Consider the following 115343-nt stretch of genomic DNA (forward strand, 5'->3'; position numbering starts at 1 on the left):
GGTCAGCGTTTGTGGGAAAAAGCAAAAAAAATTATACCAGGTGGTAATCAGTTACTTTCTAAAAGAGCTGAAATGTTCCTACCCGATAACTGGCCTGCGTATTATAAAAAGGCTAACGGCTGTGAAATTTGGGATTTAGATAATAACCATTATTATGACTTTTCTATTATGGGTATTGGAACATGCTCGCTAGGGTATGCTCATCCACAAGTATCAGAGGCTGTTATTAACGCGATAACTCAAGGTTCAATGAGTAGTTTAAATTGTTATGAAGAAGTTGAATTAGCAGAAAAATTACTAGAAATTCATCCTTGGGCTGGTGGTGCTAGGTTTACTCGGGCTGGTGGTGAAAGTTGTGCACTTGCTATAAGAATTGCGCGCTCTTATTCCCAAAAGGATAGAATAGCATTTTGTGGCTATCATGGTTGGCATGATTGGTATTTAGCAACAAATTTAGCATCCAAAGGTAATCTAGATGAGCAGCTATTACCGGGCCTAGCGCCCAGTGGTGTACCACGGCTGTTAGCTGAAACAGCCTTGCCCTTCAAAGAAGGTGACCTTGTAGGCTTTGATAAGCTACTAGCTGAAAATGATGGCACATTGGGTGTTGTAATAATGGAAGTATTTAGGCATGGCATGCCTGATGTTGGATTTTTAAAAGCGATAAAAAAGCGTTGTAAAGAGAACGGCATAGTCTTAATTTTTGATGAAATATCTTCTGGGTTCAGGCTCAATACTGGTGGTTCTCATTTGTTATTTGATATAGAACCGGATATTTGCGTATTGGGTAAAGCAATGGGGAATGGGCATCCTATTGGTGCCGTGATTGGTACTGATGAAGTAATGGATGCCGCTCAAAAATCGTTTATCAGTAGCTCTTATTGGACTGAAAGAGTTGGCTTTGTAGCTGCATTGGAAACTCTTAAAGTATTTAACGAGCAAAGTGTTTGTAACACATTACTTGAAACTGGTCGATACCTTAAGTCTAGAATGGATGAGATTGTAAAAGAAATTGGGTTCAATTTAAAAATTATTGGCATAGACAGTGTACCTATCCTTGTTTTCCCAACTGAAGCATCACTGGTTTTGAAAACTCTTTACACCCAAGAGATGTTAAAGCGTGGATTTTTGGCTTCCAACGTTATTTATATTTCTTTAGCACATGAAAGACACTTATGTGATCAATTTTTGGCTGCATTTGAAATAGTAATTAAAATATTGAAAGACGCAGAAGTTAATGAAACATATAATGTTCTGCTCGAAGGCCCTGTCTGTCATAGTGGGTTTCAGAGGCTAAATTGATGAATAAAACCATTGCTTTTGTCCAAGCAAGGATGTCCTCAACGAGATTGCCGAAAAAAGTACTAAGGAAAATTAATGGTATCCCAGTGATTGAGCACCTTATTTGCCGTTTAGAGAAATCAGCCTATATCGATGAAGTCGTGGTTTTAACCTCTAATAATAGTGCCAATGATCAGTTAGTCAGTTTTCTTGAAAGAAGAAAAATAGCGTATTTCAGAGGCAGCGAAAATAATGTGTTATCTCGTTTTGTTGACGCTTTAAATATATATGAAACTGACAACGTGGTGCGAATAACAGGGGATTCCCCCTTTATATGTCCAGAAATTTGTGATGCACTCATAAAAAAGTTTTTTGACACCGGTGCCGATTATGCGTATTTGGATGAGCGTTTTGCTGAAGGCGTTGATTGTGAAGTGATAAAAGCATCAATACTTCATAATATTGACACTTTAGCTACGCTGTCATCTGAACGTGAGCATGTAACACTTTATCTTTTTAATAATCCCGTAGGCTTTAAAATTGAATTACTTGAAAATGCATCCGATGACAGCCAATTTAGGTTTACACTTGATACAATTGAAGATTGGTTAGCAATCGAAAAAATTGGGAAGCATTTTTCCGATAGAAGTCTAGACGTAAACTATCAAGAAATTAAAACGTTCATTGCTAGTAATGAAGACGTTTTCAATTTAAATAAGCATATAGTCCGTAACGAGGGGCTTTTAATTTCATTAGAAGAAGAGCGATATGCCGGTGAATAATGACTTTGCTATTTATATAAATGATAAAAAAATAGGGATAGATACGCCCACTTATATTATCGCTGAAATTTCAGCGAATCACTGCGGAAGCTTAGACAAAGCAATCGAAATGATCCGAAAGGCTAAAATGGCTGGTGCAGATGCTGTTAAGTTACAAACATATACGGCAGATACTATCACGCTTAATTGTAATAAAAGCGATTTTATATTACCCACTGATAATCCATGGGAAGCTCACAATACACTTCATGCACTTTACTCAAAGGCCTATACGCCGTGGGAGTGGCACGAAACTTTATTTGATGAGGCAAAGTCAGTCGGAATTGATATTTTCTCAAGTCCATTTGATAGTACTGCTGTCGATTTATTAGAAGCATTAAACACCCCTGTATATAAAATTGCCTCGCCAGAGATCACCGATATAGCTCTATTAGCTCAGGTTGCACAGACTAAGAAGCCGGTTATTTTGTCTACAGGAATTGCTGAATATGAAGATATAGTATTAGCTGTTGATACCCTACGCGAAAACGGTTGTGAACACCTAGTTATATTAAAATGCACAACGGCGTACCCAACACCTTTCGAAGAATGTAATTTAATGACGATTCCTGATATCAGCAGAAAGTTTAAATGCCTTTCGGGATTATCTGATCATACAAGAGGTATTGTTGTTCCAGTTGCTTCTGTAGCACTTGGTGCAAGAGTTGTAGAAAAACACTTTGTCTTAGATAAAAGTGACGAGTCTGTTGATGCTTTTTTTTCATTAGATTATGCCGAATTTTACGAAATGGTAAACAGTATTAGGCAGTGCGAAAAAGCATTAGGTCAGGTAAATTACGCGATAACAGGCTCAGCCCAGAAAAACTTGTTGGCTAAACGTTCTTTGTATTTTTGTCGTGATATAGCTGCAGGTCAAGTTATTAAAAGAGGTGATATACGTTCTGTCAGGCCAGGGTTTGGCGCCCATCCTAAGTATTTAGAACAGTATATCGGTAAGATGATGAGTAAATCGATGACCATGGGTGACCGAGTGTTACCCGATGTGATTGTGGGTTCCATTGAGGATTGAAAATGAGTAAATGTGTAGTCGTTGGTGGTGGTGTAGCCGGGTTAGTGGCTGCATATTTATTGAATAAGCAGGGAAGAAAAGTTGTATTAATTGAGCAGTCAGATCAGTGTGGTGGTTTGCTTAATTCAGTTACGGACGATGATGAAAATTATTTTGATCAGGGAACACATATCCCAAATTTAACCGGTATTGATGAGTTAGATAATTTTTTATTTGGTTCAGAGGTTGAGCAAAAAGAAAATTGGCTCTGCATTCCCCAATTAAAAACAGGAAACTATTTTGCTAAAAAATGGGACTATGAAACCCAGACCATAGACACAAGGAAACTTCCTTTAGCTCTTTATGAACAAGGAGTTGGCCAGCTTCTTAGCCGCAATTCAGACTCAAGTGCAACTAATATTCAAGATTACTCAGAAGATACGTTGGGGCCAATATTTTTTGAAAGCTTAGTTAAACCTGTTATCGATAAGCTTTATGGTGAGCAGCGCGATTATACAACATTAACAGCCAAGAATAGTGTTAATTATTTTGGTGCCACTCGTGTTATCGCGTTGGATGAGGCTGCTACTGAAAAATTAAAAGAGTTACCAGTATATGACGCTAAGCTTGGCTATCATAAACACAAAAACTACCAAGAACGCTTATATAAAGATGGGATCAAAGAACCCTCATATTTGTACCCGAAATCCTCAAAAGGGATGCAGGCTTGGGTCGACGACTTAGTAAATAAAGTAAAACAATGTGGGGTAGAAATAAAAACACAGTGCATAATTTCAAGTTTACATAAAAATAAAAGTAGGATTACAGAGGTAAGGCTAAATAGTGGCGAGGTAATTAGCTGTGACTTACTCTATTGGAGCGCGCCACCATTTATTGCTTTGAAGGCAATGAACATGCAAACAGACTCTGTAAGCGTGACTTTTAGAACTGCTCACATTTACCACTTTTGTTTAGATAAACCGCTTAAAGATAAACATTCCCATTACCTTTGGAATTGGGACGAAAGTTCGCGTGTTTTTAGGATCACACTGTATGGAAACTTTAACAGCCGTAAGCAAAATCAAATTACAGCAGAGGCTCTAGCAGATAAGTCAGACAAAGAAGTGCCACCTAAGCAAATATTAGAAGATTTAATTAAAATGGGTTTAATCGACGCTAATTCGAACCTTCTAAGTTATAAACATCAGGTAATACATAATACGTTTCCAGTACCTACATTTGAGTTTGAACAAAGTGTTATCAAAAATTACGATATGCTTAAAGAAAGCGCTGACAATATCATAATTTCAGGCCGTTTTAGTGGGAAGTATTGGCTACTTGGTGATGTATTAGTGGACACATATAACGCGATTAGTCATACGCTAAGTGATAGTCATTAATGTCAGATTTTTTCTTCTATTGTAATGCTTCAAAAAATACTGGGTATGGGCATTTATCACGATGTTTAAATATTGCTAGAGAGATAAGTAAGTTTCCAAGTAAAAGTACAGTGTGTTTCATTGGGGAGTTTGATCGTTTCTCCAAAGTTCGCATTAATAATCTAGGTTTCGGGATTTTATCAGATATACCTCAGTTAAAGAAAACATCAGTATTCATATTTGATGACTATATCATCGATAAAGATATCTTTATTAATGTGAAAGAGATGGGACATAAAGTGTGTATTATCGACGACTTTGACCAGTATAATTTTGATTTTGCAGATTTGATTATTAACTTTAGGTTCAATGCCCATAAGTTTTGCATGCAGACGCCTGCACATAGATTGGGATTAGGATTCTTTTCTTTTTCTGAAGAGCTTACCCAATTACGCACAAAAAAAATGATGCAATTGCAGAGAAGTAAATTAGATACTTTCTTAATTTTCATAGGTGGGGATGATCGTTTTGATGTTGCTAGTAAAGTCGTTAAAGCAATAGATAAACTATTTAAAGGCAAAAAAATCGTCTTGCTGAGTAAACAAAGTAACCACATAAATATGAATAATAATACGATTGAGATAGTCAATTTTGTAGAAAATATGTCTAATCTCTATGAGCAAGTTGATCTAGTAATTAACGGTGGCGGGCTGACTAAATATGAGTCAGGTTATTGTTTGTTGCCAAATTGTGCAGTATCTCAAACGAGTGAACAGCATTTAGACACAATTGAATTAGCCAGTGCAAATTTAACATTCGATCTTGGGTTAGCCAATGGGGTAGAAATTGCTGAGCTAGTTTATAAAATTAAGCTTTTTATAGATGAAAAAGTTGATCTTCAATACGAGGCTATGAAGGCAGCATATATTTTAAACTCTACTAACTGCTTAGCAAAAGAGATTATAAAGGTTTCAAAATGAGTGAATTTAATTTTAAGCAAGCTGAGTGGGATCAAATCGTCCGTGAGAATCAGGACTTTAAAGCACAAGTTGGCAGACCCTTTGACGATGAGCTCTGGCAAGCACTTATTGATGACGTTGAAAAAAAACTTGCTTTCTCAATGCAAGGCAATAAAGTTTTAGATGTTGGGTGTGGGAATGGCCTATTGTTATCAAAGTTATTGAGTAATTGTAGTGAGTATTCAGGGGTAGATTACTCTGAAGCCATGATTGAAGAAGCGAAGAAGCTATTACCCATTGGTTTTTTTTATCAATCTCAGGCTAATAAGCTTCCATTCGATACAGACCAGTTTGATCGAGTCTTGAGTTACAGTATTTTTCATTATTTTCCTAGTTATGATTATGCACTTTCGGCAATCAAAGAAATGATACGTGTGTGCAAGCCTGGAGGCGTTATTCTAATTGGTGATGTTTTAGACAGCCAGTTTGAAAAAGAAATAAAAGGGACAAGTAATTTAGAATATGAAAAAACAATTCCATTAATTCACCGTTACTCCAAGTGGCGCTTTTTTAATTTTGAAAAATTACTGGCATATTTAGCTCCTCATGTTGATAGAATAGAGGTATTGAGCCAGCCTGAAGTCTTCCCGTTATCGGATTATAGAAAGGACATTAGGTTGTGGGTATAAACCTATTAGAGCAGCAGCTCAGTGCGTATTTTGAACGAGATTACGTCACTCTAACTCGCTCTGGTAGTTTTGCTATTGTAACAGCATTGCACGGCGCAGGAATTGAGCTTGGTAGTGACGTTATTATACCAGCCAGTTGTTGCCCTATTGTATTATTTGCTGTGCAGATGGCAGGCTTTAATGTTGTGCTTGCAGACGTCTCGCTTCTATCACTTTCAATGGAAGTAGAACATATTGATGCTGTTATGAACCAAGATGTTAAGGCTATAGTTGCTGTGCATGGTTATGGACATTATTGTGAGATAGACAAAATAGCGAATTATGCAAAATGTCATGCATTACTTTTAATAGAAGATGCCTGCCTTGCTTACGGTGGACAATATAAGGGAAAGCCAATAGGCAGTTTTGGCGACTTTTCAGTTGTTAGCTTTGGCTATGATAAGCCAATAGCTGCGAACTATGGTGGTGCGCTAATGACAAATAATGAACAGTTTAGTGCCAAGTCGCAGGCATTTTTAAGTAATAACCAATTGGCTCAATTTACAGCAATAGAAAAGCTTAAAAGTATTTCATCGAGTATGACTCAGCTTGATATATTGACTAAAGCTAGGCAGAAAAATATTGCTTTTATTGAACAAAACGTAACTAACCTTGCTTTTAAAAAACTTCCCTATAGCGATGATATCAATTATTGGCGTTATCCTTTATTTGTTGAGCAACGGAACATGTTTTTGCACAAAGCAAAAGAGAATAATATTGTTTTTACTACTCACTACAAGTCATTAGGTGAGTTGCAAACACAAGGACACTTTGTGAATGCAACAAAAATAAGTAATCAAATAATTAATTTATTTGTTCAGCCTTTTACTAAGCAAGAGCAATTAACTGACATGGTTGAGTTTATTAATGACTACAGATAGCCATCAAGCTTTAAAAGCATACTATCAAAAGCTTTATCAGCAACATGGTGATTGTCATCATGCCGTACAGCATGTTTCTAAGGCGGCACAAAATGTGCGATTTAAGATATTTTTAGAACAAATACCGCTTGATAGCAATGTTATTGATTTAGGTTGTGGGCTTGGTGATATGCTTGCCTATTTTAGATTACATGGTTTCACTGGTGGCTATCTTGGTTATGATTTTGTCCCTGAGTTCATTAATTCAGCTAAAAATAAATTTGTAGATGATACCAAGGCTCAGTTTGAGGTTTTTGATATTTTTAAAAACTCAATGTCAAAACAGTACGATTATATACTCATTAGCGGCGTTTTTAATAATAAACTAGATGATAATCTAACATTTATAATGCAAACTTTGCATAAAAGCTTTTTAAGTTGCAAGAAATCTGTGATCTTTAATGCACTTTCAAGCTATGTAGAATACGAAGATCCAACTTTATTTTATATTAACCCGATTAATTTATTTGATGAATGTAAGCAAAACTTAACCCCTTTTATAGACTTGAAACATGATTATGTAATAAAAAAAGGTGGCTTTCCTTATGAGTTTACAATGAAGCTGAGTAAAGAGGCTAATTTATGATATTGAGTGTTATGCAGCCGACTTATTTACCTTGGCTTGGTTATTTTTCTTTAATAGATAGCGCTGATAAGTTTATTTTTTTAGATAATGTAAAACTTGAAAAAAGTGACTGGCATATTCGTAACAGAATTAAAACAAAAAATCAGGCACTCATGTTAAGTTGCCACGTTACAACGCCAGATGGGCGTATGGGGGCGACTATTGAAAATACGCCATATATAAATGCAGCTTCTTGGAAGAAGAAGCACTTAAAGAGTATTTACGAAAACTACAATAAAACAGCGTATTTCGCTGAACTATTTTCCCGCCTTTCAGAGGTATTTGAAAAAGATAACTTAAATACTGTCGCAAAATTTAATATTGCATTGATTAAAATGCTTATGAAATATATGGAGATAGCAACACCTATGAGCAGTTCATCACAATTACTTGGTGTCTCAGGTATTAAAGATGAGCGTTTAGTATCCTTGTGTGAGGTTATGTGCTGTGATATCTATTTATCTCCGCTAGGAGCTAAAGATTATATTGAAGCAAACACACCGGGTGGTGAGCTGGTAAGCAATGGGATTAATGTGTTTTATCAAAACTTTGAACATCCAAATTATATTCAGCAAAAAGGAGAATTTATTTCTCACCTGAGTGCTATAGATTGCTTATTTAATATAGGTCCAGAGAATACGTTAGCATTGATCAGGGAATCGACAAAAGCACCTATCAATTATATGGATCTCTAGCTTATTTGCCAGTTTGCAGGGTTAATAAAACGCTCATCCTGTAAGCTGATTTCTTCAAAGTCGATATCGTAATTTTGGTTATCTATATTTATTAAGATGTCTTCAAGCTGCGCTAAATTATTTATACCGACAACGACTTTATCGATTTGGCTAATATTCATCACGTAATTTAGTGCTAACGAGAGAGGGGAGATGTTTAGTTTTTTTGCTAATTGGTGGAATTGTTCTAGTTGAGGCTTTATCGGGTTAAAATATGCAGGCCAGTCTCCCTCACTCATCAGAAGTAGTCCTTGTAAAAAAGCGGAGCGGGTATGGACTTCAATGCTTTTGCTCTTTAGCCGATCTAAAGCCCCTGTTTTGATAAACCGCTGATCAAATATGTTTACAGGTATTTGCACCAAATCTGCAAAACAAAGCATTTCATCCGATACTTGTGTCGGCGAGTATAAAGATAAACCTATTTTTTCTACCAGTCCCTGCGCTTTTTTGTTCTTTAAAATAGCAGTTAATTCCGGATAATGATTAAAGTCTTGTGCGTTATGTAATAGCAAACCATAGATAGCTGGCAGCTGGAGATCTTTAAGCGTTTTATCTAAGTCGTTTGTGACGCAATCATTTACATTACTTTGCGATGTTATCGGCTTTATTTTACTCACAACTTTAAAAGACGAAAGACCACATAGGCCTAATCTAGCCTCCGCATCTCCATATGCAGAAGCGGTATCAATTGTTGTGATTGATGCTGTTTTTGCAAGTTCAATTATCTGTTGAATTTGATTCTGAGAGGTTTGGCCTGAGGTATTACTCACACCGTAATTTATGCCAAATTGGACAGTTCCTAAAGCAATTTTCATAAAAACTCTATGATTGTTTTTATTATGTAATCCTGCTCCAAATTTGTTAGTTTTGGATGCAGTGGAATGGTAAGCGCAGAATGATAATATTCAATCGCATTTGGAAAGTCAGATTTTTTGAAACCAAGTGCTTGATAGTAAGGCTGTATATGGATAGGTATGTAGTGCAAATGGCTTGTAATATTGTGCTCTCTTAAAGAACAAATGAGCTCTTTATGCTTTTTAACGGCATCCCCAGTTAATCGAATAATATACAAATGGTAACTTGAATAGCTTTGTGAAGATTGATGTAAGTGTGAAATTGGTAAGTTTTTAAATTCGTTAGTATAAATATTAGCTAGTTTATTTCGCTCAGCGACAAATTGATCAAGCTTTTTAAGCTGACTTAGTCCTAGTGCAGCTTGTAGTTCAGTCATTCTATAATTAAAGCCAAGGTCAATTTGTTGGTAATACCAAGGGCCATGACTCGGCTCTGTCATTTCATCAGGATTACTTGTTATGCCGTGACTGCGTAAGCGTTTCATGCTTTTATCAAGCGTTTGACTATTTGTGACAGCCATTCCACCTTCGGCTGAGGTTATGATCTTGACTGGATGAAAACTAAAAACAGTAATATCAGAGTAATCACAATTTCCAACTGATTTATCTAAATATTTAGCACCAATAGCGTGGGAAGCATCTTCGATAATTTTAAAACCATATTTTGTCGCAAGCTCATAAATTGCCTTCATATCACATGATTGGCCTGCCAAATGTACTGGGATAACTACTTTGGGGAGGGAGTCTATTTTTTTTGCACTAATTAATTTTTGTTCTAATTCGCCAGGTGACATATTCCCTGTATCTAGATCTATATCAACAAAGTCGACTTTGGCACCACAATATAAGGCGCAGTTTGCCGAGGCTACAAAAGAGATCGGAGAAGTCCAAACTATATCACTTTCCCCAACGCCTAACGCTAAGCAAGCTATATGTAGAGCTGATGTGGCGCTATTAGTCGCACAGGCAAAATTTACATCACAGTAATCAGCAATCGCTTGCTCAAAAGCGGGTACTTTAGGGCCTTGTGTAAGCCAGTCAGACTTTAATACATCAACAACGGCATCTATATCGTGTTGTGAAATATTTTGTTTGCCGTAAGGAATTACTTTATTTGTCATAGTCATAGTAGTGCTTGCACATTAAAGTTTTTTATTTCTTCAAGAGTCATATAGTGTGGGTTGCTTAAAGAGTTATATTCAAAGCCTTGTTTTACTTTTTTACCTTTTTCGCCAATTGCATTCACGGTAAAGTCATTGCTGCGGCTGCTGAACTTAATTCCAGGAGCAATAACAAAATGATCCTTATATTCATAGGTTTCAAAACATAGATCTGCAGGGCACATTACTTCATGAAGCTTTTCACCTGGACGAATACCGATTATTTTAATAGGTAAATTGGGTGCCATAGCTTTGGCTAAATCAGTAATACGGATTGACGGTATTTTTGGCACGAAAATTTCACCACCCAGCATTCTTTCAAAATTGGTTAATACAAAATCTACACCTTGTTGCAGGCTTATCCAAAAGCGGGTCATTTCGTCATGGGTAATAGGGATATGCTCACAACCTTGATCAATGAACCTTTGAAAAATAGGAACAACTGAACCACGAGAACACACTACATTGCCATAACGTACAACGGAAAAAGTGGTTTTATGGCCTCCCGCAATATTGTTAGCGGCAACGAACAGTTTATCGGATGCTAATTTTGTGGCGCCATATAAATTAATTGGGTTGGCTGCTTTATCAGTAGAAAGCGCAATGACTTTTTCAACATTATTATCAAGTGCAGCATCAATAACATTTTCAGCACCATTGATATTAGTTTTAATACATTCCATCGGATTGTATTCTGCGGCGGGTACTTGCTTTAAAGCTGCTGCGTGAATAACATAATTAACGCCACGCATCGCTCTGCGTAACCTGTCTTTATCGCGTACATCACCGATAAAGTAACGCATACAGGGTTGATCAAAGTCTTGCTGCATTTCAAATTGTTTCAGTTCATCACGTGAAAAAATAATAATCTTTTTAGGCTTGTATCGTTCAAGCAAGGTTTTTACGTATTTCTTACCGAATGATCCGGTACCACCGGTAATTAGAATTGTTTTGTTATCGAACATAGTGTTCCCCAAGTTGTTTATCATTGGCGTAGCTATTTATAAAAGTGAAGTACGCATAGTGAGAATTTTGACTCATTTCTCAGTAATTTAACTATTAACAAGGTGACTAGCAAGCTCGATGCCAAGTTAATTTAATTAAACAATGGTACAAAGTGCAAAATTTGGCAAATTAAGCTATAATTTAACCAATCAGCGTGTCGGAGCCTGTTATGAAAATTCAATCACCAGCAACTAGTTTTTTAAACCAAACACAGCAAACCAGTAACAAGCTTGCAGAGCAACTTGCTACGGGTAAAAAAATCAACTCTGCGGCAGATGATGCCGCAGCATTGCAAATTATAAACCGCTTAACCTCCCAACAAGACGGTTACAGTCAAGCGGTGAATAATGCCTATGATGGTATTTCTTATTCGCAAGCGACTGAGTCAAACTTGTCGGGTGTCAACGATGCTGTCTCGCGTATTCGAGAATTGTCCATCCAAGCAGGTAATGGCGCATTAAATGATAATGATCGCGCTGCTTTGCAAGAAGAAGTGGTGCAGTTACAAAGTCAAATTACAGAGACGTTTGAAAATGCTAATTTTGCAGGAAAACCTTTGTTTGATGGTCAGTCGGTGTCGTTTCAAGTAGGGCCTGATGCGAATACAAATCAAACGGTTACTCCTTCGGACGGTAGTTTTTCATCGGTAATATCAACTATCGACATTTCAACTCAAGCAGGAGCTCAAACAGCCATTGATATTAGTGACCAAGCGGCTGACGAAATTAATGCACAACGAGCTGAACTTGGCGCTTTTCAAAATACATTGGCAAGTACCATTAAAGGCTTAGGGACTCAGCAAGAAAATATTGCCGCGAGCCAAAGTCGAATTCAAGATACCGATTATGCTCAGGCGGTTTCACAGCAAGTATCAAATGATATTTTAGCACAAGCGTCAATAGCACTGCGTGGCCAAGCTAACCAATCGGCTGAATCTATTTTAGGGTTATTATAACGGCTATGATAAAACAGTAATTCTTAAGTATTACTTGTAATTAGCCTAGTGTCTGTTTTTTGGCATCTATGTCAAAAAACTGCCGCTTTGTGCTTGCATCCCTGTCAAACTCGCTTACAATTTAAATTATTAATAGCTTGTAGTAACTGTGGTTCGCTAAATAATGATCTTGATTTTAGACAATAATAATAATCGTGCGATTGGTTTACATGCTGCGCTTACCTTTATTGGTGAGGCAGTGCAACTGCTTGACGATGCAAGCCTTGAACAAGAGTGTAAAAAATACCAAAAGCAATCATGTATGGTGATCCTCGGTGCATTGCAAAGCTTAGATCATGAAAGCGTGATCAAGCGCCATCCAACAATACCATTTCTATTAATTGGTGAAACCCTTAAACCACTGTTGAGCATTGCCAATGTAGTTGGACTTATCTGTGAACCTTTTAACCATGATGTAACGACTCAATTACTGCATGATTGCCAGCAGTATCAACGGATGTTACCAAATGAGCATAAACACGCAAAACCGCACAAAACCTTTGATGGCTTAGTGGGTGAAACTGAAGCGGTTAAAGATGTACGCTTTTTAATTGAACAAGTTGCTAAAACGGACGCTAATGTATTAATTTTAGGCGAATCAGGTACTGGTAAAGAAGTGGTTGCTCGTAATGTTCATTTACTATCAAAACGTAATACTGGGCCATTTGTACCCGTTAACTGTGGGGCGATACCTGCGGAGCTGTTAGAAAGTGAGTTGTTTGGCCATGAAAAAGGCGCGTTTACCGGTGCTATTTCAGCGCGCAAAGGTCGCTTTGAACTAGCCCAAGCTGGGACGCTGTTTTTAGATGAAATTGGCGATATGCCGCTGCAAATGCAAGTAAAGTTATTGCGAGTGTTACAAGAGCGCAGCTATGAGCGGGTTGGTGGTACAAAACCAATTCAAGCCGATGTGCGGGTGATTGCTGCAACACATCGTGATCTTGAACAAATGATAGAGCAAGGAAGTTTCCGCGAAGATTTATACTATCGGCTCAATGTTTTTCCTATCGAAAACCCATCTCTTGCAGAACGTGCTGATGATATTCCATTATTATTAAAAGAGTTAATGCGCCGTATTAATGAGCAAAGTGGTACTACCGCTAAGTTTACTGAGCGGGCAATTGATAGTTTAAAAGAGCATACATGGCCGGGCAATATTCGCGAGTTAGCGAATTTAGTTGAGCGTATGGTGATCATGTTGCCAGATAAAGTGGTTGATATCCCCGACTTACCAGCAAAATATCGTTATATTGAAGTTGATGCTTATGAACCACAATACCCAGAAGAACTGCTGGAGCGTGATGCGTTTAACGATATTTTTAGTTCGGGCTTTAGTGATTATGAAGATGAGCCTGACGATGAAGCAATTCAGCCATCAGCAGACCTTTTACCCGACGAAGGGATTGAGCTAAAAGATTATTTGGCTGAATTAGAGATCAGTTTGATCACCCAAGCATTAGAGCGTTATGATTATGTTGTTGCGCGTGCTGCAGAGATTCTGGGTGTACGCCGCACGACCTTAGTTGAAAAAATGAAAAAATATAACTTATCACGAGATTAATAATCCGGGTAAGTTATGCTGAGCAACACCTAGTATTTCTCAATAATCTCTGCTTTACGAAAACAATCATTACTGTGATCATTCACCATACCACAGGCCTGCATATGTGCGTATACGGTGGTTGGGCCTAAAAACTTAAACCCCCGTTTTTTTAAATCTTTTGCAAATGCAGTTGAGGCCTCGGTAATTGCAGGGTAGTCACTCAGTTTATCTAACTCATTCACTAACGGCTTACCACCTACAAATTGCCATTGATAGTTACTAAAGCTGCCAAACTCTTGTTGGATATCAATGAAGCGCTTTGCATTATTAATAGTCGCTGCAATTTTTAAGCGGTTGCGAACGATCCCTTCATCCAGCATTAATCGCTCAACATCGTGCTCGTTCATTTTTGCGACTTTTTTTACATCAAAATTCAAAAATGCACGGCGGTAACCATCACGTTTCTTTAAAATCGTATACCAACTTAATCCCGCTTGCGCTGACTCCAGAGTAATAAATTCAAAAAGTGTTTGGTCATCATATACAGGTATTCCCCATTCATCATCGTGATAGGCAACATAGTCATCTTTACTGGTATCGAGCCAAGGGCAGCGACATAAATTTGTTGAACTCATAGTGTCTCCTCGCTTTGTTTATTTTACTTGTCATTTTTTTGTCGCGTTATTTAAACGCTAAGAGGTTGAAATTAATCGGCTTAATTGTTGGTACAATTTGTGCATTTAGCTAATTAGATCCTGTAAACGAGAATGTATGATGGCCTTAGCTAATGTTTTAAAACCACAATTTATCACAGCGGCCCAGTATAACCCATGCTTACTGCAAGAAGAGTACATTGGTGAGCTAAGTGAATTACGCCAGCAAGCCAGTTGGTTAAGTCATTTAGTAGATACAATGCCCGCAGGTGTTGTGGTGCTTGATGGTCGAGGTTTGATCGCTAAAGCCAATCAAATTGCAACAGACATGCTAGGGGAACCACTCGAAGGTGAGAAGTGGTTTAGTGTGATCCAGCGCTCGTTTCGCCCCCAACAAGATGATGGTCATGAAGTATCGCTCAAAGATGGTCGCTTAATTAAGTTAGAAATAACGGCATTAGCGCCAGAGCCTGGGCAATTAATCTTAATGACTGACTTAACCGAAACGCGTCGTTTACAAACACGCGTTGCACATATGCAACGTTTAAGTGCACTGGGTAAAATGGTGGCATCTTTGGCGCATCAAGTACGAACGCCACTGTCGGCTGCGATTTTGTATGCCGCTAATTTAGGTTCAAAGCGGTTGCCCGAAAGCTCACGAGGCAATTTTCATACTAAGTTGATGTCGCGTTTAAAAGATCTTGAAACTCAAGTAAACGATATGTTGTTGTTCGCTAAAAGTGGCGATCAGCAAGTCGTTGAACATGTTTCCATGCAGCAATTATTAACTGAAGTGAAAACTGGCGCTGATGCTATGGTTGCACTTAATAATAGTGAACTTGAAGTTAGTTTACCTGAGCCTGATATCGAGATAATGGGCAATAAAACTGCGCTTGCCAGTGCCATTCAAAACCTTATTCATAACAGTATTCAAGTCATTGGCAGTAATGCTCTCGTTCAATTAAGTGCGCAACGGGATGTGAGTGACCCCGAGCTAGTGCGTATTACTGTAAGTGATAACGGTCCAGGGGTCGATTTAAGCTTACTTGATAAATTATTTGAACCATTTTTTACTACGCGAAGTCAAGGCACTGGTTTAGGTTTAGCGGTGGTAAGCTCAGTCGCAAATGCACACCAAGGACGCGTTGCAGTAACAAACAATACTCAAGGCGGAGCCTGCTTTAGTTTACTGTTACCTATTTGTACAAAGTCAACATCGGCGGAGGCAATATGAACAACACGATTTTAGTGGTTGAAGATGATGCAGGGCTACGTGAAGCCTTGATTGATACGCTTGAAATGTCTGGAATAGATTGCGTTGCAGCTGACAGCGCCGAGCAAGCTATGGTGCGACTTAAAAAAGACAGCTTTTCGCTAGTTGTAAGCGATGTGCAAATGGGCGCGATGAGTGGCCTTGATTTACTGCGCAGCATTAATCTTAATTACCCTGATCTACCGGTTTTAATGATGACAGCGTATGCGACTATTGATGATGCTGTTGAGGCTATGCGGTTAGGGGCAATTGACTATATGGCCAAACCGTTTGCGCCCGAAGTGCTACTTAATATGGTAAGCCGCTATCTACCTGAGCCAGAAAAAGAAACAGATGGCCCGATTGTTGCTGATCCGAGTAGTATTCAGCTATTAGAACTTGCAAGTCGGGTTGCTAAATCGGATGCCAGTGTGATGGTGCTTGGTCCTAGTGGCTCAGGTAAAGAAGTACTCGCACGCTTTATCCATGATAAGTCTGATCGTGCAGAGCAGCCATTCGTGGCAATAAACTGTGCTGCGATCCCTGAAAATATGCTCGAAGCTACATTATTTGGCTATGAGAAAGGCGCGTTTACTGGTGCGATTCAAGCTTGCCCAGGTAAATTTGAGCAAGCACAAGGTGGTACAATTTTACTTGATGAAATCACTGAGATGGAGTTAGGCCTACAGGCTAAGTTACTACGTGTATTACAAGAACGTGAAGTTGAACGTTTAGGTGGTCGCAAAACTATTAAGCTAGATGTGCGTATTTTGGCTACCAGTAACCGTGATTTAAAAGAGGCTGTGGCTAAGCACCAGTTTAGAGAAGATTTATATTATCGATTAAATGTATTTCCATTGATGTGGCGTCCACTTTGTCAACGCCCTGGCGATATTGTCGTGTTGGCAAAGCATTTAATTGAACGTCATCTTAATAAAAGCAAAGAGCCTATCGCCGTACTTAGTGAAGCGGCTGAGAGAAAACTATTAGCTCATGCTTGGCCGGGTAATGTACGTGAACTGGATAATGTGATCCAGCGTGCGCTGATATTACGCCACGGTGATATGATTGATGAAAGTGCTATTTTTATTGAGAACTTAACCCAAACACCTTTAACTACGGCTTTATCAGCAAGTTTAGTATCGGTCAATTCTGCAGCAGAAAGTACTACTTCGGCGGTTACAAGTTCATCGACGAATGATGCTTATTATGATCTGCAAGTGCCAGCAATAAAAGCGACAGCAGAGCGCAATCCGCTATCTGAAGAATTACCAAGCCTGGACTCAGGAAGTTATAAAGATGAACTCAAAGATAAAGAGCATAGAATTATTTTAGACACCCTAAATCGTTGTCAAGGCAAGCGTAAAGATGTAGCTGAAACATTAGGGATCAGCCCACGAACATTGCGTTATAAATTGGCACAAATGCGCGACTTGGGGATCACCTTACCTGCTTAAGCCTCTATAATTCTGTTTTCCTTCGCTATTTGATTTACGCTCAGCCTTGCTGGGCGTAAACTTGTCAAAACTCTGACAACTAGAGTTAACTCCAAATCATTGATATTAATAAATTTATTAGTTGGCATGTTTTGTGCTTTATTAAGATATTAGTAAACGGCATCGTCAGAGACAATTATGAAAATTCAAAACAGCGCATTATTTCAAGAAATGCAATCTATGGCTCTTGAAGCTGGTCGTAGTAATCAAGTAAACAAATTACCGACGCAGGCGCAGCCTACTTCGAGCGCTCAATTTGGCGATTTGTTAAGTGATGCACTCAATACCGTGAATGGCCTTCAAGCTGATGCGAAGCAAAAAGTCGTAGCGGTTGAAATGGGCGACCGAAATGTGTCATTAGCGGATGCGATGATCGCATCACAAAAATCGTCGGTTGCCTTTGAAGCCACTGTGCAAGTTCGTAACAAACTTGTAGAAGCCTATAAAGAAATCATGAATATGCCTGTTTAACTAGGTAGTGGAGAATTATTGTGGCGCAATCTAACCAATCAACAGATCTTGCTTTGGCCGGCGGCGGTATAGAGCAAACTGATAATGACGATCAACAAGAACAAAAGTCAGGCTATTTAAGTGCATTAAACGGCGTTGATGTATTGCGCCAGGTCACTCTAATTATTGCATTAGCGATCTGTTTAGCGATTGCTATTTTTGTGATTATTTGGGCACGTCAACCAGATATGCGCCCACTTGGAAAAATGCCAACGGAAGAGCTAATTCAAACGCTCGATTTTTTAGATGCACAAAAAATTGACTATCAACTTGATGGCAATGTGGTTTCTGTTGCTGAAAATGAATATCAAAATATTAAATTGTTAATGACCCGCGAAGGTATTGAGCAAGCGCCGAACTCGGGTACTGATATAATCATGCAAGATATGGGTTTTGGTGTTAGTCAGCGTTTAGAGCGTGAACGTTTAAAGCATGGTCGTGAACAACAACTAGCGCGCACGATTGAGGAACTACAAAATGTCACGCGTGCAAAAGTATTATTGGCAATCCCGAAAGAAAATGTTTTTGCTCGTCGTGAGAAAAAACCATCCGCAACAGTAGTATTAACTTTAAAACGTGGTCGTATGCTCGGTAGTGAAGAAGTGGATGCGATTGTTGATATTATTGGTTCAGCAGTGCAAGGTTTAGAGCCGTCACGAGTAACGGTAACAGACCAAAATGGCCGATTACTTAATTCAGGATCGCAAAGTGCGTTAGCTGCTCGCTCACGTAAAGAATATGATATTGAACGTAAGCGTGAACAAGAATATTTAGATAAAATCGATGGTATCTTAATGCCTGTTATTGGCATGGGTAACTACACTGCACAAGTCGATTTAAGTATGGACTTTAGCGCGATTGAAGAAACTCAAAAACGCTACAACCCTGATTTACCAGCGGTGCGCAGCGAAACTACTTTTGAAGAAAATAATATCGGTGGTTTAGCTATCGGTATTCCTGGCGCGCTGACAAATCAGCCTCCAATGGATTCGAATATTCCTGAAGTTGCAGGCCAAGGTGGTGCAGGCTCTGGTTCATCACCAAGTCGTACTCATAAAGAAGCGACACGAAACTATGAGCTTGACACCACTATTTCTCATACACGTCAGCAAAGTGGTGTTATTCGCCGAATTAGTGTTTCAGTGGCGGTAGATTATCTAGCGACCGTGGGTGAAAATGGTGAAACAACTATGCAGCCTCGCTCAGTTGAAGCGTTGTCAAATATTCGTCGCTTACTGCAAGGCGGTGTGGGTTTTGACTTACAGCGCGGTGATGCATTAGAAGTTGTGACTGTGCCGTTTGCACGTGAACCTATGGACTTGGCGATTGAAGTGCCATTGTGGGAACAAAATTGGTTTATGAAAGTTGTGCGCTTAGTGCTTGGTGCGTTGGTTATCATAGTGCTAATTATGGCGGTAGTTAAACCTATGCTGAAACGTTTGATTTACCCAGATGATACGCTTGAAGAGTATGATGATGATGCGCTTAGTTCTGGTGTAGATATTGGCGATAACACCCTAGATATGCTAAATAAAGATTTTGATTCTGCTTCGGTTGGCTTCTCAAGTGATGGTACACTACAGTTACCAGACCTACATGGCGATGAAGACTTATTAAAAGCTGTTCGTGCCTTGGTAGCAAATGAGCCAGAACTCTCCTCACAAGTTGTGAAAGCGTGGTTAACTGAAGATGACTGATGAAGAACAAAAACAACTGCCAGCAGCGTTTGATGTTGATAAATTAGACGGTGTAGATAAAGCTGCAATTTTATTGTTAAGCTTATCCGAAGAAGATGCAGCGCAAATATTAAAGCACCTTGAGCCTAAACAGGTGCAAAAAGTGGGTATGGCAATGGCGGCGATAGATGATCTATCGCAAGCCAAAATTAGTGCCGTGCATAACTTGTTTATAGAGCAAATACAAAGTTTTAGTACGATTGGCTTCCAATCAGAAGATTTTATCAAAAAAGCCCTTACTGCGGCACTTGGTGAAGATAAAGCGGCAAGCCTGATAGATCAAATTGTTATGGGATCAGGAGCCAAAGGCCTTGATTCATTGAAATGGATGGACTCAAAGCAAGTTGCCAATATTATTCGCAATGAGCATCCGCAAATACAAACGATTGTTTTATCGTATTTGGAGCCTGAACAATCAGCTGAAATTTTAGCGCAATTTCCTGAAAAAGTGCGCTTAGATTTAACCATGCGAATCGCCAACCTTGAAGAAGTACAACCTGCGGCTTTACAAGAATTGAACGAGATCATGGAAAAACAATTTGCCGGACAAGCCGGTGCGCAAGCTGCGAAAATGGGCGGCTTGAAAGCGGCAGCAGATATCATGAACTACCTCGATACCAATATTGAAGGTCAGTTGATGGATTCAATTCGTGAGCATGACGAAGAGATGTCGCAACAAATTCAAGATTTAATGTTCGTATTTGAAAACTTAATGGATGTTGAAGATCGTGGTATTCAAGCTATCTTGCGTGAAGTCCAACAAGATGTACTGATGAAGGCCATCAAAGGCACTGACGATGCATTGAAAGAGAAAATCCTTCGCAATATGTCAAAACGGGCTGCCGAAATGCTGGCTGATGATTTAGAAGCAATGGCACCTGTGCGGATCAGCGAAGTTGAAGCTGCGCAAAAAGAAATCTTATCTACGGCACGTCGTCTCGCTGATTCAGGTGAAATTATGCTGGGTGGTGGTGGTGGTGAGGAGTTCTTGTAAACCATGAGCAAATCTACCCAATATCAAGGTCGGCCTTTACGTGCCAGTGAAGCGGTTGATGAATTATTAGAAAACTGGCCCATTCCAGATGTCACGCAAGACACTCGCCAATTCGACGGTCGTTCAACGGCGTTTGGTACACCGCTGGCCGATTTATATCGCAAAGAGCTTGAAGAAAGTGAACAAGCACAAGAGCCCGAAGAGCCAGAGCTGCCTTCGTTAACGATGGCAGAGCTGGAACGAATCCGTCAAGATGCCTACGAAGAAGGCTTAAAACAAGGCCATGAGCAGGGGTATATTGATGGTTTTGAAAAAGGCGTAGGCGAGGGAAAAGAAGCCGGTTATAAAGAAGGCATTGAGCTTGGGAAAACGCAAGGTCAAGAAGAAGTCAAACCTTTGATTGAAGAACAGCTAACTAGTCTAAAAGCATTGTTAGATAGTTTGTCAGCGCCATTAGCTAAAGTCGATGATTATGCTGAAAAACAGCTTGTACAGTTAACCGTTATGTTAACCGAAGCGTTAGTTTATCAAGAAATTAAAACCTCCCCTGAAATCATTTTGCAAAGTTTAAAGCAGTGTATTGATGCGTTAGCCAATGAGCAGCAAAGTGTGCGTATTCATTTACATCCTGAAGACATTGAACTGGTTAAAAATAGTTATGGTGAAACTGCACTCGCTGAAAACCACTGGCAGTTAGTTGCAGAGCCGACTTTAGAACGCGGTGGTTGCCAAGTAAAAACACCACAATCATCTATTGATATGACTATAAAAACCCGCGTCAAAGAAACGTTGGATAGCTTTTTGCATAGTAGTGGTATCTAACCCCATTTTTGGTTTGCAATGAGTTCTCAACCTCGCCCATTAAGTGAACGTTTACAACAGTATCAAAAACATATCCATAGTCCAACGCCTGCTGTTGCGGGAATTTTAACCCGTGTTGTAGGGTTAACATTAGAGGCGAAAGGATTACGCGCGCCAGTTGGCAGCCAATGTAAAATTGAAACCATGCATGGTTTTGTTGATGCTGAAATTGTTGGTTTTAATGATCAGACGCTTTACTTGATGCCAAATGACCATATTTCTGGCGTATTACCTGGTGCGCGCGTGATCCCACAAGTAAACGATACCGGACTGCCTGTTGGTATGTGTTTACTTGGCCGTGTTGTTGATGGCTTAGGGCGCCCGTTGGATGGACTTGGAGCTATTAAAGCAGAGCATTACTTAAAGTTTGCACAAAATTCCATTAACCCATTATCTCGACGACCAATTACGCAGCCTATGGATGTTGGCGTACGGGCAATTAATTCAGTGATAACTGTTGGTCAAGGTCAGCGTATGGGCCTATTTGCAGGCTCCGGTGTGGGTAAGTCGGTATTACTGGGTATGATGACGCGAGGCTCAGAAGCTGATGTAATAGTTGTTGGTTTAGTGGGGGAGCGTGGCCGCGAAGTAAAAGAGTTTATTGAAGAAATACTCGGTGTGGAAGGGCGTAAACGTTCTGTCGTAGTCGCCGCGCCTGCCGACGCCTCGCCATTAATGCGCTTAAAAGGCTGTGAAAGTGCGGTAACTATCGCGGAGTACTTTCGCGATCAAGGTTTAAATGTTTTATTGTTACTTGACTCTGTAACGCGTTATGCAATGGCGCAGCGCGAAATAGCGCTTGCGGTTGGCGAACCACCAGCGACTAAAGGTTATCCGCCTTCTGTATTTGCAAAGCTCCCTGCGCTGGTGGAGCGTGCTGGTAATGGCGGCGAAGGGCAAGGCTCTATCACAGCATTTTTTACAGTACTGAGTGAGGGGGATGATATGCAAGATCCGATTGCTGATGCGGCGCGAGCCATTTTAGACGGTCATATCGTGTTATCCAGAGAGCTCGCTGATAGTGGTCATTATCCAGCCATTGATATAGAAAAATCGATCTCACGGGTGATGCCACAAGTTGTCTCAGAAGCACACATGCAACAAGCGCGAGTGTTAAAACAAGTGTATTCAATGTTCCAGCAAAATAAAGATATGATTACTTTAGGTGCTTATCAGAAAGGCACTGACCAAATGCTTGATCAGGCCATTAATATGATGCCAAGAGTGAATGCATTTTTACAACAAGGCATGAAGGATGTGATCAGCTATGATGATGGCCTACAAGGGCTTGCGCAATTATTAGGACAAGCATAATGGCAACAAATAAGCTCAGTTTATTGCTGAAAATAGAAAATGATAAAGAAGAAGCTTTACGGATAAATTATTTACAAGCGCAGCAAAACTTGCAAGGTAATCAACAAAAATTGCAAGGCTTGAATAACTTCCGTTTAGAATATACTCAGCAATTACATGTAAAAGGAAAGTCTGGTTTAAGTAGTGCCGGGTTTAGTCAATATCATGCTTTTATTGCTAAAATTGAAGAAGCTATTCGTCAGCAAGCGAATACTGTCAGTACCGCTAAACAGGTTGTTTCACAACGCCAAAGTTTATGGCTTAAACAGCAAATTAAGGCTAAAGCGGTTGCTAAATTAATAGAAAAACAGCAGCTTAAAGCGAATGTGATTGCACAAAAAAATGAACAAAAAATGCTTGATGAATTTTCTGCAAATCAATTTTATCAAAGACGTCGCGTTTTATAGTCTATTGCCTAAAATAGGGTTTTTATTAATTTAAACTAGCTTAGGCATATTATTTGCTTGTTCAATGTAATAAGTATTTATTCTGGCAAACTGCGGCGGCAAATTGCCACTTTTATTCTAGGTGAATTATGGCTATTAGTGATCTTTCAGTGTTTATCTCAACTGAGCAGGATGTTCAGTTAAATAAAAAAGACAGTGCCAAAGGTGGTGCGGCAGCAGATAAAGAAAGCACAGATAGTGACTTTTTTAGCCAATTACAAAGTGCAAATAATGTTGTGGAAACATCTGCGAAAGTCAATTCAACTGGTGTTGAGCCACCTAGAACTGAAGCCGTAATTACTGCTGAAAAAGCACAAGAAACGCCTGCTGACAACGGTGATGAGGATACGATGTCGGGTGATGTAATGCTTGCTCAGATCACGGCAGCTAACAATATGGACACTCGAGTAAATAATACACCAACTGTTGCAAATACCTCATTACTTTCAAAGTTGGGTAAATACAGCGAAGAGAAAATAGATCCCAAGCTTATTAAAGGCACTGGAGCTCGTCCAATTGATGATGTTACGCCCATTATTGATACAGACCCATTAATTACTGATGAGCCTATTGCACAATTAGTTGATAAACAGCTAAAACCATCGTTACTTACTGAAAAAACGGTGCTGGCAGAGGCAATTGATAAACAACTTCAGCTGAAGGGACATACCCCACCTGATGATGCGGTGACTCCTATTATTGATGATATTCAAGTCGCAAAAGAGACATTGCAAAGTAAAGAAATGGCAATGCAGTCAACAATTCAACAAGCTACTACAACTATGTTACAAAACGGGAGAGTTGACAATGCTGCTGCAAATATAAGCCAAGATAAAGCTCCACAGAACGCAGGATTAACCACAGATGCTAAAGCGGTTAAAGTTGTTGCTTCAAGCTCTCAAACTGATGTATCAGAAAAAGTAGCTGAACAGTCAAGGCATAGTAATAGTGCTGCATTAGAGCTACTTAATTCAATGACGACTGTACAAAAGAATGAAAATCCATTATTGGCGAGCTTAACACCAGAGCAGCAAAAACAGCTGGCTGAATTTGTAGATCTTAATAGTAAGGACGTTGCAAAACCTAGCACGGTCGTTGCGACTATGAATACGGCAGAGCTAACTCAATTAAGTAAAGATATTTCGCTGTTAAGCCCTGCGCAAAAGCAGGCATTAAGCCAGCAGTTACAAAATTTTGTGACTACTGAGCAGCCCAAAGGGGCTTTATTAACTCAGATCAATAAGGCCATTGCTGAATTAGCCCGGTCAGAGAGTACTGAAAAACTGATTGAATCAAAAGCTCAATTGACCGTTCAGTCAATGACAGATAATTTAGCCACCACAGCGACTACAACAAGCCGTAACACGACTTCAGATACAAATAAAGTATCTGGCTCACAAGATGCAATTTTAAAGGCTGTGAGCAAAGAGCAGGAAATGACACAGGCAGTGCAAGATAGTGCTCTAAAAAGCGAACAATTTGCTGAAAATATTAAAGCAGAGCAAAACCAAGTGCGAGATAACTCACTGACTCGTGTAAATCAATTATTTGGCCAGATCACCGGATTAACCACTGCAGTAACTACAGCCCCTGATGTAGAGAGGAATGAGCAACGTTATCAACAAGCTTTGGCTGATATGCAAGTAATGCATGCTCAGCAAGCGAGCCCTGCATCACAGACCAGACAAGTAAATATTGATCCAACTACGCTGCAAGCGTTGAATATTATGAAAAGTGATGCAGCCAAGTTACTACAAGAACGAGTGAGTGCATTATTAAGTATTAATAATAAAGAAGCAGAAATACGCCTTGATCCGCCAGAAATGGGCAGTATGCAAATTCGTATTCGTAGCGATGCAGAACAAGCTCAAATTAACTTTGTGGTGCAAAATCAGCAAGCCAAAGAAGCCCTTGAGCAATCAATGCCGAGATTACGAGAAATGCTAGCACAGCAGGGAATTGAACTGGGTGAAAGTAGTATTCAGCAAGGGAGTAGTCAAAGTGGTACAGGTGGTGACGGGCAACAAAATGGCCGTGGTCAGCAGGCAAATCAGCAACAAAATGAAGAAGAAAGTGGATTAACTCAGCAACCAATTCCAGGCTCTGGGCAACAATCTTCATCATCAATAGATTACTATGCCTAACACCTGCTATTATATGAGGTATAAGACTATAAAAATAAATAACTTGATGGTGTGCGGTGACACTCGTAATATCGCTATTATCAAGATATAAAGGAAAGCGGCATGGCTGAAGAAGCAAATTTAGAAATTGAAGACGGCAGTAAAAGTAAAAAAAAGCTGATCATAATTATTATTGCTGCGGTATTGGTAATTGGTGGTGCAGTTGGCTTTTTCTTGATGTCAGGCTCGGACGCTGCTCCTGAAACACTTGCAGATGAATCGGTTGCGCCAGCAACGGAAATTGCAGAGGAAAGTGGCAGTGGCGCAAAGGTTGGCAGTGCTTTATATGTTGCAATGCCTCGACCTTTTATTTTTAACGTACCAGGCGCAAGTCGTGACCGTATTGTGCAAATAAAAGTGCAATTATTAGTGCGCGGTGATGTGAACGAAGAAACGGCTAAAAAGCATATTCCACTTATTGAAGGTACATTGCTTGGGGTGTTTTCAACTACCACCGCAGATGAACTTGGCACTAGCGAAGGCAAAGAAACTCTCCGAATTGCAGCGCTTGATAAAGTACAAGCTGCGTTGACGGACGTAGAGGGAAGTAAAGTAATCGAGCGGGTGTTGTTTACCGGCTTTGTAATGCAATAAGGGGTCAGCGTGAGCGATTTATTATCCCAAGATGAAATCGATGCCCTGTTGCATGGTGTCGATGAAGTCGAAGAGGAGGATCTACAGGGCGGTGATGATGGCAGCGGTAATACGCTACAATACGACTTTTCATCACAAGATCGTATTGTTCGTGGTCGCATGCCAACTCTGGAAATTGTGAACGAACGTTTTGCCCGTCACATGCGGATCAGCTTATTTAATATGATGCGCCGCACTGCGGAAGTGTCGATTAATGGCGTGCAAATGCTTAAATTTGGCGAATACATTCACACCTTATTTGTACCCACTAGTTTAAACATGGTTCGTTTTCGTCCCTTAAAAGGCACTGGTCTAATTACTATGGAAGCGCGTTTAGTGTTTATCTTGGTAGATAACTTTTTTGGTGCTGATGGACGTTATCACGCCAAAATAGAGGGGCGTGAGTTTACCCCTACAGAGCGCCGTATTGTACAAATGCTGTTAAAAATAATCTTTGAAGATTATAAAGAAGCTTGGGCGCCCGTGATGGATGTCTCTTTTGAATATCTGGATTCAGAAGTTAATCCAGCAATGGCAAATATAGTGAGCCCAACCGAAGTCGTTGTTATTAGCTCTTTTCATATAGAGCTTGATGGGGGGGGCGGGGATTTTCATGTTGCTCTACCGTACTCTATGCTTGAACCTATTCGTGAGCTTCTTGATGCCGGTGTGCAATCAGATACAGAAGATACCGATTTACGTTGGAGCAAAGCCTTACGTGATGAAATTATGGATGTTGAAGTTGGAATATCAACACAACTTCTTGAAGTTGATTTAAGCTTAGCGCAAATCATGGAGCTTAAGGCTGGGGATATTATTCCGGTTGAAATGCCTGAGCACATAACGGTATTTGTCGAAGAATTGCCGACCTTTAGGGCGAAAATGGGACGTTCTCGTGATAACGTCGCGCTACAAATTAGTGAAAAAATTAAACGTCCTGAATCAGTTAAATCAGAGTTGCATGTCTTTACAAAAGGTGGCAAAAAGCTTGATTCAGATGCGGAATTAGCAGAACTAGAAGATGATTTACACCTTTCAGATGGCGTAGATTTAGACTGGTAAGAGAATTAAAAGGTTTAATAGTATGAGTGATGACCAAGATACAATGGACGAATGGGCAGCTGCTTTAGCCGAAGCTGAAGGAACCGACAGTTCGGACGATGCCAAAGTAACTGAACTTGACGAGTTAAGTGATACTAGACATGAAATGAGTGGCGAAGAAAAACGCAAACTCGATACAATTTTAGATATCCCGGTAACTATTTCGATGGAAGTTGGGCGTTCAAAAATCAATATTCGTAACTTACTCCAGCTTAACCAAGGCTCAGTTGTAGAACTTGATCGTGTTGCCGGTGAGCCACTGGATGTATTAGTTAATGGTACATTGATAGCGCACGGTGAAGTGGTCGTAGTTAATGATAAATTTGGTATCCGCCTGACTGACGTGATCAGCCAAGTTGAACGGATCAAAAAGCTGCGATGAGCAGTTGGTTTTTTTTATCGACTGCAGCTAGCGCAGCGACACCTATGGGTGACTTACTCTCAATGGTCATGTCTTTAATCATGGTGCTAGTACTGATTGTGGTACTGGCATTTTTGGTTAAAAAACTAAACCCCAATTTAGCAAATACCGACGAATTTAAAGTGGTACGTAGTTTACCGTTAAGTGCGCGAGAGCGATTAATGGTCGTCGAAATTGATAATTGTCAGCATTTATTAGGTGTCACGCCGCACAGTATTAACTACCTGCATAAATTAGAAACCCCGTTGACAGAAACAGAGTTGCCAGCCCTTGCACAACGTTTTGGCAAACTATTAAACCCACAAACTAACCACATTAAAAAGAATTAATAATATGACTAAGTGGCTGCTTATACTTTTTGCATTCGTTTTTATTCCCTCAGTTAACGCCGAAGGCATTGAAGCGTTAAGTATTACAACCAACCCTGATGGCTCGCAAGATTACTCTGTAACCTTGCAAGTACTGGCGATTATGACCGCGTTGAGTTTTATTCCCGCAGCGGTGATCATGATGACCTCATTTACTCGTATTATTGTAGTACTGGCTATTTTACGCCAAGCAATTGGCTTGCAGCAAACACCATCAAATCAAATATTGTTAGGTATGTCGCTATTTTTAAGTATTTTTATAATGGCGCCGGTTTATCAGAAAGTGAATCAGCAAGCCATTGAGCCATATTTAAATGAGCAGGTGACCTCGATTCAAGCGCTTGAACTAGCTAAAGAGCCTATGAAGGAATTCATGCTTTCACAAGTGCGCATTAAAGATTTAGAAACTTTCGCTAAAATTGCCGGTTATGACACGTTAGACTCACCTGAAGCGACGCCATTAATTGTCTTGATCCCCGCATTTATAACCAGTGAATTACAAACCGCATTTATAATTGGTTTTATGTTTTTTATTCCATTTTTGATAGTCGATTTAGTTGTGGCTTCAGTATTGATGGCCATGGGTATGATGATGCTCTCGCCGATGATTGTGTCTATGCCATTTAAAATTATGCTATTTGTATTGGTCGATGGCTGGAGTTTAGTGATGGGGACTTTAGCTAAAAGTTTTGGCTTAGGCACTTAATGTGGCAATACAATGCTTTGCCTACAAAGGCTAGGAGGACACCATGGAACCAGAAATCTTCGTCGATATTCTCAGTAATGCATTATTTTTAGTTATTAAATTGGTATCGGCAATTGTGGTGCCAGGCTTATTAGTGGGTTTAGTTGTAGCCGTATTTCAGGCCGCAACGTCAATCAATGAACAAACATTAAGCTTTTTGCCGCGGCTATTAATTACTATCGGCGCCTTGATTGTCGGAGGGCATTGGTTAACCCAAGAATTAATGGATTTCTTTAGTCGAATAGTGTTAATTATTCCTGAAATTGCAGGCTAATATGGAATTCCCATTTTCGGTTATTATTCAGTGGCTGAGTGATTTTTTGTTACCACTAGTACGGATCAGCTCGATGATTATGATCATGGCGGGGCTGGGCGCCAAAAATGTGCCTACGCGGATCAAGATGGGTCTAGCGGTCATGATTACCTTTTTAGCTGTACCAGTACTTCCGCCTGCGACATTTAATAACTTATTCTCTTTTGAAATGATCTTGGTGGTTATTCAACAAATGCTAATCGGTGTTGCGATAGGTTTTGCGTCTGTACTGATGTTGAATACTTTTGTGTTAGCAGGGCAAATATTAGCAATGCAAACAGGCCTTGGTTTTGCTTCAGTCGTTGATCCTTCAAATGGTATGAGTGTGCCTGCTGTTGGGCAATTTTATTTGATTCTAGCAACGCTATTATTTTTTGTATTTAATGGCCATTTAATGATGATCCAAATGGTAGTGCATAGTTTTGACGTTTTGCCGATTGACGGTAATTGGTGGGCAGTGGATCATTATTGGGACATAGTGACGTGGGGTGGCTGGATGTTTACTACCGCCTTGGTGTTATCTTTGGCGCCTTTAACGGCAATGCTGGTGATTAATATGTCGTTTGGTGTAATGACACGCGCAGCACCACAGTTAAATATTTTTTCAATCGGTTTTCCATTTACCTTGGTTGCAGGTTTAGTCATTATTTGGGCAACCTTAGGTAACTTTGTTACTCAATTTGAATTTCAATGGTTAAAGATGATTGAATTAATGTGCACTTTAGTTGGTTGTTCCCCATAGGAGAGCGTGATGGCTGAAGATTCAGGTCAAGAAAAAACCGAAGAACCCACCGGGAAAAAAGTAAGCGACGCGAAAAAGAAAGGCCAAGTTGCACGCTCAAAAGAGCTCGGCACAATGTTTGTACTTATTTTTTCAGCTATTTCATTGCTTATGTACGGACCTGAGATTGGCAAGGGACTGTATAATATAATGGGTCGCATGCTGAGCTTAAACCGCAATGAAACATACGATACCACTAAAATGTTTTCTGTGTGGGGAGCGGTAGCTGATGCGCTGGTATTTCCGATGGCGATGTTCGTGTTTATTATTGTGCTGGCGGGTATCATAGGTAATACCTTGTTAGGTGGTTTTAACTTTAGTTGGGAGGCGGCCGCACCTAAAGCGAGTAAAATGTCACCAGCAAAAGGCATCAAGCGGATGTTAGGTCCACAAGCGGGCGTCGAGCTGGTAAAATCGATTTTAAAGTTTGTGGTCGTCGCGGGCTTTGCTATCTTTTTAATTAACACCTTCTTTGATGAAATTCTTCATCTGAGTATTGAAAGTGCGCCGGGCAATATCATTCATGCCTTAGAGATACTCGCATGGATGTTTTTAGGGCTAACCTGCACCTTAACCATTATTGCTGCGATTGATGCACCATATCAAAGCCATAAACATCACAAAGAATTAAAAATGACTCTGCAAGAAGTCAAAGATGAATATAAAAATTCTGAAGGTGATCCGCAAATTAAAGCGCGTATAAGACAAACGCAAAGACAAATGTCTCAGCGACGCATGATGCAGGATGTACCGGATGCCGATGTAGTTGTTACCAACCCTACTCATTACTCAGTGGCATTAAAGTACGATACAGAGCGCGCTGGTGCGCCTATATTAGTTGCAAAAGGCGTTGATGAGATGGCGATGCAAATTAGAAAAATAGCCATAGGTAACGAAGTACCGATTGTAGAATCCCCTATGTTGACGCGGGCACTGTATCATACGGCTGAGGTGGGCGAGCAAATTCCTGACCAATTATTTACAGCGGTCGCACAAGTTTTAGCTTATGTATTTCAGCTTAAACGCTTTCAAAAAGGCCGCGGTAAACGCCCTACAAAATTGAATAAAACCCTGCCAATCCCCGATGCCTACAAATACTAAATAAGCCAAATTAATAACTTGGAATAGTTATTGCAAATTCCGTGTAGTGTCAATTTTTTGAAATTGTAGAATTATGGAATTTAAAGCTGTATTACAACAACTTAACAAAGATAAAAAAGAGTATTTGAAAGGCGTTGGTACGCCTTTACTGGTACTCGCAGCGCTGGGGATGGTGATATTACCGTTACCGCCATTTTTACTCGATATTCTTTTTTCGTTTAATATAGCTTTAGCCTTGGTGGTTTTGTTGGTCACCGTATATACCATGAAACCGGTAGAATTTGGGATGTTTCCTGCTGTACTGTTGATTGCAACCATTATGCGTTTAGCACTTAACGTTGCCAGCACCCGAGTGGTATTGCTAGAAGGTCATAACGGTGGGGACTCTGCCGGTAAAGTAATTGAAGCGTTTGGCTCAGTGGTGATCGGTGGTAATTATGCTGTTGGTCTCGTGGTATTTTTAATCTTGATAATCATTAACTTTGTGGTAATCACCAAAGGCGCAGGCCGGATCTCTGAAGTATCAGCGCGTTTTACCTTAGATGCAATGCCTGGTAAGCAAATGGCGATTGATGCTGATTTAAATGCGGGTTTTATTAGTGCCGAGCAAGCACGAGATCGTCGTGAAGAAGTTACCCGCGAAGCCGACTTTTATGGCTCTATGGATGGTGCGAGTAAGTTTGTAAAAGGCGATGCAATCGCCGGTATCGTTATTTTGATCATCAATATTGTTGGTGGCTTATTTGTTGGTATGATCCAACACGATTTAAGCTTTGGCAACGCTATGGAAGTGTATACCTTACTAACCATTGGTGATGGCTTAGTCGCGCAATTACCGTCATTACTATTATCAATCGGCACAGCAATCGTTGTAACCCGTCAAAATGAATCGCTCAATATGGGTGACCAATTTAAGAAACAACTCGGTAACGAAAAATCACTATTTATCGCTTCAGGTATTTTAATCGTAATGGGCTTAGTGCCGGGTATGCCACATTTTGCATTTTTAAGCTTAGGTGCGTTACTTGGTTATCTCGCCTATTACGCGCAACAAAGTAAACTTAAAGAAGCTGCAGCAAAAGAAGCGGAAGCTGCCAATGGTGGCTCTGCAGGCACCGGTGTAGCAAATAAACAAGAGCAAAAAGAGCTTGGCTGGGATGATGTTCAGCAAGTGGATGTCATTGGTTTGGAAGTTGGTTATCGGTTAATTCCATTGGTTGATCAATCACAAGGTGGCGAGCTGTTAAATCGGATCAAAGGAGTACGTAAAAAACTATCTCAAGAGCTAGGATTCTTAGTACCACCGGTGCATATTCGCGATAACTTAGAGTTAGACCCAAATGCATACAGAATTACCATGATGGGTGTTTCAAGTGGTGAGGGCGAGCTTAAGCACGGTGACGAGTTGGCTATTAATCCAGGTCAAGTATTTGGTCCAATAAAAGGGATTGCCACCAAAGATCCAGCCTTTGGTTTAGACGCCATTTGGATCAAACCAGATCAAAAAGATGAGGCACAATCACTCGGTTATACAGTGGTTGATGCAGCGACTGTGGTAGCAACCCATATTAGTCAGTTACTAACTAACAGCGCGGCCTTGTTACTCGGCCATGAAGAAGTACAAAACCTATTAGATATGCTGGCAAAAAGTCATCCTCGTTTAGTTGAAGGGCTAGTGCCAGATATTTTGCCACTAACAGCAATTGTTAAAGTATTACAAAATTTATTAAATGAAGGCGTTGCTATTCGCGATATGCGTTCAATTGTACAAACTCTTGTTGAGTATGGCCCTCGAAGTCAAGACCCAGATGTTTTAACGGCTGCAGTGCGAATTTCATTGCGCAGATTAATCGTTCAAGATGCGGTTGGTATGTCTTCGGAAATCCCTGTCATAACCTTGGCGCCTGAGTTGGAACAGATGTTGCATCAGTCATTACAAAATGCAGGCGATGAAGGTGCCGGAATAGAACCAGGACTTGCAGAGCGACTTCAACAATCATTAAATGAAGCGCATCAAAATCAAGAAATGGCTGGTGAACCTTCGATATTGCTAACGTCAGGAATGTTACGCACTGTGTTATCTCGTTTTGTTAAGTACACCATTCCGGGGTTGCGAGTGATGTCTTATCAAGAGGTGCCAGACGAAAGACAGATCAAGATTGTCAGCTCAGTAGGCCAATAATCGGATTTTAAAGGGGTTGAACCATGAAAATAAAACGTTTTTTTGCTAAAGATATGCGCACCGCACTGAAAGAAGTTAAAGATGAGCTCGGTGTAGATGCTGTAATCATGTCCAATAAAAAATTAGCCAATGGGGTCGAGATTGTTGCCGCCGTTGATTATGAAAAAGCAGCCCCGAAAGCACCTGCACAGCCACATGTTACTACGGCACAACCGCAAACAAATGCTAACTTTGTTAAACCTGCGCCACAACGTACACAGCCTGAGCCGCAAGCTGCAGTAGCTGATAGCTTACAAGCATTATTAGAGCGCCAATCACCGCGTCCACGCTCACCTGAGCTTGCGTCTATGTTTAGCCAGTCGGGGATTGATACATCAACTCAGTATCAACCACAGCAAACTCGCCATGCACCACAAGCACAGAATGATTTTGCCCGTCGCGATACGACACCGCGTCCACAGACGCAAGCTCATAGCTTAGGTTTTGATGATGATCTAGAAAGTGGTTTTGACGATTTAGATACTCCGATGCCAACAAAAAGTGCAGCTAAGACAGATGAAATCACCGCTATGCGTGATGAAATGGCTGCAATGCGTCAATTACTTGAGTATCAAGTATCGGGTTTGATGCAACAAGATTTAGCGCGTCGCGATCCAACTCGCGCATGTATGATCGATCGTTTAGTCGGAATGGGTATCGACAGTGAAGTTGCAGAGCAAATGGCCTGTTTTATTCCCGATGATGTGTCACGCCAGCAAGCATGGCAAGCGCTTCTGCAAATGGTTGAAAACCAAATGCATACTACAAATAATGAAATACTTCGCCAAGGCGGCGTATATGCACTTGTTGGCCCTACAGGGGTTGGTAAAACTACAACCGTGGCAAAACTTGCAGCCCTTGGTGCACAAAAATATGGCGCAGATAAAGTTGCGCTTATTACCACTGATACGTACCGTATTGGCGCTTATGAGCAGCTTGCTACTTATGGCCGAATCATCGGTTGTGGTGTAAAGCAAGTTAAAGATGCCAATGAATTAGCAGAAGTTTTATATCATTTACGAAATAAGCGTCTAGTATTAATAGATACAGCGGGAATGAGCCAACGTGATTTACGTTTAACTGAGCAGTTAAATACACTAATGCGTAATCAACGTGTCGATATTCGTAATTACTTGGTACTCAGCGCGACCGCACAAATTAATGTATTACAAGAAACGGTAAGACACTTTAAGAAAGTGCAATTAAGTGGCTGTATTTTCACTAAGTTAGATGAATCATTAAGTTTAGGTGAGATTATTAGTATAGCGATTCAAAATCGCCTTCCAATAGGGTATCTTACCAACGGTCAGCGCGTCCCAGAGGACATTCGGGTCGCCAATGCAGAGAAATTAGTAAAAAAAGCTGAACAATTGTATTTAAAAAGAACAAAAGCACAACATTCACGACGTCAAGCAGTAGCGTCAAGCACAGTAGGGATGTATGATTAACACAGTATTAGATCAAGCAAGTGGCCTGCGTAAAATGAGTCAAAACAATAATAACGGCGTTAAAGTTATCGCTGTAACAGGTGGTAAAGGTGGCGTAGGAAAAACTAATGTCTCACTTAACACTGCGATTGCGTTGGGTCAGCTCGGAAATAGAGTGTTAGTACTGGATGCTGATTTGGGTTTAGCAAATTGTGATGTGATGTTAGGGCTACGGGTTGAACGTAATCTATCTCATGTATTGTCAGGTGAATGCGAGCTTGATGAAATTTTAGTTGAAGGACCTGCTGGAATTAAAATAGTGCCAGCGACGTCAGGATCGCAAAGTATGGTCGAACTTTCACCATCAGAGCATGCAGGGTTAATTCGCGCTTTTAGTGAATTAAATACCGAATTTGATATATTAATTGTTGATACTGCTGCTGGTATTTCTGACATGGTATTAAGTTTTTCGCGCGCAGCGCAAGATGTCATGGTAGTAGTATGTGATGAACCGACCTCGATCACTGATGCTTATGCATTAATCAAAGTATTGAGTCGTGAGCACGGCGTGTATAAATTTAAAATCGTTGCTAATATGGTGCGTAGTATGCGCGAAGGCCACGAACTATTTGCTAAGTTATCAAAAGTAACGGATCGCTTCTTGGATGTCTCAATGGAGCTAGTTGCAACTGTACCTTATGATGAAAATATGCGTAAAGCAACGCGCCGTCAGAAAGTGATTGTTGATTTATTTCCAAATTCTCCAGCGGCAATTGCATTTAAAACATTAGCGACAAAAGCAGTTAAATGGCCTATACCTAATCAACCATCTGGTCATTTAGAATTTTTCATAGAAAAATTAGTAAACGGCTAACAATGACGGCATCGGTGAATAAAGCGATGGGATATCAATCGACACAAAGTTTAAATGTGATTGTTGAGAGACATGCTTCTTTAGTCAAAAAAGTGGCTTGTCATTTAATTGCTCGTTTACCCGCGAGTGTGCAACTCGATGATTTGATTCAATCGGGGATGATAGGGTTAATTGAAGCATCAAAGAATTTTGATGCGACTAAAGGCGCAAGCTTTGAAACCTTTGCGGGCATACGTATTCGTGGTGCGATGCTCGATGAAATGCGCCGAGGTGATTGGGCTCCTCGTTCAGTACATCGTAATAGCCGCAAGGTGGCGGAAGCGATTAGTGAACTTGAAAGTAGCTTGAATCGAGAACCTAAAGATAGTGAAGTTGCTGAAAAACTTGATATTACGCTAGATGAGTACCATCATATTCTTAGTGATGTAAATTCAAGTAAAGTGTTAGGTATAGAAGACTTAGGGGTTGATGAAGATGTCATCACACCAGTGGGACATGATTTAGCACTAGACAAGCCCTTTAATAACGTTAAAAATGAACGTTTTAATCAATCATTATTAACAGCAATACAATCTTTGCCAGAACGAGATGGGTTAGTATTGTCGCTGTATTATAACGATGAAATGAATTTAAAAGAGATTGGACATATACTCGATGTAAGCGAATCGCGTGTGAGTCAGATACATGGTCAGGCGATGATTAAGCTCAAAGCAAAAATCAATGACTGGATTAATTAGTAGTAAGTAAATATAGGTTCAGACCTCACCGGAGGATGTTTTGGATAAAAACATGAAAATTCTTGTTGTTGATGATTTTTCGACGATGAGACGTATTATCAAAAATCTGTTAAGAGATTTGGGTTTTACAAATGTACAAGAAGCTGATGATGGCTCAACAGCTTTACCGATGTTGCAGAATCAAGAATTTGATTTTGTGGTAACAGATTGGAACATGCCTGGCATGCAAGGAATCGATCTCTTGCGCGCTATCAGGGCTGACGACAGCCTGAAACACATTCCTGTTTTAATGGTAACAGCAGAAGCCAAAAAAGAACAAATTGTTGCTGCTGCACAAGCTGGTGTTAACGGTTATATCGTTAAACCATTTACAGCTGCTACACTTAAAACCAAATTGGAAAAAGTGTTTGAGCGTTTAGGTTAAATAAATAGGAGAGGCTTATGTCAGCACCTGCTGCGCCTCAAATCAGTTTAGAACAAGCTCGGCAGCTTGTGGTTTACCTTGAAAATGGTGAACAAGAGAAAGCTGATCAGTTAATTATTGATGCGGCGTCAAAAGAGCAATCAGAATTATTTGCCGAAGTAGGCAAACTTACGCGTCAGCTTCATGATGCGTTGAAAAATTTTGAGCTTGATACACGTTTAGCTGATTTGACCAAAGATGCACTACCCGATGCTAAGCAGCGTCTTAACTATGTTATGGAAATGACAGAAAACGCAGCAAATAAAACCATGGATGCTGTGGAAGCAAGTTTACCTATTGCTCAGCAGCTCGCAGATGATATTTCGGACATTAAACCTACTTGGGATCGTTTAATGAATCGTGAAATTGAGCTGGGTGAATTTAAAACATTATGCCACAGCTTAGATAAGTTCATGAATAGCTCACAAACCAAAACGGATGAGTTGCAAGGACTCATGACCAATGTCTTGATGGCACAAGATTTTCAAGATTTAACAGGTCAAGTTATCCGCCGAGTGATCGAACTTGTTAGAGAAGTTGAAGACAGCTTGATCCACTTGTTGACAGCATTTGGTAGCCAAGATGATAGCGAAACAAAAATAATAGCACCAGTCATTGAAAAACCGCCTGCTGAAAATACACTTGCAGGCCCTGAAGGGCCAATTATTGATAAAGAATCTCGAGATGATGTTGTCTCAGGACAAGATGATGTTGATGATTTATTATCAAGTTTGGGCTTCTAAGAGGAGAAAACTGCATGAGCTTTGAAGTCGATGAAGATATTTTACAAGATTTTCTAGTAGAGGCTGGAGAAATTCTTGAGCTTTTGTCAGAACAGCTGGTGGAGCTTGAAAATAACCCAGATGATACCGAATTACTCAATGCAATTTTCCGTGGCTTTCATACGGTAAAAGGCGGTGCAGGCTTTTTAAGCATGACTGAACTAGTTGATGCTTGCCATGGTGCAGAGAATGTTTTTGATTTACTGCGCCAAGGTGTCCGTAAGGTTAATTCTGAGCTGATGGATGTGATCTTGCAAGCACTCGATACTATTAACGAAATGTTTGCCACTATCCAAAGCAGAGAAAAGCCAGAACCTGCAAATCCAGAATTACTCGCTGTTTTACATAAATTGGGATTGCCACCAACTGCTGAAGAATTAACTGGCAGTGATGAGCCTGTAGACGATACCCCAGTTGTTGATGCTGATACTATCTTAGATGATTCTGACGATCCATTTGCGTTAGACTCATTATTTGATGGTCAAATTGACAGTGATCAAAAAGATGTTCAAATCGATGAGATATCAGAAGATGAATTTGAAAGTCTGCTTGATGAGCTTCACGGTAAAGGACAAAGTCCTATAACCTCAACTGCAGCTGTCAGCAATGAGTCATCAAATAGTGATATCACTGATGACGAGTTTGATAATTTATTAGATGAATTACATGGTGTTGGTAGTTTTGGTTCGGTCAGCAATAAAGAAACTGCAGATAATGAGAATACTGCAGATAAACCGGTTTCAACGCCGCCAGAACCGGTTAAAAGTAATGGCCCAGATGAAATCAGCGATGATGAATTTGAAGCTTTACTTGATGAATTACACGGTAAAGGCAGTGCACCACAAGTTGATACTGAATCAACACCAGCTCAAAAACCATTACCACCCTCAGCTCCTGTTGCTGCAGTTAAACCTGCCCCCAAACCGGCAGTGACTGAGCCTGTGAAAGTGGCTGAAAAGCCAGCTCCAGCAGCTGCGAAAAAACCAGCCCCCCCACAAGCTGATACGACAGTGCGTGTTGATACAAAGCGACTTGATCAGATAATGAATATGGTCGGGGAGCTTGTGCTAGTGCGCAATCGTTTAGTTAGTTTAGCGACCAATACAGAAAGTGAAGCGATGGGGAAAGCCATTTCAAACCTTGATGTAGTAACTGCGGACTTGCAAGGTGCGGTGATGAAAACGCGGATGCAACCGATCAAGAAAGTGTTTGGTCGCTTCCCTCGCGTTGTACGTGATTTAGCCCGCAGTTTGAAAAAAGACATCAATTTATTGCTTGTGGGTGAAGAAACTGATTTAGATAAAAACTTAGTTGAGGCACTGGCAGATCCTTTAGTTCACTTGGTGCGTAACTCTGTAGACCATGGTATTGAAATGCCTGATGTACGTGAAGCAGCAGGTAAAACAAGAGCAGGGACTGTAACTTTATCAGCATCTCAAGAAGGTGATCATATTTTGCTTACCATTCGTGATGATGGTGCAGGTATGGACCCAGAAAAGCTGAAAAAAATAGCAATTAGTAAAGGAGTGCTTGATCACGAGCAAGCAGCTCGGTTATCGGATACAGAAGCCTATAACCTTATCTTTGCGCCAGGCTTTTCAACCAAAGAACAGATATCTGATATTTCGGGTCGTGGTGTGGGTATGGATGTTGTGAAAACCAAAATCACCCAACTAAATGGTTCTGTAAGTATTCAATCTGAGCTTGGTGTAGGCACCATTTTAGAAATTAAAGTGCCGTTAACGTTGGCTATATTGCCGACACTGATGGTTGTTGTCGGCGAGCAAACATTTGCATTACCACTGGCTGGTGTTAATGAAATATTCCATTTGGATCTAACTAAAACGAATGTAGTTGATGGTCAATTAACTATAATTGTCCGTAAGAAAGCATTACCTTTATTTTACTTAGAGCATTGGTTGGTTAAGGGGGCCGACAGATCATTGCGCAAAGCTCAAGGCCATGTTGTGATTGTACAAATCGGTACGCAGCAAGTTGGTTTTGTAGTAGATTCATTAATTGGTCAAGAAGAAGTTGTTATCAAACCGCTTGATGCGTTATTACAAGGGACCCCAGGTATGGCAGGCGCAACAATCACGTCTGATGGTGGTATAGCGCTGATCTTAGATGTTCCAAACCTGTTAAAGAATTACGCAGGTTAGTCCAATCTTTATCCTAATGTGAGAGTTTGATACGGCTCTCACAGAAAAATTTAACATAGAGTATGCCAATGGCAGTTAAAGTTTTAGTTGTTGATGATTCAAGTTTCTTTCGCCGCAGAGTAAGCGAAATACTCGAGCAAGATAAAGATATTGAAGTAATTGGTTTTGCAGTAAATGGCAGAGAAGCGGTAGACAAAACCAATCAACTACGTCCTGATGTAATCACTATGGATGTTGAAATGCCTGTGCTTGATGGTATTAGCGCTGTAAAAGAAATCATGGCAGCCAATCCAACCCCAATTCTGATGTTTTCTTCCTTGACTCGTGATGGTGCAACAGCAACCTTAGACGCACTTGATGCTGGCGCTTTAGATTTTTTACCGAAAAAATTTGAAGATATTGCTCGTAATAATGAAGATGCGATTAAGTTATTACAAAATAAAGTAAAAGAAATAGGACGCAAACGTCTATCAAGCTTTAACAGGCCGATACCTTCACCGCCAGTGGCGCCAACTTCTACAGCAACCAGCTCTCGGCCTGCAATTACTCAGCCGGATAGAAGTTTTAACCGCAGCGTTGCCCCCTCTACAGGTACGGCGGCGACTGTTCGCGCCTCAGGGAAAAAATATCAAATTGTTGCCATTGGCACCTCTACCGGTGGGCCGGTTGCACTACAGACTATTTTGACTCAGTTACCAGCTAATTTCCCACACCCTATTTTGTTAATCCAGCATATGCCAGCAGCGTTTACTCCTGCATTTGCAGCTCGTTTAAATGGTTTGTGTAAAATAAAAGTAAAAGAAGCACAACAAGGCGATCGATTAATGCCTGGCGTCGCTTACCTTGCTCCGGGGGGGCAACAAATGCTGGTTGAGGGACGAGGCGGAAATCGTACTTTACGTGTTTTTGAAGACGACAGTGCTCGGATCACTTATAAGCCGAGTGTTGACATTACGTTTGCTAGTACAGCTAAATCGTTCCAAGGTGATGTATTAGCTGTGGTACTTACTGGGATGGGGGCTGATGGGCGAGATGGCGCAAGAATGCTCAAACAAGCTGGCGCCACTATTTGGGCGCAAGATGAAAAAACCTGTGTGGTATACGGTATGCCACAGGCGGTAGCTAACGCAGGGTTATCGTCTGCAAGTATAGCACTTGAAGAGGTTGCTAATCGGTTAGTTCGAGAGATTGGTTGTGGATAAATTGTCATTTCTAGGCCTGTTCGTTGCACTTTTGGCGATTGGGTATGGTTACTCACTAGAAGGTGGAATTGTAAGCGCGTTATTTAACGGTCCGGCATTAATTATTGTATTGGGTGGTACGTTAGGTGCTGTAATGCTACAAACATCAGCAAATACGTTTAATAAAGCACTAAGGATCAGTCATTGGGTGTTTTTCCCGCCAAGTTATGATATCGACAGAGCAATTGAGCAAGTTAAAAGTTGGTCACAAAAAGCTCGCCAAGAAGGGTATTTAGCGCTTGAAGAAGTAGCATTAACGCATTTAGACCCATACGTTGCCAAAGGGTTGAGTTTACTGATTGATGGCAATAGTGAGCAAAAACTCAGAGACACACTAGAAATTGATTTGTTGCTAGAAAGAGAGCGGCTGCTTGAAGCCAGTCGAGTGTATGAGGCGTTAGGCGGTTACAGTCCTACTATCGGTATATTAGGCGCAGTGCTTGGTCTGATCCAGGCGATGTCATTTATTACTGAGCCTGAAAAGCTAGGTGCAGGGGTTGCGACAGCTTTTCTTGCAACCATTTATGGGGTTGGTTTAGCAAACTTACTGTTTTTACCCATGGCTAATAAGCTAAAACAACAAGTAGAACAAAAGATGCTGTTTCATGAGTTATTAGCTGAAGGAATTATTGCCATGAGCCAAGGTGATAGCCCTGTCAATATTGAGCTGAAACTTGAAGCGTATCGTGTTGAGCGTCCAAGTCAGCTACAAGAATAACTATTATGATGCGCCGTCGACTTCGTCATCCATCGATCAAAAATCAGCATACTGAACGTTGGCTAGTGTCATACGCTGATTACATGACGATTATGTTTGCATTTTTTGTAGTGATGTATGCCATTGCGATTAATAAAGAAGAAAGCTTCCAAATCTTATCGGACTCGTTAGAGCAGGTTTTTGACAAATCGGCTCGTCAGTATAGCCAAGAAGGTCAAGGTGTGACGGGTACTGGTTTATTAACTGATAGAGTAACCCCAGAAAAAGAACTGCTGTTTGGTGAGAGTATTCAAAAGCAAGAAGCAGGCCCTGAGTTACTGGATGGGCAAAGTGATACCAGTCACATAAAACAAAAACACTTAGGCAAACCTTTAGATAGCTTATTAACTAAATTACAATCAGCCTTGCTTGATGAAATACGCGATGGCGAAGCAAGTTTAGAGTTGCATCAAGACTGGTTGATCATTGAATTAAGCTCAGGAATGTTATTTTCTAGTGGCAGTGCGGTGGCGCATCAACGTGCGAAAGCAGTGATAAAATTAGTGAACGATATCATTGCCCCTGTAGATAACTATGTCAGAGTGCGTGGCTATACAGATAATAAAACGATTAGAAATGAAATGTTTCGTTCCAATTGGGAGCTGTCAGTAGCCCGAGCAACCTCGATGTTAGTGGAGCTTGAGGCCTTGGGAATTAATCCAGCTCGCATGGCTATAGAAGGTTATGGGCAATATTCTCCATTTGCAGATAATAGCACCGAACAAGGTCGAGCAGAGAATCGTAAAGTGGTGGTGGCGTTATCTAAATATGGTTTACCGCCAGAGCCAGAAGTAAGTGCTGACTCTGATATACAGCAACTAATATCAGAGCCGCAACCAATTGAGTTGCCAAGTGATGATAACACCATTAAAGTGATCCAACTCCCACACGGTGGTATACGAATTACAACGCGCAACGAACAAGAATAAGGTGTGATGTGAAAGTTTGGACAGTAGCAAATCAAAAAGGTGGTGTAGGGAAAACGACCACGGCGGTGAGCTTAGCTGGTATATTAGCGCTGCAAGGAAAGCGAGTATTACTGATTGATACCGATCCTCATGCATCATTAACGTATTATTTTGGCATTGATTCAGAAGATTTAGAAGTCAGTGTGTATGATATATTTGCCCGTGGAAACAGCATGGCAAGTGAAGAAATATTGCAAGCTTTGTGTCCATCGAACATAGATAACTTAGATATTCTTCCTGCAACGATGGCAATCGCAACACTTGACCGCAGTATGGGTAATAAAACCGGAATGGGGCTGATCTTAAAAAAAGCCTTAGCAAAAATTAGTGAGCATTATGATTACGCTATTTTAGACTGTCCGCCAGTGTTAGGTGTCTTAATGGTTAACGCATTGGCAGCAAGTGAGCGTATTTTAGTGCCAGTACAAACTGAGTTTTTAGCACTGAAAGGGCTTGACCGAATGATGCGGACCATGGAATTAATGCAAAGCTCGCAATCAAAGCAATATCAATATACCATAATCCCTACAATGTATGATAAGCGCACCAATGCATCCCTTGAAGCATATAAGACATTACAGCAAACGTACCAAGAAAAAGTATGGCCAGGGGTAATACCCGTAGACACTAAGTTCCGTGATGCAAGTTTAGCTCAACAAGTACCGATTCAGTATTGTCCACGCTCAAGAGGTGTTTATGCTTATCGCGCATTACTCGATTATTTGATTGAACAAGGTTAATAAATGAGTAAGCAATTATTTGCTAATGAAAAAGTAATGACCCAGTACTTGGGGGCTTTACTGTGCGAAGACGATGAGTCAACAGACTTACACCCAGTTGCAAAATTACTCGAACAAGTTCCATCCACAGAAAGTAGTAATAAAATGCCACTCAAGGCGTCGCAGCAAACCATTGTACAGCCAAACGCACTTGATGAGCCAAAGACTAGTATTGAGGAAGAAATACCCGCGCTCCTTGAGAAACCACAGATCCAAGCTAATATCAAAGATATAGCTAAAGTAAACGAGCAGTTAAATACGGCTGAAGACAAAACACCTTTACAACGCCAAGACGATTATTTTGATGGCGAGTTTCAGGCGTTATTCTTTGAAGTTGCAGGGCTTACCCTCGCTGTACCATTAAAAGCACTAGGTGGTATTCATCAATTAGGTGAAGTCAATCAGCTTTTTGGGAAACCGAAGTGGTTTAAAGGGGTGATGCTAAATCGTGATGAAAATCTTAATGTAGTAGATACTGCTCGCTGGGTGATGCCAGAAAAGTATACCCAAGAGTTAGAAGACAAACTAAACTACCAATATTTAATTACTTTAGGTAATAGCCAATGGGGATTGTTGGCTGAAAAGCTAGTTAATAACATTACACTATGCAGTGAAGATGTAAAATGGCGAGCTAAAAGTGGCAAGCGGCCTTGGCTTGCAGGTGTGATTAAAGAAAAAATGTGTGCCTTAATTGATGTGCAAAGCTTAGGTCAATTATTAGAGCAAGGGTTAGATAGCCGCGACCAGTAACGATATTTGGAGTAATAACATGAGTGAACAAAGATTATTATCAAGCAGTAAAAATACCGATGGCAATGATGAAGTGTTGCAATGGGTAACTTTTAAGCTTGAATCAGAAACCTATGGTGTGAATGTAATGCAAGTGCAAGAGATTTTGCGTTACACAGAAATTGCTCCAGTACCAGGTGCTCCAAGCTATGTTTTAGGAATTATTAACTTACGTGGCAACGTTGTAACAGTGATAGATACGCGTGCACGATTTGGCTTGATGTCTGCAGAAGCAACTGATAATTCTCGCGTATTGATCATTGAAGCTGAAGAGCAAGTTATTGGTATCTTAGCTGATAGTGTAGCTGAAGTGGTTTATTTACGTAGCTCAGAAATTGACAGTGCACCTAATATTGGTACTGAAGAGAGTGCTAAATTTATTCAAGGTGTGAGTAATCGTGATGGTGAATTATTGATTTTAGTTGATTTAAATAAACTACTAAACGATGAAGAGTGGGATGAATTGAGCGGTTTATAACGCTTACGGAAAAACTATGTTGTTATACTCGTTGCTTGGAGTCTCAATTGTACTGGTATTAGTATGCTTGGGATTAATTTTTATCAATAATAATAAGCACGCTGCAGCATTAAAAAGTAAAATACTGCAACTGCAAGAAACTCAACAACAACTCAGTATTTTACGCAGTGAAGTCGCAGAAATGCGCACCGGTATGCTCAGTATTGGTAAGCGCTTAGTTGCTGTAGAGCAGAAAAATAAAGAGTTAGCGCAATTACAAGATGCGCAAAAGTATGACGATCCAGATGCGAAGATTTATTCTCGAGCAGTGAAAATGGTTGAGTTAGGTGCAGATATTGAAGAGATCATTCGAGAGTGTGAACTTCCGCGTGCCGAAGCAGAATTATTAATGTCGTTACATCATCAAAAGGGCGCGAATTAGCGCCTTTTACTTTTTACGCCTGAATATTTAACTTGCCTTGAAAGTCTTGCCAGCCTGGTGGAAATTTACCTCGCAGTACATATGAAAAAGCAATCAGTTCGGCAATCACATAATACAGTTCTCTTGGGATCTCTTCGCCAAGCTCTAAATGCGATAACGTTTTAGCCAAAGCTTCATCTTTGTGGATCAAAATTCCTTTTTCTTCTGCGGCTTTAATGATCTCTTCTGCGAGCTCACCAAACCCTTTACTACTGACTGTAGGAGTGCGACCGGCTTCGTAAACTAAACCAATTGCAGACTTATGTTTTGGTATCTCACTCATGGTTTAAACCTTAATATTAATAATGGCATGGGACTGATAAAAAGCTTGGTGTTGCGGCGCACCTTGGCTTAGCTTCATTTCACCAACTTGTAAGCCATGAGCTGTTAATTTATGGCGCAAACTCTCAAGATGCGGATGAGCCATTGCGGTGATATCTTGGCTTGAGGCAAGTAATTGACAATCTAGTGCTTTATCCATCAATTCAGCGGTGATCTGTAATTGGCCTAGCTCTGCGTAATCAAAATTAAGTCGCACAAACCAAACATTTTTATCTTCGAGTTTATTTTGGCTTGGTTTTTTATATTGTCCTAATGAAATTTCGGTCTGTGCGGTTTCCGGTGGCAGTCGCATCGGCAGTAAAAATTGTACTAAAGGATTATTATCAGGCTGCTGATTGATGGGGGTACTGTTAATTTGGCTAATTGCAGTTTTTATTTGGCTCAGCTCAGCCGCTAAGGCTTGTGATTGTGGCTGTAGTAATTGTTCTTGCAGTTTCTGTGGGTTAGTTGCTTTAAAGTTAGGCACTAATATTTGTAGTAAAGCATCAAGTGAGCTTTGATTATTAAAATTCAATGCGCTGATATTTGCTAAGTTTGGAGCCGCTAAAATAGCCACTGCCAAATGCTCAATCGATTGGCTAAAACTATTTTGCAGGGCACTAGTGGTTAAGCTTTCTGGACGCAAAACACTGAGTATTTCTCGTTGAATGGTTAACGGTTGCAACGATTGGCTGTCAATCATGCGGCTAAAAGCTTGATTGACTAGCCGATTTAAATCGACATTATCACTTACTTTAGTCGCTGCTAGTTTATTAATTTGTGAAGCGATACGCTGTTTATCGTAGTTTACTGCTGATTTAAAATTAGGTAGCGGCTTTTCGCTAGGCGTTTTTAGCAGTGATGCCAATAAGTTGGCTTCAAGTGGTAAGCTTAGCTGGCTTGCTGGTAAGGCGCTATTTATCGGCCCTTTTAATGGTGGTTCTATATGTAAGTGGGTATTTGCTTTTAGATTGTCGTTGTTTAACTGTGCTTTTAGGGATGTTACTTTGGTATCTAATCCAGCAGTAATAGGTGGTGTTGTTTTTATTTTTTGCTGAGCATCGGCTGCAATTGTTTTGGCTACAGCGTTAGGTTCTTTGTTTAGTTGAGCTGGTTGAGCGTGAATATCAGCGGCTGCGTGTTTTTGATTCACTGTTACCTGCGGTATTTTATTTTGCGCTACTGCTGTTTGCCCATGGGATTGAATCGCGGTAGCAGTATTGTTATTTTTAACCGCTATAGGTTCTGTAATGCTTGCTAAACTGGCTTTTAATCGCTGAAATAATTGTACCAAGGGAGGCGACTGGTGATAATACTTAGGTAGCGCGCTGCCTTGACTGATATCTGCTAGTAATGGTTGGGTGTTGCTTGTCGCCATTGCTACTAGGTTTATTTTCCTGAGTGATTTAGGTAATAAGGTTTGAGCAGTTTGATTTGTGGGTGTTACAGCTGATTTATTGCTGAGCATGGCTAATTGACTAAATGGTTTGCTTTCAAAGTAGCGTACAGCGTCATTGATCCGAGTTTTTAAGTCAGCAAAACTGTCTTGCAACCACGAGCTTATTGGGCTGCTACTGGCCAATGAGGGGCTGCTAGGCGTGACACTTGTTTGCGTATTAAACTGCCCTGATACATGGCTTTTTTGTATTAATGAATTAAAAGTGTGGGCTAATGAATTTTTTAAATGCAGAGTCATTTTTGGCAGCTGCGTTTTTATTATTAATTGTTCATTAAGCGCATTTAATTGTACTTTTTGAATTACTCCGCCAGACAGATCTGAGAGTGTGTTGTGGCTATTTAACGGCTGCTGCAGTGCGAGCTTAATAGTGCCATTATAATTACTAAAGCTCAGTATTGTGGTGTTTTTATCTTGCTGTAGCTGCCCATTCGGTACTAGTTTACTGAGCCAAAGAGCAAGTTTTGCTTGGCTAATTGGCTGTTGGTGAAGTGTATCAGCAAAGCGATTAACAACACTTAAGGTAAAATTATTGCGGTTTGGGGTAATGATTGCCTTTAGGTCTTGTTCACTGTGCAGTAGTTGGGCAACGTCTTTATTGATAGGAATACTGGCTTGTAACTGGTTTAACAGTAATTTTGCTGCAGGCTGTAAAATTACTTGCAATGACAAAGGGTTATTCTCGATTTGAATACCACTGCTAATAACATTTAAAACACTTTGCAGCTGGTTTGTTTGACGCAAGCTGATCTCAGTTTGTTTCGGTAGAATAGTGAGTTGTTTACCATTGTTACTAAGTTGAATATCGGCACTGGCAATTTTTTGAGAGTTTGTTTCAGTGCCAGTCGTAGCTAAGCGTAATGTTTGCCAATGTTTATCAACGTAGACTTCCATCTGCACAGAGCCTTTGGCGAACACTATGTTTTTAGCGCTGAGTGTTTGCTCGCTGAAAACAGGTAATTGCTGTGCAACGCCATTGTGCGATGAATGACTGACAGGAAGCGAATTCGCTAATGTTATCTGTGTAGGTTTGTTCATTATTTTAAATCAAGTTTTCGTTAATCGGTGCAAAGCATTATTCGTATTACCCTATCATTATGATAGACTAACGCCTAATTTTGGGTATAGAGAATCATCATCTTGTTACACATTAAGTCCGTCACCTGCATCAAGCAAGAACGTTGTTTGTTTGCGGATCTTAATTTCAGCTTGAAATCAGGTCAAATCATGCAATTAGCTGGCCCAAATGGGGCAGGTAAAACATCACTGCTGCGTATAATTGCGGGTTTTTCTACGCCCGATGAGGGGCAGGTTATGTGGCAAGGTGAATCAATTGCAAAAAATTATGATGAATTTGCCCGTCAGTTGCTATTTATCGGCCATAAAACAGGGGTGAATAGTCAACTTAGTGCGATCGAAAACCTACAGTTTTGGTTACAAATCCAAGGCTACAACACAGATCAAGACCTGTATTCCTTACTGGCTAAAATCGGTTTAGTAGGTCTTGAGGATGTACCTGTGCGTACTTTATCTGCAGGTCAACAACGTCGTGTTGCGTTGATCAGGCTTTGGCTTAATGATGCGAAGTTATGGGTGCTGGATGAGCCATTTACAGCCTTAGATAAAGCCGGTATCGCATTTTTGCAGCAACGCTTTTTAGCTCACTTAGAACAAGGTGGATCGATTTTATTAACCACCCACCAAGACTTAACGACCCACTTTAATGAGTTGCAAACTGTTACTCTGGAGTACCGACATTGATGTTACGCCAGCATTCATATTGGCAGCTATTTAGTGCCGTTTGTAAAAAAGATTTACAGTTAGCATTTCGCCAACGTGCTGAAATCGTAAACCCTATTTTGTTCTTCTTAATTGTTATTACATTATTTCCGTTAGCAATTGGTCCTGAGCCCGGTCTACTTAGCCGTATGGCACCGGGTATTATCTGGGTCGCCGCGTTACTTTCAACCATGTTAGGCTTAGATAAACTATTTCGTGATGATTATCATGATGGTAGTTTAGAGCAATTGATTGCTTCGTCGTACCCGCTACCGTTAACGGTGCTTGGCAAAGTCGTTGCCCATTGGATTATTACAGGCTTGCCGTTGGTGCTAATGACGCCGCTGTTCGCCTTGTTATTAAATTTAGACAATCAAGCATTGATTGCAACGGTGCTTACCTTGCTATTGGGGACACCATTACTTAGTTTTATCGGCGCTATTGGCGCTGGGCTAACTGTGGGATTACAAAAAGGCGGTATTTTGATGAGTCTATTAGTCTTGCCTTTGTATATCCCCGTATTAATTTTTGCAACGTCTGCTATCGATACCAGCACAATGTCGCTGGATTATAGTGGCCAGCTTGCCATCCTTGGTGCGATGCTTGTCATTGCAATTATCAGCGCACCAATCGCCATATCGTCAGCATTGAAAGTGAGTGTAAGTTAATATGTGGAAGTGGTTACATCCCTACGCTAAAGCAGATCGTGCATATCAATTATGCAATACGTTACTGCCCTATTTTGCCGTGATAACGGTTGTCTTTATGATTATTGGTTGGATCTGGGGGTTAGCCTATGCACCAGCCGACTATCAACAAAAAGACAGTTATCGCATTATTTTTATCCATGTACCGTCAGCTATTTTGTCGATGGGGGCTTATTCATCAATGGCTATTGCGGCAGTGATCGCTTTGGTATGGCAACTTCGTAATGCCGAGTTAGCAGTGATTGCCATCGCACCTGTTGGTGCATGTGTAACTGCAATTGCACTTATTACTGGCGCCGCTTGGGGAAAACCTATGTGGGGGGCTTGGTGGGTATGGGATGCACGACTTACGTCTGAGCTCATTTTATTATTTTTATACTTAGGTGTGTTATCTCTATACCATGCCTTTGAAGATAAAAAAGCAGCGGGTAGAGCTGCATCTATTTTGGCTATTGTGGGGGTCATTAACCTACCCATTATCCATTTTTCGGTTGAGTGGTGGAACACCTTGCATCAAGGCGCCACTATTACCAAGTTTGATACGAAAGCCATTGATTCAAGTATGTTTTGGCCATTAATGGTAAATATAGTCGCGTTTGCTGGTTTTGTTGGCATGGTGACTTTGATGCGTCTTAAAAATGAAATTTTACAACGTGAAAAGCATCGCCCTTGGGTGCGTCAGTTGTTAAATAGGGGCTAGTTATGCAGTTTGATTCTTTTTCTGATTTTATTGCCATGGGCGGTTACGGCTTTTATGTGTGGCTTTCTTTTGGTTCATGTGCACTGATTTTATTAGGTATTTTAGTAAGCTCTTTTAATGATACTAAGCGCATTATGGCTTCTGTGCAGCAACAAGCTGAACGAGAGGCTCGCATTAAACACGCTCAACAGGAGAATCAAGCATGAACCCAAGACGTAAGAAACGTTTGCTTGGCGTCGTCGCTATTGTATTTGGTATTGGTGCCGCCATCGGTTTAGTACTTTATGCGCTGCAAGAAAATATTAACTTATTTTATACTCCAAGTGAGTTAATTGAAGGTAAAGGCCCGAATAAAGAAAAGCCGCACATTGGTCAAAAGTTGCGTATTGGCGGTATGGTGGTCCCTGGATCAGTGATTCGAGATGAAACCAGCCTACAAGTAAGCTTTACCTTGATTGATACGGGCCCCTTAGTAACGATTAAATACCAAGGTATTTTGCCTGACTTATTTCGCGAGGGGCAAGGGATTGTTGCTCAAGGTGTGTTGATTGAACCTAATGTAATCGAAGCATTTGAAGTATTGGCTAAGCATGATGAAGAATATATGCCTGCTGAAGTTGCAGAAGCGGTGAAGGGGATCAAACACGAAAAACCTAAATATAACTTAGAAAGTGGCAATTAAGATGATCCCAGAACTCGGTTATTTTTCCCTAACACTTGCTATGGTGCTAAGTGTTTTATTGTGTATTTTTCCTTTATGGGGCGCACATACTGGTAATTTACGGTTAATGCGAGCAGCGCCTTCATTAGCTGTTGGTCAATTTGTATTTGTATTAGTATCATTCGCAGCCTTAATTTATGCCAGTTTAACCGATGATTTTACCGTCGCGTATGTAGCTTATCATTCTAGCAGTACCTTGCCTTGGTATTATAAAATCACTTCAACCTGGGGTGGGCACGAAGGTGCTATTTTATTGTGGCTCGTAATGCAAGCTGGTTGGACAGCCGTAGTAGCACTGCGCTCTAACTCACTGCCTTGGATACTGCGTGCTCGCGTATTAGGTGTGTTAGGCTTTTTAGGGGTTGGCTTTATGCTTTACACCCTGTGGATGTCAAATCCGTTTGAATTATTACTGCCGTATTTCCCAGTCGAAGGGCGCGACTTGAATCCGCTATTACAAGATCCAGGGATGATCATTCATCCACCTTTATTGTATATGGGTTATGTTGGTCTATCGGTTTCTTTTGCATTCGCAATTGCTGCGTTATTAACTGGCAAACTTGATAATACGTGGGCTAAATGGTCACGTCCTTGGACAATGACTGCATGGGGTTTTTTAACACTAGGTATAACTATCGGAAGCTGGTGGGCTTATTCTGAGCTTGGCTGGGGTGGCTGGTGGTTTTGGGATCCCGTTGAAAACGCATCGCTCATGCCTTGGTTAGTCGCTACAGCACTATTACATTCGTTGTCGGTAACTGAAAAACGAGGTGTGTTTAAATCATGGACCGTATTGCTTGCTATTGCAGCATTTTCATTAAGTTTACTGGGCACCTTTATTGTTCGCTCTGGGATTATTGTGTCAGTGCATGCGTTCGCTACCGATCCTGATCGTGGTTTATTTATCTTAGCGTTTTTAGCGATAGTGGTTGGTGGTGCGTTAACCTTATATGCATTTAGGGTATCGCAAGTACGTAGCGAAGGTCGTTACAAACTGGTATCTCGGGAAGTGGCGTTATGGCTCAATAATATATTTCTAGTGGTTGCTACTTTTATTGTATTACTGGGTACTCTATTACCTATGGTCCATAAAGAAATGGGCTTAGGCAGTATTTCAATTGGCGAACCATTCTTTAATAAAATGTTTGCTATTATTTTGGTGCCGTTTGCCATCTTAATGGGCATTGGCCCTCTGTTACGTTGGAAGCAAAATAAGTGGTCTTTTTTACAAAATAAATTACTTATTGCTGCGCTAATGAGCATAGTTATCACAGCTGCTTGGTTGTATTCAAGCTATGCAGTTGTTGCACCTTTAACTTTATTGGCAACCACACTTGCGGTATGGATTGTCATGACTACGGCTGCTGACCTTTACATAAAAGCGACCGTACAAACTAATTTTAGCCAAGGGCTGAAACGTTTAGGGCTAAGCTATTGGGCAATGGTGTTAGGGCACGTTGGTATCGCTTTTGTGATTGCGGGTGTTACGTTAACTTCTGCGTATTCGGTTGAACGTGATGTTTCGATGAAGCCGGGCGAAATTGTGCAGTTAAATCAATATCAGTATCGTTTTGAAGGAGTAAATACTATTCGTGGTGCAAACTACAGTGGTCATGCAGGAGAAGTGAGTGTCCTGAAAAATGATAAATTGGTCACAGTACTGCATGCTGAAAAGCGTCGTTACGATATTGGTATGCAATTTATGACCGAAGCTGCAATTGATGCTGGCTTTACCCGTGATTTATACCTTGCCCTTGGTGAGCAATTAAATAACGGCGGTTGGTCACTGCGTATTTACCATAAGCCATTTGTACGTTGGATGTGGATTGGTGGTGTATTGATCTCACTTGCCGGTTTTATGATTTTAGGTGACAAACGTTACCGTACTAGCAAGAAAAATACCGATAAGTCACAGGAGAAGCTGGTATGAACCGCAAGTTGTTAGCGCTGATACCTCTGCTGGCATTTGTTTTAGTGTGCGTGTTTTTATTTCAAGGTTTGTTTTCAAATCCACGAGAAATTCAAACCGGTCGTTTAGGTCAGCCAATGCCTGCCTTTGATTTACCTGATTTAATGCAGGATTCAAAGCGTTGGCAAGATAGCCAATTAAAAGGCGATGTATATCTACTCAATGTATGGGGCACTTGGTGTCCTACCTGTTTAGCTGAATTAGATTATTTAACCCAACTGCGAGAGCAAGGCGTTAAAATTATCGGGCTTTACTATGTACAAAGTTATGATGCTGATTTTGATGGTGAATTTGATATGCCAGCGCTACGTGAAGAAGTGACGTCGATGTTAAGTCGTGCTGGTGATCCGTATCAGTTTAATATTCTTGACTTACACCGTACTCTTTCGCTTGATTTAGGTGTATCAGGTGCACCTGAAACATTTTTAGTGGATAGCAAAGGCACCATTTTATTGCACCATACTGGCGATATAAATCCGCGAGTTTGGCGTGCTAAATTTGCACCTCTAATGCAGGAATTACAGCCATGAAATATTTTTTAATTGCTTTAATGATACTAGCCAGTGGCATTGCTATGGCAGAGCAAGATCGTTACCAATTTGATAACAACGAACAAGCGCAACGCTTTACTGAGTTAACTAAAGAATTACGTTGCCCTAAATGTCAAAATCAAAATATCGCTGATTCAGATGCTGTGGTTGCGAAAGATTTACGCGAAAAAGTATTGGCGTTAGTCAAAGAAGGCAAATCGAAAGACGATGTGATTGAATATATGATTGATCGCTATGGCTATTTTGTTCACTACGATCCGCCAGTAACGCCAGCAACATTAGTGTTATGGGTATTACCTATTTTGATTGTGGTATTTGGCTTTGGCTTTATTATTTTTCGTCAACGTAAGGCTGCGGTTAAGCAAACATGGAGTGAGCAAGATGAGGCGTTGTTAGCCAAGCTCATTGCGAAAAATGAACGTCAGGAGCAGATTTAAATGATACTAATGTGGGTTTCTTTTGCATTATTAACCTTATTAGCTGTGGCGTTTGTGGCCTTGCCTTTTTTGAGTAAAGAGCGCGTACAAAGTCTCACTTACAATGCAAACTCAGAGCTTATTGCCATCTATCATCAGCGCCTTAGCGAGTTGGCCAATGATTTAGCAAATCAACGTATTGATCAAGTTAACTATGATGAATCTGTGATTGAGCTCAAACGTCGTTTATTAAACGAGTTATCACCTGAAAAATCACTAATGAGTCGAGGCAATAACCGTATTTTTGCATTAACAGGCAGTGCATTTTTAATGGCTTTCACAGCTGTATTTTATACCGCAACCGGCTCTCAGCAGCAATTGCAGAGCTGGCACAGCGCTATGGATAATTTAGCAGCTTATGGTGAACGAGCTGTGATGCAACAAGGTGAGCCTTTAACACAAAATGAATTACAAGCGTTTGCGTTAGGATTACGCACTAAACTTGCGCAAAGTGGTGATGATCAAGTGGCTTGGATGCTGCTCGGTCGCGTTGCAATGTCACTGAATGAATACGACATGGCGCAACAGTCATTTGATAAAGTGCTGCGCATGGATCCTGACAATATGTCTGTGCTGATCAGTTACAGTCAAGTACTATTACTGGAAGGCAGTGATGCAAATATGACGCGCGCTGCGGGCATGCTCTCTAAAGTGCTTAAAGACGATCCAACTAACCTTGATGCTATTTCATTGTTAGCGTTAATTGCTTATGAGCGTCATGATTGGTTGCAAGCAAAAGCAGCATTCGAAGTACTTTTAAATAGTATGGACAAGCAAGATTCTCGCTATGACATGATTGCTCAGCGAATTACTGAAATTGAACAAAATATTACAGCTGAAAACACACAACTAGCATCTGCGTTGCAGTCACAAGCTGAGCAGGGCAGTGGCGAGGATAATAACGCAGCTAAAATGAGTGCTATCAAAGTTACCGTTAATCTTGCGCCACAGCTTATAGACAAGCTTCCAACGCAAAGTACTTTATTTGTTTTTGCAAAAGCTGCCACTGGTTCACCAATGCCACTAGCAGTGGTAAAGTTAACCGATTATAGTTTTCCAATTGAAGTACAGTTAAGTGATAGTAATGCTATGGTTGCAGGTTTAACGCTTTCAAGCGTTGATAAAATTATTTTAACTGCACGTATTTCAAAGGATGCATCAGTAATGCCTTCAACGGGTGAGTTGGAAGGTCGTTCAGATGTGTTAGAACGTAGCAAAACTCAGGCTTACGAGTTACTTATTAATGAATTAATGCCTTAAAAGGATCAAAGATGTTAAGACAGAGTTTAGTTTTATTAGGGTTACTTGTGCTTGCAGGATGCGCGCAAGTGCCTGATGAAAAAATAGATGAGCGAGATCCGCTGCAATCATTTAACCGGCCAATGTACGATTTTAATATGGATGTACTCGATGCATATGTGTTGCGTCCAGTTGCAGTTGGTTATGTAGCTGTTACACCAACACCGGTGCGCCGTAGTATTGTCAATTTTACTGGTAATATTAGTGCGCCAACTGATGCCATTAATGCCACGTTGCAAGGCAAAGCGGGTAATGCTGGTGTGAGCTTAGCGCGGTTTTTAGTTAATTCAACAGTGGGTATTCTTGGCTTATTTGATGTTGCTACATCACTTGGTTTGAATATTGTTGATGAAGACTTTGGTCAAACTTTGGGAGTCTGGGGGATAGGTGACGGTGCTTATTTGATGCTACCAGGAATGGGACCGTCAACAGCGCGTAACCTAACGGGTGATGTGGTTGATAGGTTTGTGCTACCGAAAATTGCCTTAACCACGCCACAAACTGTATTGGTGTTTGCGTTAAGGGTTGTAGAAGCCAGGGCTTCTTTAATACCACAAGAAAGCTTATTGAATGAGTCACTCGACCCGTATATTTTTATGAAAGACATTTACTTTCAACGTCAGTTATATGAGCTGTACGATGGTAATCCACCAGTTGAAAAAGAACCCGAAGATTTTGATGAAGACTTTTTAGAAAGCCTTTAATGGGTATTTTCAGGTTAAATAAAAATGCCAGCATCTAAGCTGGCATTTTTATTTACGGTATTATTTATTATCCTGCTAGTACTTTCATTTGCTCATTCGCCCAGTTAACGGCATCATGATATGCATCAGGTACTTTATCAGCACCAAGACCTAACTCATCTTGAATCGCATTCGCGCCTTGCCAGTTAGCCTGTTCATACTGCTTTACTAATATAAGGTATTTCGCCAGCAAACCTTCATCATTTAATAAAGCTAACTTGATGTCGTTGGACAATGGCAGTTTTTTCATCACGCTCTGCATATCTTCATCTAATATGGCATCCATTAATGACATCATTCCTGTTAAAAAAGCCATTCCCGTATCTTTGAGTTTATTATGGCTTATAGCTAGCAATTCAGTAAAGCGTGCTCTGGTTAACGATAAACGTATTAGCTCAGCGGGTTTATCACCAGCGACTTGCGCTGCAAATAATAGCGATAAAAACTTTTTAATTTCTGCCGCTCCTAACACAATCAGTGCTTGTTTGATGGTGCTGATCTCAGCTCTGCGCTTAAATGCTGCTGAATTACTATAACGTAATAACTTATATGAGAGGTTTACATCTCGCTCAAATACGTCGGTAATTTTCTTTAAATTGACTTCAACAGTTGATGTTTCATAAAGCAGCTCGGCAAGGGCTATTTCCGATGGCGGCAAGGTTTTGCTTTGCACCATTTCTGGTTTGGAAAAGAAAAATCCTTGAAAGTATGCAAAACCAAGATCTAATGCTAATTGATATTTTTCGTAGGTTTCGACCTTTTCAGCCAATAATTTTATATGCGGATATGGTTTAATTTCTTCTATTATGGTGCGGATATTCGCTACTTCACAATTGATAAAATCTATTTTAATAATATCAATAAAAGGGTAGAAATGACGCCATACAGGCTGATGAATATAATCATCCAACGCGAGCGTATAACCTTTTTGTTTTAAATCTTTGACGATCGCGAGTAAACGTTTTCCTGGTTGGATAGTCTCAAGTATTTCTACAATAACCTGATCTTTACCAAGCAGTGTTGGGTAGCCCTTTTGTAGTGTTTCAAGTGTAAAGTTGATATACGCTGGTTTATTATCGGTGAGATCTTCTAAACCAAAATTGAATTGGCTGCCTTCAATTAGTCGAGTGGTCGCCTCGTCACCATCAATGTCAGGGAACACATTATCCACGCCATCACGAAAGAGTAGCTCATACCCTACAAGTTGTTTGTTTCGATCTAAAATTGGTTGGCGTGCAGCATAAAAATACATAAACAGCGGATCCACATCAGTTAAGCGATTACTTGGGCAATATAGGATAAAACAGTATAAATAGCATTAATTATATTTAAAATGTCAATACTATAGTATTGATTAATTGCGAAACCATCGATCTAAGCCTAGGGTAATTAAGTATTAATTACCATGTTCTGTAGTTAAAAAATTAACCTTCAGGTAAAACAGCTTAACCCTATATCATTGTAAGGTTACCTTATGGATTGGAGTTATTCACCCTTAGCATGATATAGTCGAACACTAGGATGGTTTTTACACCAATAATGACTTTGTATCGTATTGATTTAATATTGGTTTGTGAGTCATTATTAGGATTAAAAGCCAGATTTTAACTTCAAAGTTGGAGGCGAATTTGGAAACTGGAATGATTATTTCTTTAGCTGCGTATTTTATCGTAATGCTAGGTATTGGCTTGTACGCTTATAAGCAGTCTACCGCCGATGTGTCGGGTTATATGTTGGGTGGAAGAAGTTTATCACCTGCCGTAGCTGCATTATCTGCTGGTGCATCAGACATGAGTGGCTGGCTACTTATGGGTTTACCCGGAGCCATGTATTTATTTGGCTTAAGTAAAGTTTGGATTGCTATAGGTTTAGTGCTTGGCGCTTGGGCAAACTACTTCTTAGTCGCACCACGTCTGCGTATTTATACTGAAAAAGCGAATGATTCGATTACCATTCCTGATTACTTTGCTAACCGTTTTGCTGATAATAAAAATATATTACGTGTCATTTCGGCAATCGTGATCATCGTATTCTTTACACTTTATACTTCGTCTGGTGTTGTCGCTGGCGGTAAATTATTCGAAAATTCATTTCAGATGAGTTATGAAATGGGGCTGTACGTAACCACTGGGGTCGTTGTGCTATATACCTTATTTGGGGGCTTTTTAGCGGTTAGTTTGACTGACTTTGTTCAAGGCTGCATCATGTTTATTTCGTTGCTAGCAGTTCCAGTTGCAACGTATATGATGTTAGATCAGCCAGTGTTAGACACACTTGCTAATGCCAGCTATGACTTGCTGTTAAGCGCTCCGAAAGAGAGCGAACTCCACACTCTTAATATGCTTGATTGGTTTGCTGGTGGTTCAACCATCGCGATTATTTCTGCAATGGCATGGGGCTTAGGTTATTTCGGTCAGCCACATATTATCGTTCGCTTTATGTCAGTACGCTCTGTTAAAGATATGCCAACTATGCGTCGTATTGGTATGTCGTGGATGACCTTATCAGCAATTGGTGCAGTATTAACGGGGTTATTTGGTGCTGCATATATGATTGAAAACCAAATGTTAATTGATGATAAAGAAACAATTTTCTTAGTGTTATCGGAATTAATATTTCATCCGTTAATTGCAGGTTTTTTACTTGCTGCTATTTTAGCTACAATCATGAGTACTATCTCGTCTCAGCTATTAGTATGTTCAAGTTCACTAACTGAAGATTTTTACAAAATTTATTTGAACCGCAGTGCCTCACAAATTGAACTGGTTTTAGTTGGTCGAATTAGTGTGTTACTCGTTGCATTATTTGCTATTTACTTGGCTTATGATCGCAATAGTTCGATTTTAGATTTGGTCAGTAATGCGTGGGCTGGTTTTGGTGCTGCATTTGGCCCGTTAGTATTACTTAGCTTGTATTGGAAGCGAATGAATCTACAAGGTGCGATCAGTGGCATGGTTGTGGGTGCAGGGACAGTGTTGATCTGGATATACGCGCCAATCACTATAAATGGTGAGAGCCTCAGCAGTATCATTTATGAAATTATACCGGGCTTTATACTTGCAACAATTGCAATCATTACAGTGAGCTTATCAACAGCGCCACCAAATAAAGAGATCACCGAATTATTTGATGAAGTTGAACAAGGGCTATAACGGGTAGTCGTTTTTATAACTAAAAAAGGGCAATTAATTGCCCTTTTTTAGTTAGTTAACTTGTAAGTTTTTAGCTTGCTTCTTTATCAGCGCTGGCTTTTATCGGCGCTACATTTTCTTTTTTTACTTTCGCCGCAGGTGCTTTCTGTATTGCCTCTTTGCCGCCTTTAAGTACATTCATAAAGTCGTCTTTACTTTTAGCAATCTCAAGTGCGAGCGATTCGATTTGTTGTTCGCTTAGTGGCACATCAACTTTTTCAAGCATAACCTCAAGCGACTCTGCTATATCAAGCATTTTGTCATACGCGTCAGCTTCTTTTTTAGTAGTAAACGTCATACGCTCGACTCCGTTTTTCTCTACAACATATTTAACAACAACAGCCATGATTTCTCCTGCCAATTTGCTTGGTGAATAACAAGTTCACCTTGATTGATTACTGTTTTTATGTACAGTAATTGTTTATTAGTCTTTTTGCAAGTGAACATTTTTATTTTTTGCTACTAGGATTTGACAAAGAGGTACAACTTTACTTTATTTAGATAGTCGCACTTTTTCAGTATGACTTTATTTGGGTGTAGTCCAAAAGTGAGGGCATTAAAATCAACTATTAACTGAGTCCACGTATGGATATCATGGAGGAGAAACATGAAGTTTTTAACTTTAATAGTAGTAGTGTTTGGTCTCGCTTTTTCATTGCCCAGTAGCGCCGCAGTGACTAAAACCAAAGCAACTGAAAGTAGTATAAGTAAAGTTCAGTTAGTCAATGTGAATCAAGCCACTGTTGAGCAACTTATTAGTCTGCCGGGTATTGGTAAATCAAAAGCGCAAGCGATAATAGATTACCGTACCGAGCAAGGGCACTTTAAGTCTGTTGCAGATCTAGCACAGGTAAAAGGTATTGGCGATAAATTAGTCGCTAAACTGGATGGCAAAGTTACATTCTAAAAATGAACAGGGCGAATTATTCGCCCTGCTCAAATTGCTTAATAGCGTCGCTTAAATAGCGTTTAGAAAATTGAATCTCGACAGGAGTGGTTAACAACGGGTAACTTAACCCAGCCACTAGTAATACAGGAAGTAATAGCCAACCTTCAACATACGCTAATGATAGAAATACAGGGATCAATAGAACTAATTTTATAATACGTAAATTGATTTTTTGCATTGGAGTTAACATACTCAGTGCAATCGCAATTATTTGTTGACGCTGACGTATTTTAAATGGTTTTAATTGTGTTACTTGGCTTGAAAAGAATGCCATCGTTATAGCGACTTTTTGATTATTAAACGACTTGCTACAACGCCGATTAATAGCAAAGTAAATGCGGCAAAAATGATCTCCATCCACGCCGGCATACTTAGTCCTGCGAATTGCCAATCGATGTTGCCGCAGTCACCTGTTGCAGCAAAAAAATGTGGTATCCATTCGTGTAATGGTAATGGGAAATTTGGTTCGAATTCACAGCTAAACGCAAAAGGATCAGTGGTAGTTTGCATGTCGATATGTTCGCGTGCAATTAAATAACCCCAAATACTGGCAACTGCCCATGCAGAAAATGCTGTTAGACGGCATATTACATTCGTGGGTTTAATTGCACCGAGTAACCCTGCGGCTAATAATCCCAGCATGGCAGTACGTTGGTAAATACACATAATGCATGGCTCTAAGCCCATTTGATATTGAAAAAACAATGCGATTACTTCAAAAATAAAAGCGCTAAAAGCGAGCAGTAACCAAGCACTGCGCTGTTGGGCTAACTTTGCTAACCAAGTCATAAAATATCCAATCTATAATTTGTAGATGAATTATGACTTAGTCATTAAACTAGGCGCAAGGATAAAGATGATTTGTAACAATAAAAAAGCCGCCAAAGCAGCTTTTATTATTAAACCTAAATGTAGGTTAAGGAATTTACTGTCAAGAATTCGGATATTTAGTGCCCTGAACTTCCCATACCTTGTAAGCTTAAACTATGATGCTCTATCCAACCCCATTGATAGAGTAAATCAGTTACCTCACTGAGGCCAATATATGTGCAGCTTAAACCAACAATCGTAAGTACAATGGTATAGGGGAGTGCCATATACACCATACGACCGTAGGACAAGCGTAATACGGGAGCAAGAGTTGATGTTAGTAAGAATAAAAAAGCAGCTTGTCCATTCGGTGTCGCTACACTTGGTAAGTTAGTGCCAGTATTAATTGCTACTGCTAATAAATCAAATTGGTCGCGGCTAATTTGTCCTGCTTTTAAAGCCGCCGCCACTTCATTAATGTAGACAGTGCCAACAAACACATTATCACTGACCATAGAGAGTAGGCCATTAGCGACAAAAAACATAACTAACTGTAATTGGCCTTCGAATGTAAGTACCCAAGTTATTACTGGAGTAAATAAATGTTGGTCAATAATTACGGCAACGATTGAGAAAAATACACATAACAGTGCAGTAAACGGCAATGCTTCTTCAAATGCCTTTCCTAGTTGGTGTTCTTCGATTATACCTGCGGACGCAGTTGCAAAAATAATGACGGATAAGCCAATTAAGCCAACGGTAGCAAAGTGTAAAGCTAATGCAATGATCAACCACACAGCAATAAATGACTGAAACATCAGATTAACTTTATCGCGTTTAGTGCGTTTGTTATCGAGCTCTTTGGCGTGATCAGCAAGTATTTGATGAATCGGTTCTGGTAACTTTGCGCCATAACCGAAGGTTTTTGTTTTTTCGAGTAATATTGTAGTAACAATACCAGCGATGAATACAGGCATAGTAACAGGCAACATACGCAAGAAAAACTCCCCAAATTGCCAACTTGCTCGCTCTGCAATAATAAGATTTTGTGGTTCACCCACCATAGTGCAGACCCCACCAAGCGCGGTACCAATTGAAGCATGCATTAATAGGTTACGTAAGAAAGCCCGAAATTCTTCAAGTTCCTGACGATTAACTGGGCGCACTTGGTTATCATCGTTAATATCATGTTCGCTAGTGGAGTCTTTCCCTGAGGCGACTTTATGGTAAATACTGTAAAAGCCCATGGCGACAGCAATGACCACCGCCATTACTGTAAGTGCGTCTAAAAATGCAGAAAGAAATGCTGCCGCAATAGTAAATGCCAAGGAAAGCACTGTTTTGCTACGTACTGATACCACCAAGCGGGTAAAAATATAGAGCAATAAATCTTTCATAAAGTAGATACCAGCGACCATAAAGATCAACAGTAAGATAACATCTACATTTTGAACAATTTCATGCTCTACTTGTCCAGCAGTTGTCATGCCGATAAACAGTGCTTCAATTGCAAGTAAACCACCTGGCTGTAGTGGATAACATTTCAGTGCCATCGCGAGAGTAAAAATAAACTCTAAAACTAATGCCCAGCCAGCCATGTAGGGATTGATATGAAATAATACGGGGTTAATTGCTAAAAAAGCAATAATCGTGTATTTATACCAATGTGGGGCAGAGCCTAAAAAATTTTTAAAAATTGCATTGAAAACACTCTGTTGCATAGGTGTTCCTTATTATTGTACATTTAAGTATAACTGTTGTTGGTTAAGTTAATTCGTCTAATCGTGGTGTAATTAAAAAGCTATTAACAACATCGCTACCTTTTATCCATTTAATATGCAGCGTTATATAAAAGTGTAGTTGAAATAGCTAACTGGGTGTTTTTATCCAGTTCATATAGTGTGCATAATGATGTTAAATGTCTATTACTCTTTATGGTTAATCTTCTCAACTTAGTCGCAAAAAAAGCGACATGAAAGAGTGATAAATTAGTTTGTATCCATTTAAAGATGTGGCTAGGGTAGAGGCTTAAGCCTGTCGCTGTGGGTGAATTAATGGCATGACTTTACTTGTTAGTTTGGCTTCATCTGGTACAATCAGTCAGTTAATCGTTTAAAGTAATGTTATGTGGTAACTCAAGTGGGAATTGAATGAGAATTTTTAAAGCGAAAAGCCCAGCAGGGTTTGCCGAAGAGTACATTGTTGAGTCAATTTGGAATGGTGATTTTCCACCAGGTTCTATTCTTCCCGCTGAGCGAGAGTTATCAGAATTAATCGGTGTTACTCGTACTACCTTACGTGAAGTATTGCAACGTTTAGCCCGTGATGGCTGGCTAACCATTCAACATGGCAAGCCGACACGCGTAAATAACTTTTGGGAAACGTCAGGACTTAATATTCTTGAAACATTAGCCCGTCTTGATGAAGACAAAATGCCCGAGTTAACCGACCAGTTACTTTCTGCGCGTACTAATATTAGCGCTATTTATACTCGTGCAGCCATTAAATTAGCACCTGACCGCGTGATAGAAATTCTTTCACAAAGTGATGAACTTGAAGATAGTGCACAAGCTTTTGCTGATTATGATTACAAAGTACATCATGAGTTAGCTGTTGCAGGTAATAACCGTATTTATGTACTTATTCTTAATGGTTTTAAAGGTTTTTACTCTAAAATTGGTTGTCATTACTTTTCAGATCCAGGCACGCGTCAGTTAGCGCGTCAATTCTATAAAGACTTAACCGTACTTGCTGAGAAACGCGAACATGATGGCGCAATTTCAATGATGCGTAAATACGGTCATCAAACGGGTGAAATTTGGCAAAAAATCCGCGGTGATATGCCGGAAAATATCATGGATTAACTCTGCATTTACTACGTAGTTATACCGATAACAAGCCTGCACCTGCAGGCTTTTTTGTCGCTGTTATTAATGACAAACAGCTAGTGATACACAGCCGTTCGTATTTTTCGATGAGTAACATCGAAAAATACGATTGTTCTTTTAAGTCTTTAGTCTCTAAAATATTTTGACAATTATGCATGTCAGCCCTTGGTATTTAGTTTTTAGATCCCATATTAAAGGCAAGCATTGCGTAAGCAATTAAAAGCAAACTCAAATATTTGGAGAACAAAATGGGTGTATTAGTAGGCCGCCAGGCACCAGACTTTACCGCTGCAGCAGTACTAGGTAACGGCGAGATCGTAGATAGCTACAATCTTCACGAAAAAATCAAAGGCAAAAAAGCAGTCATCTTCTTTTACCCACTTGATTTCACTTTCGTATGTCCTTCTGAACTAATTGCTTTTGACAAGCGTTATGAAGAATTCCAAAAGCGTGGCGTAGAAGTAATTGGTGTTTCAATCGATTCACAATTTTCACACAACGCATGGCGTAACACTGCTGTTGCAGACGGTGGTATTGGCGCAGTTAAATATGCACTAGTTGCAGACGTTAAACACGAAATCTGTAAAGCGTATGATGTTGAGCATCCAGAAGCGGGCGTTGCATTTCGTGGTTCATTCTTAATTGATGAAGAAGGTAATGTACGTCATCAAGTAGTAAATGACTTACCACTAGGTCGTAACATTGACGAAATGCTTCGTATGGTTGACGCGCTAGCGTTCCACAGCGAGCACGGTGAAGTATGTCCTGCTGGTTGGACTGAAGGCAAAAAAGGTATGGATGCAAGCCCTGCAGGCGTTGCTAAATTCCTTTCTGAAAACGAAGGCGACCTATAATATAGGCTCTTGTTTTTAATAAAAACCCGTCAAATGGCGGGTTTTTTTGTTAGTGAGTAAAACTAGAAAGAAAACGACACTTTAGTATAAATATAGCGTCCGCGCGGATTATGTACCGCCGATACATAGCCATATATGTCACTATCGCCATCACCGATAGCAAATGGTGGTTCTTCATCAAATAAGTTATTAACCCCAATTGATACTTTGGTTGATTCAGTAATGCGATAAGCCGTTTGTAAATCAACCAGCACTTGTGAGTCTATTGTGCGTGATTTGTGCGCAGTATCATTAGTAAAATCCAGTTGAGGAGTATCTGTAAACTCCCCCACATAACTAATATTCATATTGGTATTAAAATCGCCATATGCCCAGTTAGTTATGAAAATCCAGCGATGCTCTGGGTATCCATACTTACCGGTATAATCGCGGCCACCTTTTTCGAATTTATCTTGGTAAGCCCACTCTAAATTGAATTTCAATAAACCTAAATCATCCAATGAATGATTGTAGTTTGCTGAAAAGTCGATGCCGGATACTTCTTGCGATGATATATTCTGGAAAGTGCTGAAGATTTTTTGAATTGTACCCAAGCTTTCACCATTAGTAGGGGGTAAGCGTACACAAATGGTACTACTTTGATTGTCACACTCTGCAGCGTAAATTGGCTCAAATTCTTGTTCGTCAATTTTATTATCCTGTGTAATGCTCCACACATCAATACTTAGACCAAATTCAGCAGTGGGTGCCCAAATAAAGCCAACGTTCCATGATTCAGACTCTTCAGGTTGCAAGTCTGTATTACCAGAAAATTGAATGTTGTAATCAAGTGAGTCACAATCTAAGCCTGTTTGTTGACAACGGTAGGTATCAGTAAAGAACTGACTTTTTTCTGATGGACCCAGACCAACTTGTGCTAAAGAAGGAGCTCTAAAACCTTGTGCCCACGAACCACGGACCGTGATTTCATCAGTAGGTGCCCAACGTAACGCGACTTTAGGATTAGTGGTAGTACCAAAGTCACTGTAGTCATCGTGACGACCCGCAAGTTGTAGCTCTAAGTTCTCAGCTAGTGGAATTGAAAACTCTACATAAGCTGCGTATTGGTCGCGCTCTGCGGCAGCTGAAACAGCTTCAGTACCAAAAATTAGCCCGCGTTGGAATTGATCATCAGGGATATCACTGACGTCCTCTTCGCGGTACTCAATACCAGCAGCCATCATGACTACATTGTCACCGAAACTAAATGCTTCACCTGTAATATTGGCATCAAATGAGGTTATGTGTGACTCACCTTGGCGAACCAAGCTCGTAGTAATTCTATCGATTACTGCAGGATCGTTGTAAGTGCCGCCAAATGGGTTGTAGTTACCAGCATCTATCTCTTGCTGTAAAAAGTCGGTGCGCACCCAACCTTGTGAGCGATCTCCTGTTTGTAATGACTTACTACGCCCTTTTTGTACCGCTGTCTCCCAGCTCCAGTCGTTAAATTCGCCTCGTAAACCAGCTACAAAACGCATCGTATCAGATTCAATATCCCATTGACGGGCACCGGCATCTACTGTTCTGTAACGGCCTATTTTTATATCTTGGCCAAAAGGATTGTTTGGGTGACTACTTGGTACGGTTAAGCCTGCCTCTTCATCTAAAGGCGTTGGAGCACCTGCGGCAATTGAATTGTTGTGTTGAACAGCCATTTCCATAAAGGCAGTAATACCATTATCAAAATTATACTCAAACTGGGAAATAGCACCAATGCGTTCAGATGCTGGTGCAATATAGCCGTATGGGCCGTAATCGAATGCACAGTTGCCATTGGCAGTTATGCGATCTGCTGGACATGCAGGGTCAATGGTTTTTACACCATCAACATAAAAGTAACCAGGGAAGCCACGTGATGAACGTAAATCATCACCACCATATGGGGCTTGATTTGCGGTGCCTAAACTGCCCATTTCACTTGACGATAAAGAGGTGTTTTTAAAATAATCAACGATCACTGACGCACTGCTTTTTTCGTTTGAGGTACCCCAAACTATGTTTGCTAAAGTTTCTTCGTAGTTAGGGCCATCAGTGCCGCCATAACCTAAATTCACTTCTAAACCATCAATGTCTTTTTTCAAAATAATATTAACTACACCGGCAACGGCATCGGAACCATAAATTGCAGAGGCACCATCTTTAAGAATATCAATACGTTCGATAGCAGACACAGGGATGCTGTTGATATCAACAAATGAGTTAGTGATACTCTCAGCAAATGCGCTGATAGCGACTCGACGGCCATTAATTAACACAAGCGTTGCATCTGCGCCAAGACCACGCAACGATACTGCCGCAGAGCCATTGGCTGTAGAGTCTTGGTTGTTGCCGCGGGTAGAAAATGTGCCATTACCGGCAACAGGCATTCTTTCTAGTAATTGTTGTAGGTTGTCATAGCCCATATTATCAATATCAGCGCGACTAATTGATTGTACTGGGGAAGGACCTTCAATATCAGTACGTTTAATTCGAGAGCCCGTTACTTCAATGCGCTCAACTTTTGTTGCTTCGTCCGCAGCAAATGATTGAGAAGTATAACCCGCTGTTGAAAGTGCAAGTGTTACACAAGCGATTAGCTTAGGTTTAAATGGGAGTATGTTCTTCATCCTTAAATCCTTGTTATAATGTTAATTTTATATGGTCTAATGAACCATACGTATCAATATCATGTAACGGGTTTGTTATCAAATTGAATTATAAAGAGATGTACTATATTTGATACAGTTAGAAGGATTTAAGGGATATAAATAAAAACGCCTAACTGAATTAGGCGTTTTTGAAGTTGTTTAGATAGATTAAACTTTGTGTTTCATTAACCGTTCTTTTTCGCGAGACCAGTCTTTGTTTTTACCGTCTTCACGTTTGTCATGCATTTTTTTACCTTTACCTAAGTGAAACTCTAGTTTCACCCAGCATTTTTTCCAATACATGGCAGTGGCGATTAATGAATAGCCATCACGCTCAGTTGCACCAACTAAACGGTCTAGCTCGCGTCTGCTTAATAATAATTTGCGATAACGTAATGGATCGCAAATAACATGGGTTGAAGCACTATTGAGAGGTTGTATTTGACTACCAAGCAAAAACGCTTCGCCATTTTTAAGGTGAATGTATGTTTCAGAGATGTTTACTTTACCAGCTCGGATACTTTTTACTTCCCAGCCTTGTAGTTCAACACCAGCCTCAAACTTGTCGTGTAAAAAATACTCATGACGCGCCTTTTTATTTAGCGCGATAGTATTACTTGTCGATTTAGATGAATTTTTCTTAGCCATAGTGGCCCATATTATACGTAAAGCTCTGCTTTTTACATCGATTTTTTATTTTTGCTAATAAAAAAGTGTTTGTAAATAAAGCGCCATGAAAGTTTGGGGAAAAACGCAAAGCTTGCTAAAATTCGCCCACACAGTTGGGAGTGAGTATGCCACAAATAGAAAAAAGTGCGCTAGTAATGTATAGCAGCAAAGAAATGTTTGATTTAGTCAATGATGTGGATGCTTATCCTGAATTTTTACCCCATTGCTCGGATGCAAAAATTATTGCACAGCACGATAATACCATGACAGCAAGTTTGGAAATTTCTAAAGCGGGTATAAAAAAATGGTTTACTACTGAAAACACCTTTGTAGATGATAATACAGTAACATTGCGCTTAATTGATGGGCCATTTAAAGCCTTACAAGGGCGTTGGCATTTTCAAGTGTTGGATGACAATGCATGTAAAGTTCAGCTACAGCTTGAGTTTGAATTTGCGAGTAAATTAATTGAACTTGCGTTTGGGCGAGTATTTAACGATGTTGCAAAAAACATGGTGAATGCATTTACTCAACGCGCTAAACAGGTATATGGACTGCGATGATGATAAAAGTTGAAGTTGTGTATGCATTACCTACCACGGCAACGTGTTTACTTGTTGAAGTACCCGTTGGTACAACGGCAGAAAATGCCGTGATGCAATCAGGTATCCTCGCTAAGTGCCCTGAAATTGATGGCTTAGCATTGACCTTAGGAATATGGAACCGTACCTGCAAGCTTACGCAAGTGCTTGAGGATGGCGATAGAATTGAAATTTACCGTCCTTTAATTGCTGACCCTAAAGACGCACGACGAAAACGTGCAGAAAAAGCCAAAGACGAAGGTCGTGCTAATAAAATTACAGGTGGGCGACCGCTTGATAAAGCTAAACAATAGCTCAAACAAAAAAGGTTAGCTGTTGCTAACCTTTTAGTAATTAACCTTTTAGTAATCTACTGGCAGGGGTTATTGCTCAAGTGGTGTATTAAACTCTGTGGGTTGCTCATAGTCACCACTGAGCGATACCAATTTTTCATTTTCAAAATTAATAATAAGTGATTTACGTTGTTCGTTATCACGGCCAAGATTAAAAGAATATAAGTAATGCCACGTGTTTTTATCGAAAGCGTCTTCTGCAACAGGTTTACCTAATACATAAAGAACTTGCTCACGGGTCATATTGATACGAAGTTTGTCAACATCGGTTTGCTCTAAAAAGTTACCTTGTGGGATGTTGATACGATAAACCCAGCTAGAACAACCTGCGGTTGCGCTTAAGGTCAGAGCAACGATAAACCAAAGTGAAAAAGTTTTTAACGACTGCATTGTTTGTTTGGATCCTTATTTTTTATAAACTGCATGATACCGATTAGTCAGCTAAGGTAAAACCCTTTTGAGTAATTGTTTGTGACTTAATTTTTACTATCAATGTTTGGAGCGTAATTTTGACCTCAGAGTCCGCTAAAAGTTTAACTACCACTGAAAATACTACGACAATTAATATCTCCACTTGGTCTCTTTATATTGTACAAACACGTTTAGGGCATTGGTACACTGGGATCAGCACTGATGTGGCAAAACGATTTGCAGCACATCAAGCGGGCAAAGGGGCTAAAAACTTAAAGGGCAAGGGGCCACTGACTTTAATATATCAATGTGAAGTTGGTTCTCGCAGTGAAGCTAGCAAACTTGAGATAAAAATTAAACGCTTGAGCAAGGCACAAAAGCGAGCATTTGTTTGCTCTGGGATATTGCTAACCTGAATTAAGTTTAAAATAGATTTACTATCCATAACTCAGCTCAAAGAGTGCTTATATCAAGTTGGCTAATAAATGCACCAATATAATTAACTGCGTCAATATAAAGTGCTTGGTCAATATTACTTAGTAGGTCGGAACTTTTATGATGATGGGGATCATGGCCCATACCAAAGTAAATATAGGCAATTCCCGCTTTAGCAAACGCATAATGGTCGCTTGCTCGGCGCCAATCAATATTATCTCCCTGAGTCATTCTGTTCATTGTGGTTGAGGAACTTGCTACTTTAATTTTTAAATTATGCTCAGACACCTGCTGTAGTTGTGCATATAAAGCACGGCGTTGTGCATGTGAAACAAAGGCATATAAGATTTTTTTTGGCGGCCTTACTGCTAACATATCCAAATTAATATTTAGCACAGTTACGCTGTCGTCGATTTGCAATTGACTAACAAAATATTCAGCCCCATGTAAACCATTTTCCTCTGCGTCAGTAGCAACAAAACTGAGTTGGAAAGGCAGGTTGGTGTGTGCGAAGCGTTGCGCTAGGAATAACAAGGCACTTACGCCACTGGCATTATCGTTTGCGCCTGCATATAAGGTGTTACCGCGCATACCTAAGTGATCATAATGAGCGGTAATTACCAAATGAGTCTTGACTAAGTGTGATGGTTTTAAAGTAGCAACGACATTTTGCCCCGTTGCTTTTGAAGACCAGCCATGGCTGTAACTAAACGGCTGTAATTGCGTATTGTAACCAAGCGTTTGCAGTCGAGTACTAATATATTGGGCACTGGAGTGTGCGCCATCGGTATTGGTTTTTCTACCGCTTAGAGCCGTAGAGCTTAGATACCTCAAATCATCGATCAGTTGTTGCTGCGCGCTACTATTACTTTGGCACAATGTTGAAAAGCCCATAAGACTCAGTAACAAAATAACATAGTTAATCATTAATCACCCGCGCGGTCATGTTACTTAGTGCCTGTAATTTATTTTGATAACGTTGCTTATCATGGTCAAAATCGGCATGTTTATCAGCTAAGCGTAATTGGCGGTACGCTTGTTTAAAATCACCTAATTTATAATAGGTACGAGCCAAGCCAAAGTAGCTATCATGAATATGTCTATCAATAAGCTTAGCTTTATTAAAGTGTTTAATAGCGTCTTGGTAGTTTTTAATTAGGTAAGCATCGTTACCTAAAGCAACATGGTAATATGGGTTACTTTGGCGTTTTAAGTCCAGTTTAGCTAAAATTTCATTTGCTAGCTCAGTTCGTTCAGTGAGTTGGTAAAGTAGAGCTAAATTACCCAGTGCGGTGTTATTGTCAGGGTTTAGTGCTATTGCGTAGTTATAGGCTAGTTCGGCGTTTGCGTATTGTGAATGGAGGCGCAGCAATACCGCTAAGTTACCCCATGCAGCAGAATAATGTTCATCGGCTTTTGTGGCAGCTAAAAAGTAGCTATAGGCTAAGTCGTGCTGCCCATTCAGCATCGCTGTTGCACCTTTATTGTTATAAAACATGGCGGTAATTCGTTGTTTGCTGATTGGTGTTGTTTTAAATTTTTCACCACGCGAATTGGGATCAAAATCAATCACTAATGAAGTTTTTGTGTCATATACATAGGACACGTTAGCGTTGTTATTTCGACGCTGTGTAACAACTAAATTTATATGCCCAGTTAATAAACTATAGCCGTTACTTACCGCCCAATATTCAGGAATATGTACTGTTTGAAACTGCCCGTGCAGGCCTAAATATTCTGCCATGCTATAAGCTAAAATCGACAAAGATAAACAATTGGCATTTAAATCGGTGTAAGCTTGATTCGCTGTGAGGGTCGCTCCTGCTTGATATGATAAAGATGCATCGCCATTTTCTAACAAAAAGTTTAATAATTTTTTGGTGTTATTTAAATTGCGTTTATTGCTTGGGAAGGCTGCATCGAGTTGTTGTGTTATTGCACCGCTTAAAGTAAATATCTGTTCTCTACTCTCTACAGGATAAAGCGTGAAAGATTGGTTTTCAGTGACTGCTGGAGGGGTGAGCAGCGGTTGATTACTCACACTGGTACAGGCAGACACACTACCAAGCAGCACAATGACTGCTAACTTACAAAGTCGTGTTAATATTGTCATAATCATACCCCAATTAATAACTGACTTAGTAAGTTTAGTCTGTTTTTTAGTCGGGGTAGATGTTAACTGTTACAAACTGTGTCAGCGCTTTTCAAAGGTGGCAACTAAACTCGCTAAGGTTTGTGCGCTGGTGGCAAGTCCCTTGATCGCCTGCTCGGTATCAATTTGCTCTCGCATTGCCATATCGCTGATCTCACTAATTTGTTCAATATTAAGGCCTACGTCAGCAACCACGCTACTTTGCTCTTCGGTAGCCGTTGCAATCAAGGTCGCCATATCATTAATTTCATTAGCGGTATTGGTAATGGCATCAAGCAACTGCACAGAGCTTTGCATTGTTGCTACGCTGTGCTGAGCCTTATCTTTGGATTGGGCAATATGTTCAACCACATTGGCAGCCGTTTTCGCAAGTTCTTCAATCATTGCCTGAATTTCAGTCGTTGATTGTGATGTACGGTTGGCTAGTGCTCTTACTTCATCCGCAACCACGGCAAAGCTGCGGCCGTGTTCCCCAGCACGTGCTGATTCAATTGCTGCATTTAGTGCTAATAAATTAGTTTGCTCTGAAATACCACGAATAGAGTCAACAATACTGGCAATAGTCTGGGTTTTATTGGCAAGCTCAGTCACTTGTCCCGCAATTGTGTCAATATCATCGGCTAATGCCGTAATACTCTGTTGGCTTTGTACTACTTGCTGGTGGCTCTGTAATGTATTTTCTTTACTATCTTCGGTCAGTTTTGCGGCTGTCGCGGCGCTGTGGGCAATTTCTTGCACTGTCGCGCCCATTTCGTTGATTGCTGCTGCAACAGAGATAGTCTGCTCTTTTTGGTTGTCCATTGCCTGTGAATTACGCTTAGCTTGAGCAAATACCTGATCTGAGCTTTGACGAATTTCTAAACTTTCGTGGGAGACTTGTGCAATGGCGGTTTCAATTTTATCAATGAATTGGTTAAAACCATTCGTTAATGCTAATAGCTCAGGCTGGTCACTGTGAGGCAAACGGTAAGCGAGATTGGCATCACCAGACCCTAAACGAGTAAATAATTCTGCCATTTTTGATAGCGGTGAAGATAGCGAACGAGCCAGTAAAAAACTGACGATACACGCCAACAGCGCAATAGCGATAGCAAAACTTAAAATTTGCCATTGTAATGTAGTGATCCCAGCAAAAACTTCTGTTTTTGGTACTTGTGCAACCACATAGAGTTGGGTGTTTTTAATCGGACTCGCCGCTAGGAAAAAAGTGTCGCCATTGAGTTTGACTTCTTGCAAGTTAAATTCATTGCTTGTTAATAATTGATCACTTACTTGATGACCATACAAGCTACCCAGGTTTGTTCTCTCTACTTTATTAGCGTCACTATGGAGCTTAATTACGCCTTTATCGTCAGTAATAAATACAAAACCGGTTTGCTCGATGGTAAATTTATTCAGTAGTGCTTGCATATCATCAATACTTTTTGCCAGTCCAGTTAAGCCGGTGCCATTGAGCTGTTGATGATTAACAAACATTTTTGTGTCGCCATTAGGCTCTTGATATAAGCTAATAGAATAAGCTTGGTTGGCGTTTTTAAAATCAAAAAACCAGCTATCTTGCTGCTGATCTAATACTCTTAAAAAGCCATCTTGATTCCAGTATTGCGCGGTATCACGATTTGCCCATGACGCAGTTGCTAGGCCGTATTGTTTTACCAGACGATTTAATTCCTTTATTAAAAGGCCATCATTGTTATTACGACTATTTGCCCATGCGAGTATAAAATGATTACTTGATACTTGTTCGGCCGCACTGAGTAATTCATTGATCTCTAAGCTGATGTAGTTATTAATAGCGTGTAGTTTGCTGGGCAACTCCGATTGGATCATCCGTTGTTCGATAATGGTTTTGGCGGATAACAGTGCGGTAATGCCAATCAGGCTGGCGACTGATAAGGCTATAGCGATCCCTAAAATAGTGATCTTACGTGTGATACTAAGATTTTTAAACGGCATTGTGGGTACTGACTTTACAAATTATGGCGCATTTTAGCATGTTTTTTTCATGCAGTTCATCATCTAATAGAGTAAGTACTCAGTTTGTAATTTACTCTAAGACGTATTTTGATAAAGTAAATAAATGAAAAAGCCCACTGCGTTGAGCATGTGGGCTTGGTTTCTAACAAGCGAAATTGTTACTTTCCAGGGTTAAACAATTTTCTTCATTGCTGACATGTAGCCACGCAATTTGGTGCCAATGATTTCAACAGGGTGCTCACGCAGTGACTTGTTGATTGCAATTAGTGTTTGGTTATCAACATGATTACAGCGCTCGCCTAAGCCTCTACCAATCACATCAGTATCGATGTTTTGCATAAAGTCTTGTAACAGTGGCAAACATGCGTGGTTGTATAAGTAACAACCATACTCTGCTGTATCAGAGATCGTGCGGTTCATTTCGAATAATTTTTTACGTGCAATAGTATTGGCAATTAATGGCGTTTCATGTAGCGATTCATAATATGCTGACTCAGCGATAATACCAGCAGCAGTCATGGTCTCAAACGCTAATTCCACACCAGCTTTAACCATCGCAACCATCAAGATACCGTTATCAAAAAACTCTTGTTCGGTGATTTCAATATCACCAGCGGGGGTTTTTTCAAAATTTGTTTCAGCTGTTTCTGCACGCCATTTCAAAAGGTTTGCATCATCATTCGCCCAATCTTCCATCATTACACGAGAGAACGTGCCATCGATGATGTCGTCTTGGTGTTTATTGTAAAGCGGGCGCATGATTACTTTTAATTCTTCACTTAATTCAAACGCTTTTACTTTCGCTGGGTTTGATAAACGGTCAAGCATATTGGTAACGCCGCCGTATTTAAGTGCTTCAGTAACCACTTCCCAACCGTATTGAATTAGTTTTGATGCGTAACCTGCGTCTATACCTTTTTCGATCATCTTATCAAAACATAAGATTGAACCGGTTTGTAACATGCCGCAAAGAATCGTTTGCTCACCCATTAAGTCAGACTTAACTTCAGCAATAAATGAAGACTTTAATACCCCAGCGCGATGACCGCCAGTACCCGCTGCATAAGCTTTCGCTTGCGCCAAACCATGGCCTTGAGGATCATTTTCTGGGTGAACAGCTATAAGGGTTGGTACACCAAAACCGCGTTTATACTCCTCACGAACTTCAGAACCAGGGCACTTAGGTGCAACCATGATCACAGTGATATCATCACGCACTTGCATACCTTCTTCAACAATGTTGAAGCCATGTGAATAAGCAAGCGTAGAGCCTTGTTTCATCATCGGCATGATTGCGTTTACAACCGCAGTATGCTGTTTATCAGGTGTTAGGTTTAACACAACATCAGCAGTTGGGATCAATTCTTCGTAAGTACCTACAGTAAAACCATTTTCTGACGCATTAAGAAATGATTGACGACGTTCGCTGATTGCAGAATCACGCAATGTGTAGGCGACATCTAAGCCTGAATCGCGTAAGTTAAGGCCTTGGTTTAAGCCTTGTGCACCACAACCAACAATAACAAGTTTTTTGCCTTTAAGTGCATCAACACCATCGGCAAACTCAGCCGGATCCATAAATTCACATTGTGCTAGTTGTGCTAACTGCTCGCGTAACGGAAGAGTATTAAAATAATTCGCCATTGTTAGTATCCTATAAATTTCGTATTTGTTAGATGCAAGCGCTTATTGTCTTGCTTAAAGTCACCATAAGGAATTTTTACCCTTGCGTAAAATGATATATTTGCATTAAAGTATTTCAAAAAATGAAACACCCTAATTAATAACCGCTAACGGTTGGGATCACTATGGACCATAAACGATTACATTATTTCCTGGCACTTGCCAAAACCTTACATTTTGCCCGCGCTAGCGAGTTATGCCACATAAGTGCTCCCACCTTAAGTCGCAATATTAAGCAGTTAGAGGATGAAGTGGGAGTCGCATTATTCAGTCGCGATAATCGCAGTGTAAAGCTAACAGCTGAAGGAGAATCGTTTATCGACTATGCAACGGCTACGTTAGCTAATTGGCAGCGTTTTCGAGCAAATGTACAAAATCCTGAGCAAACTATTTACGGTAAAGTAAGCATTTACTGTTCAGTAACGGCCTCTTATAGTTTTTTGCATCAACTACTAGAGCAACTGCGTTTGCAACATCAACATATTGAAATAAAGCTTAATACTGGCGACCCCGCAGTGGCAATAAACCGTGTGCTTGACGGACACGAAGCCATGGCAATTGCCGCAAAGCCTGATAAATTACCGACGCAAATTGCATTTGCCAGTATTGGTTATTCATCTTTGGTATTTATCGCGCCACGTATTCCATCCTTGCTCACTGAAAAACTGGCCCAGTTTGGCGATAAAATAGATTGGTCTGAGCTTGAGTTTATAGTGCCAGAGCAAGGTTTTACTCGCCAAAGATTAGAGCTGTGGTGGCGTAAGCACAGTATTAATGCAAAGATCTATGCGCAAGTAGCGGGGCATGAAGCTATGGTGTCAATGGTGAGTTTAGGGTTAGGCATTGCTATGGTGCCAAAAATTGTTTTAGATAATAGTCCATTAAAAGATCGCGTTCAGGTGATCAGTGACCAAAAAGAAGCCCCACCAGGGTTTGAGATTGGTTTGGCAGTATTACGTAAAGAGTTACCGGATGCCGCGTTAAATGCATTATGGGAAATTGCTCAATCACTGAAAAACCTTAATAGTTTAGCTCCTTAGCTGAGTTTAATACGCAGATGTAAAGTTTATTTACCTTGAATCGTTCCATATGTATCAAAAGTGTAAATGATTGTAATCGTCTAGGGATTAGTTATTAATACCTTGCTATGATGACGACATTGGGTTGTCTTTTTTGGCATAAATAACAACAATGAAGTCGATAGTTAATATTCTTACTGCGCTTTGCATCTTTGTATGGCTTACAGTGCCTTATTTTGCACAGTCATCAGAAGTTAAGCCTGTGCAGGATATAAAAACAGGGCAGTGGCACTTGAGGCTTAACATGGGTTTAGGGGTCATAACAAACCCATTAGCAGGTGGAGGTGATTTACCATTAGTATTGATCCCCGATGTAGCTTATTACGGTGAACAGTTCTTTTTTGACAATGGTCGCTTAGGCTATAGCTTAATACAAGACTCCCCACATACCTTCAATCTAGTCACTGAGTTTAATTCGGAAACGCGTTTTTTTGTTGATTGGCATCCAAGTAACATTTTTGCATTAAGATCAGAAAGTTCATTTACGAGCAGTGAAAATGAATTACAAATCCAACAACCTCGTTTAGATATCACTGAGCTTGATAAACGTAGATGGGCACTTGATGCCGGCCTGAGTTACCATTATAGCTATCAGCAGCATTTATTTTCCGTGCAGGCATTAGCTGATGTATCTGGCGTGTACGATGGATGGCTAAGTGCACTGCAGTGGCAAATGTACAATAACATTGGTGAGTTACAGGTTAAACCAACTATTGGCATCTGGTATAAATCGGCAGCGCTGAATACATACTTTTATGGTATAACAGAAAAAGAGTCTCCAGATCGTACAATGGAGGTTGGCAGTAGTTGGCAGCCTTATGCTAAAATAGATGCCCGCTGGCCCTTAAATGGGGCTAACTCGTTACGTTTTCATATGGCTTATTATGATTATTCCGCCTTAGCTGACGATAGTCCGCTGTTTGAACAAACGTATTCCCTGACTGCCTTTATAGGGTTTGATCATATTTTTTAATATGAAGTATTTACAACTTGGTACGTGCGTCGTTTTTTTATTGCTATGGCCAAAGTTAGCTGTCGCAGAAAAAGATATATTAACAGTTACTCCAAAAGTCTGTGTGGTTTCCGAACAACAAGACTTTTGCGATGTCGATGTAAAATTTGCTTTAAAGATGCCCCATAAAATGGACGTTTGTTTATACAGCAAAGATCAACAACTGCAATGTTGGCAACAGGTTACCTTAGAGGAATTCAATCATAAAGCGCGTGTTCAGGTTGAAACCATATACTCCCTAGTCAATCCTCACACGGATGAATTACTGGCGACAACACGCATTGAAGTGCAGAGCACTCGCGCTAAAACAACTCGGCGCCGATTACGTTCTCCGTGGAGCTTTTTTTAATCTTGGAGCTGCAAATGGCAAAGATCTTACTTGTAGAAGATGATTTAGGGTTACAGCAATTAACCCGTGATTATCTTGAAAATAATGGCCTTGAAGTGGCGGTGCTAGACCGTGGCGATGAAGTGTTTAGTTACCTTGAAAACAACCCAGTTGATTTGATGATCCTCGATGTGATGCTGCCAGGTAAAGATGGCTTTAGTGTTTGTCGTCAAGTGAGAGACAAATTTAGTTTACCAATATTAATGTTGACCGCCAAAGGTGAAGACTTTGATCAAGTCATTGGTTTGGAACTTGGTGCCGATGATTATGTTATTAAGCCTGCTGAGCCAAGAGTATTGCTTGCCCGAATTAATGCGCTATTACGCCGTGGCCAAGCATCAGTAAAGGCACCAGAAGAATTGCAATTTGGCGATTTATGCATTGATAAAACCAGCCGTATTGTTCGCTTGAAGAATAACGAAATCACCCTTACTTCCCATGAATTCGAATTACTGTGGCTATTAGCTTCAAATTCCGGTGAAGTACTCAGTCGTGAACATGTTCATCAACATATGATCGGTCGCCAATATGATGGATTAGACCGCACCGTAGATGTACGTGTATCGCGCATTCGTAAAAAATTAGGTGATAACAGCGATAAACCATACCGTATTAAAACTGTTTGGGGACAAGGCTACTTATTTGTCTCCGATGCATGGGGTATGTAACTATTAATGGGGAAACTATTCGCAAGTTTATATTTGTACATTATAGTTTCCCTGTTTTTAGTCAGTGGGGTAATTGAGCAACTGTGGCCCTACGAAGATAGCCAACAACAAATTGCGCTCGATGATGAGTTTGGCCACTCGCTGTGGTTATTAGCGCAAACCCCACAAGGGCTAACGAAAATAGCCTCGCGCTTTCAAAGTGAAATAGTACAAAAACAAGACTTAATGTTGCCCGCGCAACAACAACAAGATCTTAACCTACATAATTATATTTACCTCTTTGATCAACAACAGCGAGCTGTTTGGTATATCGCTGTTGATAATAAACACTTATTGCAAGTGGGTCCTATTTCCGTTTCTTCGCCAGTATTTTCATCCGTTTGGCCTTATCTATTGTTATTGTGTGTCGTTGGGATCCCTGTTGGCTTATGGAGTTTTTTACTGTGGCGGGACTTTGCTAAGTTGCGACTGGCCTGTGAAGCTGTTGATGGATCACAAGACTTTGAGCTGAGTGCTACCTCTAAATCATTCTTTTTGCCAATTACCGACACCTTAAGCGCTATGCAGCAGCGTATTCAGCATTTATTAACGGCGCAACAAGAGCTTACCTCGTCGGTATCACATGAGTTTAGAACACCATTGGCGCGTTTAAAATTTGCCTTAGCAATGCTTGAGGATAAAGTAACTGACGAAAAAGCATTTGAATATATTGATATCATGCAATTGGATATTGTGGAGTTAGAGTCGTTAGTTAAAGAAATGCTTGATTATGCTCGTCTTGACAGCCAACAACCTAATCTTACGGTGCAAACATGTAACCTAGTGCAGCTAGTTGAAAATGTTGTCACTAAACTCGATTTTGCTACGCAAATAAAACTCAATATGCAATTACCAGCTTTGTACAGTTACACTTGTGATAGTCACTTTATCGCCCGCAGTATTCAAAACTTAGTAGGTAACGCGTTGAAGTATGCTCGTCACGAGGTGCGAATTAGCTTAGTTGAAAATACTGAACAGGTAATTTTATCCGTCGAAGACGATGGTCCTGGTATTGAACAATCACAATGGGATACAGTGTTTAAACCTTTTGCCCGACTTGATAAAAGCCGCGATAAAAAGACTGGAGGCTTTGGGCTTGGCTTAGCCATTGTGGCAAAAATAGTGTCTTGGCACCAAGGCCGTTGTGCGATATCGAATTCAGAATTAGGTGGCGCTAAATTTACGATCTACTTGCCTAAGTAACTCCTTTTCCATTGCAATATCTGTTGCTCAATCCATCCTCAAAAAAAAAGCGCCAAATAGGCGCTTTTCTGCGGTTAAAACCAAAATCAACAAGTAGCAAAAGAGTAGACTTCACTTTACTAAGTAAGTTCCATTATTTATCACTTTTTTTATTTATTTATGCGTCTTTAAAAGTGGCATGAGCATCTGCTCTAAGCCATTGAGTTTAACTTCATACATCATCGCTAATTGAGCACCGAGTGTGCCATGAGGAAATCCTTGCTGCTTAAACCAGACTAAGTATGGTTCAGGTAATAACAGCAAAGGCCGCCCTGCGTATTTACCAAATGGCATTTTGGTATTGATCGCTGTTTTTAAAAGCTCTGGATCCATGGTTAACTTAATTTGCTAAATTATGTGTGAAGTGTATTACAAAAGTGGGGAAGAAAATAGGCTGTGACGGGCAAGAAACAGCCTATTTAATGAGGGAGTAGGCCCTCATAATTTACTAATGGATCTGATGTTGATGCTTTTTGGTAAACCCAAGTTGTTTAAGTTTTTTTATAATTGATGGATCATCGATGCGGTTTGGTGTTTCGCTATCACGCAAGAAATGATTTTCCGGAACTTGATATATATCGAGCATTTTTTGAAATAACATTGCACGCATTGCTAACGCTGTCATTCCAGTTCTTTGTATTTCATCAAGGCGATTTTGAAGTTCAACCAGTTTTGGGTTATTTCCGTCATCCGTCCTTGTTTGAAACTGTGTAGCAAACTTATTTTTCATCTAAAAACCTTATTTAATAGCAAAAGACAAAGTGCTGATGAATACGCATGCACAAACACGAGAAGACTTTTTTGTGTTAAAAATAGATACTTACGTATTAACCAACAAAAGCAGTTTACTCTTTTTCTATGGGGAAATGCTAACCTAGATGTAAAGTTTTGTAAACGCGCTTGACTCTTATTTAGGGACTGCTTGCGGCGTTGTTTTAGAGATGAATATATAACAACATGAAAATAAAATGTAAAATGTTCTCAGTACCTTTTGTGATACTAAGAACCTTTTTATATTATGGAAATAACTTTTGTTTTACATGCTCAGCGAAGCCGCTACCGGCCTCTAAATAGAAGTTATAAGTAGAGTCCACACCCATATCTTCTAATTCTTTTTGCTGATCGGGATAGTTAGCAATAGCTGTAACTTGACCTTGGTAACCTGATGCACGCAATTGCTCTAGAGCAAAAATATTCTGCATATGTTTCGGCATTGCGAGCATGATCATCTCTACATGGGAATGATTTACCCGTTGCCAAAAATCTGGATCGGTTGCATCTGCTAAGAGTGTTTTTCGGCCTCGTGTAACATGCTTTTCGACCACTTCAGGTTTAATATCTACGCCCGCTACGACGCCAGGATGGGTGATGTTAATTGTTTCATACGCACCAGTACCAATACGGCCCATACCAAAAATAACAATCTTGGTGTCATTTAAGTTCACAGGAAGTTCTTCCGCTAAGCGAGTAGGGCTTTCAAAACGCATGAGCCAAGCTTCTATTTTTACATAAATTTCGTTTGACCGTTTATTGAGTGGGGATGCAATGATAAAGGTCATTGATACCGCAATAGCCATAACAGCCAACCATTCTGGCGTGATTAACCCGCTACTGGCAGCAACCATGCAAACTATCAAGCCAAACTCGCTGTAGTTAGCAAGACTAAAAGCACTTAACAAAGAAGTACGAGCGCGTAACTTAAAGGCATTCGTTAGCATATAATACAAGGCAACTTTGACTGGTAGCACTAATACAATTATAAGCGCTATAAGCAATGAGTTTAGCGTCAGGTCAGCGCCTAAACCAATTGTTAAGAAAAACCCAACTAAGAGGATTTCCTTTAGGTTTAGTAATGATTTAGCAAGCTCACTGGCTTTTTTGTGAGGAGCAAAGATCATACCGATGATCAACGCGCCTAAATCACCTTTCAAGCCCGCAAATTCAAATGCATGATAGCCAACGACAAGTGCAAAGAAAAAGCCAAATAAAGGTAGTAGCTCACCATGTTTAGAACGATTTAACACCCAAAACATCGCTGGTCGTAACAATGGCAAGGCAACTAATAACGCAAAAGCCCAACCATTGGGTGTTTTACCTGTGCTGATGGCTAAAAATATTACTGCAAAGATATCTTGCATAACCAAAATACCAATGGCTATTTTGCCGTGAAGACTTGCCATTTCACCACGTTCTTCAAGCACTTTTACAGCAAATACTGTGCTTGAAAAGCTAAAAGCAAAACCAACTAGTAACGCACTTTGCCAACTAAGATCAGCAAATAATGGCAAAGAAAGTGCGCCTAAAAGCAGCATTAAACTGCAAAAAATAGCGCTGCTAATAATAATATGTAAAGAGGCTGGGGCCCACACTTGTGGCTTAATAAGATGACTAACCTTGAGTTTTAGGCCAATACTAAATAGTAATAACGTGATCCCTAAATTAGCAATCGTATTAAGTAGCTCTGTGGTCTTAAAGCCAGATAAGTTCAGTATAAAGCCTGCAATCAAAAAACCGATTAGCGGAGGAAGTTTAAGTTGGTATACGGCAAAGCCACACACAAATGCGACAGCAAAATATAATAGTTCCATAATTCTTAATATCACTTCATTTGGTTACCTAGTGTAGCGAAATATCAGCATGTTTGAAAATCATTCGTGTATATTATGCATATAAATTGTGCGCATAGAGATATACCAGTGTATGAAAAATACTCGTTTAGTTAGGTATTCTGCTAAAAACTCAAAAAATAGTTATTTTTTCACTGACAGCAGCTTTTAAATATGGTTAAGATGCAGTAACAAAGGAATTTAAGCGTGATTCAGGTTTAGATGAGTTAGGCTTAAGGAGAGATAGATGTTTAAAAAAATTCTTGCATCAGTCGGTATTGGTGCAGCAACAGTAGATACCGTGCTTGAAACTGAGCATTTACAACCTGGGCAACTATTTAATGCCCAAATAATGATCACCGCAGGAGATGTTAGCCAAGCAATTACAGGTCTTGATTTAGCATTAATGACGCGCGTAAAAGTCGAAGGTGAAGACGGTGCTTATTTTACCAATCATATTATTGATAAGTGGCGTATAACCGACATTGGTACAATTGAACCGGGTCAGCAAAAACACATTCCATTTGAGGCACGCTTACATTCTGAAACACCGATCACCGAAATCAATGCCGGTTATAATCAGTCACATGTTTGGCTTGAAACTGGACTTGATATTGATTTAGCGCTCGATCCTAAAGATAAAGACCAGCTGCATATTTATCCAAATGATGCTGTAACTACGTTTATGCAAGCCATGGATAGACTCGGCTTTAGTTTGGTTAAAGCGGATGTTGAAAAAGGCTTTTTACGCGCCAGCACATTTAATTCTGTCTCAGGTTGTTACCAAGAACTAGAATATAAGCCAAATAGCCGCAGCTTATTTGGCATCCAGGAAATTGAACTGTCATTTGTACCAGAAGCTCATAAAACCCATGTTTTAATTGAACTTGACCGTGGTTTTCGTGGCGATGGTTATGTTGATTTAACGATTGAACATGACCACGTAAACTTGTCGCATTTATGTGATCAGTTAGAACGTTTATTTGCCTAGCGACTATTAAGGGTCGTCAGCTAAGCGTGATAAATAGCCCAGCATTGGCTGGGCTTTTTTATGTAAGGAGTTTTTATGCAATTAACAGTAAAACCATTTTCTCAACTGTCAGCGCAAGTACTATTTACTATCATGCGCACGCGGGTCGATGTATTTGTAGTAGAGCAGCAATGCCCATATCCTGAATTAGATGATATCGATTGCAGTACAACAACTCAGCACCTCTATTGCCTCGAGGCTGAACAATTAGCTGCATACGCACGTTGTTATGAGAAAAATGAGCAGTACAGCGCTATTGGCCGCGTAGTGGTTGAAAAATCACAAAGAGGTAAGGGGTTAGCAGCGTTATTGGTTAAAGAGGCGATCCAGTGTTGTTTTACGCACTGGCCGAACAAGGATATATACATCGGCGCGCAAACTTATTTACTCGCGTTTTATCAGTCGCTGGGTTTTCAGTGTATTGGCGAGTCTTATTTAGAAGATGGTATTGCACATCAAGATATGATTTTAAAAAACCGCTCAATGTAAAGAGCGGTTTTTATTGAGGGTAGGTTAGTTAGCCTAATAACGAACTGACAAACACTAAACCAATTGCAATTGGGCAAATGAATCTAATGTACCATGGCCATATTTTCCAAAATAGGCTGGTAGCAACTTCTGGACAACCTTGTTGTATTTCGTTTAATAGTGAATTGCGATACCAGATCCAGCCGACAAATAAGCAACACATTAAACCAAGAATAGGTTGACCAAATTTAGTTGTGAGCGTAATAACAAAACCAAATAACGCATTAAAGTTCAGGACTATTGTAAAGCTCACCAATGCTATAATCGTTCCTATTAACCAAGTGGCTTTTATACGGCCCAGATCAAAGCGCTCTACAGCATACGAAACTGGCGCTTCAAGCATTGAAATAGATGATGTCAGAGCTGCGATACTCATCAATGCAAAAAAGGCAAAGCCAACGAATAAGCCAATGGTGCCCATGCCATCAAAAAGAGCCGGTAATACTTGAAATACTAACGTGTCTTCAGAAAGCAACTTTCCTGTAGCTGAGAATATTTCTACCCCTTGTGCTTGCGCAACGTACATTGCAGGGATGATTAGTAATCCTGCAACAAAAGCAATAAATACATCAATAAGGGTAACGTAGGCGCCAAGCGAGACTAAATTTTCTTTTTTACTAATGTAAGAACCATAAATGATCATCACACTGGTGCCTAATGACAATGAAAAGAACGCTTGTCCCAGTGCACTAACAAGTAATTCAGGGTCTAAAATAGAGCTAAAATCAGGCACTAAGTAGGCTTTCAGGCCTGTCATAGCACCTTCTTGCATCATCACATAAACAATCAGCGCAAATAAAATAGTCAGCAATGCGGGCATTAAGCGTTTTGACCATTTTTCAATGCCATTTTCTACTCCGCGACTAATGATTGCGACAGTAAGAATAATAAATCCAGCAGTAAATATAAGGTTTCGAGAGAGTGACTGCTCACTTAACCAAGCTGAAGAGCTCTCACTACCCACTAAAGTCGCAATGGGCTCTAGAGTGGCACTGACCATCCAACCGGCGACAATGGCATAAAAGCTGAGGATCAGTCCTGCACATATGATACCGCCAAAACCGACCACAAACGCAAAGCGTTTTTGGAGCGGGTTATTTGAAATCTTCCGCAATGAACTAACCGCATTGGCCTGACCATGACGACCAATTGTTAGCTCAGCCATCAGTGCTGGATAAGCTAAACAAAATGCTAACACAAGGTAAGCAATTAAAAAGGCTGCGCCTCCATTGCTGGCTGTTTGTGTAGGGAAACCCCAGATATTACCAAGACCCACAGCAGATCCTGCTGCGGCCATAATGAATCCAAAACGGGAGCTAAACTCCCCTCTTACTGCGCTCATAATTATTTTTTCTTCTCTATATAGTGACGGCGCTGACAATCTACTGTAAATGTTAAAAAATAAAAAGCTCTTATTTTTAGCTGCAGCCGTTAATAATTAACGCCTGGCTGTATTTACAAAATTTAGAATACCAATGCTGTTAACATTACTTGTTTAAATTGTTGTTATCTAATCATAATGCGGTGGTTTATGATGTTGTAAATTGTAACATAAAAATTACAACTTTTCTGGGTTATGTATTTTAAGGGTAAGGCATGCACCCGTTAGGTACTTACTGCGATTTACGCTTACACTGCCATGATGCCAATCAGCTACTTTAGCAACAATGGCAAGCCCTAGGCCATAACTTTGATCGGCTCGACTGCGATGACTCTGTTCTTGAAAAAAAGGGCTAAAAACTTTGTTCCAATTTTTCTTTTCGATACCAGGGCCATCATCCTCAACAGTGATTATAAGTGTTTGCTCTTTCATTGATGCTGTGAGAATAATTTTTTGTCTGGCAAAGTCACAGGCATTGTTGAGCAGATTAGTGATTGCGCGAGCTAACCAATGTAAATCTGCATAAATTTGAGAATTATCACGGCAGATAAATTGTAAATCAAGTTGTTGCTGTACTAATTTCGGCTCTAGTTGTTGTATTAGGGTATTTAGGTAGCTTTTTAACTCAGTGTGTGAGTAAGTCAATTGGTTGGCTTTTTGCTCAAGAGTGGCAAACGCTAAATAACTTTTCAGCATTGATTCCATTTGATCTAAATCGGCTTCCATACGATTTAGGTAATGTTTTATTTTTTCTTCGCTATGACTGTCAAGTGCCGCATCTAAGCCAAACCGCAGACAGGCAATGGGGGTGCGTATGTCATGAGATAAACTTGAGGCCATCAGCTTATTTTCATCGAGTAACTTTTCAATCTGGCTTGCCATGCGGTTAAAAGTAAGCTCAACATCTTTAATATAAGTGAAATGCGATACCCGAATGCGGGCATGTAAGTCGCCACTGGCAAACTTTTTAGCTGCATCATTAACCACACCTAGTCTTTTAGCTAATGGCGCAATAATAAACCCCATAAACACACATAGCCCAGCGTAAAACAGCAAAGTAAGTAACATGTCATTTTGTTGATCTTGTTCGTGGGGTTTTTCTAAACGTAATTTAAGATGAAAAGGCGCGAGCAAATCATTACTGTAGAGTAGATAAAATCCCTCTTGATCTTCTAAAATCAATCCGCCTTCAGCATTGATCTCTTTCAGCAGTGATGGTGGCAGCGCTAAAGATTGCGTGGCACGATAGCTTAATCCCAGCGAAAACTGTTGAGCAAGTAAGGCGGTGTAGTCTGCTCTTTGCATGAAGGGTTGGCTGGTAATTTGCTGGCTGAAGCCCATTAGCAGCTTACTTTGTAAGGCAAATTCATCCTGCGCTGTATGGGTTTGCTGACTAAAAGTATCAATTAGCCAACCTAATATAACGATCGAGAGCAGGGCACTGGCTAACAAGGAGAGATAAAACTTTTTCATAGCATTCGCCAGTATGCCTTAGCGGTGATCACCAAGCGCTTGCGACGAGTAAATAGCCTCGCCCCCAAATTGTTTTAATTTTTTCAGGTTGTTGGGGATCATCATTAAATTTTTTACGCAGCGCAGAAATGAGCACATCGACACTGCGATCTAGGCCATCGTATTCACGGCCCTTAGTGGCTTTAAATACCGCATCGCGGGAGACAACTTGCCCTGCGTTACAGGCTAAATAATGCAGTAATAAGTACTCAGCACTAGAAACCCCTTGATCAATATCATTGATAAAGACATTACGGGATTGTGTATCAATCTTTAAAGAGCCAACTTGAACAATGGTATTGGCAGTTTTTGACTCAGAGTTGTCGTTACTGACGCGCAGTGCCGCTTTGATCCGCGCAAGTAATGCACGTGGCCTGACTGGTTTCATTATATAATCACTGGCACCAACTTCGAGACCAATGACTTCGTCCATTTCTTCGTCCCGGGCGGTTAGCATAATAATAGGGCTTTGGTAAAATTGACGCAGTTCACGACAGACGCTAATACCGTCTTGGCCTGGTAGCATTATATCGAGTAAAATTAAGTCAGGCTTGAGCTTTTTTACATGACCGACAACTTGGTCGCCACGTTCACAAATATGCGTTATGTAGCCTTGCTCAGTTAAATACTCTGCCACCCATTGGGCTAAAGAACCGTCATCTTCAACAAGTAATATTGTACCGTAATTATCCATGGTTTATCTCGTTTTAAAAAAGTCGCCAGCGGCGTTTCTTTTGGCGATTTTGATAAACCCATTGCAACTGTACTTGTGTTGACGCAATGATCTTACCAGTATCGCTGTTTATTAACTCAAATGAAATGCTTTCAACAGAATCAAAAGCATAATTTAACTTTCCGCTACTTTGTCTAAGCCAGCATTGCATAATATGCTTCGATGTAGCATCACGTAAGCAGTAATTCCCTATGCTACTTTGTTGCCAGCTTAACTCAATATCAGCATAGCAGCTGCGTCCTTCGCGCAGTGCAACGCAGGTATCGGGCAATGCGATTAAACGACTGTCATAGAATTTTTTGTCATTGGCCAATAATTGTTTTGCGTTTAGTAACAGTAATAAAATTACTGTGGTTTTAAAATACATAGCGCACGCCTGCCATGGCTTTATGCTGATATCCCTGAGACACAATGGGGCTGTTGGAAATTTCATTTGAAAACCAGGTTGACAGCCAGCCACCTAAAAATACCCAGTGTTGATTGAGTGGATACTCGGCGTGGAATTCAAAAATCATACTCATTGCTGTGTCGGTTTGATAGGCCGTACGAGTTGCGGTGGCTTCCTCTGTACTAATACCAAAATAGTAATTGGTGAAGTCAGCTGAGTAAGCATTTATGCCTAAGCCAGTGCGAAATTCCCAGTTTTGCCACGGTAATATATGACTAAAAAAACTATTTACGACCCAACCATTATGGGCATTGGAAATATCATGTAAGTATTCAAAGGAGATTTGTGAGTTTTCAAAACGGCGGGTAAGACGTAAGCCGGTATCGAAGTCACTTTTTCGGGTTCGTATACCTTCAAGTTCTAGGATGACTCCACTATTATAAAAGTCGAGTCCTGTTTCATCAAACCCAGCTTGCATATTAGTGGCAAGAATATCAAGATCCCAATCATACTTATTGATGATGCTATAACCAATAATAATACCGCCACTGAGTTGGCTATGATCAATATCTAAATAAAAGCGTTCATAAGAAACTGCAATGTTAATATCTAGTTCCAAGCCGTCACTGTAAGAATCCATACCCACGAGATAAGAATCTTCAATATAATAACCAGCGCCAGCACTCCAATCCCACGCAAAACCCGAGGTTGGCTCTAGGGTGTTATCAGCATAATAGCGATTGCTGGCATTGCACGAGGTGCTCCATAAACCCACACAGATCAATAATAATAGTAGTTTCTGTAGAGTGTGTTGTTTACGTTGCATCCATGATCCAAATAAATTAAGCAGTTATTAAGTGTATTATATTGTCAAAGAGTTGCTTTGGTCTGTAAAAAATTGTAGCCAGTAGTCATTCTGCATACATTGACTTAATGTACTTTAATTTTATCGATCAAAATACTACTCAGATAATAGTGCATCATCGGTGTTAGGGCGCTCACTTCAGTGCGATTACATGGCCCTTGAAGTTTAGTTAAACTGGTCATTTTAGAAATGGTTTTATAGCGTGGTATGCTGACCTCTTGATTGGCACGGGCAAGACGTGCTTGATCAGTATTTTGCTGATGGATAAAAGTGGCAACTTCAAGCTCATTACTGATCACTTGTTCATCACTGAAGCTGTAAATAAGTGGTTCGCGATGGAAGCTCGCGCTGTCGATTGAGGATTTTCCAAACCAGACCACATCACCCGATGCACGATGGATAAGGCGCATGCTAACTTCTGCATTGATGGTCGCGCATTGTTGGAGTGGATACAACTGAGTTATTTGCGTAAATAAAGGATACGCTTTATTCGGGGGTTGTATTTGATATTCGGTATCGTCAATAAAGTTGAGCTCTAGCTGGTGTATAGCTAGGGTATAATCACTATTGCCTTGATCAACGACACGTAAGTTCATGGTCGTTAATGCATCAGTAATTTGTTTAAACAGGGTATCCGTGACACTTGCTTTGTCGGCAATAACTTGCACAGTTTGGTTACGAGTAATTTTATGCGCAGGTAGTTGCACTGATTTTACTTTCGGGGAAGCATGTTCGGTTTCATAGGCTACTTGATAGCTTTGGCTTTTTAATTGTGGCTTGAGTGGCATTTCTAAAGGTGCAGCAGGTGGCTGTACAGTGACGCAAGCTGTTGTAATAAAAGTTAAAAAAACTATTGGTAAGTAACGTATAAACACTGTAAAACCCTTTGAAAACTCGATAATCGTAATATTGTACGTTAGTCTTAATAAAACTTCATGGTATTATAAAGCTAAGAATGTCTAACTCTAGATAAAAATAATAAAAAATGAAATCCTTAGTGTCGTTAATCAACTCTTTTTTTTTAGTTACTATTTTGGTGTTATTTCAGTCGCAGGTTTATGCCAGTGATCAACAATGGCAAAAATTTATTAATGATTATACACGACATCTCGAACATAAATTAAAAAGCAAAGGGATCCCAGGGGCTGCGTTATCGATCGTTAATGGCTTTGATGATACGCATATACAAGGGTTTGGAGTAACAAAGCTGAGTAAGGGCTTAGCAGTCAATGTACATACTCGGTTTCGCCTAGCGTCGGTATCTAAAACGTTTGCAGGCTCACTCAGTGCAAAGTTAGCCAATGAGGGAAAATTTTCTTTAGACGACCCCGTGAGTAAATTTATTCCAGCCTTTGCCAATACGGATTACAAAAATAATCTAAAAGTTTTTCACTTACTCAGTCATTCCAGCGGTTTAGTACCAAATGCGTATGATAACTTGATTGAATCAAGAATGAATTACCCTGATATAGTGCAAAAGTTGCTCAGTGTTAAGCCTATTTGCCAGCCAGGGCAATGTTATGGTTATCAAAATGTGATGTTTAGCTTAATTGCTGAAGTGATCAAAAGCAGTACTAAATTGGATTACTCTCGGTGGATGAATGAGTTTATATTTTCCCCATTAAGTATGAATGATGCTAGCTTGGGTTATACAGCGATGGTAACGGATGATAATTATGCTCATCCCCATGTAAGAGGGCGCAAACGTTGGCACACTGCTAAATTGAAAAAAAACTACTATAAGGTTCTTCCCGCAGCGGGTGTAAATGCCAGTGCCAGTGATATGGCTATTTGGTTAAAAGCGCAGCTGGGGTATTACCCAACCGTATTATCAAGCAATGAGCTAGCCAGTCAGACTCGACCTTATACACATACAAAAAAAGAGTTACGCCGTAGGGTGTGGAAAAAACACTTAACAAAAGCTTATTACGGCTTGGGCTGGCGAGTATACGACTATGATAATGAAACGCTTTATTACCACAGTGGCTGGGTGCAAGGATATCGCAGTGACCTTGTAGTAATACCGCACTTAAACATAGGCTTCAGTCTGATCCTTAACGCCGAAACCGGTATCATTAATGAATTAACCACAGAATTTATTGATCGCGTGTTGCTATTCAAACGCTCACAACAACTGACAATGTATAAAGAGAAAGGCAAATGAAATATGTTTTAGCGAGTTTAATATTACTGTTTACTGCGAATTTAACAGCAGCACCGCAAAGTATTTTTTTGTTTCGCCATAGTGAAAAATTAACAGGTAACGATCCCCATCTTACGGATGCCGGCAAGCAACGGGCGCAGCAGTTAGTGGGTCTGCTTAGTAAAGTCCAGCCAACAGCTGTCTTTAGTACTGACTATAATCGCACCATAGAGACTGCAACTCCTATCGCTGAACATTTTAATATTACAATACAAAGCTACGACCCTCGTGACTTAGCCGCATTTAAACACATTGTTTTATCGCAAAGTGGCGCAGTGGTAATTGTAGGGCATAGTAATACCACGCCAGAGTTGGCAAAATTAATAGCACGAATAGATGTTGAAAAGATGCCTGAGAGTGAATTTAACCGCTATTTTATCTTACAAAGCGAAGCGCAAGGCTATCAGTTTAGTGATATGAAGATGAATTTTTGAGCTGTGTGATATATTTATTTACAATTTATTGCTGTTGCGTCGCAGACATAAAAAAACCAGCAACAGCTGGTTTTTATAAAGAGAAGAAGTAATTAATTACGTGGTAATTGAATTTTCTTTTCTTCACTTTGACGGTAAAGTACAAGCGTGTGACCGATTGATTGTAATTTCTCTGCACCAGTCTCACGAATAATAGCTTCAAAAATCAATGCTTTAGTTTCACGATCATCAGTAGGTACTTTTACTTTGATAAGTTCGTGAATTTCTAAAGCGCTTTGAATTTCAACTAATACACCTTCTGTTAAACCGTTAGAACCTAGTAGTACTACAGGCTTTAGAGAGTGTGCTTGACCTTTTAAAAACTGCTTTTGTTTGTTCGATAATTTCATGTTGTTACAAATTTTGCTGAATATGGCTTGAATTAAGGGTATTCTAACGCCATCTAGAGAATATTACTAATTAGTTGCGTGATAATTTATGACGAATAAAAAACTTTCGGCCAGTTCACAGCGATGGTTGAAGGAACATTTTGATGATCCTTATGTTCACGAGGCACAAAAGAAAGGTTGGCGTTCTCGTGCGATTTTTAAACTCGACGAGATCCAAAATAAAGATAAATTACTACGCCCAGCCATGACCGTGGTTGATTTGGGAGCTGCACCGGGAAGCTGGTCACAGTATTTAGCAGAAAAAGTAGGTGGTAAAGGACAAGTCATTGCTTGTGATATATTACCTATGGATTCGCTGGCCGGCGTTGATTTTTTACAAGGAGATTTCCGAGAAGAAGCTGTTTTAGATGCGTTATTAAATCGCATTAATGGTAAAAATGTTGATGTGGTGCTCTCTGATATGGCACCAAACATGAGTGGTAATAGCTCTGTTGACCAAGCTGGTAGCATGTATTTAGTGGAATTAGCACTAGATATGTGTAGCCAAGTTTTAAAGAAAAATGGTGCATTTGTGGTTAAAGTATTCCAAGGTGAAGGCTTTGATGAGTTCTTAAAAACAGTGCGTGATAGCTTTAAAACTGTAAAAATCCGTAAACCCGACGCCTCACGTGCGCGATCACGTGAAGTATATATAGTAGCGACAGGCTACAAACTGTAGTACAGTTGTCAGGCGTTTAGTTGAATTTAAATTAATTGGATACAAGAGGTTAACCCCTTGAGCGATATGGCGAAAAATCTAATACTCTGGCTGGTCATTGCAGTTGTGCTAATGTCAGTATTTCAGAGCTTTAATGGTGGCGATCAAGTAGATCGTCAAACAAGTTACAGTCAATTTGTAAAAGATGCCCGTAGTGGCGCTATACAAGAAGTGGCAATAGAAAGCACCAGCGGTACAATTACTGGTACTAAAACCAATGGCGAACGTTTTCAAACGATCATGCCTATTTATGATAAAGATATTCTTAATGACTTATTAAAAAGTGATGTGAATGTCAAAGGTGTTAAGCCTGAAGAACAATCGTTCTTAGCGAGCATCTTAATATCATGGTTCCCAATGTTATTACTGATTGGGGTATGGATTTTCTTCATGCGTCAAATGCAAGGTGGCGGTGGCAAAGGTGCGATGTCGTTTGGTAAAAGTAAAGCACGCTTAATGAGCGAAGACCAAATTAAAACCACCTTTGCTGATGTTGCAGGTTGTGATGAAGCAAAAGAAGATGTCACAGAGCTAGTGGATTTCTTACGAGATCCTTCTAAGTTCCAAAAACTCGGTGGTAGTATACCTAAAGGCGTACTAATGGTAGGACCTCCAGGTACGGGTAAAACCTTGCTAGCTAAAGCGGTTGCCGGTGAAGCTAAAGTACCGTTCTTTACTATCTCTGGCTCGGATTTCGTAGAAATGTTTGTCGGTGTGGGTGCTTCGCGTGTTCGTGATATGTTTGAACAAGCGAAGAAAGCAGCGCCGTGCATTATCTTTATCGATGAGATTGATGCCGTAGGTCGTAAACGTGGCGCTGGCATGGGTGGTGGTCACGATGAGCGTGAGCAAACACTTAACCAAATGCTCGTTGAGATGGATGGCTTTGAAGGTAACGAAGGGATTATCGTGATTGCCGCGACTAACCGCCCTGATGTACTTGATCCAGCATTACTTCGTCCAGGTCGTTTTGACCGTCAAGTAGTGGTTGGCTTACCTGATATTCGTGGTCGAGAGCAAATTCTTAAAGTACACATGCGTAAAGTCCCCTTAGGTGACAACGTTGAAGCGTCAGTTATTGCGCGCGGTACGCCTGGTTTCTCTGGTGCTGATTTAGCAAACTTAGTCAATGAAGCTGCACTTTATGCTGCACGTGGTAATAAACGTGTGGTGAGCATGGCTGAATTTGATGCCGCTAAAGATAAAATCATGATGGGCGCAGAGCGCAAGACCATGGTGATGAGCGAGAAAGAAAAAGAAATGACCGCGTACCACGAAGCGGGTCACGCAATTGTTGGTCGTATTGTGCCTGAGCATGATCCTGTTTATAAAGTATCGATTATTCCACGCGGCCGTGCCCTTGGTGTAACTATGTACTTACCTGAACAAGACCGTGTTAGCCACTCTAAAGAGTTACTGGAATCAATGATTTCAAGCTTATATGGTGGTCGTATCGCTGAGGCACTTATTTACGGCGAAGATAAAGTGACGACAGGTGCAAGTAACGACATTGAACGAGCAACAGATATTGCCCGTAAAATGGTTACTCAGTGGGGTCTAAGTGAGAAATTAGGTCCACTAATGTACACTGAAGATCAAAATGAGATGTACATGGGTGGTGGCGGTGGCCGTGCTATGAGCATGTCAGATGAAACGGCTAAAGTTATTGATGCAGAAGTTCGTTCGTTATCAGATCGTAACTATCAACGTGCTGAGCAAATCTTAAAAGATCATATTGATATTTTGCATTCAATGAAAGATGCATTAATGAAATATGAAACCATTGATGCAAAGCAAATTGATGACTTAATGGCGCGTCAGCCAGTGCGTGAGCCTCGTGATGCACATGACCGTCGTGATAACACAGACAAGAAAACAGCGCCTGCGGAAACAAAAGCAGAGCCAATTGTTGATAAAGACGACAAACCAGCGCAAAAAGATGAAACAAATCTTGATGACAAAGCTGAATAACCGTTAAAATAGCAATACAAAAGCCCCGATTGTCGGGGCTTTTTTGTAGCTGAATAAATAAAGTAGAAATATCAATGCAATGGATGTATTGAAGGTGATAGATGACCACAGTTGATTTACCCAGAGGTCGCAGTTTACACCTCGACACCCCAGTGATAATGGGGATTTTGAATGTCACTCCTGATTCTTTCTCAGACGGCGGACGCTACTATCAAACAGACAGCGCTGTCATAAAAGCTCAAGCCTTATTAGCCGATGGCGCTACCATACTCGATATTGGTGGTGAATCAACGCGTCCAGGCGCGCCTGACGTCAGCCTTGAAGATGAATTAGCTAGAGTCATACCCGCAATCGAGGCAATTCGGGCTCACAGTGATAGTGCCGTTAATGATTGTATTATTTCGATTGATACCAGTAAAAGTGAAGTTATGCGTCAAGCTATTCTAGCTGGAGCTGATATTGTTAATGATGTCCGTGCTTTACAAGAACCAAATACACTGGCAACAGTTGCACAGTTTCCAGATGTCGCAGTGTGCTTAATGCACATGCAAGGTCAGCCCCGTAGTATGCAAACTTCTCCGTATTACGATGATTTATTTAGTGAAATAAATGATTTTTTTGTGCAGCGCTTAAGCGCTTGTGAAACAGCGGGGATTCAGCGAAAGCAGCTTATTCTAGATCCTGGGTTTGGCTTTGGCAAAACCCTTAGCCACAATTTTCAAATACTGGCGCGGTTTAATGAATTTAACCACTTTGGTTTACCTGTTTTAGCAGGACTCTCGCGCAAGTCAATGCTTGGCAACTTACTAAATAGACAAACAAATGAGCGCCTTGCTGGTAGTTTAGCTGGGGCATTAATTGCAGCGCAAAATGGCGCAAAGATTATCCGTGTACATGATGTAAAAGAAACCGCAGATGTGCTTGGCGTATGGCAAGCCTGTGAACAAGGAATTAAAAATGAATAAAAGAAAATATTTTGGCACCGATGGTGTACGTGGCATGGTGGGTGAGTACCCAATTACTCCTGAATTTGCGCTTAAGCTAGGTTGGGCTGCAGGTAAAGTGCTATCAAAAAACGGCACTAAAAAAGTTATCATAGGTAAAGATACCCGTATTTCAGGTTATATGTTAGAAACATCTCTTGAAGCTGGTTTAATTGCCGCTGGTATTGATGTGGTGTTACTTGGCCCGATGCCAACCCCCGCTGTTGCGTATTTAACACAGACGTTTCGAGCTGAAGCGGGTATTGTGATCAGCGCATCCCATAATCCATATCACGATAACGGGATTAAGTTTTTTTGTGGCCGAGGTTTGAAGTTAGCTGATGAAGTAGAGCTACAAATTGAAGCGATGCTTGATGAACCAATGACCTGTGTAGCATCTGATAAGCTAGGTAAAGCCCGCCGTTTAGAAAGCGCAGATGGCCGTTATATTGAGTTTTGTAAAAGCCAATTCCCACAAGGCCTGTCGTTAGAAGGTTTAAAAATTGTATTAGATTGTGCTAACGGTGCTACTTATCATATTGCGCCTTCAGTTATGCGCGAGCTTGGCGCTGAGATAATTAGCCATGCTTGTGAACCCAATGGTGTAAATATCAATCTTGAATGTGGTGCAACCCATGTTGATGCACTAAAGCGTAAAGTATTAGAGCATAATGCGGATGTAGGTATTGCCTATGATGGCGATGGTGACCGTGTAATGATGGTCGATCACAATGGCCGTGTCTTTGATGGCGACGATATTGTCTATATTATTGCTTGTCAAGCAGCGAATGATGACATGCTTGGCGGTGGTGTTGTGGGTACTGTAATGTCTAACATGGGCCTTGAAAATGCACTTAAAGGCAAAGGCATCGAGTTTGCCCGCAGTAAAGTGGGTGACCGTTATGTAATGGAATTACTACAAGAAAAAGGCTGGAAAATCGGTGGTGAAAGCTCAGGCCACGTATTAAACCTTGACTTGATCAGCACCGGGGATGGCATTATTTCAAGCCTGCAAGTGCTTGCCGCAATGGTTGCTCAAAACCGCACCCTAAAAGATTTAGGGGCAGGCTTTGTTAAATACCCAATGAAGATGATTAATGTACGTTACAAAGCGGGCACTGATCCAACGCAAGCGCTAGAAGTAATTGAAGCCGTTGCCAAAGTTGAAGAGCAATTAGCTGGAAAAGGCCGAGTGTTATTACGTAAATCAGGTACGGAACCGGTTGTCCGTGTTATGGTTGAAGCTGAAGAAGAGAGAATCGTACTCGATAGTGCACAAAAAATTGCTGCAGTTGTCGAATCTATGAGCAAACAAACTGATTAAGAACAATAACCTCTTGTAACTTTGGGCGAGTCGAGTTATTATCTCGCCCGCTTTCTAATGTGGAGTGGAAAAATGGCAATACGCAAGCCGATGGTCGCAGGCAATTGGAAAATGAACGGCTCGAAAGAGTTAGTGCAGCAGTTATCTGACGCAATCAACAACGTAAAATCAGCAGAGATAGACGTTGTGGTGTTTCCACCTTGCCCATTGTTACCTATGCTAACTGCAACAGGTGTAACAACTGGGTCACAAACGGTTTCTGAAAATAAACCGGGTGCATTTACTGGTGAAGTTGATGCGCAATTAATTAAAGATTTAGGTTGCCAATATACCTTAGTTGGCCATTCTGAACGCCGTAGTATTTATGGTGAAAGCAATGACACTGTTGCAGCTAAGTTTGCTCGTGCCCAACAAGTGGGGTTAACACCTATCTTATGTGTTGGTGAAAGTGAACAACAGCGCGAACAGGGTCAAACTGAATTAGTGGTTGCTGCACAAATTGACGCAGTAATTGATAAATTAGGTCTAGCAGCACTGAAAGATTCTGTGATAGCATACGAGCCCGTTTGGGCCATTGGCACAGGTAAGACTGCATCGCCTGAACAAGCACAACATGTGCACAAATTTATTCGTGATAAAATTGCTGCTAACAGCAGTGATTTAGCACAAGGGCTGACCATTCTTTACGGTGGCAGCGTAAATGAAAAAAATAGCGAATTATTATTTGCACAACCAGATATAGACGGCGGCCTGATTGGTGGCGCTAGTCTAAAAGCAGATTTATTTACTGCAATCTGTGAAAGTGCAAAAGGGACCGTATAAGATGTACGAAATTTTATTAGTAGTTTATTTAGTTGTTGCTTTAGCGCTTGTTGGTATGGTTTTAATTCAACAAGGCAAAGGCGCAGATATGGGGTCATCATTTGGTGCTGGCGCTTCTGGAACTGTTTTTGGTTCATCAGGCGCAGGTAACTTTATGACTAAAACAACTACAGTCTTAGCGAGTATTTTCTTTGTGCTAAGTATTGTACTAGGTAACTTAACTGCAGGTCAGATCAAAAAGACTGACGAGTGGGAAAACCTAGAAGCAGCACCAGTAGTTGAAACAATTACTCCTGCAGCTGATGATGTTCCAGTAACATCAACGAAAGAGAAATCTGACGTACCAAATTAATACTTTCAACAAGTATTGTTAGACGATTTATTCTCCTCAAGTAAATCATTGAGTTTAACACCTAAAGCGAAAGCTTTAACAATGCGGTTGTGGTGGAATTGGTAGACACGCTACCTTGAGGGGGTAGTGCTTTCGGGCGTGGGGGTTCAAGTCCCCCCAACCGCACCATCTTATAAAAACCAGTAACAGCGATGTTACTGGTTTTTTGCTTTTTCATATGCAGTCGATAGAGATTTTCATCTCATACCAATCGTGTTAAGTTACTGACCATTTATAGCGACAGATAAATGGAGTGATAACAAGGCGTAAATTTTGACATGTAGTTGTTCTACTTGAAAAAATTATAACGCAGTTAGCGCTTTATTTAGCTCGCTAGAATGGTTAAATATTTAAGTCGATTGGTATCAGTTCGTTATCCCCATTTATTAAATTATTTATCTAGACTCAAATGCTAATGATTTCTTAAAAATTATACGCCAGTAGATCTGTTTTTTGGCCAAACACAGTCTTTTAAGGTGGGATTAATTGGTAATAAGGGCATACTAGAGACCACGTTTGGGCTTGAAAAAATTAAGCGCTGTTTATTTATAAAGTCGATGGTCTAAAAGTTCAAACCGTGCGCTGCGAACAGATCTATTTCGAACAACTGGACTGCAAGGTTGTAGAGCTGAATGTAAAATAGATCACATACATTTAGTGGTAAAAGTACCGGCAAAGCTGTCAATATCAAAGTTAGCGGATCTTTATTGATGAGTTCAGCATAGCTCGCTTATATTCAACTCTTTTAACGATAAGTTCTGCTATATTGAACAGAGTAGATATTGTTAATATTAGTTCAGTAACGGTGTGCTTAAATAATAGCCTATTAAGTAAAAGACAATCGGTTTCTTTAGTTCTCTAGTATTTTATCCGGTTTGTGAACTTTTATGGTAATAAAGCTAGATAAATTAAAAATATAGTTAACACTTATAACTAATAGGCCGATAATACACATAGTTAAATAATAAGGTAGATCGCATGGCTTCAAGTTTGTCTTTTCAAAACCTAAGTATAAGTAAAAAAATTCACGCTATCACGAGTATTGCTGTTATCGCTTTTGTGGTTATTGTATTAATCAATTATATTTCGATGGTGGACAATCGGGGCTCATTAGACGAACTTGAAAAAACATCTTATCAAGTGGTAAAACTAACATCAGCGAACGTCGGATTACTTGAAAAATTAGATGAGCTTTATACACAAGCAGTTACATTTGGTGAGCAAGACATTGTTGATAAAGCAAAAGAGACACTGACAGCGTTAACTGAGAATCTTGATGCAATAAATAATATTAATAGTACCTACATTGATAGACAAACACGCACACAGCTAACAGAGTATGCTGCTATATCATCAAAAATTGCCAACGATATGATCAGTGGAACCGCCGATTTTAGTAAAATTCAGCAGCAAGCTCAATCTAAAACCAAGATGTATAACTCGGTGTTGCAAAGTCTTAAAGCGGCTCAGCAACGCGCCGATGCGCGTTTTTTTGAGTTGGTAAATAACACCAAGTCACGATCTGATCATGCATTAACGTTAATGCTGGTTGTGTCATCAGTTTCATTATTATTATTGTTATTTATGGCTATTTGGATTGCTCGTGGAATTGCTGCTGCCGCCAGTGATGCGGCTGGAAATTTGCGTTTACTAGGTGAAGGCAAAGGATCTCTCAGTACACAACTGACAGTACGTAGTGAAGATGAAATCGGCCAAGTTGCTATTAACTTCAATACATTTATAGCCTTGTTAAGGGAGTCGGTACTCGAAGTAATGGCAGTGTGTGAACCCTTGATGGAAAACTCGACACGCTTAGTGCAGGGCATGGAGCAAGCCGAAAGTGCGACCAGCAAGCAAACCGCAGATGCTGAAATAGTTAAACAGTCGATGGAAGAAATGAAACAAAGTGTAGGAGACATTTCACACTCGGCAGCAAGTGCTTCTCGTGCTGCGCAAACGGCTGAGCAAGAAGTGGAACAAAGCCGTTCACAGATCCGAACATCAGTCACTGAATCTCAGACCTTAAGCGCGGAAATCAATCGTGCCGCTTCGACGATTAACAAGCTTGCGGATGATACAAAAAATGTAACTCAAATACTTAATGTGATCACCTCGATTGCAGAGCAAACCAATTTATTAGCACTTAATGCTGCTATAGAAGCTGCGCGAGCAGGTGAACAAGGGCGTGGTTTCGCTGTGGTTGCTGATGAAGTCAGAGAGCTGGCATCGCGTACGGCTAAATCAACCAATGAAATACGTGAACTATTAAGCACTTTAAGTAGTGCCGCAAACGAGTCGGTTAGTGCTATGACATCGGCGCGTGATATGGCCAGTAATAATGCAACAGCGGCAGAAAATACAGGTATTTCAATTGAAAAAATTGCAGAGCAAATGCTTGAAATTAATGGTATGAACTCACAAATTGCAGCAGCCACTGAAGAGCAAACATCAGTGGCGGCAATGGTGGTTGAAAATGTATCTAATATGCATACATCATTCGAAGATACTATGGCTTCGCTTACTGCGGTTCGTGATGTGGCGAAGAACTTACATTATCTGTCTGATAATCTATTGGATGCGACAGCTAAATTTAAAGTCGAATAACCTTGTAGTTATAATAAAAAACGCCTTGTGGTTAGATACCACAAGGCGTTTTTATTTAAGTTAACACAGCTAGAAAGTTGCAATTACTTTCACCGCATCACTCACTTTACTGCTATCAATATAGCCAATAGCATCGGCATTACTCGAAACAAAGTTGATCACCGCCTGGTCATTATCTAGTTTTTCTGGCGGTGTACCTTTACCAGTAAAAACCAATTTTGACCAATAGGCATTAAGTTGGCTACTTGATTTACCAATTACTTTGTCATTGAATTCATCTGTTATACTGTTACCGTTTTGATTTACTGGATTTACTTTCACTCCATCCGCAAATGACTTGCTTTTACCAAGGTAGATTTTTTTGATTTCATCTTGGTCTATCGTATTGGCATTACCTGTATTTACGATCACAGTAACGCCTGCAAACGCACTAAATGAACAGGCAGACATCAGGCCCGCTAAAATTAGTTTTTTCATAACCATCCCCTTAAAAAACCAAATCAACAGCAACGGCAATAACATCCGTTTCAGTATCTGAGATATCATCATTAAAACGGCTAAAATCAACTTTTAGTGCCGCAGATGAGTGAAAGTCGTAACGAGTTCCAATAGTGTATACATCACTTTGTGCACGAACACCATTGAGTGCCTGATTAATCCCATTATTGAGAGGAGGCACTTGGGTTACTTGATCAAAGCGAGATTTATCATGTTTGTCGTCATTATCTTCATAAGTAAAATGAATGATCCACTCATCCATACGATACCCAATCGACGCATAATATTGAGATTGTTTTGCTAAGATACTTTTTTCAACTTCAAACTGTGTGTATTCGGCATCAAATAATATGTTGTTATAGTCAATCGAAAAACCCACACCAATAAATGTACCGTCATCTTCATTTATAGCAATATCATCAGCTTGAGTTATTAGGCCGTTGTCGCGCAGTAATTGTTCAAGGCCATTAATAGCTTGTCCGCCAGCTTCACCATTACTTAAATTAATAGAGGTTTCAGCAACTAAGTAAGCGGCGCGAACACTAAACCAATCATACGATAGAGTCCAGTTCACTCCGGCGATGTCGTTTAGTTTGGCTTCATCATTATTTGTAACTGCGACAATGTCACCATCAAAGCCACCATAAATAACTTGTAAGGTTGAATCCCAATCTCCTATTTGTGAAGTGTGCAGTAGGCTCAAGCCTTCATAGGTAGAAAATGGAATACTATAAACAGACTGTGGTGGTCTTACCCAGCGATAAGCATAACCAACATCTAAGAAGTCAGAGTAGCGGTAAAAAGGCACACGCATTTTACCCGCACTGAGTTGCAGCTCATCGGTAAATTCGTATGTTAAATAAGCCCATTCAAACTCGGCATCAAAATCATTTTCACCACGGGCTACAATTTGTGCAGTTGCACTGAGCTTATCTTGTAAATCAGCCGATAATTGTAAAGCAAAAACACTTTCATTTTTAAATGAAATGTCGTTGTCGTACCCATATCGACTGGTATTATCATCTAATGTTTTGCCACCAACAATAGAGGCAAAACCATTAATACGTACTTCTGCAAATGAGCTTGCAGATGCGCATACAGCACATAAAGCAATTGCGAGAGGAAGTTTTTTCATTGTGTATCCTAAGTATATAAAAAATATTGATTTCAAAGACATTCTAGTAGTTAAAGATCAGCTTTGCGATGTAATAAAGGAAAATTTTTAACATATTGAGGAGTGTTGTGAGCTTGTTTTAGCAAACCTGTAAGGAATGGGTTAATTTATTTTATTGGCTGACTAATTAATGAGCGTTTACTTTTGTTTTTTGAATTAACGTGAAATTATTATACCGAATTTAACAGAAATAACATATAATACCCCTCCAAAGGTAAGATGCTTATGTTAAGCATCTTTTTTTATGCCTAAAATTAATTAGGCTGTTCACATATGTTACCCTTTGGAGAAAATATTGAAAATACGTCACCTATCCCAGTTAAGCATTGCAATTCTTAGCGCTTTTGCAACATCAAGCTACGCTCAAGAAGAAAAAACCACCGCTAAGCAGGATGCTTTTGAAAAAATAGAGGTGACTGCACGTAAGCGAACAGAAAGTATTTTTGAATCTCCAACAGCAATTACTTCTATTGGTGAAAACCTGATTGATAAAGCTAATATGAGTAACCTTGAAGATATTGGTAAGTATGTTCCTAACTTAAACATTACTCGTTACGGAGTTGGCAATGCCGCCCATGCATCGGTATTTATTCGCGGTATAGGGTTGCAAGATCATGTTATTACAACGGATCCTGGTGTTGGTGTTTACTTAGATGGTGTTTATTTAGGTCGCCAAATGGGCTCTAACTTGTCACTACCAAACGTTGAGCGTGTTGAAGTATTACGAGGCCCTCAGGGCACTTTATATGGACGTAATACATTAGGTGGCGCAGTAAACATCATTACAAAACAACCAGGCGACGAAGGTATTTTAACAACCACGGCTAAGGTTGGTTCTCGTGGGCGTATCGCGGGTGATGTGTATTTTAATAATGCTTTGACTGATGAATTAAGCATGTCTGCAAGTGCATCTTACAAACAGCGTGATGGTGTGGGTAAAGCTATTAATTTAGAAAACCCAGAGCAAAAAATTGGTGAAGAACAAGAAACGAGTGGCCGTGTTGCTATAAAGTGGCAACCTGACACAGACTTTTCCCTGGTTTTTGCATTGGATGCAGTTGATAACGAATCAGGTCAATCACCGTATACAATTGAACTTACACAAGCACTTGATGCAAATAACTCTGCCAATGGTGATTTCCCACTACTTACTAGCGATATGCTACCAGCAGATCCGGATGATTTAGCGTCAACGGTTGCAGGTATTGAGTCAACCTCATATTCAGGTTGGGGTAGTTCATTAAGCCTTGATTGGGCATTAAATAATAGTTATACCGCAAAGTTTATCTCAAGCTACCGTACCTCAGAGTATGAAGGCGGTCTTGATGATGATGCTGTCGCTCTTAATTTATCTGAGTTTCCAGAACAAGGTGGAGCCGACCAATATTCATTTGAAATTCAATTAAATGGCTCATTTTCTGAGATGGATTTTGTATCGGGTCTTTACTATTTTAATGAAGATGGCTTTACCCGTTCAGGCCCATTTGTTTTTAGCCCGTGGAATACACCTAATGGTTTATTAAACGATGGCACAACAGCGTCATTCGGTGATTATGGTAACTTCAATATAAATCAAGAAACTAACTCATATGCTGCTTATATTAACGCTAGTTACGATTTAACAAATGAGTTAACAGTTGGTGGCGGTCTTCGTTATTCAAAAGATAAAAAAGTAGCGGATGCACTTTTTCCAAGCTTTCCTGAGCGCAAGTACGTATCAGCCGATTTTGATGCTGTAACCTGGGACGTCAATGCGTCGTATCAGTTAAGTAATAACATGAACGTGTATGGACAAATTCAAAAAGGTTATCAAACGGGTGGATTCCCGCCACGTCCATTTGGTGGTCCAGATCAATTTGTATCTTTTGAAGAAACAAAAGCAATCAACTATGAGTTAGGCCTCAAAGGTCAGGTACATGAAAATGTATCAATGATGTTGGCTGTTTTTGTAACTGATTACACAGACTTGGCATTACCCTTCTCAGATCCAACCGCAGGCGGTGGCTTTGTGACTATTGTTGAAAATGCAGGTGCATCTAAAGCACAAGGTATTGAGCTTGAAACCACTGTTGCAGTGACAGACGATTTTACAATTCGTAGTGCTGTGGGTTACTTAGATTCAGAGATCACGGAGGTTGATGCTGGTGTGCAAGGTATTGGTAAAGGAGACTCACCAGCATTGACCCCACGCTGGACTGTAATGGTTGCACCTTCATACTTTATTGATTTAAATAACGGTGCAACAGTTGCGCTCAATGCTAACTACTCTTATCGAAGTGATATGCAAGGTCAGTCAGTTTATAATCAAAGTGAGCATATCGATTCACGAGAGTTAGTTGGTTTTAATATCTCTTACCTAAACGCGTATGGTGATATGGAAGTAACGCTATATGGTGAAAACGTATTAAATGAAGTATACGATGTGGGTCGCTTGCAGCAATCAGGATTTGTAGGTGTAATGCGTAGTAACGATCGTAGCGAGTTTGGTATTAAATTTAAAAAAGACTTTGAATTGTAAACTTACAAACTTAAAAAAGGGGCAGACACTGCCCCTTTTTAAGTTTTGTATAGATAAATCTGTATACTTAGGTATAAAAATAGCCAAAAGGCTAGCAAATATAACTAAGCTTTAAAGCCAACTAGTTATTACTTTCTTTGTCATGTTCTTCACGTGCAGCTTGTAATTCGTCAACGAGCTGTTGGGCTTTTTGCTTGGTTTTTTCTGTTAACTCGCCTGCTGCTTCTTTACTTTCAATCCAGGCATCAAGGGCAACTTCTTTGCCATCATCATACATATCAAGGCCAAGTTTTTTACTTTCTTGTAGTAGCTCATCAAGTGATTCACCTTTAAATTGATTGCTGGTTTCTTTTACTTCATCCCATGCATCATTAAGTGCTTTTTTAACCTCAGTTTTAGCTTCAGCGGCATCTTTTTTTGCTTCGCTGGCGTCTTCGCAACCGGTTAGTGCTACACAGCCTAATAAAACTAAACTTGTTAATTTGTTCATATTCGTTCCTTTGTATAATAATTATGTCCCGAGGAATATTTCCTCTGGTACAGTATTGATGGCAATCTTAAAACAAGCAATATACAGGCAAGAAAATGAATATACCTCGAACAGCACGACTTAATTTTAAATTAATGGATGAAAATGACAGTGCGCTACTGTTTGAACTCGATAACGACCCACAAGTTATGGAGTACCTTACTCGTGGCAAGACGACGACCATGAGCACTATCAAAGACGTTTTTATTCCGCGCATGCAAGCCTACCGCAATCCACAACAGGGCTGGGGGCTTTGGCAAGTTAACCTTAATGATAATGACAGCTTTATTGGTTGGATATTAATTCGGCCAATGGGTTTTTTTACTGCAGAGCCTGATTTTAGTGATATTGAAATTGGCTGGCGCTTTAAACGCACAAGTTGGGGTAAAGGTTACGCCAGTGAAGCCGCGCAAGCCGTTGCCGATGTGATCATCGCCAATGCTGAGATCAAGGCACTTAGCGCCACTGCACTAAAAGACAATAACGGCTCGATTAAAGTGATGGAAAAGCTGGGTATGCAGTTTATTGAATACTATACCCATAGCGACGAGTTCGGCGAGTTACCAGCCGTGCTATATCGAAAATTTGTGTAAAGTTATTCATTGTAGTTTGACCCTTGTTAACTGAATGTGTATTAATGGGGTTAATAAAATAATCAAAAAATAAAATCAACAAGGAATTAAATATGTTTGCAGGTGTAAAACATTTACTGATTTTTAGTGTCATTGTAATGCAGTTACACATAACGGCATTGGCAGCTAGTGGCAAAACAGCCCAAGCAGCAGTAGCTATGCCCGATAATTACAGTAGTGACGTAGCAAGAGCCATTTTGGAGCAGGGCGGTAACGCGGTTGATGCAGCCATTGCTGCGCAGTTTGTATTAGCCGTTACTTTGCCTGAAGCGGGAAACATTGGCGGTGGTGGTTTTATGCTGATCCAAAAAGACGGGCAAGGCGACTTTATAGATTACCGCGAAACAGCTCCAATTGCCGCCCATCGCGATATGTATTTGGATGACAAAGGTAATGTGGTTGCCAATAAATCGGTATACGGCATTCACGCCAGTGGTGTACCCGGTAGTGTGGCTGGCATGTGGCTTGCTCATCAAAAACACGGCACACTTGATTGGAAAACCCTTGTTGAGCCTGCAGTAAAGTTAGCCGAGCAGGGTTTTATTGTTCACCCTAAATTAGCCAGCAGTATTGAGCGCTACATTGCCCGCATGGCTAAAAAAGACGTAACAATTAACTTTGCTGATTATTTTGCCAGCGCTAAAGCGAATCAAAACTTTAAGCAACCTGAGCTTGCAGCCACGTTAAAACGTATTCGCGAGCAAGGTAAGGCAGGATTCTATGAAGGCGAAACTGCTAAAATCATTGCCGATTTTATGGCTGAACATGGCGGGATCATTACGCAAGCGGATTTAAAAGCCTATCAAGCAAAATCACGTACCCCAATGAAAGCAGCTTGGAACGCTTACCAAGTACTCACATCACCACCACCAAGCTCCGGCGGTATTGCAATAATACAATGGTTAAAAATGTACGAGCTGACTAAACCCAAAGCAGGGCTTGAGCATAACTCCACTCCATATATTCATTTATTAGCAGAAATTGGCAAACGCGTATTTGCTGATAGAGCAGAGTATTTAGGTGATCCAGACTTTTTTGACGTGCCAAAGAGCGAACTAATCGCCATGGATTATCTTAAAAAGCGCAGTAGCACCATCACACTCGATAAAATATCGACGACTGAAAACATTAAACCTGGGTTATATGAAAGCGAACAAACCACGCATTTTTCTATAGTTGATAAATGGGGTAATGCAGTATCGAATACCACCACCATTAATTTAGGTTATGGCAGTGGTGTAGTCGTTGCTGGCGCGGGCTTTTTGCTTAACGATGAAATGGATGACTTTAGTGCCAAACCAGGGGTGATGAATGTATTTGGCGCGCTCGGTGGTAAAGCCAATGAAATCCAGCCGCATAAGCGTATGCTTAGTTCAATGACGCCAACTATCTTACTCAAAGGCAATAAAGTTAAAATGGTTACCGGCTCACCTGGCGGCACCACCATAATAAGCTCGGTGTACGAATCTATTTTAAACGCGGTTGAATTTAATATGAGCGCCGATGAAGTGGTAAATAGCCCGCGTTTTCATCATCAACTTTGGCCTAAAAATGTGATCCGTCATCATGCAGGGTTAGATGCAAGCGTTGTTAAAGCACTAGAGAAAATGGGCTACACCTTAGACGAGCGCCATTTTGGTGATATGCATGTGATTATCGAACGTGATGGCAAACTAGATGCCGGCTCAGAAGCGTCAGGGCGCGGTAAGGCGATGGTGTTTTGATCGCAGCTTTAAGCGGTAAGTCATAAGTTGTAAGATTGTTCGGTGTTAAATTAGGCGATTGTAGTTGGGGGGAGGGTAACGAAGCCCAATTACAAAAAGGTTTCAGGGGCTAGGTAACTAGGTGTTAGGGGAGTGACTCGTAGGCGCGAGTTTACCTCGTGCAGTACGCAGTTTAATGAAATTGGGTGTTAGTGAACGACTCGCCATAGCATTTGGTATCACCAGCACCAAAAGTAGGCGGTTGGAAGCGAAGGCCCTTGTCGAAGCTCAAAAACAAAAGTAATTAATATTGCGCTAGGCAATGACTATTTAGCGTCACAAGGTTTAGTGTCATTGAGAGATATTTGGATCAATATTCATTACGGGAGATGAACCGACCATAGCACTTTCTGCTAATGAAAAGCGCATGATGGGTGGTGTGGGGGCCGGAGGAGACCTCCTGCTACCCGATTAGGTTTAATGTGTTTGCGTTGAGACAAACTTAGCTGCGTTAAAGAACAGTTTCTTCTTAATAAATTTATTACTATCAATATCTTGAAAGGTTAGCTCTAGAGTAAACTTCATTTTTGGATCAGGCGTTTCTGAATCAAAAACGAGCAAATACTCAACCCAACCTGATTTCATGCACTTTTCATTCTGGTTTCTTAACCTATCTTTGACCAAATGAAATGAATCTAGCTTTAGAATATCCCAGTCAATATATTCATAATCACAGGTTGGCTTGGGATCTCGCCATTTCACCATTTGCACTTTAACATCATCGTTTAAATCTGATTTAAAAGGAAAAAAGTTAATCTTATTCAATTCTCCTTTTACACTTACGCTAATCTGAAATAGGGTTTCACCAACTGAGCCCATATATGAGCCTTGCCTTTCAACTGGGATAAAAAATAACTCAAAATGGCTATCTGTTCTCACCGAGTTATAGGGTATAACTAGAACCTCAAAATCTTCAAACTTTAACTCTTTTGAAACCGCATCATCATAATATGTGTATGTTTTATTTGGATCAAAAGTTGGTTCGGCTGTTATGCTGCCTACACTACCAATGTGATAGCTTATATTGGCACAACTAAATAGAAAAATTGTACATATCGAAATTAAGAAGCTCTTTGCCAGTTCCATTTTAAACCTAACGCTCAAAGCAGCCGCGCGGTGTTAAGCGTCGGCTGCCTTTGCTTGTGTACGCCCGACATGGGCATTGACTTATGAGGTGAAAGTCCTCTGTAGGAAGATCACCGTTTAAATAACATACTGTTATTAAACGATAGACACTCGCGAATGGCAAGGGCTAAATCGCGAGAGATAGTCTGGAGTAAGAGGTGCTAAGAAGAAAGAGGTGCTAAGAAGACACCCACTTTATGATTTGCAATGTATCAGTTACGTACTAATTTTATTATTAGCACAATAAATGAGCAGGTTGTCACATGGCTATTGCGAGAAAGCGTCAGATAAGTTTGGCTGATACAAAGTACTATCATTGTATTTCTAGGTGCGTACGTCGAGCCTATCTATGTGGCGAAGATCGTTTTACTGGCCAATCATATGAGCATCGCAGGTGTTGGGTTGAAGAGAAGCTATTGGCTCTTTCTAACGTGTTTTGTATTGATGTTTGCGCATATGCAGTGATGAGTAATCATACGCATTTAGTGTTGTATGTTGATGATAAAAAAGCGAAACGACTGAACGATAAAGCCATTATTATCCGTTGGCATAAATTATGTAAAGGCACCATGCTGACAAATAAATATGTTCAAGGGGGCAAGCTAACGAAAGCTGAATGCTTTTTTTTAAATGAGACCGTTGATGAGTACCGTGAGCGTTTATCAAGTATTAGCTGGTTTATGCGATTATTAAATGAAGATATAGCTCGCAGGGCGAATAAAGAAGATGGATGTACAGGGCGATTTTGGGAAGGCCGTTTCAAATCACAAGCACTGTTAGATGAAGCCGCATTGGCTGCATGTATGGCGTATGTTGATTTAAACCCAATCAGAGCGAAGATAGCTCACACACCAGAAACATCGGATTACACGAGCGTACAAAAACGGATTGAAAGTGCAACCGACGGTAAACAACCAATACAATTACTACGCTTTGCAGGTATGCCAAGGCAGCACATGCCAAAGGGCTTACCATTTGAGTTAAAATCTTATTTAGAACTTGTAGAGTTAACAGGTCGTTGTATACGAGAAGATAAGCGCGGTTATATAGATAATACTCATTCACGGTTATTGGAGCGGGTAAATATCTCAGCAGATAATTGGTTAAAACTCACGAGGCACTTTACACGGGTGTTTCATGGCGCAGTCGGGAGGCCAACATCGCAGGAAGGATACTGTGAACATTTAAATAGAAAGCGGCGAGCAAACGTGAGAAATTGTGAAAAGCTATTAGCATAAAATAGAGCGATATAGTAAACCATCTAAAGCAATTCAAAAACTGCGAATTTGCAGCCTTTTGATATCTAAAATTCAGTATTCAGCGGACATTAGTCACGTTATTTATTACAAACAACATTTCCTCGAAGAGTAATTGCGGGCAGGCAGTTGTTTGCACGGTTAAGTTTGATGACTTCAGCATTTATTTATAATGGGTGTCAATTATTTTAATTATTTTGTTCTTTTTATTAGCATAAAATAGAGCGATATAGTAAACCATCTAAAGCAATTCAAAAACTGCGAATTTGCAGCCTTTTGATATCTAAAATTCAGTATTCAGCGGACATTAGTCACGTTATTTATTACAAACAACATTTCCTCGAAGAGTAATTGCGGGCAGGCAGTTGTTTGAACGGTTAAGTTTGATGACTTCAGCATTTATTTATAATGGGTGTCAATTTTGTTCTTTTTTCAATTTTGTTCTTTTTCTCAAGTTGAGTCGTTTCGTATGCAAACGCGAAATAACCTAGAAAAAATTATTGTAATAATAGCATTTATTGCGGTAAGACTTCTTCAGTTACGTGAATTTGTTGGTGATAAAGATGAGGCAAAGTCAATTAGTTGCGAACAATTTTTAACTCTATTGAATGGAAGCTGCTCTGGTCAAAGACCGAAACTAAAAAAATGTCTAGCACAACGCCTTCATTACATTGGGCTTATTATGCACTTGCCAAATTAGGCGGGTGGCACAACAGCAAGCAAACTGGTGTTGTTGGTTGGGAAGCTTTATGGAAAGGTTGGTTTTCACTGAGCCAAATGCTAGAAGGCGCTCGATTCATGCAAGCGCAACAACAGAAGATGTGATCAAGAGACAGGTGTCAGGATAGTTGTCGCCTCTAATATTTAGTAGAGGCAAATAAAATGAGACGTCGATTTACACAAGAATTTAAAGTTCATGCTGTTGAAAAAGCATTATCTCAATGTGATGATGTTCACCTAGAAGATATTGAACGTGATTTAGGGGTAGGTTATTCAACATTACAACGTTGGATTACACTCGCTAAAAAGCATGAACTTGAGACTCAACATACAGGCCTCCAAATGACATCAGAAAAGCGACCACAAGATTGGGGTTAGAAGAAAGGCTCAACGCGGTTATTGAGTGTGGAAGTTTAGATGAGGTTGCTATGAGTGAATACTGCCGTAATAAAGGGCTTTACCCGCATCATATTCAGCAATGGAAGAAAGACTTTTTTGACCATTACACACCTGACGCATGATTACTCCTTAGATAAAAATGGAAGGACAGAAACGAAAAAGCCCATCGGAAGGATGGGCTTGGTTTTTAGGGGGATTAAGGATTTTTTATCAGATCCCAAATTTACAAAAAGTGAAAATCAAAAACTCTGTCCCCTTGAACAAAAAAAATAGCGTATTAAAACTCCATTTAGATAAAATTTAGGGAAGCTTCACTCTCCCCAAAATTCATCTGCCAAGACTATATAACCTTTAGTAATGATGGAGTTTCAACTGTTGTTTTCCCATCAGGGAATTCTGAATGTATGAAATAGTCAACCTCAAAAGATAATGCATTGGATACTGTTGAATTATCATCTCTTTTAACAACTAGACTATAAGAAATAGCCCAAACTGCTTGAGCTTTATTAGGTGGCACTGAGATCGACCGCGTTATCGATTTTTCAGTAAATTCAGTAATGCCAGTCGATCTTGTCCAACCAAGTTCAACTGAAACTGTTGCAGAGACCTTACCGCCCGTACCTAAAAAGCTCACTCCACCTTCAGCGGTCACAGAGACACCTGTTTTCGTACTAAAGGAACTACTTTGCGTAGTGGACACTCCTGTTGAAATGGTTTCATCCACATGCTGAATAACAGATGTTTGATTGTAGTCATAAAGCTCAGTTTTATAACTTATGTATCGATCTACTTTGTAAAAAGGCGAGTTGCTGACTTTCCAGGCCAAATCTTTGAAATCATCTTTAACTGCAGTGAATGGAACATAGACAGTACGATCTAAAGATGGTGTAGTAGTTGACGCTGGAGGGTCATAACTGGTTAAAGTTGGATAAGGAGGATTCTCGGCACTTTCTGTTGGTAATAACAAGTTTAAGCAATGAAGAACACTGGCACCGACAGGTGGATTATAATTATTATTCCCAACAAATGACCCAACAGATATCAGCCCTTTTTCAGTGTCATAATATTCTGCTGGAACATTGATTTCAAAAGAGCCGAAATCAGCACTTGCACCGGACCCATGATCAGCCCAGATTCCATTCCCAACAACCGCACCATAAGCTAAATCAGCTCTTACGCAAGTAATATCCTCTAAAGAAGGTGAGTTATAACCTTTTACAAACACATCACCCAAAGCGACATAACCATCAGGGGCCACCGGCCGCCAACAAGAGCCATCTTTATGCGCACCAGACCCAGAATCCTTCCATATCATATCAAATTTAACTGGAGATCTTAGAGCAGGAGCACCCTCCTTTATCGAAGCCTCTTTGACGCACAAAGCAGCCACAGTACCATTTATACCTCCATAATGATTTACACCGACGGAACCTAATGCTTTAAAGCCGCTTGGTGGAAGAGGATGCCAATATGCGCCATCTTTTGATGCGCCACTCCCAGAATCATCCCAACGAAAATCGAATTTATCAGTAAACGTTATAACTAACTCACCAAACTGCTTAGCTTTTTCTGCACTCATGATAATTATCCTTTAATTAAATCAACAAAAAACATCCACTTCCAACTATAAAAAACTAACATCAGCCTTCAAAATCAAAATTAGCGTTTTAATTTAAACATTTCAATTACACGGCATTACACGAACTAAAAAAGCCCACGCTCGGTGGGCTTTTTGTTTTTGTTACTTATGCTTAGGCATTGCCAGTCGTCTAGGAAGGTGCGGTTGGTGTATTCCTTGATGTGGTCGACGTTGTCGTTTACCCAGTCTAGTGTGCGTAGCTGTGCGATTTGCTGTTGGTACATGCGGATGGCTTGTACTATGTCGTTTAGGTCGCTGGCGGGGAGGACGACGGGGTTGCTTTACAGTTTTATGGAGGTGACGATGTTGTTGATCAATTACTTTCCTCGGAGGTAATCACTCTCGGCTTCCAGCGCGGCGGTGTCGGCTGAGGGGGCGGGAAGGTGTTTTTGTTCGTCTAGGCGCTATTTTTTATCTGACCCCAAACTCTAATCCAAAATGTTAAGTTTACATTTTAGTATTTATGCGACACGCAGTTTGTGTTGCATAATCGCTTGTTGGACTGAGGCGCTACCTGCTCGGTGTGTCAGAGTTGGTGTTGTTTATGCTATGGACTTTACATATATAGAAAGGCTTTTTATGACCTAAGCGATATCAAGCTAGTTTCATTGCCGTGACTGTCGTATCTAAGCTGTCCCTGCGTTACTCAGCGTTTATTATCTATCCATTACACCTAAATTCTGCTCGATAAGCAATTATATTTTTTGCACACAAACCTTGACTTCAGACATCAAAATTCGTAACTGTCCGCTCCAAGCTCTTCGAAAGAAATATAGCCAGCAGTTTATGTGCGTGCCCTGAGTATTCGTTAGCGAGCCGTGGAGCACTTGCTGGCTCGAAAGAAAAGCGGTAATCATCAAATGATTTTCACTCATTATTCGTAGCCAGTAAGCACATACCCTAAACCACTTTAAAGTGTAGTTCTTAGGTGTGAATGACTATATCACGCTTAATCCCGCCGCTCAGATCGTCACGGACAACTAATTAAATACCACTACATACGACTAAGTACCACACACCATAAAACCGGGATTCCCCCCACGGCAATTTTTACTTTGAATTTAAGTGCTTTTTGTATAGCTTTGAGTTTTTCGCGGTCGTCGCCTTGTATTTCGATGATGCCGTATTTTATTGCTCCGCATTAGCTACTTTGGCTTTCCTGCTATCTATTATTAGTTTATTTTGACCTGAATTTAGCACCGCATTTATGGCAGAGTTTAGGTCTGATTTCTACGCCTTCACTACCTGATGCAAATGGAATGGAGTTACATTTTGGACACCTGTAATACAACCAAATACCAATGTTAAATACGAGCACTCCGATTAATGCACCATAAAAAGGATTTAGAAACTCAATATCAAAATATTGAAGAATAAAGCCACTTGAAAAGCATACAAGAGTTAATAGCAATATGAGATAAAACCGTTTTTTTACTGGTTTAAATTGCTCCGATACATCATCCATAATTGAGTGTTGCTCCAGTTAAATTAACGCTGCCGTTGGCGGTAAAATGAGAGTGGCTAAATCGCGAGGAACAAGCGAAGCAAGTTACCACGCTACTTTATTACTTTGTTTTATTGTAAGAAAAGCACCTTAGGTATTCGTCTTCACACAGCTCTATATCCAAAGCTGCACTAGCTTTTAGAGCAGAGACTAGTTTTTTATTGGGTAGATTATCTAATATCATTTAAGCTCTCTTTGTGTGGGAGTAGACAATTTTATCTCCGATGTTTTTCTTTGTATTACAATATATTGATCATAAATTAAGAAAGTACATATATGCAATTAGGTCATCAAGTCTCTGCTTTTTATAGGCAAGCCGGCGGCTCATCACCCTCCGGCAATTTTTACTTTGAATTTGAGTGCTTCTAGGATGGCTTTGAGTTTTTCGCGGTCGTCGCCTTGTACTTCTATGATGCCGTCTTTTACCGCGCCGCCTTGGCCCATTTTACTTTTAATGGTTTTGGCGAGTTTTTTTAAATCGTGTTGCTCGCTGTCAATACCAGTTACTAACATAACACCTTTACCTTTACGGCCTTTGGTTTGGCGTTCGATGCGCAGGGCGCCGTCTTTAAATACTTTACTAGCCACTTCTATGCTTGGTTTTGGTTGGCTGATACGGCCTGTTTCGGTTGAATAAACGAGATTACTATCACTCATGCTTAACCTGCATTTAAAAAGTTAAATAAACAATGGGCAAGATAATATCAAATCTAATAACAAATTTGTGCATAGGGAGTTTTATTTTTGGTGATTTTTCATTAACAAGTTATATTTAATACTAATTAAGAATGGATAA

At 40.3% G+C, this 115343-nt stretch carries 116 protein-coding genes, 1 tRNA gene and 1 pseudogene (1 of these 118 cut by a window edge); 83 read left to right on the forward strand and 35 right to left on the reverse strand.

Features of this window, described 5'->3' with window-relative positions; all coding sequences use genetic code 11:
• The 9 genes in view from J7338_RS03080 to J7338_RS03120 are tightly spaced (at most 2 nt apart) and all read left to right on the forward strand, a layout consistent with a single transcriptional unit that may run on beyond the window.
• On the forward strand, positions 1-1302 hold the 3' portion of the coding sequence (locus J7338_RS03080; RefSeq protein ID WP_210795520.1) for an aminotransferase class III-fold pyridoxal phosphate-dependent enzyme. It extends 18 nt beyond the left edge of the window; 1302 of the gene's 1320 nt are visible here — the last part of the coding sequence; its start codon lies beyond the left edge, outside the window; the stop codon is at positions 1300-1302.
• The gene (locus J7338_RS03085; protein WP_210795523.1) at positions 1302-2063 is read left to right on the forward strand and encodes a cytidylyltransferase domain-containing protein; all 762 of its coding nucleotides are present in this window, start codon (positions 1302-1304) and stop codon (positions 2061-2063) included. The genes J7338_RS03080 and J7338_RS03085 overlap by 1 nt, the downstream gene beginning before the upstream one ends.
• Complete coding sequence (gene pseI / locus J7338_RS03090) at positions 2050-3132, forward strand: pseudaminic acid synthase (RefSeq protein WP_215908998.1); 1083 nt, start codon at positions 2050-2052, stop codon at positions 3130-3132. Before J7338_RS03085 ends, pseI begins: the two co-directional genes overlap by 14 nt.
• Positions 3133-3134: 2 nt before the next feature.
• A complete protein-coding gene (locus tag J7338_RS03095; protein ID WP_210795525.1) occupies positions 3135-4511 on the forward strand; it encodes an FAD-dependent oxidoreductase in 1377 nt (458 codons plus the stop codon).
• Positions 4511-5470, forward strand: coding sequence for a glycosyl transferase (locus J7338_RS03100; protein WP_210795527.1), 960 nt, complete (start codon positions 4511-4513; stop codon positions 5468-5470). The genes J7338_RS03095 and J7338_RS03100 overlap by 1 nt, the downstream gene beginning before the upstream one ends.
• Entirely contained in the window at positions 5467-6138 is a 672-nt protein-coding gene (locus J7338_RS03105; protein ID WP_210795528.1) for a class I SAM-dependent methyltransferase, read from the forward strand. Before J7338_RS03100 ends, J7338_RS03105 begins: the two co-directional genes overlap by 4 nt.
• Positions 6129-7058: a DegT/DnrJ/EryC1/StrS family aminotransferase gene (locus J7338_RS03110; protein ID WP_210795530.1), complete on the forward strand. Its 930-nt coding sequence runs from the start codon at positions 6129-6131 to the stop codon at positions 7056-7058. The genes J7338_RS03105 and J7338_RS03110 overlap by 10 nt, the downstream gene beginning before the upstream one ends.
• Positions 7045-7683 carry a class I SAM-dependent methyltransferase gene (locus J7338_RS03115; RefSeq protein ID WP_210795532.1) on the forward strand — a complete coding sequence of 213 codons (639 nt, stop codon included), beginning with the start codon at positions 7045-7047 and terminating at the stop codon, positions 7681-7683. Before J7338_RS03110 ends, J7338_RS03115 begins: the two co-directional genes overlap by 14 nt.
• Positions 7680-8417: a WbqC family protein gene (locus J7338_RS03120; RefSeq protein ID WP_210795534.1), complete on the forward strand. Its 738-nt coding sequence runs from the start codon at positions 7680-7682 to the stop codon at positions 8415-8417. Before J7338_RS03115 ends, J7338_RS03120 begins: the two co-directional genes overlap by 4 nt.
• Here the strand turns inward: J7338_RS03120 and J7338_RS03125 are convergent.
• Genes J7338_RS03125 through pseB form a run of 3 tightly spaced genes read right to left on the reverse strand, consistent with a single transcriptional unit; the run spans position 8414 to position 11435 of the window.
• Positions 8414-9271, reverse strand: a complete 858-nt coding sequence (locus J7338_RS03125) for an aldo/keto reductase (RefSeq protein ID WP_210795536.1) — start codon at positions 9269-9271, stop codon at positions 8414-8416. The two genes, J7338_RS03120 and J7338_RS03125, sit on opposite strands and share 4 nt — an antisense overlap.
• Complete coding sequence (gene pseC / locus J7338_RS03130; RefSeq protein ID WP_210795538.1) at positions 9268-10431, reverse strand: UDP-4-amino-4,6-dideoxy-N-acetyl-beta-L-altrosamine transaminase; 1164 nt, start codon at positions 10429-10431, stop codon at positions 9268-9270. The genes J7338_RS03125 and pseC overlap by 4 nt, the downstream gene beginning before the upstream one ends.
• A 2-nt stretch (positions 10432-10433) precedes the next feature.
• A complete protein-coding gene (pseB, locus tag J7338_RS03135; protein WP_210795540.1) occupies positions 10434-11435 on the reverse strand; it encodes a UDP-N-acetylglucosamine 4,6-dehydratase (inverting) in 1002 nt (333 codons plus the stop codon).
• 209 nt (positions 11436-11644) lie between these two features.
• On the opposite strand from pseB, the gene J7338_RS03140 reads away from it, so the two are divergent.
• Together J7338_RS03140 and J7338_RS03145 are read left to right on the forward strand one after the other, a co-directional pair.
• Entirely contained in the window at positions 11645-12430 is a 786-nt protein-coding gene (locus J7338_RS03140; protein ID WP_210795542.1) for a flagellin N-terminal helical domain-containing protein, read from the forward strand.
• Between the two features lie 163 nt (positions 12431-12593).
• A complete protein-coding gene (locus tag J7338_RS03145; RefSeq protein WP_210795544.1) occupies positions 12594-14030 on the forward strand; it encodes a sigma-54 dependent transcriptional regulator in 1437 nt (478 codons plus the stop codon).
• Between the two features lie 29 nt (positions 14031-14059).
• Here the strand turns inward: J7338_RS03145 and J7338_RS03150 are convergent, their stop codons facing one another.
• Positions 14060-14647 carry a DNA-3-methyladenine glycosylase I gene (locus J7338_RS03150; protein WP_210795546.1) on the reverse strand — a complete coding sequence of 196 codons (588 nt, stop codon included), beginning with the start codon at positions 14645-14647 and terminating at the stop codon, positions 14060-14062.
• A 139-nt stretch (positions 14648-14786) separates the two neighbouring features.
• On the opposite strand from J7338_RS03150, the gene J7338_RS03155 reads away from it, so the two are divergent.
• The 31 genes from J7338_RS03155 to J7338_RS03305 all read left to right on the forward strand — a co-directional run bounded on the left by J7338_RS03155 (position 14787) and on the right by J7338_RS03305 (position 45058).
• Positions 14787-15899 (forward strand): sensor histidine kinase, encoded by a 1113-nt coding sequence (locus J7338_RS03155; RefSeq protein WP_210795800.1) that lies wholly within the window; start codon positions 14787-14789, stop codon positions 15897-15899.
• A complete protein-coding gene (locus J7338_RS03160; protein WP_210795548.1) occupies positions 15896-17374 on the forward strand; it encodes a sigma-54-dependent transcriptional regulator in 1479 nt (492 codons plus the stop codon). The genes J7338_RS03155 and J7338_RS03160 overlap by 4 nt, the downstream gene beginning before the upstream one ends.
• Before the next feature lie 177 nt (positions 17375-17551).
• Positions 17552-17884, forward strand: a complete 333-nt coding sequence (fliE, locus tag J7338_RS03165; protein WP_145239413.1) for a flagellar hook-basal body complex protein FliE — start codon at positions 17552-17554, stop codon at positions 17882-17884.
• 20 nt (positions 17885-17904) lie between these two features.
• Positions 17905-19620, forward strand: coding sequence for a flagellar basal-body MS-ring/collar protein FliF (fliF, locus tag J7338_RS03170; RefSeq protein ID WP_210795550.1), 1716 nt, complete (start codon positions 17905-17907; stop codon positions 19618-19620).
• Complete coding sequence (gene fliG / locus J7338_RS03175; RefSeq protein WP_210795552.1) at positions 19613-20653, forward strand: flagellar motor switch protein FliG; 1041 nt, start codon at positions 19613-19615, stop codon at positions 20651-20653. Before fliF ends, fliG begins: the two co-directional genes overlap by 8 nt.
• Positions 20654-20656: 3 nt before the next feature.
• Positions 20657-21475 carry a flagellar assembly protein FliH gene (gene fliH / locus J7338_RS03180; protein ID WP_210795553.1) on the forward strand — a complete coding sequence of 273 codons (819 nt, stop codon included), beginning with the start codon at positions 20657-20659 and terminating at the stop codon, positions 21473-21475.
• Between the two features lie 18 nt (positions 21476-21493).
• Positions 21494-22828, forward strand: coding sequence for a flagellar protein export ATPase FliI (fliI, locus tag J7338_RS03185; RefSeq protein ID WP_145239400.1), 1335 nt, complete (start codon positions 21494-21496; stop codon positions 22826-22828).
• Complete coding sequence (gene fliJ, locus J7338_RS03190; RefSeq protein WP_149981493.1) at positions 22828-23274, forward strand: flagellar export protein FliJ; 447 nt, start codon at positions 22828-22830, stop codon at positions 23272-23274. The genes fliI and fliJ overlap by 1 nt, the downstream gene beginning before the upstream one ends.
• Positions 23275-23402: 128 nt before the next feature.
• A complete protein-coding gene (locus tag J7338_RS03195; protein ID WP_210795555.1) occupies positions 23403-25457 on the forward strand; it encodes a flagellar hook-length control protein FliK in 2055 nt (684 codons plus the stop codon).
• Between the two features lie 102 nt (positions 25458-25559).
• Complete coding sequence (fliL, locus tag J7338_RS03200; protein ID WP_210795558.1) at positions 25560-26090, forward strand: flagellar basal body-associated protein FliL; 531 nt, start codon at positions 25560-25562, stop codon at positions 26088-26090.
• Positions 26091-26099: 9 nt separating this feature from the next.
• Positions 26100-27191: a flagellar motor switch protein FliM gene (fliM, locus tag J7338_RS03205; RefSeq protein ID WP_210795561.1), complete on the forward strand. Its 1092-nt coding sequence runs from the start codon at positions 26100-26102 to the stop codon at positions 27189-27191.
• A gap of 22 nt (positions 27192-27213) precedes the next feature.
• Positions 27214-27612: a flagellar motor switch protein FliN gene (fliN, locus tag J7338_RS03210; protein WP_169019263.1), complete on the forward strand. Its 399-nt coding sequence runs from the start codon at positions 27214-27216 to the stop codon at positions 27610-27612.
• Positions 27609-27980, forward strand: coding sequence for a flagellar biosynthetic protein FliO (gene fliO, locus J7338_RS03215; RefSeq protein ID WP_210795573.1), 372 nt, complete (start codon positions 27609-27611; stop codon positions 27978-27980). Before fliN ends, fliO begins: the two co-directional genes overlap by 4 nt.
• Before the next feature lie 4 nt (positions 27981-27984).
• Positions 27985-28725, forward strand: a complete 741-nt coding sequence (gene fliP / locus J7338_RS03220; RefSeq protein ID WP_169019265.1) for a flagellar type III secretion system pore protein FliP — start codon at positions 27985-27987, stop codon at positions 28723-28725.
• Positions 28726-28768: 43 nt separating this feature from the next.
• A complete protein-coding gene (gene fliQ, locus J7338_RS03225) occupies positions 28769-29038 on the forward strand; it encodes a flagellar biosynthesis protein FliQ (RefSeq protein WP_210795575.1) in 270 nt (89 codons plus the stop codon).
• Between the two features lies 1 nt (position 29039).
• Positions 29040-29819 (forward strand): flagellar biosynthetic protein FliR, encoded by a 780-nt coding sequence (gene fliR, locus J7338_RS03230; protein ID WP_210795577.1) that lies wholly within the window; start codon positions 29040-29042, stop codon positions 29817-29819.
• Between the two features lie 9 nt (positions 29820-29828).
• Positions 29829-30959: a flagellar biosynthesis protein FlhB gene (flhB, locus tag J7338_RS03235; RefSeq protein WP_210795579.1), complete on the forward strand. Its 1131-nt coding sequence runs from the start codon at positions 29829-29831 to the stop codon at positions 30957-30959.
• A gap of 73 nt (positions 30960-31032) precedes the next feature.
• Positions 31033-33141 carry a flagellar biosynthesis protein FlhA gene (gene flhA / locus J7338_RS03240; protein WP_210795581.1) on the forward strand — a complete coding sequence of 703 codons (2109 nt, stop codon included), beginning with the start codon at positions 31033-31035 and terminating at the stop codon, positions 33139-33141.
• A gap of 23 nt (positions 33142-33164) precedes the next feature.
• On the forward strand, positions 33165-34628 hold the full coding sequence (gene flhF / locus J7338_RS03245) for a flagellar biosynthesis GTPase FlhF (RefSeq protein WP_210795583.1): 1464 nt from the start codon (positions 33165-33167) through the stop codon (positions 34626-34628).
• Positions 34621-35481, forward strand: a complete 861-nt coding sequence (locus tag J7338_RS03250) for a MinD/ParA family ATP-binding protein (protein ID WP_145239360.1) — start codon at positions 34621-34623, stop codon at positions 35479-35481. The genes flhF and J7338_RS03250 overlap by 8 nt, the downstream gene beginning before the upstream one ends.
• 26 nt (positions 35482-35507) lie before the next feature.
• Positions 35508-36218: an RNA polymerase sigma factor FliA gene (locus tag J7338_RS03255; RefSeq protein ID WP_210795802.1), complete on the forward strand. Its 711-nt coding sequence runs from the start codon at positions 35508-35510 to the stop codon at positions 36216-36218.
• Between the two features lie 40 nt (positions 36219-36258).
• On the forward strand, positions 36259-36642 hold the full coding sequence (gene cheY / locus J7338_RS03260) for a chemotaxis response regulator CheY (protein WP_016708035.1): 384 nt from the start codon (positions 36259-36261) through the stop codon (positions 36640-36642).
• 17 nt (positions 36643-36659) lie between these two features.
• Entirely contained in the window at positions 36660-37424 is a 765-nt protein-coding gene (locus J7338_RS03265) for a protein phosphatase CheZ (protein WP_210795585.1), read from the forward strand.
• Between the two features lie 14 nt (positions 37425-37438).
• Positions 37439-39625, forward strand: a complete 2187-nt coding sequence (locus J7338_RS03270) for a chemotaxis protein CheA (RefSeq protein ID WP_210795587.1) — start codon at positions 37439-37441, stop codon at positions 39623-39625.
• A 68-nt stretch (positions 39626-39693) separates the two neighbouring features.
• Positions 39694-40827 (forward strand): protein-glutamate methylesterase/protein-glutamine glutaminase, encoded by a 1134-nt coding sequence (locus tag J7338_RS03275; protein ID WP_210795589.1) that lies wholly within the window; start codon positions 39694-39696, stop codon positions 40825-40827.
• On the forward strand, positions 40820-41584 hold the full coding sequence (locus tag J7338_RS03280) for a flagellar motor protein (protein WP_210795591.1): 765 nt from the start codon (positions 40820-40822) through the stop codon (positions 41582-41584). Before J7338_RS03275 ends, J7338_RS03280 begins: the two co-directional genes overlap by 8 nt.
• A 5-nt stretch (positions 41585-41589) precedes the next feature.
• A complete protein-coding gene (locus J7338_RS03285; protein WP_210795593.1) occupies positions 41590-42552 on the forward strand; it encodes a flagellar motor protein MotB in 963 nt (320 codons plus the stop codon).
• Between the two features lie 8 nt (positions 42553-42560).
• Positions 42561-43331, forward strand: a complete 771-nt coding sequence (locus J7338_RS03290) for a ParA family protein (protein WP_210795595.1) — start codon at positions 42561-42563, stop codon at positions 43329-43331.
• A 3-nt stretch (positions 43332-43334) separates the two neighbouring features.
• Positions 43335-44120 (forward strand): chemotaxis protein CheW, encoded by a 786-nt coding sequence (locus tag J7338_RS03295; protein WP_210795597.1) that lies wholly within the window; start codon positions 43335-43337, stop codon positions 44118-44120.
• A 19-nt stretch (positions 44121-44139) separates the two neighbouring features.
• A complete protein-coding gene (locus J7338_RS03300; protein WP_210795599.1) occupies positions 44140-44637 on the forward strand; it encodes a chemotaxis protein CheW in 498 nt (165 codons plus the stop codon).
• 16 nt (positions 44638-44653) lie between these two features.
• The gene (locus tag J7338_RS03305) at positions 44654-45058 is read left to right on the forward strand and encodes a DUF2802 domain-containing protein (protein ID WP_210795600.1); all 405 of its coding nucleotides are present in this window, start codon (positions 44654-44656) and stop codon (positions 45056-45058) included.
• Positions 45059-45071: 13 nt separating this feature from the next.
• On the opposite strand, the gene J7338_RS03310 is transcribed toward J7338_RS03305, so the two are convergent.
• Both J7338_RS03310 and fliK read right to left on the reverse strand, forming a co-directional pair.
• Positions 45072-45380, reverse strand: a complete 309-nt coding sequence (locus J7338_RS03310) for an EscU/YscU/HrcU family type III secretion system export apparatus switch protein (protein WP_145239329.1) — start codon at positions 45378-45380, stop codon at positions 45072-45074.
• 3 nt (positions 45381-45383) lie between these two features.
• Complete coding sequence (gene fliK, locus J7338_RS03315; RefSeq protein WP_210795602.1) at positions 45384-47912, reverse strand: flagellar hook-length control protein FliK; 2529 nt, start codon at positions 47910-47912, stop codon at positions 45384-45386.
• Positions 47913-48014: 102 nt separating this feature from the next.
• On the opposite strand from fliK, the gene ccmA reads away from it, so the two are divergent.
• The 10 genes from ccmA to J7338_RS03365 are packed head-to-tail and all read left to right on the forward strand — an operon-like array spanning position 48015 to position 55780.
• Entirely contained in the window at positions 48015-48635 is a 621-nt protein-coding gene (gene ccmA / locus J7338_RS03320) for a cytochrome c biogenesis heme-transporting ATPase CcmA (protein WP_210795604.1), read from the forward strand.
• Positions 48635-49321, forward strand: coding sequence for a heme exporter protein CcmB (ccmB, locus tag J7338_RS03325; protein WP_145239323.1), 687 nt, complete (start codon positions 48635-48637; stop codon positions 49319-49321). The genes ccmA and ccmB overlap by 1 nt, the downstream gene beginning before the upstream one ends.
• A gap of 1 nt (position 49322) precedes the next feature.
• Complete coding sequence (locus J7338_RS03330; protein ID WP_210795606.1) at positions 49323-50060, forward strand: heme ABC transporter permease; 738 nt, start codon at positions 49323-49325, stop codon at positions 50058-50060.
• Positions 50061-50062: 2 nt separating this feature from the next.
• The gene (gene ccmD, locus J7338_RS03335; protein WP_182739670.1) at positions 50063-50266 is read left to right on the forward strand and encodes a heme exporter protein CcmD; all 204 of its coding nucleotides are present in this window, start codon (positions 50063-50065) and stop codon (positions 50264-50266) included.
• Positions 50263-50742, forward strand: coding sequence for a cytochrome c maturation protein CcmE (gene ccmE, locus J7338_RS03340; RefSeq protein ID WP_149981464.1), 480 nt, complete (start codon positions 50263-50265; stop codon positions 50740-50742). Before ccmD ends, ccmE begins: the two co-directional genes overlap by 4 nt.
• A 1-nt stretch (position 50743) precedes the next feature.
• The gene (locus tag J7338_RS03345; RefSeq protein WP_210795608.1) at positions 50744-52711 is read left to right on the forward strand and encodes a heme lyase CcmF/NrfE family subunit; all 1968 of its coding nucleotides are present in this window, start codon (positions 50744-50746) and stop codon (positions 52709-52711) included.
• A complete protein-coding gene (locus tag J7338_RS03350; protein ID WP_182718169.1) occupies positions 52708-53280 on the forward strand; it encodes a DsbE family thiol:disulfide interchange protein in 573 nt (190 codons plus the stop codon). Before J7338_RS03345 ends, J7338_RS03350 begins: the two co-directional genes overlap by 4 nt.
• Positions 53277-53738, forward strand: coding sequence for a cytochrome c-type biogenesis protein (locus J7338_RS03355; RefSeq protein WP_182739671.1), 462 nt, complete (start codon positions 53277-53279; stop codon positions 53736-53738). Before J7338_RS03350 ends, J7338_RS03355 begins: the two co-directional genes overlap by 4 nt.
• Complete coding sequence (gene ccmI, locus J7338_RS03360) at positions 53739-55037, forward strand: c-type cytochrome biogenesis protein CcmI (RefSeq protein WP_210795610.1); 1299 nt, start codon at positions 53739-53741, stop codon at positions 55035-55037. It begins immediately after the preceding gene.
• 11 nt (positions 55038-55048) lie between these two features.
• Positions 55049-55780, forward strand: coding sequence for an MlaA family lipoprotein (locus J7338_RS03365; RefSeq protein WP_210795612.1), 732 nt, complete (start codon positions 55049-55051; stop codon positions 55778-55780).
• A 67-nt stretch (positions 55781-55847) separates the two neighbouring features.
• Here the strand turns inward: J7338_RS03365 and J7338_RS03370 are convergent, their stop codons facing one another.
• Complete coding sequence (locus J7338_RS03370; protein WP_210795614.1) at positions 55848-57071, reverse strand: EAL and HDOD domain-containing protein; 1224 nt, start codon at positions 57069-57071, stop codon at positions 55848-55850.
• A 388-nt stretch (positions 57072-57459) separates the two neighbouring features.
• Between J7338_RS03370 and putP the strand changes: the two genes are divergently transcribed.
• Positions 57460-58971: a sodium/proline symporter PutP gene (putP, locus tag J7338_RS03375; protein WP_210795616.1), complete on the forward strand. Its 1512-nt coding sequence runs from the start codon at positions 57460-57462 to the stop codon at positions 58969-58971.
• Between the two features lie 70 nt (positions 58972-59041).
• Here the strand turns inward: putP and J7338_RS03380 are convergent, their stop codons facing one another.
• Positions 59042-59356 carry a YebG family protein gene (locus tag J7338_RS03380; protein ID WP_210795618.1) on the reverse strand — a complete coding sequence of 105 codons (315 nt, stop codon included), beginning with the start codon at positions 59354-59356 and terminating at the stop codon, positions 59042-59044.
• A 261-nt stretch (positions 59357-59617) separates the two neighbouring features.
• On the opposite strand from J7338_RS03380, the gene J7338_RS03385 reads away from it, so the two are divergent.
• Positions 59618-59917 carry a ComEA family DNA-binding protein gene (locus J7338_RS03385; RefSeq protein WP_210795620.1) on the forward strand — a complete coding sequence of 100 codons (300 nt, stop codon included), beginning with the start codon at positions 59618-59620 and terminating at the stop codon, positions 59915-59917.
• Positions 59918-59933: 16 nt separating this feature from the next.
• Here J7338_RS03385 and J7338_RS03390 read toward each other — a convergent pair whose 3' ends face one another.
• The 3 genes from J7338_RS03390 to nhaB form a co-directional block, all read right to left on the reverse strand.
• A complete protein-coding gene (locus tag J7338_RS03390) occupies positions 59934-60233 on the reverse strand; it encodes a DUF6170 family protein (protein WP_210795622.1) in 300 nt (99 codons plus the stop codon).
• Between the two features lie 2 nt (positions 60234-60235).
• Positions 60236-60748: a disulfide bond formation protein DsbB gene (dsbB, locus tag J7338_RS03395; protein WP_210795624.1), complete on the reverse strand. Its 513-nt coding sequence runs from the start codon at positions 60746-60748 to the stop codon at positions 60236-60238.
• A gap of 158 nt (positions 60749-60906) precedes the next feature.
• Positions 60907-62490, reverse strand: coding sequence for a sodium/proton antiporter NhaB (nhaB, locus tag J7338_RS03400; RefSeq protein ID WP_210795626.1), 1584 nt, complete (start codon positions 62488-62490; stop codon positions 60907-60909).
• 429 nt (positions 62491-62919) lie between these two features.
• Between nhaB and fadR the strand changes: the two genes are divergently transcribed.
• Positions 62920-63633, forward strand: coding sequence for a fatty acid metabolism transcriptional regulator FadR (gene fadR / locus J7338_RS03405; RefSeq protein ID WP_210795628.1), 714 nt, complete (start codon positions 62920-62922; stop codon positions 63631-63633).
• 19 nt (positions 63634-63652) lie between these two features.
• Here fadR and J7338_RS03410 read toward each other — a convergent pair whose 3' ends face one another.
• Complete coding sequence (locus J7338_RS03410; protein ID WP_210795630.1) at positions 63653-63814, reverse strand: hypothetical protein; 162 nt, start codon at positions 63812-63814, stop codon at positions 63653-63655.
• Positions 63815-63905: 91 nt separating this feature from the next.
• On the opposite strand from J7338_RS03410, the gene J7338_RS03415 reads away from it, so the two are divergent.
• On the forward strand, positions 63906-64511 hold the full coding sequence (locus J7338_RS03415; protein ID WP_192540924.1) for a peroxiredoxin C: 606 nt from the start codon (positions 63906-63908) through the stop codon (positions 64509-64511).
• Positions 64512-64573: 62 nt separating this feature from the next.
• Here the strand turns inward: J7338_RS03415 and J7338_RS03420 are convergent, their stop codons facing one another.
• Both J7338_RS03420 and smpB read right to left on the reverse strand, forming a co-directional pair.
• Positions 64574-67159, reverse strand: a complete 2586-nt coding sequence (locus J7338_RS03420) for a TonB-dependent receptor (protein ID WP_210795632.1) — start codon at positions 67157-67159, stop codon at positions 64574-64576.
• 189 nt (positions 67160-67348) lie between these two features.
• Positions 67349-67828 carry an SsrA-binding protein SmpB gene (gene smpB, locus J7338_RS03425; RefSeq protein WP_064666579.1) on the reverse strand — a complete coding sequence of 160 codons (480 nt, stop codon included), beginning with the start codon at positions 67826-67828 and terminating at the stop codon, positions 67349-67351.
• 146 nt (positions 67829-67974) lie between these two features.
• On the opposite strand from smpB, the gene J7338_RS03430 reads away from it, so the two are divergent.
• Together J7338_RS03430 and J7338_RS03435 are read left to right on the forward strand one after the other, a co-directional pair.
• Positions 67975-68412 (forward strand): type II toxin-antitoxin system RatA family toxin, encoded by a 438-nt coding sequence (locus J7338_RS03430; protein ID WP_210795634.1) that lies wholly within the window; start codon positions 67975-67977, stop codon positions 68410-68412.
• Entirely contained in the window at positions 68412-68744 is a 333-nt protein-coding gene (locus tag J7338_RS03435; RefSeq protein WP_210795804.1) for an RnfH family protein, read from the forward strand. The genes J7338_RS03430 and J7338_RS03435 overlap by 1 nt, the downstream gene beginning before the upstream one ends.
• 69 nt (positions 68745-68813) lie before the next feature.
• Here the strand turns inward: J7338_RS03435 and J7338_RS03440 are convergent, their stop codons facing one another.
• Complete coding sequence (locus J7338_RS03440; protein WP_210795636.1) at positions 68814-69173, reverse strand: outer membrane protein assembly factor BamE; 360 nt, start codon at positions 69171-69173, stop codon at positions 68814-68816.
• Positions 69174-69292: 119 nt separating this feature from the next.
• Between J7338_RS03440 and J7338_RS03445 the strand changes: the two genes are divergently transcribed.
• Positions 69293-69610 (forward strand): GIY-YIG nuclease family protein, encoded by a 318-nt coding sequence (locus J7338_RS03445; protein WP_210795638.1) that lies wholly within the window; start codon positions 69293-69295, stop codon positions 69608-69610.
• A 37-nt stretch (positions 69611-69647) separates the two neighbouring features.
• Here the strand turns inward: J7338_RS03445 and J7338_RS03450 are convergent, their stop codons facing one another.
• The 4 genes from J7338_RS03450 to ilvC form a co-directional block, all read right to left on the reverse strand.
• Positions 69648-70556, reverse strand: a complete 909-nt coding sequence (locus J7338_RS03450) for a M28 family peptidase (protein WP_228732910.1) — start codon at positions 70554-70556, stop codon at positions 69648-69650.
• Positions 70549-71742: a tetratricopeptide repeat protein gene (locus J7338_RS03455; protein WP_210795640.1), complete on the reverse strand. Its 1194-nt coding sequence runs from the start codon at positions 71740-71742 to the stop codon at positions 70549-70551. Before J7338_RS03455 ends, J7338_RS03450 begins: the two co-directional genes overlap by 8 nt.
• A gap of 81 nt (positions 71743-71823) precedes the next feature.
• A complete protein-coding gene (locus tag J7338_RS03460; RefSeq protein ID WP_210795642.1) occupies positions 71824-73737 on the reverse strand; it encodes a methyl-accepting chemotaxis protein in 1914 nt (637 codons plus the stop codon).
• A 192-nt stretch (positions 73738-73929) separates the two neighbouring features.
• Positions 73930-75402: a ketol-acid reductoisomerase gene (ilvC, locus tag J7338_RS03465; protein WP_210795644.1), complete on the reverse strand. Its 1473-nt coding sequence runs from the start codon at positions 75400-75402 to the stop codon at positions 73930-73932.
• A 164-nt stretch (positions 75403-75566) separates the two neighbouring features.
• Here ilvC and ilvY point away from each other — a divergent pair, with 164 nt between their 5' ends.
• The 5 genes from ilvY (at position 75567) to J7338_RS03490 (ending at position 79830) form a co-directional block, all read left to right on the forward strand.
• On the forward strand, positions 75567-76481 hold the full coding sequence (gene ilvY, locus J7338_RS03470; RefSeq protein ID WP_210795646.1) for an HTH-type transcriptional activator IlvY: 915 nt from the start codon (positions 75567-75569) through the stop codon (positions 76479-76481).
• Positions 76482-76632: 151 nt separating this feature from the next.
• Positions 76633-77493, forward strand: a complete 861-nt coding sequence (locus J7338_RS03475) for a MipA/OmpV family protein (protein ID WP_210795649.1) — start codon at positions 76633-76635, stop codon at positions 77491-77493.
• A gap of 1 nt (position 77494) precedes the next feature.
• A complete protein-coding gene (locus tag J7338_RS03480; protein ID WP_210795651.1) occupies positions 77495-77881 on the forward strand; it encodes a DUF3019 domain-containing protein in 387 nt (128 codons plus the stop codon).
• A gap of 14 nt (positions 77882-77895) precedes the next feature.
• Positions 77896-78588, forward strand: a complete 693-nt coding sequence (locus tag J7338_RS03485; RefSeq protein ID WP_145239242.1) for a response regulator — start codon at positions 77896-77898, stop codon at positions 78586-78588.
• Between the two features lie 6 nt (positions 78589-78594).
• The gene (locus tag J7338_RS03490) at positions 78595-79830 is read left to right on the forward strand and encodes an ATP-binding protein (RefSeq protein ID WP_210795653.1); all 1236 of its coding nucleotides are present in this window, start codon (positions 78595-78597) and stop codon (positions 79828-79830) included.
• A 153-nt stretch (positions 79831-79983) separates the two neighbouring features.
• Here the strand turns inward: J7338_RS03490 and J7338_RS03495 are convergent, their stop codons facing one another.
• The 3 genes from J7338_RS03495 to J7338_RS03505 all read right to left on the reverse strand — a co-directional run bounded on the left by J7338_RS03495 (position 79984) and on the right by J7338_RS03505 (position 82457).
• On the reverse strand, positions 79984-80202 hold the full coding sequence (locus J7338_RS03495) for a DUF3820 family protein (protein ID WP_145239236.1): 219 nt from the start codon (positions 80200-80202) through the stop codon (positions 79984-79986).
• A 115-nt stretch (positions 80203-80317) separates the two neighbouring features.
• A complete protein-coding gene (locus tag J7338_RS03500; protein WP_210795655.1) occupies positions 80318-80599 on the reverse strand; it encodes a hypothetical protein in 282 nt (93 codons plus the stop codon).
• A gap of 286 nt (positions 80600-80885) precedes the next feature.
• Complete coding sequence (locus J7338_RS03505) at positions 80886-82457, reverse strand: cation:proton antiporter family protein (protein ID WP_210795657.1); 1572 nt, start codon at positions 82455-82457, stop codon at positions 80886-80888.
• A gap of 265 nt (positions 82458-82722) precedes the next feature.
• Between J7338_RS03505 and J7338_RS03510 the strand changes: the two genes are divergently transcribed.
• Both J7338_RS03510 and J7338_RS03515 read left to right on the forward strand, forming a co-directional pair.
• Positions 82723-83466 carry a sporulation protein gene (locus J7338_RS03510; RefSeq protein WP_210795659.1) on the forward strand — a complete coding sequence of 248 codons (744 nt, stop codon included), beginning with the start codon at positions 82723-82725 and terminating at the stop codon, positions 83464-83466.
• 75 nt (positions 83467-83541) lie between these two features.
• Positions 83542-83994 (forward strand): GNAT family N-acetyltransferase, encoded by a 453-nt coding sequence (locus J7338_RS03515; protein ID WP_210795661.1) that lies wholly within the window; start codon positions 83542-83544, stop codon positions 83992-83994.
• Between the two features lie 28 nt (positions 83995-84022).
• Here the strand turns inward: J7338_RS03515 and J7338_RS03520 are convergent, their stop codons facing one another.
• The 6 genes from J7338_RS03520 to J7338_RS03545 all read right to left on the reverse strand — a co-directional run bounded on the left by J7338_RS03520 (position 84023) and on the right by J7338_RS03545 (position 89781).
• On the reverse strand, positions 84023-85375 hold the full coding sequence (locus J7338_RS03520) for a sodium-dependent transporter (protein ID WP_210795663.1): 1353 nt from the start codon (positions 85373-85375) through the stop codon (positions 84023-84025).
• 216 nt (positions 85376-85591) lie between these two features.
• Positions 85592-86887, reverse strand: coding sequence for a sensor histidine kinase (locus J7338_RS03525; protein WP_210795665.1), 1296 nt, complete (start codon positions 86885-86887; stop codon positions 85592-85594).
• A gap of 28 nt (positions 86888-86915) precedes the next feature.
• Entirely contained in the window at positions 86916-87620 is a 705-nt protein-coding gene (locus J7338_RS03530; protein WP_210795667.1) for a response regulator, read from the reverse strand.
• A 13-nt stretch (positions 87621-87633) separates the two neighbouring features.
• Entirely contained in the window at positions 87634-88026 is a 393-nt protein-coding gene (locus J7338_RS03535) for a DUF3019 domain-containing protein (RefSeq protein ID WP_210795668.1), read from the reverse strand.
• Complete coding sequence (locus J7338_RS03540) at positions 88016-88873, reverse strand: MipA/OmpV family protein (RefSeq protein WP_210795670.1); 858 nt, start codon at positions 88871-88873, stop codon at positions 88016-88018. Before J7338_RS03540 ends, J7338_RS03535 begins: the two co-directional genes overlap by 11 nt.
• 104 nt (positions 88874-88977) lie before the next feature.
• Positions 88978-89781 (reverse strand): hypothetical protein, encoded by an 804-nt coding sequence (locus J7338_RS03545; protein ID WP_210795808.1) that lies wholly within the window; start codon positions 89779-89781, stop codon positions 88978-88980.
• Positions 89782-89897: 116 nt separating this feature from the next.
• Here J7338_RS03545 and J7338_RS03550 point away from each other — a divergent pair, with 116 nt between their 5' ends.
• The gene (locus J7338_RS03550; RefSeq protein WP_210795672.1) at positions 89898-91076 is read left to right on the forward strand and encodes a serine hydrolase domain-containing protein; all 1179 of its coding nucleotides are present in this window, start codon (positions 89898-89900) and stop codon (positions 91074-91076) included.
• A complete protein-coding gene (locus tag J7338_RS03555; RefSeq protein ID WP_210795674.1) occupies positions 91073-91549 on the forward strand; it encodes a SixA phosphatase family protein in 477 nt (158 codons plus the stop codon). Before J7338_RS03550 ends, J7338_RS03555 begins: the two co-directional genes overlap by 4 nt.
• A gap of 92 nt (positions 91550-91641) precedes the next feature.
• Here the strand turns inward: J7338_RS03555 and yhbY are convergent, their stop codons facing one another.
• Positions 91642-91938: a ribosome assembly RNA-binding protein YhbY gene (yhbY, locus tag J7338_RS03560; protein WP_016707974.1), complete on the reverse strand. Its 297-nt coding sequence runs from the start codon at positions 91936-91938 to the stop codon at positions 91642-91644.
• Between the two features lie 88 nt (positions 91939-92026).
• Between yhbY and rlmE the strand changes: the two genes are divergently transcribed.
• The 9 genes and pseudogenes from rlmE (at position 92027) to J7338_RS03605 (ending at position 100790) form a co-directional block, all read left to right on the forward strand.
• Complete coding sequence (gene rlmE / locus J7338_RS03565; protein WP_210795676.1) at positions 92027-92656, forward strand: 23S rRNA (uridine(2552)-2'-O)-methyltransferase RlmE; 630 nt, start codon at positions 92027-92029, stop codon at positions 92654-92656.
• 66 nt (positions 92657-92722) lie between these two features.
• Positions 92723-94666 carry an ATP-dependent zinc metalloprotease FtsH gene (gene ftsH, locus J7338_RS03570; protein ID WP_228732911.1) on the forward strand — a complete coding sequence of 648 codons (1944 nt, stop codon included), beginning with the start codon at positions 92723-92725 and terminating at the stop codon, positions 94664-94666.
• A gap of 101 nt (positions 94667-94767) precedes the next feature.
• Positions 94768-95631 (forward strand): dihydropteroate synthase, encoded by an 864-nt coding sequence (folP, locus tag J7338_RS03575; RefSeq protein WP_210795680.1) that lies wholly within the window; start codon positions 94768-94770, stop codon positions 95629-95631.
• Complete coding sequence (gene glmM, locus J7338_RS03580) at positions 95624-96973, forward strand: phosphoglucosamine mutase (RefSeq protein WP_210795682.1); 1350 nt, start codon at positions 95624-95626, stop codon at positions 96971-96973. Before folP ends, glmM begins: the two co-directional genes overlap by 8 nt.
• A 72-nt stretch (positions 96974-97045) precedes the next feature.
• Positions 97046-97795, forward strand: coding sequence for a triose-phosphate isomerase (gene tpiA / locus J7338_RS03585; protein WP_210795684.1), 750 nt, complete (start codon positions 97046-97048; stop codon positions 97793-97795).
• A gap of 1 nt (position 97796) precedes the next feature.
• A complete protein-coding gene (secG, locus tag J7338_RS03590) occupies positions 97797-98147 on the forward strand; it encodes a preprotein translocase subunit SecG (protein WP_210795686.1) in 351 nt (116 codons plus the stop codon).
• An 83-nt stretch (positions 98148-98230) separates the two neighbouring features.
• A tRNA-Leu gene (locus J7338_RS03595) sits at positions 98231-98315 on the forward strand.
• 451 nt (positions 98316-98766) lie between these two features.
• Positions 98767-98882, forward strand: a pseudogene (locus J7338_RS03600) (transposase); the annotation flags it as partial.
• 282 nt (positions 98883-99164) lie between these two features.
• On the forward strand, positions 99165-100790 hold the full coding sequence (locus J7338_RS03605; RefSeq protein WP_210795688.1) for a methyl-accepting chemotaxis protein: 1626 nt from the start codon (positions 99165-99167) through the stop codon (positions 100788-100790).
• 69 nt (positions 100791-100859) lie between these two features.
• Here J7338_RS03605 and J7338_RS03610 read toward each other — a convergent pair whose 3' ends face one another.
• Together J7338_RS03610 and J7338_RS03615 are read right to left on the reverse strand one after the other, a co-directional pair.
• Positions 100860-101267, reverse strand: a complete 408-nt coding sequence (locus J7338_RS03610) for a type 2 periplasmic-binding domain-containing protein (protein ID WP_210795690.1) — start codon at positions 101265-101267, stop codon at positions 100860-100862.
• Positions 101268-101277: 10 nt separating this feature from the next.
• Positions 101278-102423, reverse strand: coding sequence for a porin (locus tag J7338_RS03615; RefSeq protein WP_210795691.1), 1146 nt, complete (start codon positions 102421-102423; stop codon positions 101278-101280).
• A 334-nt stretch (positions 102424-102757) separates the two neighbouring features.
• Here J7338_RS03615 and J7338_RS03620 point away from each other — a divergent pair, with 334 nt between their 5' ends.
• Positions 102758-104980, forward strand: a complete 2223-nt coding sequence (locus tag J7338_RS03620; protein ID WP_210795693.1) for a TonB-dependent receptor — start codon at positions 102758-102760, stop codon at positions 104978-104980.
• 121 nt (positions 104981-105101) lie between these two features.
• Here the strand turns inward: J7338_RS03620 and J7338_RS03625 are convergent, their stop codons facing one another.
• Entirely contained in the window at positions 105102-105470 is a 369-nt protein-coding gene (locus tag J7338_RS03625) for a hypothetical protein (RefSeq protein WP_210795695.1), read from the reverse strand.
• Positions 105471-105565: 95 nt separating this feature from the next.
• On the opposite strand from J7338_RS03625, the gene J7338_RS03630 reads away from it, so the two are divergent.
• On the forward strand, positions 105566-106102 hold the full coding sequence (locus tag J7338_RS03630) for a GNAT family N-acetyltransferase (RefSeq protein ID WP_210795697.1): 537 nt from the start codon (positions 105566-105568) through the stop codon (positions 106100-106102).
• Positions 106103-106194: 92 nt separating this feature from the next.
• A complete protein-coding gene (ggt, locus tag J7338_RS03635) occupies positions 106195-107865 on the forward strand; it encodes a gamma-glutamyltransferase (protein ID WP_210795699.1) in 1671 nt (556 codons plus the stop codon).
• A gap of 456 nt (positions 107866-108321) precedes the next feature.
• On the opposite strand, the gene J7338_RS03640 is transcribed toward ggt, so the two are convergent.
• On the reverse strand, positions 108322-108990 hold the full coding sequence (locus tag J7338_RS03640; protein WP_210795702.1) for a hypothetical protein: 669 nt from the start codon (positions 108988-108990) through the stop codon (positions 108322-108324).
• 302 nt (positions 108991-109292) lie between these two features.
• On the opposite strand from J7338_RS03640, the gene J7338_RS03645 reads away from it, so the two are divergent.
• From J7338_RS03645 to J7338_RS03655, 3 genes are all read left to right on the forward strand, one after another.
• Positions 109293-110267 carry a transposase gene (locus J7338_RS03645; protein WP_210795704.1) on the forward strand — a complete coding sequence of 325 codons (975 nt, stop codon included), beginning with the start codon at positions 109293-109295 and terminating at the stop codon, positions 110265-110267.
• A gap of 663 nt (positions 110268-110930) precedes the next feature.
• Positions 110931-111110: a hypothetical protein gene (locus J7338_RS03650; RefSeq protein WP_228732912.1), complete on the forward strand. Its 180-nt coding sequence runs from the start codon at positions 110931-110933 to the stop codon at positions 111108-111110.
• Positions 111111-111167: 57 nt separating this feature from the next.
• Positions 111168-111383, forward strand: coding sequence for a transposase (locus tag J7338_RS03655; protein WP_210795708.1), 216 nt, complete (start codon positions 111168-111170; stop codon positions 111381-111383).
• 361 nt (positions 111384-111744) lie between these two features.
• Here the strand turns inward: J7338_RS03655 and J7338_RS03660 are convergent, their stop codons facing one another.
• Both J7338_RS03660 and J7338_RS03665 read right to left on the reverse strand, forming a co-directional pair.
• Positions 111745-112983, reverse strand: coding sequence for a Vps62-related protein (locus J7338_RS03660; RefSeq protein WP_210795710.1), 1239 nt, complete (start codon positions 112981-112983; stop codon positions 111745-111747).
• 1891 nt (positions 112984-114874) lie between these two features.
• Positions 114875-115204 carry an SUI1 family translation initiation factor gene (locus J7338_RS03665; protein WP_210795711.1) on the reverse strand — a complete coding sequence of 110 codons (330 nt, stop codon included), beginning with the start codon at positions 115202-115204 and terminating at the stop codon, positions 114875-114877.
• Between the last annotated feature and the right edge of the window lie 139 nt (positions 115205-115343).

It is taken from the genome of Pseudoalteromonas ostreae (assembly GCF_018069805.1).
GTDB lineage: Bacteria > Pseudomonadota > Gammaproteobacteria > Enterobacterales > Alteromonadaceae > Pseudoalteromonas > Pseudoalteromonas ostreae.

What these genes read in the sequence shown, in the direction of transcription:
- J7338_RS03085 (WP_210795523.1), top strand. Translation starts at nt 1,302, where the DNA reads ATGAATAAAACCATTGCTTTTGTCCAAGCAAGGATGTCCTCAACGAGA.
- pseI (WP_215908998.1), top strand. Translation starts at nt 2,050, where the DNA reads ATGCCGGTGAATAATGACTTTGCTATTTATATAAATGATAAAAAAATA.
- J7338_RS03095 (WP_210795525.1), top strand. Translation starts at nt 3,135, where the DNA reads ATGAGTAAATGTGTAGTCGTTGGTGGTGGTGTAGCCGGGTTAGTGGCT.
- J7338_RS03100 (WP_210795527.1), top strand. Translation starts at nt 4,511, where the DNA reads ATGTCAGATTTTTTCTTCTATTGTAATGCTTCAAAAAATACTGGGTAT.
- J7338_RS03105 (WP_210795528.1), top strand. Translation starts at nt 5,467, where the DNA reads ATGAGTGAATTTAATTTTAAGCAAGCTGAGTGGGATCAAATCGTCCGT.
- J7338_RS03115 (WP_210795532.1), top strand. Translation starts at nt 7,045, where the DNA reads ATGACTACAGATAGCCATCAAGCTTTAAAAGCATACTATCAAAAGCTT.
- J7338_RS03120 (WP_210795534.1), top strand. Translation starts at nt 7,680, where the DNA reads ATGATATTGAGTGTTATGCAGCCGACTTATTTACCTTGGCTTGGTTAT.
- J7338_RS03125 (WP_210795536.1), bottom strand. Translation starts at nt 9,271, where the DNA reads ATGAAAATTGCTTTAGGAACTGTCCAATTTGGCATAAATTACGGTGTG.
- pseC (WP_210795538.1), bottom strand. Translation starts at nt 10,431, where the DNA reads ATGACAAATAAAGTAATTCCTTACGGCAAACAAAATATTTCACAACAC.
- pseB (WP_210795540.1), bottom strand. Translation starts at nt 11,435, where the DNA reads ATGTTCGATAACAAAACAATTCTAATTACCGGTGGTACCGGATCATTC.
- J7338_RS03140 (WP_210795542.1), top strand. Translation starts at nt 11,645, where the DNA reads ATGAAAATTCAATCACCAGCAACTAGTTTTTTAAACCAAACACAGCAA.
- J7338_RS03145 (WP_210795544.1), top strand. Translation starts at nt 12,594, where the DNA reads ATGATCTTGATTTTAGACAATAATAATAATCGTGCGATTGGTTTACAT.
- J7338_RS03150 (WP_210795546.1), bottom strand. Translation starts at nt 14,647, where the DNA reads ATGAGTTCAACAAATTTATGTCGCTGCCCTTGGCTCGATACCAGTAAA.
- J7338_RS03155 (WP_210795800.1), top strand. Translation starts at nt 14,787, where the DNA reads ATGGCCTTAGCTAATGTTTTAAAACCACAATTTATCACAGCGGCCCAG.
- J7338_RS03160 (WP_210795548.1), top strand. Translation starts at nt 15,896, where the DNA reads ATGAACAACACGATTTTAGTGGTTGAAGATGATGCAGGGCTACGTGAA.
- fliE (WP_145239413.1), top strand. Translation starts at nt 17,552, where the DNA reads ATGAAAATTCAAAACAGCGCATTATTTCAAGAAATGCAATCTATGGCT.
- fliG (WP_210795552.1), top strand. Translation starts at nt 19,613, where the DNA reads ATGACTGATGAAGAACAAAAACAACTGCCAGCAGCGTTTGATGTTGAT.
- fliH (WP_210795553.1), top strand. Translation starts at nt 20,657, where the DNA reads ATGAGCAAATCTACCCAATATCAAGGTCGGCCTTTACGTGCCAGTGAA.
- fliI (WP_145239400.1), top strand. Translation starts at nt 21,494, where the DNA reads ATGAGTTCTCAACCTCGCCCATTAAGTGAACGTTTACAACAGTATCAA.
- fliJ (WP_149981493.1), top strand. Translation starts at nt 22,828, where the DNA reads ATGGCAACAAATAAGCTCAGTTTATTGCTGAAAATAGAAAATGATAAA.
- J7338_RS03195 (WP_210795555.1), top strand. Translation starts at nt 23,403, where the DNA reads ATGGCTATTAGTGATCTTTCAGTGTTTATCTCAACTGAGCAGGATGTT.
- fliL (WP_210795558.1), top strand. Translation starts at nt 25,560, where the DNA reads ATGGCTGAAGAAGCAAATTTAGAAATTGAAGACGGCAGTAAAAGTAAA.
- fliN (WP_169019263.1), top strand. Translation starts at nt 27,214, where the DNA reads ATGAGTGATGACCAAGATACAATGGACGAATGGGCAGCTGCTTTAGCC.
- fliO (WP_210795573.1), top strand. Translation starts at nt 27,609, where the DNA reads ATGAGCAGTTGGTTTTTTTTATCGACTGCAGCTAGCGCAGCGACACCT.
- fliP (WP_169019265.1), top strand. Translation starts at nt 27,985, where the DNA reads ATGACTAAGTGGCTGCTTATACTTTTTGCATTCGTTTTTATTCCCTCA.
- fliQ (WP_210795575.1), top strand. Translation starts at nt 28,769, where the DNA reads ATGGAACCAGAAATCTTCGTCGATATTCTCAGTAATGCATTATTTTTA.
- fliR (WP_210795577.1), top strand. Translation starts at nt 29,040, where the DNA reads ATGGAATTCCCATTTTCGGTTATTATTCAGTGGCTGAGTGATTTTTTG.
- flhB (WP_210795579.1), top strand. Translation starts at nt 29,829, where the DNA reads ATGGCTGAAGATTCAGGTCAAGAAAAAACCGAAGAACCCACCGGGAAA.
- flhA (WP_210795581.1), top strand. Translation starts at nt 31,033, where the DNA reads ATGGAATTTAAAGCTGTATTACAACAACTTAACAAAGATAAAAAAGAG.
- flhF (WP_210795583.1), top strand. Translation starts at nt 33,165, where the DNA reads ATGAAAATAAAACGTTTTTTTGCTAAAGATATGCGCACCGCACTGAAA.
- J7338_RS03250 (WP_145239360.1), top strand. Translation starts at nt 34,621, where the DNA reads ATGATTAACACAGTATTAGATCAAGCAAGTGGCCTGCGTAAAATGAGT.
- J7338_RS03255 (WP_210795802.1), top strand. Translation starts at nt 35,508, where the DNA reads ATGGGATATCAATCGACACAAAGTTTAAATGTGATTGTTGAGAGACAT.
- J7338_RS03265 (WP_210795585.1), top strand. Translation starts at nt 36,660, where the DNA reads ATGTCAGCACCTGCTGCGCCTCAAATCAGTTTAGAACAAGCTCGGCAG.
- J7338_RS03270 (WP_210795587.1), top strand. Translation starts at nt 37,439, where the DNA reads ATGAGCTTTGAAGTCGATGAAGATATTTTACAAGATTTTCTAGTAGAG.
- J7338_RS03275 (WP_210795589.1), top strand. Translation starts at nt 39,694, where the DNA reads ATGGCAGTTAAAGTTTTAGTTGTTGATGATTCAAGTTTCTTTCGCCGC.
- J7338_RS03285 (WP_210795593.1), top strand. Translation starts at nt 41,590, where the DNA reads ATGATGCGCCGTCGACTTCGTCATCCATCGATCAAAAATCAGCATACT.
- J7338_RS03295 (WP_210795597.1), top strand. Translation starts at nt 43,335, where the DNA reads ATGAGTAAGCAATTATTTGCTAATGAAAAAGTAATGACCCAGTACTTG.
- J7338_RS03300 (WP_210795599.1), top strand. Translation starts at nt 44,140, where the DNA reads ATGAGTGAACAAAGATTATTATCAAGCAGTAAAAATACCGATGGCAAT.
- J7338_RS03305 (WP_210795600.1), top strand. Translation starts at nt 44,654, where the DNA reads ATGTTGTTATACTCGTTGCTTGGAGTCTCAATTGTACTGGTATTAGTA.
- J7338_RS03310 (WP_145239329.1), bottom strand. Translation starts at nt 45,380, where the DNA reads ATGAGTGAGATACCAAAACATAAGTCTGCAATTGGTTTAGTTTACGAA.
- fliK (WP_210795602.1), bottom strand. Translation starts at nt 47,912, where the DNA reads ATGAACAAACCTACACAGATAACATTAGCGAATTCGCTTCCTGTCAGT.
- ccmB (WP_145239323.1), top strand. Translation starts at nt 48,635, where the DNA reads ATGTTACGCCAGCATTCATATTGGCAGCTATTTAGTGCCGTTTGTAAA.
- J7338_RS03330 (WP_210795606.1), top strand. Translation starts at nt 49,323, where the DNA reads ATGTGGAAGTGGTTACATCCCTACGCTAAAGCAGATCGTGCATATCAA.
- ccmD (WP_182739670.1), top strand. Translation starts at nt 50,063, where the DNA reads ATGCAGTTTGATTCTTTTTCTGATTTTATTGCCATGGGCGGTTACGGC.
- ccmE (WP_149981464.1), top strand. Translation starts at nt 50,263, where the DNA reads ATGAACCCAAGACGTAAGAAACGTTTGCTTGGCGTCGTCGCTATTGTA.
- J7338_RS03345 (WP_210795608.1), top strand. Translation starts at nt 50,744, where the DNA reads ATGATCCCAGAACTCGGTTATTTTTCCCTAACACTTGCTATGGTGCTA.
- J7338_RS03350 (WP_182718169.1), top strand. Translation starts at nt 52,708, where the DNA reads ATGAACCGCAAGTTGTTAGCGCTGATACCTCTGCTGGCATTTGTTTTA.
- J7338_RS03355 (WP_182739671.1), top strand. Translation starts at nt 53,277, where the DNA reads ATGAAATATTTTTTAATTGCTTTAATGATACTAGCCAGTGGCATTGCT.
- ccmI (WP_210795610.1), top strand. Translation starts at nt 53,739, where the DNA reads ATGATACTAATGTGGGTTTCTTTTGCATTATTAACCTTATTAGCTGTG.
- J7338_RS03365 (WP_210795612.1), top strand. Translation starts at nt 55,049, where the DNA reads ATGTTAAGACAGAGTTTAGTTTTATTAGGGTTACTTGTGCTTGCAGGA.
- J7338_RS03370 (WP_210795614.1), bottom strand. Translation starts at nt 57,071, where the DNA reads ATGTATTTTTATGCTGCACGCCAACCAATTTTAGATCGAAACAAACAA.
- putP (WP_210795616.1), top strand. Translation starts at nt 57,460, where the DNA reads ATGATTATTTCTTTAGCTGCGTATTTTATCGTAATGCTAGGTATTGGC.
- J7338_RS03380 (WP_210795618.1), bottom strand. Translation starts at nt 59,356, where the DNA reads ATGGCTGTTGTTGTTAAATATGTTGTAGAGAAAAACGGAGTCGAGCGT.
- J7338_RS03385 (WP_210795620.1), top strand. Translation starts at nt 59,618, where the DNA reads ATGAAGTTTTTAACTTTAATAGTAGTAGTGTTTGGTCTCGCTTTTTCA.
- J7338_RS03390 (WP_210795622.1), bottom strand. Translation starts at nt 60,233, where the DNA reads ATGGCATTCTTTTCAAGCCAAGTAACACAATTAAAACCATTTAAAATA.
- dsbB (WP_210795624.1), bottom strand. Translation starts at nt 60,748, where the DNA reads ATGACTTGGTTAGCAAAGTTAGCCCAACAGCGCAGTGCTTGGTTACTG.
- nhaB (WP_210795626.1), bottom strand. Translation starts at nt 62,490, where the DNA reads ATGCAACAGAGTGTTTTCAATGCAATTTTTAAAAATTTTTTAGGCTCT.
- fadR (WP_210795628.1), top strand. Translation starts at nt 62,920, where the DNA reads ATGAGAATTTTTAAAGCGAAAAGCCCAGCAGGGTTTGCCGAAGAGTAC.
- J7338_RS03410 (WP_210795630.1), bottom strand. Translation starts at nt 63,814, where the DNA reads ATGCATAATTGTCAAAATATTTTAGAGACTAAAGACTTAAAAGAACAA.
- J7338_RS03415 (WP_192540924.1), top strand. Translation starts at nt 63,906, where the DNA reads ATGGGTGTATTAGTAGGCCGCCAGGCACCAGACTTTACCGCTGCAGCA.
- J7338_RS03420 (WP_210795632.1), bottom strand. Translation starts at nt 67,159, where the DNA reads ATGAAGAACATACTCCCATTTAAACCTAAGCTAATCGCTTGTGTAACA.
- smpB (WP_064666579.1), bottom strand. Translation starts at nt 67,828, where the DNA reads ATGGCTAAGAAAAATTCATCTAAATCGACAAGTAATACTATCGCGCTA.
- J7338_RS03430 (WP_210795634.1), top strand. Translation starts at nt 67,975, where the DNA reads ATGCCACAAATAGAAAAAAGTGCGCTAGTAATGTATAGCAGCAAAGAA.
- J7338_RS03435 (WP_210795804.1), top strand. Translation starts at nt 68,412, where the DNA reads ATGATAAAAGTTGAAGTTGTGTATGCATTACCTACCACGGCAACGTGT.
- J7338_RS03440 (WP_210795636.1), bottom strand. Translation starts at nt 69,173, where the DNA reads ATGCAGTCGTTAAAAACTTTTTCACTTTGGTTTATCGTTGCTCTGACC.
- J7338_RS03450 (WP_228732910.1), bottom strand. Translation starts at nt 70,556, where the DNA reads ATGATTAACTATGTTATTTTGTTACTGAGTCTTATGGGCTTTTCAACA.
- J7338_RS03455 (WP_210795640.1), bottom strand. Translation starts at nt 71,742, where the DNA reads ATGACAATATTAACACGACTTTGTAAGTTAGCAGTCATTGTGCTGCTT.
- J7338_RS03460 (WP_210795642.1), bottom strand. Translation starts at nt 73,737, where the DNA reads ATGCCGTTTAAAAATCTTAGTATCACACGTAAGATCACTATTTTAGGG.
- ilvC (WP_210795644.1), bottom strand. Translation starts at nt 75,402, where the DNA reads ATGGCGAATTATTTTAATACTCTTCCGTTACGCGAGCAGTTAGCACAA.
- ilvY (WP_210795646.1), top strand. Translation starts at nt 75,567, where the DNA reads ATGGACCATAAACGATTACATTATTTCCTGGCACTTGCCAAAACCTTA.
- J7338_RS03475 (WP_210795649.1), top strand. Translation starts at nt 76,633, where the DNA reads ATGAAGTCGATAGTTAATATTCTTACTGCGCTTTGCATCTTTGTATGG.
- J7338_RS03480 (WP_210795651.1), top strand. Translation starts at nt 77,495, where the DNA reads ATGAAGTATTTACAACTTGGTACGTGCGTCGTTTTTTTATTGCTATGG.
- J7338_RS03485 (WP_145239242.1), top strand. Translation starts at nt 77,896, where the DNA reads ATGGCAAAGATCTTACTTGTAGAAGATGATTTAGGGTTACAGCAATTA.
- J7338_RS03490 (WP_210795653.1), top strand. Translation starts at nt 78,595, where the DNA reads ATGGGGAAACTATTCGCAAGTTTATATTTGTACATTATAGTTTCCCTG.
- J7338_RS03495 (WP_145239236.1), bottom strand. Translation starts at nt 80,202, where the DNA reads ATGGATCCAGAGCTTTTAAAAACAGCGATCAATACCAAAATGCCATTT.
- J7338_RS03500 (WP_210795655.1), bottom strand. Translation starts at nt 80,599, where the DNA reads ATGAAAAATAAGTTTGCTACACAGTTTCAAACAAGGACGGATGACGGA.
- J7338_RS03505 (WP_210795657.1), bottom strand. Translation starts at nt 82,457, where the DNA reads ATGGAACTATTATATTTTGCTGTCGCATTTGTGTGTGGCTTTGCCGTA.
- J7338_RS03510 (WP_210795659.1), top strand. Translation starts at nt 82,723, where the DNA reads ATGTTTAAAAAAATTCTTGCATCAGTCGGTATTGGTGCAGCAACAGTA.
- J7338_RS03515 (WP_210795661.1), top strand. Translation starts at nt 83,542, where the DNA reads ATGCAATTAACAGTAAAACCATTTTCTCAACTGTCAGCGCAAGTACTA.
- J7338_RS03520 (WP_210795663.1), bottom strand. Translation starts at nt 85,375, where the DNA reads ATGAGCGCAGTAAGAGGGGAGTTTAGCTCCCGTTTTGGATTCATTATG.
- J7338_RS03525 (WP_210795665.1), bottom strand. Translation starts at nt 86,887, where the DNA reads ATGAAAAAGTTTTATCTCTCCTTGTTAGCCAGTGCCCTGCTCTCGATC.
- J7338_RS03530 (WP_210795667.1), bottom strand. Translation starts at nt 87,620, where the DNA reads ATGGATAATTACGGTACAATATTACTTGTTGAAGATGACGGTTCTTTA.
- J7338_RS03535 (WP_210795668.1), bottom strand. Translation starts at nt 88,026, where the DNA reads ATGTATTTTAAAACCACAGTAATTTTATTACTGTTACTAAACGCAAAA.
- J7338_RS03540 (WP_210795670.1), bottom strand. Translation starts at nt 88,873, where the DNA reads ATGCAACGTAAACAACACACTCTACAGAAACTACTATTATTATTGATC.
- J7338_RS03550 (WP_210795672.1), top strand. Translation starts at nt 89,898, where the DNA reads ATGAAATCCTTAGTGTCGTTAATCAACTCTTTTTTTTTAGTTACTATT.
- J7338_RS03555 (WP_210795674.1), top strand. Translation starts at nt 91,073, where the DNA reads ATGAAATATGTTTTAGCGAGTTTAATATTACTGTTTACTGCGAATTTA.
- yhbY (WP_016707974.1), bottom strand. Translation starts at nt 91,938, where the DNA reads ATGAAATTATCGAACAAACAAAAGCAGTTTTTAAAAGGTCAAGCACAC.
- rlmE (WP_210795676.1), top strand. Translation starts at nt 92,027, where the DNA reads ATGACGAATAAAAAACTTTCGGCCAGTTCACAGCGATGGTTGAAGGAA.
- ftsH (WP_228732911.1), top strand. Translation starts at nt 92,723, where the DNA reads ATGGCGAAAAATCTAATACTCTGGCTGGTCATTGCAGTTGTGCTAATG.
- folP (WP_210795680.1), top strand. Translation starts at nt 94,768, where the DNA reads ATGACCACAGTTGATTTACCCAGAGGTCGCAGTTTACACCTCGACACC.
- glmM (WP_210795682.1), top strand. Translation starts at nt 95,624, where the DNA reads ATGAATAAAAGAAAATATTTTGGCACCGATGGTGTACGTGGCATGGTG.
- tpiA (WP_210795684.1), top strand. Translation starts at nt 97,046, where the DNA reads ATGGCAATACGCAAGCCGATGGTCGCAGGCAATTGGAAAATGAACGGC.
- secG (WP_210795686.1), top strand. Translation starts at nt 97,797, where the DNA reads ATGTACGAAATTTTATTAGTAGTTTATTTAGTTGTTGCTTTAGCGCTT.
- J7338_RS03605 (WP_210795688.1), top strand. Translation starts at nt 99,165, where the DNA reads ATGGCTTCAAGTTTGTCTTTTCAAAACCTAAGTATAAGTAAAAAAATT.
- J7338_RS03610 (WP_210795690.1), bottom strand. Translation starts at nt 101,267, where the DNA reads ATGAAAAAACTAATTTTAGCGGGCCTGATGTCTGCCTGTTCATTTAGT.
- J7338_RS03615 (WP_210795691.1), bottom strand. Translation starts at nt 102,423, where the DNA reads ATGAAAAAACTTCCTCTCGCAATTGCTTTATGTGCTGTATGCGCATCT.
- J7338_RS03625 (WP_210795695.1), bottom strand. Translation starts at nt 105,470, where the DNA reads ATGAACAAATTAACAAGTTTAGTTTTATTAGGCTGTGTAGCACTAACC.
- J7338_RS03630 (WP_210795697.1), top strand. Translation starts at nt 105,566, where the DNA reads ATGAATATACCTCGAACAGCACGACTTAATTTTAAATTAATGGATGAA.
- ggt (WP_210795699.1), top strand. Translation starts at nt 106,195, where the DNA reads ATGTTTGCAGGTGTAAAACATTTACTGATTTTTAGTGTCATTGTAATG.
- J7338_RS03640 (WP_210795702.1), bottom strand. Translation starts at nt 108,990, where the DNA reads ATGGAACTGGCAAAGAGCTTCTTAATTTCGATATGTACAATTTTTCTA.
- J7338_RS03645 (WP_210795704.1), top strand. Translation starts at nt 109,293, where the DNA reads ATGGCTATTGCGAGAAAGCGTCAGATAAGTTTGGCTGATACAAAGTAC.
- J7338_RS03650 (WP_228732912.1), top strand. Translation starts at nt 110,931, where the DNA reads ATGTCTAGCACAACGCCTTCATTACATTGGGCTTATTATGCACTTGCC.
- J7338_RS03655 (WP_210795708.1), top strand. Translation starts at nt 111,168, where the DNA reads ATGAGACGTCGATTTACACAAGAATTTAAAGTTCATGCTGTTGAAAAA.
- J7338_RS03660 (WP_210795710.1), bottom strand. Translation starts at nt 112,983, where the DNA reads ATGAGTGCAGAAAAAGCTAAGCAGTTTGGTGAGTTAGTTATAACGTTT.
- J7338_RS03665 (WP_210795711.1), bottom strand. Translation starts at nt 115,204, where the DNA reads ATGAGTGATAGTAATCTCGTTTATTCAACCGAAACAGGCCGTATCAGC.